This is a genomic window from Pseudomonas sp. D4002 (assembly GCF_013385665.1).
In the GTDB taxonomy this organism is placed as follows: Bacteria; Pseudomonadota; Gammaproteobacteria; order Pseudomonadales; family Pseudomonadaceae; genus Aquipseudomonas.
In genome coordinates this window covers 115,344-208,224 of the sequence record NZ_JACAPN010000003.1, presented here as the reverse complement: position 1 = coordinate 208,224, position 92,881 = coordinate 115,344, and the positions used below count along the sequence as shown (strand labels likewise).

At 60.7% G+C, this 92,881-nt stretch carries 94 protein-coding genes (1 of these 94 running past the window's edge); 47 read left to right on the top strand and 47 right to left on the bottom strand.

What is annotated here, in order from left to right:
- Positions 1 to 144: 144 nt before the first annotated feature.
- Together HX824_RS01975 and HX824_RS01970 are read right to left on the bottom strand one after the other, a co-directional pair.
- Positions 145 to 1,365 carry a CaiB/BaiF CoA-transferase family protein gene (locus HX824_RS01975; RefSeq protein ID WP_003214741.1) on the bottom strand — a complete coding sequence of 407 codons (1,221 nt, stop codon included), beginning with the start codon at positions 1,363 to 1,365 and terminating at the stop codon, positions 145 to 147.
- A 13-nt stretch (positions 1,366 to 1,378) separates the two neighbouring features.
- Complete coding sequence (locus HX824_RS01970; RefSeq protein ID WP_003214743.1) at positions 1,379 to 2,560, bottom strand: acyl-CoA dehydrogenase; 1,182 nt, start codon at positions 2,558 to 2,560, stop codon at positions 1,379 to 1,381.
- Positions 2,561 to 2,717: 157 nt separating this feature from the next.
- Here HX824_RS01970 and HX824_RS01965 point away from each other — a divergent pair, with 157 nt between their 5' ends.
- The 11 genes from HX824_RS01965 to HX824_RS01915 all read left to right on the top strand — a co-directional run bounded on the left by HX824_RS01965 (position 2,718) and on the right by HX824_RS01915 (position 12,814).
- Positions 2,718 to 3,617 (top strand): LysR family transcriptional regulator, encoded by a 900-nt coding sequence (locus tag HX824_RS01965; protein ID WP_177054073.1) that lies wholly within the window; start codon positions 2,718 to 2,720, stop codon positions 3,615 to 3,617.
- Between the two features lie 447 nt (positions 3,618 to 4,064).
- Positions 4,065 to 5,186 (top strand): Re/Si-specific NAD(P)(+) transhydrogenase subunit alpha, encoded by a 1,122-nt coding sequence (locus HX824_RS01960; RefSeq protein ID WP_008439665.1) that lies wholly within the window; start codon positions 4,065 to 4,067, stop codon positions 5,184 to 5,186.
- 15 nt (positions 5,187 to 5,201) lie between these two features.
- Entirely contained in the window at positions 5,202 to 5,525 is a 324-nt protein-coding gene (locus tag HX824_RS01955) for an NAD(P) transhydrogenase subunit alpha (RefSeq protein WP_008439664.1), read from the top strand.
- Positions 5,522 to 6,958, top strand: a complete 1,437-nt coding sequence (locus HX824_RS01950; protein WP_003214748.1) for an NAD(P)(+) transhydrogenase (Re/Si-specific) subunit beta — start codon at positions 5,522 to 5,524, stop codon at positions 6,956 to 6,958. Before HX824_RS01955 ends, HX824_RS01950 begins: the two co-directional genes overlap by 4 nt.
- Before the next feature lie 179 nt (positions 6,959 to 7,137).
- The gene (locus HX824_RS01945) at positions 7,138 to 8,631 is read left to right on the top strand and encodes an acetyl-CoA hydrolase/transferase family protein (RefSeq protein ID WP_008439663.1); all 1,494 of its coding nucleotides are present in this window, start codon (positions 7,138 to 7,140) and stop codon (positions 8,629 to 8,631) included.
- Between the two features lie 318 nt (positions 8,632 to 8,949).
- Positions 8,950 to 9,165: a DUF1127 domain-containing protein gene (locus tag HX824_RS01940; RefSeq protein WP_003214752.1), complete on the top strand. Its 216-nt coding sequence runs from the start codon at positions 8,950 to 8,952 to the stop codon at positions 9,163 to 9,165.
- 262 nt (positions 9,166 to 9,427) lie between these two features.
- On the top strand, positions 9,428 to 9,622 hold the full coding sequence (locus HX824_RS01935; protein WP_003214754.1) for a DUF1127 domain-containing protein: 195 nt from the start codon (positions 9,428 to 9,430) through the stop codon (positions 9,620 to 9,622).
- Between the two features lie 151 nt (positions 9,623 to 9,773).
- Complete coding sequence (locus HX824_RS01930) at positions 9,774 to 10,094, top strand: DUF2388 domain-containing protein (RefSeq protein ID WP_008439660.1); 321 nt, start codon at positions 9,774 to 9,776, stop codon at positions 10,092 to 10,094.
- A gap of 106 nt (positions 10,095 to 10,200) precedes the next feature.
- Positions 10,201 to 10,509, top strand: coding sequence for a DUF2388 domain-containing protein (locus HX824_RS01925; RefSeq protein WP_003214758.1), 309 nt, complete (start codon positions 10,201 to 10,203; stop codon positions 10,507 to 10,509).
- Positions 10,510 to 10,535: 26 nt separating this feature from the next.
- Positions 10,536 to 10,856: a DUF2388 domain-containing protein gene (locus tag HX824_RS01920; RefSeq protein ID WP_003214760.1), complete on the top strand. Its 321-nt coding sequence runs from the start codon at positions 10,536 to 10,538 to the stop codon at positions 10,854 to 10,856.
- The gene (locus HX824_RS01915) at positions 10,853 to 12,814 is read left to right on the top strand and encodes a DUF4105 domain-containing protein (RefSeq protein ID WP_087694540.1); all 1,962 of its coding nucleotides are present in this window, start codon (positions 10,853 to 10,855) and stop codon (positions 12,812 to 12,814) included. The genes HX824_RS01920 and HX824_RS01915 overlap by 4 nt, the downstream gene beginning before the upstream one ends.
- Here the strand turns inward: HX824_RS01915 and HX824_RS01910 are convergent.
- On the bottom strand, positions 12,811 to 13,212 hold the full coding sequence (locus HX824_RS01910) for a GFA family protein (protein WP_008439652.1): 402 nt from the start codon (positions 13,210 to 13,212) through the stop codon (positions 12,811 to 12,813). The two genes, HX824_RS01915 and HX824_RS01910, sit on opposite strands and share 4 nt — an antisense overlap.
- A 272-nt stretch (positions 13,213 to 13,484) precedes the next feature.
- On the opposite strand from HX824_RS01910, the gene HX824_RS01905 reads away from it, so the two are divergent.
- The 9 genes from HX824_RS01905 (at position 13,485) to HX824_RS01865 (ending at position 23,654) form a co-directional block, all read left to right on the top strand.
- On the top strand, positions 13,485 to 14,792 hold the full coding sequence (locus HX824_RS01905; protein ID WP_003214766.1) for a CitMHS family transporter: 1,308 nt from the start codon (positions 13,485 to 13,487) through the stop codon (positions 14,790 to 14,792).
- A gap of 65 nt (positions 14,793 to 14,857) precedes the next feature.
- On the top strand, positions 14,858 to 15,625 hold the full coding sequence (locus HX824_RS01900) for a TerC family protein (protein ID WP_003214768.1): 768 nt from the start codon (positions 14,858 to 14,860) through the stop codon (positions 15,623 to 15,625).
- 214 nt (positions 15,626 to 15,839) lie between these two features.
- On the top strand, positions 15,840 to 17,498 hold the full coding sequence (locus HX824_RS01895; protein WP_003214770.1) for a Na/Pi cotransporter family protein: 1,659 nt from the start codon (positions 15,840 to 15,842) through the stop codon (positions 17,496 to 17,498).
- Between the two features lie 58 nt (positions 17,499 to 17,556).
- Positions 17,557 to 18,939, top strand: a complete 1,383-nt coding sequence (locus HX824_RS01890; protein WP_003214772.1) for a pitrilysin family protein — start codon at positions 17,557 to 17,559, stop codon at positions 18,937 to 18,939.
- A gap of 71 nt (positions 18,940 to 19,010) precedes the next feature.
- Complete coding sequence (locus tag HX824_RS01885) at positions 19,011 to 20,054, top strand: DUF5924 family protein (RefSeq protein WP_177054072.1); 1,044 nt, start codon at positions 19,011 to 19,013, stop codon at positions 20,052 to 20,054.
- A gap of 55 nt (positions 20,055 to 20,109) precedes the next feature.
- Positions 20,110 to 21,258, top strand: a complete 1,149-nt coding sequence (locus HX824_RS01880) for an ABC transporter permease (RefSeq protein WP_032899919.1) — start codon at positions 20,110 to 20,112, stop codon at positions 21,256 to 21,258.
- Positions 21,255 to 22,058 carry an ABC transporter ATP-binding protein gene (locus tag HX824_RS01875; RefSeq protein ID WP_003214778.1) on the top strand — a complete coding sequence of 268 codons (804 nt, stop codon included), beginning with the start codon at positions 21,255 to 21,257 and terminating at the stop codon, positions 22,056 to 22,058. Before HX824_RS01880 ends, HX824_RS01875 begins: the two co-directional genes overlap by 4 nt.
- 1 nt (position 22,059) lies before the next feature.
- A complete protein-coding gene (locus tag HX824_RS01870; RefSeq protein ID WP_008439646.1) occupies positions 22,060 to 22,998 on the top strand; it encodes an MlaD family protein in 939 nt (312 codons plus the stop codon).
- Positions 22,995 to 23,654 (top strand): ABC-type transport auxiliary lipoprotein family protein, encoded by a 660-nt coding sequence (locus HX824_RS01865; protein ID WP_003214782.1) that lies wholly within the window; start codon positions 22,995 to 22,997, stop codon positions 23,652 to 23,654. The genes HX824_RS01870 and HX824_RS01865 overlap by 4 nt, the downstream gene beginning before the upstream one ends.
- Positions 23,655 to 23,740: 86 nt before the next feature.
- On the opposite strand, the gene HX824_RS01860 is transcribed toward HX824_RS01865, so the two are convergent.
- The 5 genes from HX824_RS01860 to HX824_RS01840 all read right to left on the bottom strand — a co-directional run bounded on the left by HX824_RS01860 (position 23,741) and on the right by HX824_RS01840 (position 28,127).
- Positions 23,741 to 24,970: a nucleoside recognition domain-containing protein gene (locus tag HX824_RS01860; RefSeq protein WP_003214785.1), complete on the bottom strand. Its 1,230-nt coding sequence runs from the start codon at positions 24,968 to 24,970 to the stop codon at positions 23,741 to 23,743.
- Positions 24,971 to 25,069: 99 nt separating this feature from the next.
- Positions 25,070 to 26,401, bottom strand: coding sequence for a glutamate/aspartate:proton symporter GltP (gltP, locus tag HX824_RS01855; RefSeq protein WP_017477988.1), 1,332 nt, complete (start codon positions 26,399 to 26,401; stop codon positions 25,070 to 25,072).
- A gap of 729 nt (positions 26,402 to 27,130) precedes the next feature.
- On the bottom strand, positions 27,131 to 27,598 hold the full coding sequence (locus HX824_RS01850; RefSeq protein ID WP_008439644.1) for an inhibitor of vertebrate lysozyme family protein: 468 nt from the start codon (positions 27,596 to 27,598) through the stop codon (positions 27,131 to 27,133).
- Between the two features lie 2 nt (positions 27,599 to 27,600).
- A complete protein-coding gene (locus HX824_RS01845) occupies positions 27,601 to 27,765 on the bottom strand; it encodes a DUF1328 domain-containing protein (RefSeq protein WP_003170804.1) in 165 nt (54 codons plus the stop codon).
- A 77-nt stretch (positions 27,766 to 27,842) separates the two neighbouring features.
- Complete coding sequence (locus tag HX824_RS01840; protein WP_087694545.1) at positions 27,843 to 28,127, bottom strand: hypothetical protein; 285 nt, start codon at positions 28,125 to 28,127, stop codon at positions 27,843 to 27,845.
- A gap of 392 nt (positions 28,128 to 28,519) precedes the next feature.
- On the opposite strand from HX824_RS01840, the gene algB reads away from it, so the two are divergent.
- Positions 28,520 to 29,866, top strand: coding sequence for a sigma-54-dependent response regulator transcription factor AlgB (gene algB / locus HX824_RS01835; RefSeq protein WP_003214793.1), 1,347 nt, complete (start codon positions 28,520 to 28,522; stop codon positions 29,864 to 29,866).
- Positions 29,867 to 29,876: 10 nt separating this feature from the next.
- Positions 29,877 to 31,664: a KinB sensor domain-containing domain gene (locus HX824_RS01830; RefSeq protein WP_177054071.1), complete on the top strand. Its 1,788-nt coding sequence runs from the start codon at positions 29,877 to 29,879 to the stop codon at positions 31,662 to 31,664.
- A 17-nt stretch (positions 31,665 to 31,681) separates the two neighbouring features.
- Here the strand turns inward: HX824_RS01830 and HX824_RS01825 are convergent, their stop codons facing one another.
- The 6 genes from HX824_RS01825 to HX824_RS01800 all read right to left on the bottom strand — a co-directional run bounded on the left by HX824_RS01825 (position 31,682) and on the right by HX824_RS01800 (position 37,298).
- A complete protein-coding gene (locus HX824_RS01825; protein WP_003214798.1) occupies positions 31,682 to 32,458 on the bottom strand; it encodes an N-acetylmuramoyl-L-alanine amidase in 777 nt (258 codons plus the stop codon).
- Positions 32,459 to 32,560: 102 nt separating this feature from the next.
- Positions 32,561 to 34,666: a GGDEF domain-containing protein gene (locus HX824_RS01820; RefSeq protein ID WP_177054070.1), complete on the bottom strand. Its 2,106-nt coding sequence runs from the start codon at positions 34,664 to 34,666 to the stop codon at positions 32,561 to 32,563.
- On the bottom strand, positions 34,663 to 35,541 hold the full coding sequence (locus tag HX824_RS01815) for an endonuclease/exonuclease/phosphatase family protein (RefSeq protein ID WP_003214803.1): 879 nt from the start codon (positions 35,539 to 35,541) through the stop codon (positions 34,663 to 34,665). Before HX824_RS01815 ends, HX824_RS01820 begins: the two co-directional genes overlap by 4 nt.
- Before the next feature lie 10 nt (positions 35,542 to 35,551).
- Complete coding sequence (locus HX824_RS01810; RefSeq protein WP_177054069.1) at positions 35,552 to 36,187, bottom strand: thiol:disulfide interchange protein DsbA/DsbL; 636 nt, start codon at positions 36,185 to 36,187, stop codon at positions 35,552 to 35,554.
- 169 nt (positions 36,188 to 36,356) lie between these two features.
- Complete coding sequence (locus tag HX824_RS01805) at positions 36,357 to 36,962, bottom strand: cytochrome c4 (RefSeq protein WP_102604423.1); 606 nt, start codon at positions 36,960 to 36,962, stop codon at positions 36,357 to 36,359.
- A gap of 33 nt (positions 36,963 to 36,995) precedes the next feature.
- The gene (locus HX824_RS01800; RefSeq protein ID WP_003214809.1) at positions 36,996 to 37,298 is read right to left on the bottom strand and encodes a cytochrome c5 family protein; all 303 of its coding nucleotides are present in this window, start codon (positions 37,296 to 37,298) and stop codon (positions 36,996 to 36,998) included.
- A gap of 192 nt (positions 37,299 to 37,490) precedes the next feature.
- Between HX824_RS01800 and yihA the strand changes: the two genes are divergently transcribed.
- Positions 37,491 to 38,132: a ribosome biogenesis GTP-binding protein YihA/YsxC gene (yihA, locus tag HX824_RS01795; protein WP_003214811.1), complete on the top strand. Its 642-nt coding sequence runs from the start codon at positions 37,491 to 37,493 to the stop codon at positions 38,130 to 38,132.
- A 266-nt stretch (positions 38,133 to 38,398) separates the two neighbouring features.
- On the opposite strand, the gene polA is transcribed toward yihA, so the two are convergent.
- Complete coding sequence (gene polA / locus HX824_RS01790) at positions 38,399 to 41,191, bottom strand: DNA polymerase I (RefSeq protein ID WP_177054068.1); 2,793 nt, start codon at positions 41,189 to 41,191, stop codon at positions 38,399 to 38,401.
- A gap of 74 nt (positions 41,192 to 41,265) precedes the next feature.
- On the opposite strand from polA, the gene HX824_RS01785 reads away from it, so the two are divergent.
- Both HX824_RS01785 and HX824_RS01780 read left to right on the top strand, forming a co-directional pair.
- Complete coding sequence (locus HX824_RS01785) at positions 41,266 to 41,556, top strand: DUF2782 domain-containing protein (protein ID WP_003214814.1); 291 nt, start codon at positions 41,266 to 41,268, stop codon at positions 41,554 to 41,556.
- Positions 41,557 to 41,612: 56 nt separating this feature from the next.
- Complete coding sequence (locus HX824_RS01780) at positions 41,613 to 42,566, top strand: homoserine kinase (RefSeq protein ID WP_102367835.1); 954 nt, start codon at positions 41,613 to 41,615, stop codon at positions 42,564 to 42,566.
- Between the two features lie 127 nt (positions 42,567 to 42,693).
- On the opposite strand, the gene HX824_RS01775 is transcribed toward HX824_RS01780, so the two are convergent.
- Positions 42,694 to 43,614 carry a metal ABC transporter solute-binding protein, Zn/Mn family gene (locus HX824_RS01775; protein ID WP_177054067.1) on the bottom strand — a complete coding sequence of 307 codons (921 nt, stop codon included), beginning with the start codon at positions 43,612 to 43,614 and terminating at the stop codon, positions 42,694 to 42,696.
- Between the two features lie 67 nt (positions 43,615 to 43,681).
- Between HX824_RS01775 and HX824_RS01770 the strand changes: the two genes are divergently transcribed.
- Genes HX824_RS01770 through HX824_RS01755 form a run of 4 tightly spaced genes read left to right on the top strand, consistent with a single transcriptional unit; the run spans position 43,682 to position 46,487 of the window.
- Positions 43,682 to 44,164, top strand: coding sequence for a Fur family transcriptional regulator (locus HX824_RS01770; RefSeq protein WP_003214819.1), 483 nt, complete (start codon positions 43,682 to 43,684; stop codon positions 44,162 to 44,164).
- Positions 44,164 to 44,949 (top strand): zinc ABC transporter ATP-binding protein ZnuC, encoded by a 786-nt coding sequence (gene znuC, locus HX824_RS01765; RefSeq protein WP_008439630.1) that lies wholly within the window; start codon positions 44,164 to 44,166, stop codon positions 44,947 to 44,949. Before HX824_RS01770 ends, znuC begins: the two co-directional genes overlap by 1 nt.
- Positions 44,942 to 45,730 carry a zinc ABC transporter permease subunit ZnuB gene (znuB, locus tag HX824_RS01760; protein ID WP_003214823.1) on the top strand — a complete coding sequence of 263 codons (789 nt, stop codon included), beginning with the start codon at positions 44,942 to 44,944 and terminating at the stop codon, positions 45,728 to 45,730. Before znuC ends, znuB begins: the two co-directional genes overlap by 8 nt.
- 37 nt (positions 45,731 to 45,767) lie before the next feature.
- Entirely contained in the window at positions 45,768 to 46,487 is a 720-nt protein-coding gene (locus tag HX824_RS01755; RefSeq protein ID WP_003214825.1) for a PA5502 family lipoprotein, read from the top strand.
- Between the two features lie 112 nt (positions 46,488 to 46,599).
- Here the strand turns inward: HX824_RS01755 and katE are convergent, their stop codons facing one another.
- A complete protein-coding gene (katE, locus tag HX824_RS01750; protein ID WP_177054066.1) occupies positions 46,600 to 48,741 on the bottom strand; it encodes a catalase HPII in 2,142 nt (713 codons plus the stop codon).
- Positions 48,742 to 49,009: 268 nt separating this feature from the next.
- On the opposite strand from katE, the gene HX824_RS01745 reads away from it, so the two are divergent.
- From HX824_RS01745 to HX824_RS01735, 3 genes are read left to right on the top strand one after another with little or no spacing between them, the layout of a single operon-like run.
- Complete coding sequence (locus HX824_RS01745; RefSeq protein WP_003214829.1) at positions 49,010 to 50,017, top strand: methionine ABC transporter ATP-binding protein; 1,008 nt, start codon at positions 49,010 to 49,012, stop codon at positions 50,015 to 50,017.
- On the top strand, positions 50,017 to 50,691 hold the full coding sequence (locus HX824_RS01740; protein ID WP_003214831.1) for a methionine ABC transporter permease: 675 nt from the start codon (positions 50,017 to 50,019) through the stop codon (positions 50,689 to 50,691). The genes HX824_RS01745 and HX824_RS01740 overlap by 1 nt, the downstream gene beginning before the upstream one ends.
- Positions 50,692 to 50,742: 51 nt before the next feature.
- Complete coding sequence (locus HX824_RS01735) at positions 50,743 to 51,516, top strand: MetQ/NlpA family ABC transporter substrate-binding protein (RefSeq protein ID WP_003214835.1); 774 nt, start codon at positions 50,743 to 50,745, stop codon at positions 51,514 to 51,516.
- A gap of 209 nt (positions 51,517 to 51,725) precedes the next feature.
- On the opposite strand, the gene HX824_RS01730 is transcribed toward HX824_RS01735, so the two are convergent.
- Genes HX824_RS01730 through HX824_RS01710 form a run of 5 tightly spaced genes read right to left on the bottom strand, consistent with a single transcriptional unit; the run spans position 51,726 to position 55,643 of the window.
- Positions 51,726 to 52,361 carry an SCO family protein gene (locus HX824_RS01730; RefSeq protein ID WP_008439627.1) on the bottom strand — a complete coding sequence of 212 codons (636 nt, stop codon included), beginning with the start codon at positions 52,359 to 52,361 and terminating at the stop codon, positions 51,726 to 51,728.
- The gene (cyoE, locus tag HX824_RS01725; protein WP_003214839.1) at positions 52,358 to 53,257 is read right to left on the bottom strand and encodes a heme o synthase; all 900 of its coding nucleotides are present in this window, start codon (positions 53,255 to 53,257) and stop codon (positions 52,358 to 52,360) included. The genes HX824_RS01730 and cyoE overlap by 4 nt, the downstream gene beginning before the upstream one ends.
- Positions 53,245 to 54,324 carry a heme A synthase gene (locus HX824_RS01720; RefSeq protein ID WP_087694554.1) on the bottom strand — a complete coding sequence of 360 codons (1,080 nt, stop codon included), beginning with the start codon at positions 54,322 to 54,324 and terminating at the stop codon, positions 53,245 to 53,247. Before HX824_RS01720 ends, cyoE begins: the two co-directional genes overlap by 13 nt.
- A gap of 10 nt (positions 54,325 to 54,334) precedes the next feature.
- Positions 54,335 to 54,934, bottom strand: a complete 600-nt coding sequence (locus HX824_RS01715; RefSeq protein WP_177054065.1) for a hypothetical protein — start codon at positions 54,932 to 54,934, stop codon at positions 54,335 to 54,337.
- A complete protein-coding gene (locus HX824_RS01710; RefSeq protein WP_177022435.1) occupies positions 54,900 to 55,643 on the bottom strand; it encodes an SURF1 family protein in 744 nt (247 codons plus the stop codon). The genes HX824_RS01715 and HX824_RS01710 overlap by 35 nt, the downstream gene beginning before the upstream one ends.
- A gap of 84 nt (positions 55,644 to 55,727) precedes the next feature.
- On the opposite strand from HX824_RS01710, the gene HX824_RS01705 reads away from it, so the two are divergent.
- Positions 55,728 to 55,931 (top strand): twin transmembrane helix small protein, encoded by a 204-nt coding sequence (locus HX824_RS01705; RefSeq protein ID WP_010168612.1) that lies wholly within the window; start codon positions 55,728 to 55,730, stop codon positions 55,929 to 55,931.
- A gap of 6 nt (positions 55,932 to 55,937) precedes the next feature.
- Here HX824_RS01705 and HX824_RS01700 read toward each other — a convergent pair whose 3' ends face one another.
- The 4 genes from HX824_RS01700 to coxB all read right to left on the bottom strand — a co-directional run bounded on the left by HX824_RS01700 (position 55,938) and on the right by coxB (position 60,329).
- On the bottom strand, positions 55,938 to 56,825 hold the full coding sequence (locus HX824_RS01700) for a cytochrome c oxidase subunit 3 (RefSeq protein ID WP_003214849.1): 888 nt from the start codon (positions 56,823 to 56,825) through the stop codon (positions 55,938 to 55,940).
- A gap of 35 nt (positions 56,826 to 56,860) precedes the next feature.
- Positions 56,861 to 57,412, bottom strand: a complete 552-nt coding sequence (locus tag HX824_RS01695; RefSeq protein WP_008439615.1) for a cytochrome c oxidase assembly protein — start codon at positions 57,410 to 57,412, stop codon at positions 56,861 to 56,863.
- A gap of 141 nt (positions 57,413 to 57,553) precedes the next feature.
- The gene (gene ctaD / locus HX824_RS01690; RefSeq protein WP_008439614.1) at positions 57,554 to 59,143 is read right to left on the bottom strand and encodes a cytochrome c oxidase subunit I; all 1,590 of its coding nucleotides are present in this window, start codon (positions 59,141 to 59,143) and stop codon (positions 57,554 to 57,556) included.
- Positions 59,144 to 59,201: 58 nt separating this feature from the next.
- Positions 59,202 to 60,329: a cytochrome c oxidase subunit II gene (gene coxB, locus HX824_RS01685; protein ID WP_003214854.1), complete on the bottom strand. Its 1,128-nt coding sequence runs from the start codon at positions 60,327 to 60,329 to the stop codon at positions 59,202 to 59,204.
- 368 nt (positions 60,330 to 60,697) lie between these two features.
- On the opposite strand from coxB, the gene HX824_RS01680 reads away from it, so the two are divergent.
- Positions 60,698 to 61,345: a hypothetical protein gene (locus HX824_RS01680; RefSeq protein WP_003214855.1), complete on the top strand. Its 648-nt coding sequence runs from the start codon at positions 60,698 to 60,700 to the stop codon at positions 61,343 to 61,345.
- 129 nt (positions 61,346 to 61,474) lie between these two features.
- On the opposite strand, the gene HX824_RS01675 is transcribed toward HX824_RS01680, so the two are convergent.
- The 3 genes from HX824_RS01675 to HX824_RS01665 all read right to left on the bottom strand — a co-directional run bounded on the left by HX824_RS01675 (position 61,475) and on the right by HX824_RS01665 (position 65,094).
- A complete protein-coding gene (locus HX824_RS01675; protein WP_008439613.1) occupies positions 61,475 to 63,022 on the bottom strand; it encodes a SulP family inorganic anion transporter in 1,548 nt (515 codons plus the stop codon).
- Positions 63,023 to 63,107: 85 nt separating this feature from the next.
- Positions 63,108 to 63,839 (bottom strand): carbonic anhydrase, encoded by a 732-nt coding sequence (locus HX824_RS01670; protein ID WP_003214859.1) that lies wholly within the window; start codon positions 63,837 to 63,839, stop codon positions 63,108 to 63,110.
- 196 nt (positions 63,840 to 64,035) lie between these two features.
- On the bottom strand, positions 64,036 to 65,094 hold the full coding sequence (locus tag HX824_RS01665) for a PA0069 family radical SAM protein (protein ID WP_087694555.1): 1,059 nt from the start codon (positions 65,092 to 65,094) through the stop codon (positions 64,036 to 64,038).
- 287 nt (positions 65,095 to 65,381) lie between these two features.
- Here HX824_RS01665 and HX824_RS01660 point away from each other — a divergent pair, with 287 nt between their 5' ends.
- A complete protein-coding gene (locus HX824_RS01660) occupies positions 65,382 to 65,567 on the top strand; it encodes a hypothetical protein (protein WP_177040934.1) in 186 nt (61 codons plus the stop codon).
- Positions 65,568 to 65,621: 54 nt separating this feature from the next.
- Here the strand turns inward: HX824_RS01660 and HX824_RS01655 are convergent, their stop codons facing one another.
- From HX824_RS01655 to HX824_RS01645, 3 genes are read right to left on the bottom strand one after another with little or no spacing between them, the layout of a single operon-like run.
- A complete protein-coding gene (locus HX824_RS01655) occupies positions 65,622 to 66,905 on the bottom strand; it encodes a cytochrome c (protein WP_177054064.1) in 1,284 nt (427 codons plus the stop codon).
- Positions 66,906 to 66,917: 12 nt separating this feature from the next.
- Positions 66,918 to 68,702: a GMC family oxidoreductase gene (locus HX824_RS01650; protein ID WP_003214867.1), complete on the bottom strand. Its 1,785-nt coding sequence runs from the start codon at positions 68,700 to 68,702 to the stop codon at positions 66,918 to 66,920.
- A gap of 2 nt (positions 68,703 to 68,704) precedes the next feature.
- Positions 68,705 to 69,445, bottom strand: coding sequence for a gluconate 2-dehydrogenase subunit 3 family protein (locus HX824_RS01645; RefSeq protein WP_177054063.1), 741 nt, complete (start codon positions 69,443 to 69,445; stop codon positions 68,705 to 68,707).
- A 283-nt stretch (positions 69,446 to 69,728) separates the two neighbouring features.
- Here HX824_RS01645 and HX824_RS01640 point away from each other — a divergent pair, with 283 nt between their 5' ends.
- Complete coding sequence (locus HX824_RS01640) at positions 69,729 to 70,415, top strand: tyrosine-protein phosphatase (protein WP_177054062.1); 687 nt, start codon at positions 69,729 to 69,731, stop codon at positions 70,413 to 70,415.
- Between the two features lie 27 nt (positions 70,416 to 70,442).
- On the opposite strand, the gene HX824_RS01635 is transcribed toward HX824_RS01640, so the two are convergent.
- On the bottom strand, positions 70,443 to 70,715 hold the full coding sequence (locus tag HX824_RS01635; protein ID WP_003214872.1) for a YheV family putative zinc ribbon protein: 273 nt from the start codon (positions 70,713 to 70,715) through the stop codon (positions 70,443 to 70,445).
- Positions 70,712 to 72,811, bottom strand: a complete 2,100-nt coding sequence (gene prlC, locus HX824_RS01630; protein WP_177054061.1) for an oligopeptidase A — start codon at positions 72,809 to 72,811, stop codon at positions 70,712 to 70,714. Before prlC ends, HX824_RS01635 begins: the two co-directional genes overlap by 4 nt.
- 54 nt (positions 72,812 to 72,865) lie before the next feature.
- Here prlC and HX824_RS01625 point away from each other — a divergent pair, with 54 nt between their 5' ends.
- Entirely contained in the window at positions 72,866 to 73,408 is a 543-nt protein-coding gene (locus HX824_RS01625; RefSeq protein ID WP_003214876.1) for a gamma carbonic anhydrase family protein, read from the top strand.
- Positions 73,409 to 73,419: 11 nt separating this feature from the next.
- Entirely contained in the window at positions 73,420 to 74,073 is a 654-nt protein-coding gene (locus HX824_RS01620; protein ID WP_008439600.1) for an HAD family hydrolase, read from the top strand.
- A 96-nt stretch (positions 74,074 to 74,169) separates the two neighbouring features.
- On the opposite strand, the gene HX824_RS01615 is transcribed toward HX824_RS01620, so the two are convergent.
- Positions 74,170 to 75,225, bottom strand: coding sequence for an aminopeptidase (locus HX824_RS01615; protein ID WP_177035387.1), 1,056 nt, complete (start codon positions 75,223 to 75,225; stop codon positions 74,170 to 74,172).
- A gap of 142 nt (positions 75,226 to 75,367) precedes the next feature.
- Here HX824_RS01615 and HX824_RS01610 point away from each other — a divergent pair, with 142 nt between their 5' ends.
- Positions 75,368 to 75,790 carry a hypothetical protein gene (locus HX824_RS01610; RefSeq protein ID WP_177020348.1) on the top strand — a complete coding sequence of 141 codons (423 nt, stop codon included), beginning with the start codon at positions 75,368 to 75,370 and terminating at the stop codon, positions 75,788 to 75,790.
- On the opposite strand, the gene HX824_RS01605 is transcribed toward HX824_RS01610, so the two are convergent.
- Complete coding sequence (locus HX824_RS01605; RefSeq protein ID WP_003214887.1) at positions 75,791 to 76,030, bottom strand: DUF1161 domain-containing protein; 240 nt, start codon at positions 76,028 to 76,030, stop codon at positions 75,791 to 75,793. It lies immediately after the preceding gene.
- Between the two features lie 113 nt (positions 76,031 to 76,143).
- Complete coding sequence (locus tag HX824_RS01600; RefSeq protein ID WP_008439587.1) at positions 76,144 to 76,575, bottom strand: OsmC family protein; 432 nt, start codon at positions 76,573 to 76,575, stop codon at positions 76,144 to 76,146.
- A 217-nt stretch (positions 76,576 to 76,792) separates the two neighbouring features.
- Between HX824_RS01600 and HX824_RS01595 the strand changes: the two genes are divergently transcribed.
- The gene (locus HX824_RS01595) at positions 76,793 to 77,794 is read left to right on the top strand and encodes an LLM class flavin-dependent oxidoreductase (protein ID WP_008439586.1); all 1,002 of its coding nucleotides are present in this window, start codon (positions 76,793 to 76,795) and stop codon (positions 77,792 to 77,794) included.
- A 118-nt stretch (positions 77,795 to 77,912) separates the two neighbouring features.
- Here HX824_RS01595 and HX824_RS01590 read toward each other — a convergent pair whose 3' ends face one another.
- Together HX824_RS01590 and HX824_RS01585 are read right to left on the bottom strand one after the other, a co-directional pair.
- Complete coding sequence (locus tag HX824_RS01590; RefSeq protein WP_003214893.1) at positions 77,913 to 78,140, bottom strand: DUF1161 domain-containing protein; 228 nt, start codon at positions 78,138 to 78,140, stop codon at positions 77,913 to 77,915.
- A 117-nt stretch (positions 78,141 to 78,257) separates the two neighbouring features.
- Entirely contained in the window at positions 78,258 to 78,473 is a 216-nt protein-coding gene (locus HX824_RS01585; RefSeq protein ID WP_008439585.1) for a dodecin, read from the bottom strand.
- A 156-nt stretch (positions 78,474 to 78,629) separates the two neighbouring features.
- Here HX824_RS01585 and HX824_RS01580 point away from each other — a divergent pair, with 156 nt between their 5' ends.
- Entirely contained in the window at positions 78,630 to 78,956 is a 327-nt protein-coding gene (locus HX824_RS01580) for a YqjD family protein (RefSeq protein WP_003170746.1), read from the top strand.
- Here the strand turns inward: HX824_RS01580 and HX824_RS01575 are convergent.
- A complete protein-coding gene (locus HX824_RS01575; RefSeq protein ID WP_177054060.1) occupies positions 78,953 to 79,849 on the bottom strand; it encodes a LysR family transcriptional regulator in 897 nt (298 codons plus the stop codon). The genes HX824_RS01580 and HX824_RS01575 overlap by 4 nt on opposite strands.
- Before the next feature lie 110 nt (positions 79,850 to 79,959).
- Here HX824_RS01575 and trpB point away from each other — a divergent pair, with 110 nt between their 5' ends.
- The 3 genes from trpB to HX824_RS01560 all read left to right on the top strand — a co-directional run bounded on the left by trpB (position 79,960) and on the right by HX824_RS01560 (position 82,579).
- The gene (trpB, locus tag HX824_RS01570; protein WP_010168558.1) at positions 79,960 to 81,186 is read left to right on the top strand and encodes a tryptophan synthase subunit beta; all 1,227 of its coding nucleotides are present in this window, start codon (positions 79,960 to 79,962) and stop codon (positions 81,184 to 81,186) included.
- Positions 81,186 to 81,995, top strand: a complete 810-nt coding sequence (gene trpA, locus HX824_RS01565) for a tryptophan synthase subunit alpha (RefSeq protein WP_003214901.1) — start codon at positions 81,186 to 81,188, stop codon at positions 81,993 to 81,995. Before trpB ends, trpA begins: the two co-directional genes overlap by 1 nt.
- Positions 81,996 to 82,135: 140 nt before the next feature.
- Positions 82,136 to 82,579 carry an anti-virulence regulator CigR family protein gene (locus tag HX824_RS01560; RefSeq protein WP_003214903.1) on the top strand — a complete coding sequence of 148 codons (444 nt, stop codon included), beginning with the start codon at positions 82,136 to 82,138 and terminating at the stop codon, positions 82,577 to 82,579.
- Between the two features lie 203 nt (positions 82,580 to 82,782).
- Here the strand turns inward: HX824_RS01560 and HX824_RS01555 are convergent, their stop codons facing one another.
- The 6 genes from HX824_RS01555 to HX824_RS01530 all read right to left on the bottom strand — a co-directional run bounded on the left by HX824_RS01555 (position 82,783) and on the right by HX824_RS01530 (position 88,463).
- A complete protein-coding gene (locus tag HX824_RS01555; RefSeq protein ID WP_003213647.1) occupies positions 82,783 to 84,087 on the bottom strand; it encodes an MFS transporter in 1,305 nt (434 codons plus the stop codon).
- A gap of 180 nt (positions 84,088 to 84,267) precedes the next feature.
- A complete protein-coding gene (gene dgoD / locus HX824_RS01550; RefSeq protein ID WP_003213645.1) occupies positions 84,268 to 85,416 on the bottom strand; it encodes a galactonate dehydratase in 1,149 nt (382 codons plus the stop codon).
- A 33-nt stretch (positions 85,417 to 85,449) separates the two neighbouring features.
- Positions 85,450 to 86,070 (bottom strand): 2-dehydro-3-deoxy-6-phosphogalactonate aldolase, encoded by a 621-nt coding sequence (locus HX824_RS01545; protein WP_003213643.1) that lies wholly within the window; start codon positions 86,068 to 86,070, stop codon positions 85,450 to 85,452.
- A gap of 13 nt (positions 86,071 to 86,083) precedes the next feature.
- Positions 86,084 to 87,052: a 2-dehydro-3-deoxygalactonokinase gene (locus HX824_RS01540; RefSeq protein ID WP_177054059.1), complete on the bottom strand. Its 969-nt coding sequence runs from the start codon at positions 87,050 to 87,052 to the stop codon at positions 86,084 to 86,086.
- A 102-nt stretch (positions 87,053 to 87,154) separates the two neighbouring features.
- Positions 87,155 to 87,481, bottom strand: a complete 327-nt coding sequence (locus HX824_RS01535; RefSeq protein ID WP_003213639.1) for a DOPA 4,5-dioxygenase family protein — start codon at positions 87,479 to 87,481, stop codon at positions 87,155 to 87,157.
- Between the two features lie 31 nt (positions 87,482 to 87,512).
- Positions 87,513 to 88,463 carry a LysR family transcriptional regulator gene (locus tag HX824_RS01530; protein WP_008439576.1) on the bottom strand — a complete coding sequence of 317 codons (951 nt, stop codon included), beginning with the start codon at positions 88,461 to 88,463 and terminating at the stop codon, positions 87,513 to 87,515.
- A 103-nt stretch (positions 88,464 to 88,566) separates the two neighbouring features.
- Between HX824_RS01530 and betC the strand changes: the two genes are divergently transcribed.
- From betC to HX824_RS01515, 3 genes are all read left to right on the top strand, one after another.
- Complete coding sequence (betC, locus tag HX824_RS01525) at positions 88,567 to 90,081, top strand: choline-sulfatase (RefSeq protein ID WP_008439571.1); 1,515 nt, start codon at positions 88,567 to 88,569, stop codon at positions 90,079 to 90,081.
- A 16-nt stretch (positions 90,082 to 90,097) separates the two neighbouring features.
- Positions 90,098 to 91,018, top strand: coding sequence for a choline ABC transporter substrate-binding protein (choX, locus tag HX824_RS01520; RefSeq protein ID WP_003213633.1), 921 nt, complete (start codon positions 90,098 to 90,100; stop codon positions 91,016 to 91,018).
- A gap of 165 nt (positions 91,019 to 91,183) precedes the next feature.
- Entirely contained in the window at positions 91,184 to 92,752 is a 1,569-nt protein-coding gene (locus tag HX824_RS01515; RefSeq protein ID WP_177054058.1) for a SulP family inorganic anion transporter, read from the top strand.
- Between the two features lie 114 nt (positions 92,753 to 92,866).
- Here HX824_RS01515 and aroE read toward each other — a convergent pair whose 3' ends face one another.
- Positions 92,867 to 92,881 carry the 3' portion of a shikimate dehydrogenase gene (aroE, locus tag HX824_RS01510; protein WP_177054057.1) on the bottom strand. 804 nt of this gene lie beyond the right edge of the window, so only the last 15 of its 819 coding nucleotides appear in the window; its start codon lies off the right edge, out of view; the stop codon is at positions 92,867 to 92,869.

Genomic DNA, 92,881 nt, shown 5'->3' with positions numbered 1-92,881 from the left:
GGAAGTGGGGCGAATTATAGACTTCCAGAATCTGCCGTCAACCCTTAATTCAGCTTTTCTATCAAATAGGCATTTCTGGCTAAAAACCGACCAACTTCCCTCCATATAGAGAGCCTCAACAACCCTCTATATAGAAGAGAAGCTTCAGATGACCCCGGCCTCCCTCAAAGCCGACACATTCGCTGGCGTCAAACCCAGCACTTGCTGCAGCACCTGATGGGTATGCTCACCCAACAGCGGAGGTGCGCTGCGGTATTCAACAGGCGTCTTGGACAGGCGCATAGGACTTGCCACCTGGGGCACAGTACCAGCCAACGCATGAGGCAACTGCATCGCCAACCCGCGCGCTTTCACCTGAGGATCGGCAAACACCTGCGCCAGGTCATTGATCGGGCCGCAAGGCACACCTACTCGCTCCAGCTGAGCCACCCATTCAGCCGTGCTCTTGAACACGGTAGCCTGACGGATCAACGGAATCAGCACCGCCCTGTTAGCCACTCGCAGCTTATTAGTAGCAAACCTAGGATCATCCGCCCACTGGGGCTGCCCAGCCACTTCGGCAAATTTGCGGAACTGCCCATCATTACCCACAGTAAGAATGAAGTCGCCATCCGCCGTAGGAAAATCCTGATAGGGAACGATATTCGGATGAGCGTTACCCAGGCGCTTTGGAGAGACGCCCGTCGTCAGGTAGTTCATCGCCTGATTAGCCAGACAAGCCACCTGCACATCCAGCAACGCCATATCGATATGCTGGCCACCACCATCATGATCCCGGTGAGCCATGGCCGCCAGGATCGCAACTGTCGAGTAAAGCCCCGTAAGAATATCCGTCAGCGCCACGCCAACCTTGACCGGCCCGGCGCCGTCTTCACCCTCCGGGCGGCCAGTCAGGCTCATCAGCCCGCCAAGCCCCTGGATCATGAAGTCGTAGCCCGCCCGCGTCGCATAGGGCCCGGTTTGACCAAACCCGGTAATCGAGCAGTAGATCAACTCCGGATTGATCTCCTTGAGCGACTCATAGTCCAACCCATAGGCCGCCAAGCCGCCTACCTTGAAGTTCTCGATCAGAATGTCGGACTTCGCCGCCAGGTCACGCACCAGCTTCTGGCCCTCCGGCCGCGTGAAGTCGATCGTCACCGATTCCTTGTTGCGATTGGCAGACAGGTAATACGCCGCCTCAGTGGTGTTTTCCCCATACGCATCCTTGAGGAAGGGTGGCCCCCAGGCACGAGTGTCGTCGCCATTCCCGGGCCGCTCGACCTTGATCACTTCAGCGCCAAGGTCTGCAAGTATCTGCCCGGCCCAAGGGCCCGCCAGCACTCGCGACAAATCCAGTACCCGCAGGTGCGAAAGCGCGCCCATGGTCGTTCTCCTATTAATAGAACGCCTGAATACCGGTTTGCGCTCGCCCCAGGATCAATGCATGCACGTCGTGAGTACCCTCATAGGTATTCACCACTTCAAGGTTGACCAGGTGGCGGGCAATGCCGAACTCATCCGAGATGCCGTTACCACCGAGCATGTCACGCGCCATCCGGGCAATGTCGAGCGACTTGCCACACGAGTTACGCTTCATGATCGAGGTGATTTCCACAGCCGCAGTGCCCTCATCCTTCATACGACCCAACCGCAGGCATCCTTGCAGCGCCAGGGTGATTTCAGTCTGCATGTCTGCGAGCTTCTTCTGGATCAGTTGAGTAGCCGCCAAAGGCCGCCCGAACTGCTGGCGATCAAGGGTGTACTGACGCGCGGTATGCCAGCAGAACTCCGCGGCCCCCAAGGCACCCCACGAGATCCCGTAGCGTGCCGAGTTAAGGCAAGTGAACGGTCCTTTCAGGCCACGCACATCCGGGAAGATGTTCTCTTCAGGAACAAACACGTTATCCATGACGATTTCACCGGTGATCGAGGCGCGCAATCCGACCTTGCCGTGGATCGCCGGAGCACTCAGGCCTTTCCAACCCTTTTCCAGAACGAAGCCGCGAATATCGCCCGCATCGTCCTTGCCCCACACCACGAACACATCCGCAATCGGGCTGTTGGTAATCCACATCTTGCTGCCAGTGAGGCTGTAGCCGCCATCCACTTTGCGCGCGCGGGTAATCATCGCGCCCGGGTCGGAACCATGGTTAGGCTCGGTCAGGCCAAAGCAGCCAATCCATTCACCAGAGGCCAGCTTCGGCAGGTATTTCTGCTTTTGCGCTTCGGTACCGAATTCATTGATAGGCACCATCACCAGTGAGGACTGCACACTCATCATCGAACGGTAGCCAGAGTCCACACGCTCTACTTCACGAGCGATCAGGCCATAGCTGACGTAGTTCAATCCACTGCCACCGTACTGCTCTGGAATCATCGCCCCCAGCAGGCCGGTCTCACCCATTTCGCGAAAGATCGCAGGGTCAGTCTTTTCATGGCGGAAGGCTTCGAGAACACGGGGCGCCAGCTTGTCCTGGGCGAACTGTTGGGCACTGTCGCGCACCATGCGTTCTTCTTCGGTGAGCTGTGAATCCAGCAGCAGTGGATCGATCCAGTTGAAGCTTGCCTTACCGCCCATGAGTGAGTCCTCGCGAAGTAAATCAAAAGTCGTGCATGGAGCCTAGGCCGGGCAGGCGAGGAGGGCAAACGAGGATTTTGCATAGCCTTGTGCTAATTTCTCACTCCGTAACATTCAAAAGCGGCATAGATGCTCTTTACTTGTGAGGTCACGGTACATGCGCAGAAAAATTCCCAGCACCACGGCGCTGGTCAGTTTCGAGGCTGCAGCCCGCCACGAGAGCTTTACCAAGGCGGCACAGGAGCTTTCGATCACCCAGGGCGCAATCTGCCGACAAATCGCCAGTCTTGAGGAGTTTTTAAGTGTCGAGCTGTTTCGACGCTCGCGCCGGGGCGTGAAACTGACAGAAGCAGGGCTTTCCTACAGTCGCCGGGTGGCTACGCAACTTGACGCCGTGGAACGCGACACCCTTTCGATCATGGGACAGCAGGGCACCAACGTTATTGAACTGGCGGTGGTCCCGACGTTCGGCACCCAATGGCTGATCCCACGCCTCAAGGACTTTCAGCACCAGCATCCCGAAGTCACCGTCAACCTGACCAACCGCACACGGCCTTTCCTGTTCGCCGATACCGAATTCGACGCGGCAATCTACTTTGGCGATGCCGACTGGTCCGGTACCGAATCCCACAAACTGATGGGAGAAAACCCGCTCCCTGTATGCAGCCAGCGCTTGCTGGACGGTCGCACGCACTTCACTGCACACGAAATCGCCGAACTGCCCCTGCTGCAACAAACCACTCGACCCTATGCCTGGCGCCAGTGGTTCAACGCGCAACAGCTGGACATACCCCGCGACATGACAGGCCCGCGTTACGAGCTATTCTCCATGTTGTCCCAGGCAGCCATGCACGATATGGGCATTGCACTGATACCGCCGTTCCTTATTCAAAGGGAACTGAGCGATGGGCACATGGTGATTGCCAGCCCTCAGGTACTGGCGAGCTCAAAGGCTTACTACCTGATGATTCCCGAGAGAAAGGTCGAATCAGCTTCTCTGCATGCGTTCAGGGACTGGCTGATTGATCAGGCGCATCGTTACAACCCCAATATCTAAAGGGTCTTCGTCAATTTATTGACTTTGTAGTCAACAAAATAAAATACCTACATATGTATATATATGTCGCAATTTAGAAGACCGCATCTTTTGACCCTGAAATGGCCTTTAAGCCATGTAGGTATTGGCCTGTAGCCATAAAATTGCAGCGATGCCCAAGCATTCACGTCGGCGATGGAGATGCGCTGATATTTCGGTAAAAACTCTTTAATCTCCTGTATTTAAACGACTTTAATCTATCCATTGCGACAATCGGTCACGGGGTGACTTGTAGTTAATTTTTCGTCACCCGTCATAATCTCTTGAAGGCCGTAAAGTTCGCCTGCAAAATGCCGCGCCCCGCTGTATTTCAGCGGGATCGTGCTGATCGGCCGCCCAGATTCGCCTGTCGTGGCGCACTGGCCTTTTACAAAAATCAAAGCAAAAAGATCATGCAGGAGATTTGACGTGCACATTGGTGTTCCTCTCGAAACCCAGACCGGTGAAACGCGGGTGGCTGCCACCCCGGAAACCATCAAGAAGCTGATCGGCCAGGGCCACAAGGTCACTGTGCAAAGCGGGGCAGGCATCAATGCCAGTGTCGTCGACAGTGCCTATGAAGCAGCGGGCGCAACCATTGGCAGCGCCAGTGATGCATTCGGCGCCGAGCTGATCCTCAAGGTGGTCGCCCCCAATGACAGCGAACTGACTCTGATCAAAAGCGGCGCAGTGCTGGTGGGCATGCTCAATCCGTTCAGCAACGAAACCATCACCCGACTGGCCGAGCATGGCATCACCGCCTTTGCCCTTGAGGCCGCGCCGCGCACCTCCCGCGCGCAGAGCCTGGATGTACTTTCTTCCCAGGCAAACATTGCCGGCTACAAGGCTGTACTGCTCGCCGCCCATCACTACCCACGCTTCATGCCAATGCTGATGACCGCCGCCGGTACGGTGAAAGCCGCTCGCGTGCTGATTCTTGGAGCTGGTGTAGCAGGGCTGCAGGCGATCGCTACCGCGAAACGCCTGGGTGCGGTCATCGAAGCGTCCGACGTGCGTCCGGCGGTAAAGGAACAGATCGAATCCCTGGGCGCCAAGTTCGTCGACGTGCCATACGAAACTGATGAAGAACGTGAATGCGCGGTTGGCGTGGGCGGTTACGCGCGCCCAATGCCAACAAGCTGGATGCAGCGCCAGGCCCTGGCCGTGCATGAACGTGCCAAGCAAGCCGACATCGTCATCACCACCGCATTGATTCCGGGTCGCAAGGCACCGACCCTGCTCAGCGCCGAGACCGTCGCACAGATGAAGCCAGGCTCGGTGGTCATCGACCTCGCCGCAGCCCAGGGCGGCAACTGCCCGCTGACCGTGGCAGACCAGGTGGTCGTGGAAAACGGTGTGACCATCTGCGGCCCGACCAACCTGGCCGGCGCCGTCGCCGCCGATGCCTCGGCGCTGTACGCACGCAACCTGCTGGACTTCCTGAAGCTGGTCTTCACCAAGGAAGGGCAGTTTGAAATCAACCTCGAAGACGACATCGTCGCCGCGTGCCTGATGTGCCGCGACGGCCAAGTCATCCGCAAAAACGCCTAAGCAGGGATTCAGACGATGGAAGAGCTTATTTCCCCCGGTATCTACAACCTGATCATCTTCGTGCTGGCGATTTATGTCGGTTATCACGTGGTCTGGAACGTCACCCCGGCCCTGCACACCCCGCTGATGGCCGTGACCAACGCAATTTCGGCGATCGTGATCGTCGGCGCCATGCTGGCAGCCGCACTCACCGTGACACCGCTGGGCAAGACCATGGGCACCCTGGCCGTAGCCCTCGCGGCGGTCAACGTGTTCGGTGGCTTCCTGGTTACCCGCAGGATGCTTGAGATGTTCAAGAAGAAAGCCCCGAAAGCAAAAGAAGAGGCGCCATCGTCATGAGCATGAATCTGGTCACGACGCTCTACCTGATCGCGTCGATCTGCTTTATCCAGGCACTCAAAGGCCTGTCACACCCGACGACGTCCCGGCGCGGCAACCTGTTCGGCATGCTCGGCATGGCGCTGGCGGTGCTCACCACCGTGGGTCTCATCTATAAGCTCGGCGCCGAGCTGGCCACTGCCGGCATTGGCTACGTCATCGTTGGCCTGCTGGTCGGCGGCACCGCCGGCTCGATCATGGCCAAGCGCGTGGAAATGACCAAGATGCCGGAGCTGGTGGCGTTCATGCACAGCATGATCGGCCTGGCTGCAGTGTTTATCGCCATCGCCGCAGTCGTGGAACCACAGTCGCTGGGTATCGTGAAACACCTGGGGGATTCGATCCCCGCCGGTAACCGCCTGGAGTTGTTCCTCGGTGCAGCCATCGGTGCAATTACGTTCTCCGGCTCGGTCATCGCCTTCGGCAAGCTGTCGGGTAAGTACAAGTTCCGCCTGTTTCAGGGCGCACCAGTACAGTTCGGCGGTCAGCACAAGCTGAACCTGGTGCTGGGGCTGTTGACGCTGGGCCTGGGCCTGGCCTTCATGTTCACCGGCAACCTCAGCGCCTTCGCATTGATGCTGGCCCTGGCGTTCGTGCTGGGCGTGCTGATCATTATCCCGATTGGCGGCGCCGACATGCCGGTGGTCGTCTCGATGCTCAACAGCTACTCCGGCTGGGCTGCGGCGGGGATCGGCTTCTCGCTGAACAACTCGATGCTGATCATCGCCGGTTCGCTGGTGGGTTCAAGCGGTGCGATCCTGTCGTACATCATGTGCAAGGCGATGAACCGCTCCTTCTTTAATGTACTGCTCGGCGGTTTCGGCAACACGGCAGACGCCGCCGGCCCGGCCGGCTCGAAAGAAGCGCGCCCGGTGAAATCCGGCTCGGCTGACGATGCAACCTTCCTGCTGACCAACGCCGACACCGTAATCATCGTACCGGGCTACGGCCTGGCGGTGGCACGGGCACAACATGCGCTGAAAGAGCTGACCGAGAAGCTGACCCACCGCGGCGTGACCGTGAAGTACGCGATCCACCCGGTTGCAGGCCGTATGCCTGGTCACATGAACGTATTGCTGGCCGAGGCAGAAGTGCCTTACGACCAGGTATTCGAGATGGAAGACATCAACTCCGAGTTCGGCCAGGCCGACGTGGTGCTGGTGCTAGGCGCCAACGACGTGGTCAACCCGGCCGCCAAGAACGATCCCAAGTCGCCCATCGCGGGCATGCCGATCCTCGAAGCGTTCAAGGCCAAGACCATCATCGTCAACAAGCGCTCGATGGCCAGCGGCTATGCCGGCCTGGACAACGAACTGTTCTACCTGGACAAGACCATGATGGTCTTCGGCGACGCCAAGAAGGTCATCGAAGACATGGTCAAGGCCGTCGAATAAACACTGCGCCAGCGCAATACCCAAAACCCTGGCCTTTAGTAGGCTGGGGTTTTTTATTGCCGGTAAAAACCGACAAAAGGCTCTAAATCGCTGCCTGGCATTCGACCATGGTAGCGGGACGAAATTTTTTGAAATCACTAGACTGCGCATCTTGCTTCCGTAGCCCGAGATAACAATCCATGTACCGTGATCGTATCCGCTTGCCTTCGTTGTTGAACAAGGTCATGAGCGCGGCTGACGCTGCCGCACTGATCCAGGACGGCATGACCGTCGGCATGAGCGGCTTCACCCGCGCCGGTGAGGCCAAGGCCGTGCCCCACGCCTTGGCCGAACGCGCCAAGACATCACCGCTGAAAATTACCCTGATGACCGGCGCCAGCCTGGGCAACGACCTGGACAAGCAACTGACCGAAGCCGGTGTACTGTCGCGACGCATGCCATTCCAGGTAGATAGCACCCTGCGCAAGGCGATCAACGCCGGCGAGGTGATGTTTATCGACCAGCATTTGTCGGAAACCGTCGAGCAGCTGCGCAACAATCAGCTCAAGCTACCGGACATCGCGGTGATCGAAGCCGTAGCGATCACCGAGCAAGGCCACATTGTGCCAACCACTTCCGTGGGCAACTCCGCCAGTTTCGCGATTTTCGCCAAGCAGGTGATCGTCGAGATCAACATGGCGCATAACCCGAACCTGGAAGGCCTGCACGACATCTATATCCCGAGCTATCGCCCGACCCGCACGCCAATTCCGCTGGTGGCCGTGGACGACCGTATCGGCAGCACCGCGATTCCGATTCCGCCGGAGAAGATCGTCGCGATCGTCATCACCAATCAGGCGGATTCGGCCTCCACCGTGACGCCGCCCGACAGCGACACCCAGTCGATCGCCAATCACCTGATCAACTTCCTTAAAGAAGAAGTCGACGCCGGACGCATGACCAACAAGCTCGGCCCACTGCAGGCAGGCATCGGCAACATTGCCAATGCGGTGATGTGCGGTTTGATCGAGTCGCCCTTCGAAGACCTGACGATGTATTCGGAAGTCCTCCAGGATTCCACATTCGACCTGATCGACGCAGGCAAGCTGAGCTTTGCCTCAGGCAGTTCGATCACATTGTCGGAACGGCGCAACGCCGACGTGTTCGGCAACCTGGAGCGCTACAAAGACAAATTGGTGCTGCGGCCCCAGGAAATCTCCAATCACCCGGAAGTGGTGCGGCGCCTGGGCATCATCGGCATTAACACCGCGCTGGAGTTCGACATCTATGGCAACGTCAACTCCACCCACGTCTGCGGCACCCGGATGATGAACGGAATTGGCGGCTCGGGCGACTTTGCGCGCAACGCGCACCTGGCGATCTTTGTCACCAAGTCGATTGCCAAGGCCGGCGCGATTTCCAGCGTGGTGCCAATGGTCAGCCATGTGGACCATACCGAGCATGACGTCGACATCCTCGTGACCGAGGTCGGCCTGGCGGACCTGCGGGGCCTGGCGCCGCGGGAGCGGGCCCGGGTCATCATCGACAACTGTGTGCACCCGGCGTACCGCGATGCCCTGAACACCTACTTCACCCAAGCCTGTTTGCTGGGCGGGCACACCCCGCATATCCTGCGAGAAGCACTGAGTTGGCACATCAACCTGGAAGAAACCGGGCATATGCTGAAGGCGTGATTGATACAGATTCGGGCTGATGCAAACACAGTTTCATCAGCCCGAGCTTCCGAGCCCAACTTTTATAAAAAACTGTACTGCTGTACCGGTCATTTCCTACTGAAATATCCTACCTCGAACTCCATAAACGCCTAAAACGCACCATAAAAGTGCCGACAGGTACAGTTGCCCCAATTTCGTACAGTACAGCCCCTATAAACAGTTAACTGGCCCCTCACAATACAGGTGAACTGTATCTAGAGAGTCTTGCCTGGGAGGAGGATCATTGGCACCAGTTAAACCACTACCTAATCCCGCCACAAGCGGAAGGATGTCATCATGGAACGTACACTCAGTTCCGATCTGTTCTTCGAAGAAAAAGCTGTAAACACCCAGGCTTCCCTGCCTCTGCGCGTTCTCGCCAACCTGATGTTGTGGCAGCGCCGCATCTCCAGCCGCCATCAACTGGCTCGTCTGGATTCGCGTCTGCTGGCTGACGCCGGTATCAGCGAAGCACAACGCTACGAAGAGCTGAGCAAGCCGTTCTGGCGCTAATTAGCGTCCGCTGGCCCTGACCCACCGGGTCCACCGCCAGCACTCCGAATTGTTAAAGCAGAACCCGCCCCGGGTAACCGGCGGCGGGTTCTGCTGTTTCTGGGGATTGGATTTTCAATGGCGAAAACAGTCGGCTTTCTACAGACCGATACAGTTTAAAAAATATAACAATTAAGCAGTACAATTTAACCCGCGTGTATCTGTACCGGTAGCACCCTCCAGCCCAAGATGGTGTTCCAGGACCTCATGAAAGGCGCGCGTCATGAATACCAAAAACCAGCAACACCCTCGGTTGATACAGCTACTCAAGCGCACCGCTGCAGCACTCGTCTGCTGGGGGCAACGGGCCCGCACACGCAGGCTGCTGGCTCAACTGGATCCGCGGGAATTGTCCGATGCGGGTATCAGTCACGGCGACCGGGCATCTGAGCTGGCCAAATCGTTCTGGCGCGAGTAATCACCGCAGGAAGCTATCCGAACAGATAAGCGGCGGCTAATATCCGGCTACCACGTGGCGAACCCTGTAGAACGGGCGTCTGATGCCCATGGTCTCGCTGCTCAAGCAGTAGCTTTGTGCCACCCTTTCGTTCATTTACAGGAGTCACCCCATGTCCCGTCTTCACCTGCTGAGCGCTGCAGCCCTGCTGGCCCTGGCTGCCAATGCCAACGCCTCCAGCCTGATCGTGACCACGGATTCGATCGTCGGCGCACTGAAAGCCACCTCAGACGCCACCTCCGATGCCACTTCCTCCCTGCGTGACAACAAGGTCGTACGTGCCGCCCGTGACGACGCCGCCAGCTTCGTTGCCAGCGAAGGCGCCATCCGTGGCGTAAAACTGGAAAGCGCCCTGGCCCAGATCCGCCAACAGGCTCCACAACTGAATACCGCGACTGACGCGCAGCTGGCCCAGGCGATCCTGGCCATCTGACCGCAGGTGGGATAAAGGGGGCGCCAGGCGCTCCCCGAACCCTCCGCGCTGGCTCTCGCCCGGGCATTGCGCTAGCCTTGGCGCTCGTTTTCAGTTGTCGAGTCCCATGGCTTTTTCATACCGCCTGTTGATCGCTCCCGTAGTGTTTTGCACCTGCTGGTCCACGCAAGCTCCGGCCTTTGACCTGTCCACCCAGAGCCTCGTTGTCAGTGCGTATGCCACCAGCAAAGTGACCTCCGCACCGTTCGACCATAAACTGATACTGGCCGCCCAGGATGACGCTGCCGCTTTCATTGCCACTGACGGCCAATGGCGGGGAGCCCGACTGGAATCAGCGCTGGATTATCTGCGCCGTACCCAGCCAAAACTTAACGCCAGTGACCTTGAACTGGCGCAAGCAATTCTCGTCCAATAATCATCTTTGTATTTCGGAGTCATTCCATGCGTAGCCCGCTGATCGCCGCCGCTCTCGGCCTGCTGTTGTTGGCCGGTGTTGCCCAGGCACAAACCCTGAAGGCCACCAGTAACATCATCGTCCGAGCCTCGGCCCGTACCATCGATTTCACCTCGGACACCACCACGTCCATCCGCGACTCCAAAGTCGTACGCGAAGCCCACGACGATGCCGCCAGTTTCGTTGCCAGCAATGGCGAGATTCGTGGCGCTCAACTGGAAGCCGCCTTCGACACCCTGCGAACCCGCGTGCCGGAAGCCCGCGACGCCAGCGACCAGGTCCTCGCCGAAGCTATCCTCTCTCTGTGAGGCGCATTGCCGCCTGGCTACTGGCCGGCACCTTGCTGCTGGGCGCCAGCGCGGCTCAGGCCGCCCTGCAACTGCGGCTCAAGACCGATGGCTTGAGCCCGGCCCAGCAGCAGGCGAGCCAGGCATTGCTGGATGAAGCGATGCAGGCGTTGCCGCCGCGCTTCATCGAGCAACTGGACCGGACCATCGACGTCGGCTGGACCGACAAGATGCCCGAGAACGCCTACGGCCAGGCTTCGCTGGTGTCCGAACTGGACCTCAACAGCAACTTGCTGGAAAGCCTTACCGACGGCAGTGCCGCGACGCAAAAAACCAATCGCCCCCACGGCACCGTGCGCCGGGAAATGCTCGCCACCGTGCTGCATGAACTGACCCACATCTATGACCGTGCCCGCCTGTGGTCCAGCGCCGACCGCAAGCTGATCCAGCGTTGCAGCCGCCAGAACAACATCACCGGCCTGATCGGCCTGCCCGATCAATGCCGGGGCCAGAACGACCGCCGCTTTACCCTCAGCGATGACCCACGCCTGCTGGACCTCGCCGGGTGGCCGCAATACGTCGGCCGTCGCGGCGAACGTGAACAGAACAACCATCAGGTCGCCCGCAGCCCGGACATCTACGAAACCACCAGCCCGCTGGAATTCGTCGCCGTCAACATGGAGTACTTCCTCCTCGACCCGAGCTATGCCTGCCGCCGGCCTTCGCTGTACCGCTATTACAAGGAACACTTTGGCTGGGCGCCGCCCGCCCAGGACACCTGTGCCAAAACCTACGCCTTCCTCAACGCCGGCAACGACTTCGCCAAGACTCCACTGGGCCAGGTCGACCCCGAGCGGGTCTACGAAATCGACTACCTGCTGGCCGAAGCCAACCAGAACCTCGTGAGTCGCTGGGGCCACAGCATGCTGCGCCTGGTGATCTGCGCCCCCGGCCGGCCACGGGGCCCGGACTGCCGCCTGGACCTGGACCAGCACCTGGTGTTGTCCTACCGCGCGTTTGTCGGTGACGTACAACTGTCGAGCTGGGACGGCCTGATCGGCAAATACCCGTCGCGGCTGTTCGTGCTGCCGCTGTCTCAGGTCATTGACGAGTACACCAAGACCGAGCTGCGCGGCCTGGCGTCGGTGCCGTTGAAGCTCACGCGCCAGGAGATCAACGATACCGTCGAACACGCCGCCGAAATGCACTGGAGCTACGACGGCAACTACTTCTTCATCTCCAACAACTGCGCAGTCGAGAGCCTGAAACTGTTACGCAGCGGCAGCGCCAACCCGCAGCTGACCGGCCTGGACAACATCACGCCCAATGGCCTGCTGGAAGTCCTCAAGGGCCGAGGCCTGGCCGATACCAGTGTGCTGGACGACAAAAAACGCGCGCTGCGCCTCGGCTATCACTTCGACTCCTTCCGCGAGCGCTACCAGGCGATGTTCGAGGTGTTGAAAAAGCGCCTGCCGATCAAACAGGCTGAAGTGGAGGATTGGTTGTCACTGAGTGCCGAAGAGCGCCGCCCATGGTTCGCCGAAGCCGACCTGCGCGCCAGCGCCGCCTTGTTGCTGCTGGAACAGGCGAGCTTCCGCAAGCAGCTCATGCTGGCCCAGGATGAAGTCAAGCAACGCTACCTTGGCGCCCGCGAGCTGAAGAACGGCGGCATGGAAAAGGCCAACGCGACGTTGCAGCAGATCCTCGCCAACAGTGGCTTCCTCAGTCGCCCGGCAGAGCTGCTGGGCACCAGCGGTTACGGCTTGCCACAACCAACAGAATCCAAACGCCTGGAATCAGAAAGCGCCGCGCGCCAGAAGCAGTTGCAGTCGCTGACCGGCGATCTGGACAAAGAGGTGAGGGCGCTGCTGGAACCGGCCCGCGCGGCGGAGATTGCCGCATGTGAAGCCAACCTCAAGCAGCTAGGCGAGCACTTGCGCGCACTGCACAAGGCCTCCGGCGGGTTCGAACTGCCCTAGAGCGCTTCTCCGGCTTCTTCCGGTAGTTGCTCATCCAGGTGTAACCACGGCAATCGGCTCTCTACCCAGATGTGCCGATCTGCCGGGGCCAGCTCCGGGTGATCCAGGGTTGCGATGGTCACATCGATACTCTCGGCACTCAGTTGCGTTACCAGCGCCAAATGCGCCCCACAGTTAGAACAGAAATACCGCACGCATGTCGGCGAAGATTCGTACTGCGCCGGCGTTCCCGCCACCCAGGCGAACGCGGAACGGGGCAGGGTGATCCAGGTCGTCACCAAGCCGCCGCTGACCCGCCGGCAAATCGAACAGTGGCAGTGGGCAATATCCACCAACGCCCCGCTGAACTGATAACGCACCCGCCCGCAATGGCAGCCGCCTTGGTGTTGCTCATGCATGCTCTGTCTCCCACGTCCTTATTTCATACAGGACCAGTCGTCCATTCAACGTAGCCCGTTTCTCAAGCGAAAGCTGGCTGAAAGCTTCCGGGACTAGGATCGCCCACCACTACCGGCAACAGACCGGTTGTTAACAACAACAATGGTGATTCCCGATGTCCGCTCGTACCCGCCTGTTTGCCCCGACTCCACCCGTACGCCTCGTGCCTTTCGTTCTGCGCTGACCCAACCGGTTCGCCATTCCCTAGCCGCGCTACGCCTGGAGTATTCCTATGCTGACTTTCCTTGGCTTTGCCATGGTCATCACGTTCATGTTCCTGATCATGACCAAGCGCCTGTCTGCGCTGATCGCCCTGATCATCGTACCGATCCTGTTCGCGCTGTTCGGCGGCTTTGCCCCGCAGATCGGCCCGATGATGCTCGCGGGCATCACCAAGCTTGCGCCGACCGGCGTAATGCTGATGTTTGCCATCCTCTATTTCGCCTTGATGATCGACTCCGGCCTGTTCGACCCGGCCGTGCGCAAGATCCTCAAGCTGGTCAAGGGCGACCCGCTGAAGGTCTCGGTCGGCACCGCCGTGCTGGCCCTGGTGGTATCACTGGACGGAGACGGCGCCACCACCTACATGATCTGCGTGGCCGCCATGCTGCCGCTGTACCAGCGCATCGGCATGAGCCCGCGGATCATGGCCGGCCTGATCATCCTCGCCGGTGGGGTGATGAACATGACCCCATGGGGTGGCCCGACCGCCCGCGCCGCCAGTGCATTGCACGTGGACCCATCGGATATTTTCGTCCCGATGATTCCAGCCATGGCCGCCGGCGTCGTCGCCATCCTGGTGATTGCCTATATGTACGGCAAGCGCGAACGGGCACGCCTGGGCGAGTTGCACCTGCAAGGCGATGAAATCGACCACAGCGAAATCAGCGTCTCGCAATACCCGGACGCCCGCCGTCCGAAACTGATCTGGTTCAACGGCGCACTGACCTTCGCCCTGATGTGCACCTTGATCGCCGGCCTGTTGCCACTGCCAGTACTGTTCATGGTGGCCTTCAGTATCGCGATGATCGTCAACTACCCGTGCCTGCAGATGCAGAAAGACCGGATTGCCGCCCATGCCGGCAGCGTCCTGGCGGTCACCGGCCTGATCTTCGCCGCCGGTATCTTCACCGGCATCCTGTCCGGTACCGGCATGGTCGATGCCATGTCCAAGAGCCTGCTGGCCGTCATCCCTGACGCGCTGGGGCCTTATCTGGCCGTGATCACCGCGCTGGTGAGCATGCCGTTTACCTTCTTCATGTCCAACGATGCCTTCTACTACGGCGTTCTGCCGGTACTGGCCGAAGCCGCCAGCCACTACGGCATCACTGCCGTGGAAATGGCCCGCGCCTCGATCGTTGGCCAGCCTGTGCACTTGTTGAGCCCACTGGTTCCATCGACCTACTTGCTGGTAGCCCTGGCGGGTATCGAATTTGGCGATCACCAGCGCTTCACCCTCAAGTGGGCGGTGCTGGTGTGCCTGTGCATAATGGTCGCCGCTTTGCTGATGGGGATTTTTCCGCTGTTCAGCACTCTATAATCGTACAACTCACTGCGCCGGCTCTTAAGGCTGGCGCGGTCTAACACTCGCTCAAAGGAATACACATGGAATGGCTGACCAATCCGGAAATCTGGATTGCCTTCTTCACCCTGACGGCCCTCGAGATCGTCCTGGGCATCGATAACATCATCATGATTTCGATCCTGGTCAGCCGCATGCCCAAGCACATGCAGGCGCGTACCCGGATCTTCGGCCTGGCGCTGGCGATGGTCACACGGATCCTGTTGCTGCTGTCGATCACTTGGGTCATGCGCCTCACCGACGATCTGTTCGTGGTGTTCGGCCAAGGCATTTCCGGCCGCGACCTGATCCTGTTCTTCGGTGGCCTGTTCCTGCTGTGGAAAAGCTCCCAGGAGATGTACCACGCCCTGGAAGGTGAAGACGAAACCCACGACGAGCCGAAGGGCGCCGGTGGCAAGTTCATCTACACCATCATCCAGATCGCGATCATCGACATCGTGTTCTCCCTGGACTCGGTGATTACCGCCGTTGGTATGGTTTCCCACGTACCGGTGATGGTGGCCGCGATCATCGTCGCCGTACTCGTGATGATGCTGGCCGCCGGCACCATCAGCGATTTCATCGACAAACACCCGTCGCTGAAGATGCTGGCGCTGTCGTTCCTGCTGGTGGTGGGTACCGTGCTGATCGCCGAAGCCTTCGACGTTCACGTGCCAAAAGGCTACGTTTACTTCGCCATGGCGTTCTCCCTGGCGGTTGAAGCGGTGAACATCAAGATGCGTACCGCCATCGCGAAAAAGAAGAAACAGCAGGACCCTGTGAAACTGCGCAAGGACATTCCGGGTCAATAACCTGGACCCGCTGCTGAAAAAGGGGCTTTAGAGCCCCTTTTTTTCATCTGCAAAAAGCTGATTTCATGACAGTTTTGTTTCAATCCCGACTTTAGCTATGCGATGCTGGCGCCGAGCCCATTCGCCAACTACAGCTTAAGTACAAGACGTAGAACGGCACGCGGCACTATTCACTTGCTCCGATTGGAGCACGACTCAACACAGGGGGCCCAGCATGCTGACCCTGCTCAATCTGCTTTCCGCGGTAACCCTGCTGATCTGGGGCACGCACATCGTCCGTACCGGCATCCTGCGGGTCTACGGCTCCAACTTGCGCCAGGTTATCGGGCAGAACATGTCCAAGCGGTGGCTGGCGTTTATCGCCGGCATCCTGGTAACGGCCATGGTGCAAAGCAGCAACGCCACGGCGATGCTGGTGACCTCATTTGTCGGCCAGGGCCTGATGGGCCTGATGCCCGCCTTGGCGACTATGCTCGGTGCCGACGTCGGTACCGCGCTGATGGCCCGGGTGCTGACCTTTGACCTGTCATGGCTGTCGCCGCTGCTGATTTTCCTCGGGGTGATTTTCTTCCTGTCGCGCAAACAGACGCGCGCCGGGCAGATGGGCCGTGTCGGAATCGGACTCGGGCTGATCATCCTCGCGTTGCAATTGATCGTCGAAGCCGCAGGCCCGATTACTCACGCGCAGGGCGTTAAAGTCCTGTTCGCCTCCCTGACCGGCGACATCTTGCTCGATGCCCTGGTCGGCGCACTGTTCGCGATGATTTCCTACTCCAGCCTGGCCGCCGTCCTGCTGACCGCGACCCTGGCCGGTGCCGGCGTGATCGGCCTGCACGTGGCCATCGGCCTGGTGATCGGCGCCAACATCGGCAGCGGTGTGCTGGCCTTCCTCAGCACCAGCATGCAGAACGCCGCCGGGCGCCAGGTGGCCCTGGGCAGCCTGCTGTACAAGCTGATCGGCTTGCTGCTGATCATCCCGGTACTCGACCCGCTGGTCGGCTGGATGGATAACCTGGACTACAGCGCCCAAGGCATGGTGATCACCTTCCACCTGCTCTATAACGTTATTCGCTGCCTGATCCTGCTGCCCACCATCGGCCCGATGTCCCGCTTGTGCGCCTGGTTGCTCCCGGAACGCGAAGAGGTCAACGGCCTGGCCAAGCCGCGCCACCTGGACCTGGCAGCCCTCGCCACCCCAAGCCTGGCACTGGCCAACGCCGCCCGCGAAACACTGCGTCTGGGCGACCTGATCGACAACATGCTGACCTCGATGCTGGAGGTGCTGCGCGGCAAGCAAACCGCCATCACCCAGGAAATGCGCAGCCTGAGCGACGATGTCGAGGCGCTCTACAGCGCGATCAAGCTCTACCTCGCGCAAATGCCCCGGGAAGACCTCAGCGAACAGGACAGCCGACGCTGGGCCGAGATCATCGAACTGTCGATCAACCTGAAACTGGCCGGCGACCTGATCGAACGCATGCTGCGCAAGGTCCAGCAGCAAAAGACCTCCCAGCGCCGCTCATTCTCCGAAGTCGGCCTGGAGGAACTCGCGGGCCTGCAAACCCAACTGATCGCCAACCTGCGCCTGGGGCTCTCGGTGTTCCTCAGTGCCGACCCGGAAAGCGCCCGGCAACTGCTGCGGGAAAAGCGCCGCTTCCGCGCCCAGGAGCGTCGCCTGGCCCACGCCCACGTCAGCCGCTTGCAACGTAAAATCGTACAGAGCCTGGAGACCAGTTCCTTGCACCTGGAGCTGATTGCCGACATGAAGCGTCTCAACTCGCTGTTCTGCAGCAGCGCTTATGTGGTGCTGGAAACCACCGACACCGGCGCCCTCTCGGCGGACGATATTGCCGACATCACCCATTCGCCCTGAACGTACGACGGCGAGTGAAGTCAGTTAACAACGGACCTCACTCGCCAGGAAGCCTGTTATGCGTCGCCTGCTATTCGCCTGCCTGCTCATGGGTTCGGCACACACCTTTGCCTTTGACCGCCTGCAAGTCGAGGGCTACACCCTGCCCAACGGCCTGCAATTGCTGCTCAAGCCGGGCACCGAACGCGGCCACGTGGCAATTCGCCTGGTGGTGGGTGTGGGCCTGGATGACTTCAGTTGCGAAGACAAGGAACTGCCGCACCTGCTGGAGCATTTGCTGTTCAGCGGGATCGACGGTGGCGGCGAAGGTGAGCTGGAAGAACGCATGCAAGCCCTCGGCGGCGACTGGAACGCCTACACCAGCAATGCCGACACCACTTTCGTCATCGAGGCTCCGGCGCAGAACCAGCGCAAGGTGCTCGACCTGCTGCTGGCCATCATCACCCGCACCCAACTGACCGACGCCAACATCAATGCCGCCAAACAGGTGGTGGAGCGCGAAGACGGCGGCCATTACTCACACCTGCAACGGCTGCTGGACCGCCAGGACCTCGGCCACAAGGCCAGCAGTCAGCTTGCCGTCGAACTGGGGCTCAAATGCGCCGAGCGGGCCGAAGTCGAGCACCTGACCCGCGACCAGTTGGAAAAGCTGCGCAAGGCCTGGTACGCCCCCAACAACATGACCCTGATCATCGTCGGCGACCTCGACAAACTGCTGCCGGCCTATCTCGAACGCACCTACGGCGCACTGGATCCGGTTGACCCCAGCGAACATCGCCCGTTGCCGGAGATTCAACACGCCGCCGCCGTCCGCCGCGACCTGATCCACGGCTGGGTCGGTGACAACGCCAAGCTGCACTGGTTATTCCCCGAGCCGGTGCTGGACGACCAGTACGATGAAACCTTCGACCTGCTCAAGGACTACCTGGATTGGGCGCTGTATCGTCAATTGCGCTTGCAGCACGGCTTGTCCTATGGCCCATGGAGCGAGCGCGAAGTGCTGGGCGGCGTCGGCTTCATGAGCCTCAACGCCGACCTTGAACGCGACAACCTGCCCGAAGCCGAGCACGTGCTGGAAACCCTCAGGGCCCAGTTGCTCAAGGACGGCCTCGACCCGGCCACCTTCGCCCGCCTGCAACAAGCCGCCATTGCCCGCCAGGCGTGGGCCGTTCAAGGCAACAGCGCGTTGGCCGACTATTACTGGAGTGCCTCGGGCGACTACGCCAAAGGGCATTTCAGCGACCCGGCAAAGCGCATCAAGGCTGTAAGCCTGGAGCAAGCCAACCAGGCCATGCGCGAGTTGTTCAAGCAGAACGGCTACTGGCGCATCGAGAAACCGTTGTTCAGCTACGATAGCCTCAACTGGATCGCCGCAGGCGCACTGGGGCTGATTGCGATTGTGTTACTAGGCGTGTGGCGTTATCGCAAAGGGATTGCGTAATCGGGCCCCGAGAAAACGGCTAAAACGTTATTCTGTCTGGGATTTTTCCTACAAAGACTGTGAACTGCCGAATGCCTATCCTGACCCACACCATCCAGCGCATCCTCGAGCTGATGAAGCGCTACCCAGGGGTGATTGCACTCGGCGGTTTCATCTCGGGTGTGGGCAGCTTCATCCTGGTGGATCGCCAGCAAGGCATGGCCAGCTGGATCGCGATCATCATGCTGGTGAGCTGGTTATGGCTGATGCTCGAAAACAGCCTCACCCAGCTGTTCAGCAAAGTCTTCAAACGGGAAATCCCCGAACCGCTGCTGCGCTACGCCACGCAGATGATCCATCAGGAAAGCCTGTTTTTTGTCCTGCCGTTCTTTTTTGTCACCACCACCTGGAACAGCGGCCAGTCGATCTTTACCGGCCTGCTGGGCGCGGCGGCGTTGGTCTCCATCACCGACCCGCTGTACTACAAGTGGCTGGCGCCCAAGCGCTCGCTGTTTCTCGCACTGCACACCCTGACCCTGTTTGCGGCCCTGCTGACCGCGCTGCCGATCATCCTGCACCTGACCACCGCCGAGAGTTACAAACTGGCCCTCGGCGTGGCAATGGCGCTCTCTATCCCGAGCCTGGCCGTGAGCCTGCCGCTGCGTAGCATCAAGGGCTGGGCGATGCTGTTGGGGGTTACCGCGGCGATTGGTTGCGCCGGCTGGTTCCTGCGCACTTGGGTGCCGCCCGCGACGCTGTGGATGACCGAAGTGGCCATCAGCACCCAATTGCAGGACCGCACGCCCGGCGATGACCTGAAAGAAGTCAGCGCCGCCCAACTGCGCAGCAGCGGGCTGTATGCCTACACCGCGATCAACGCGCCGCGCGGCCTGGATGAGCGGATCTACCATGTGTGGAAATTCAACGGCAAGGAAGTCGACCGCATCGCCCTGGACATCCATGGTGGGCGCAAGGAAGGCTATCGGGCCTGGACCCACAAGCAGAACTTCCCCCCCGACTCGGTAGGACGCTGGCAGGTACGGGTGCTGACCGAAGATGGCCAAGTGATCGGCGTGTTGCGCTTCAAGGTGACTGACCCCGGTCAGGGCACTACAACGCCAGACGCGCCAAAGTAGGCAGGATCGTGCTATTACGTAGGAATTCTGGAATAGCCAAACAAGCTCGGAGCTTATGACCAGTAGCACAACGGCCGGTGCAGCCCATCTGGACACGTCCACCCAGCCTCCATTGCTGAGGATTACAGGGGATTGGACGCTTGCCCACTATGCCAACCTGAAGAAGCTGTCGGAAAAGCTCGACGGCCAGTACGACGCTGGCGCACGCATCGACCTTAACGGCCTCGGCGCCCTGGACACGGCCGGCGCCTCGCTGCTGGTGGAATTGCTCGGCCCCGAGCGCATCGAACAGTCCGCCGAACAGACCGACTGCAGCCTCTCGACCGCCGACCGCGCGTTACTGAAAACCGTCTACCGCTCTCTGAACGACTTCTGTGTGCCGGTCAAGGAACCCGAAGAAGCCGCCGGCATCATGTTGCTGGCGCGCATCGGCGGCGCGGTCTACACCGTCTGGCAAGACGGCATGAAACTGCTGGGCTTTATCGGCCTGATCCTCGAAACCTTCGCCCGTGGCGTATTCCGGCCCAAGCGCTGGCGCGTGACGCCCATGGTTGCGCATATCGAACAAACCGGCCTCGATGCGGCCCCCATCGTGGCCTTGCTGACCTTCCTGGTGGGCGCAGTGGTGGCGTTTCTCGGTGCCACGGTGCTGGCCAGTTTTGGCGCGAGCATCTTCACCGTGGACCTGGTGGCGTTCTCCTTCCTGCGGGAGTTCGGCGTGTTGCTCACCGCGATCCTGATGGCGGGCCGCACTGCCAGTGCCTTCACCGCACAAATCGGCTCGATGAAGGCCAACGAAGAGATCGATGCGATCCGCACCCTGGGCCTCGACCCGATGGAGTTGCTGGTGCTGCCCCGCGTACTGGCGTTGCTGGTGGCGCTGCCGATGCTGACGTTCCTGGCAATGCTCTCGGGCATTATCGGCGGCGGTGTGGTGTGTGCCGTGGCCCTGGATATTTCGCCGGCGATGTTCCTGTCGCTGCTGCAATCGGACATTGGCGTGCAGCACTTCCTAGTCGGCATGGTCAAGGCACCGATCTTCGCGTTCCTTATCGCGGCCATCGGCTGCCTCGAAGGTTTCAAGGTCAGCGGCAGTGCCGAGTCCGTCGGCGCCCACACCACCTCCAGTGTGGTGCAATCGATTTTCGTGGTGATCGTGCTGGATGCGGTCGCCGCACTGTTCTTCATGGAGATGGGCTGGTGAGTCGTTTACGCCGTGCGCCCACTGAGGCGGTGATCGAAGTCCGCGGGCTGTGCAACCGCTTTGGTTCGCAAAGCGTGCACGAGAACCTCGACCTGGACTTGTACAAGGGTGAAATCCTCGCCGTCGTCGGTGGCTCCGGCAGCGGCAAGTCGGTGCTGCTGCGCAGCATCATTGGGTTGCGCCAGCCCAGCGAAGGCCAGGTGCGGGTGTTCGGGCAGAACTTGCCGAGCCTGTCGGAACACGAGCGGTCGCTGGTGGAGCGGCGCTTCGGCGTGCTGTTCCAGAAGGGCGCGCTGTTTTCCTCGCTGACGGTCACCGAGAACGTTGCGTTGCCACTGATAGAGCATGCCGGCCTCAGCCGTCCCGATGCCGAGCACCTCGCGGCAGTGAAACTGGCGTTGGCCGGGCTGCCGCTGTCGGCCGCCGACAAATACCCCTCGTCACTCTCCGGCGGCATGATCAAGCGCGCGGCCCTGGCCCGTGCCCTGGCGCTGGACCCGGACATCCTGTTTCTCGACGAACCCACCGCCGGCCTCGACCCGATCGGCGCCGCCGCCTTCGATCAACTGATCCTGACCCTGCGCGATGCGCTGGGCCTGAGCGTGTTCCTGGTCACCCACGACCTCGACACGCTGTACACCATCACCGACCGCGTAGCGGTGCTGGCGCAGAAAAAGGTACTGGTGGCGGATGCCATCGATGTCGTCTCGGAAACCGATGACGCCTGGATTCACGAATACTTCCATGGCCCACGGGGCCGCGCGGCATTGGATGCCGCTCAACTGCTCAACGAGGTATGACATGGAAACCCGAGCCCATCATGTGATGATCGGTCTGTTCAGCGTGATCGTCGTGGTCGGCGCCATGCTGTTTGGCCTGTGGCTGGCCAAGTCCAGCGTCGACAGCGCATTCCAGGATTACGAAGTGGTGTTCAACGAGGCGGTCAGTGGGCTATCCCAAGGCAGTGCCGTGCAGTACAGCGGGATCAAGGTGGGCGACGTCACCAGCCTGCGCCTCGACCCGAAAGACCCGCGCCGGGTGCTGGCGCGCATCCGCCTGGCCGGGCAGACGCCGATCAAGGAAGACACCCAGGCCAAGCTGGCCCTGACCGGCATCACCGGCACCTCGATCATCCAGCTCAGCGGCGGTACGCCCCAAAGCCCTGAGCTCAAGGGCAAGGACGGCAACCTGCCGGAGATCATTGCGTCGCCATCGCCGATCGCGCGACTGCTGAACAACAGCAACGACCTGATGACCAGCATCAACTTGCTGCTGCACAACGCCAATCACATGTTCTCCCGGGAGAACGTCGACCGCCTCAGCAATACCCTGGACAACCTGCAACAGACCACCGGCGCGATTGCCGATCAGCGCGGCGACATCAAGGTGGTGATGCAGCAATTGATGCAGGTGAGCAAACAGGCCAGCGCCACCCTGGAGCAAACCACCGCGCTGATGCGCAACGCCAACGGTTTGCTCAACGACCAGGGCAAGCAGGTGTTTGGCAGCGCCGAGAAGGCCATGCAGTCCCTTCAACAGAGCACGGCCACGATCGACACCTTGCTGACCAACAACAAGGATTCCCTGAACAGCGGCATGCAGGGTCTCAACGAACTGGCGCCAGCGGTGCGCGAGCTGCGGGAAACCCTGGGTTCGTTGCGCGCCATTTCCCGCCGCCTGGAAGCCAACCCCAGCGGTTACCTGCTGGGCAGCGACAAGAACAAGGAGTTCACGCCATGAAGCGTGCGTACCAAATGATCGCCCCCGTTGCGCTGGTATTGGTCAGTGCGTGTTCCATCCTGCCGAAGGCGGATCCCTCGGACGTGTACCGGTTGCCATCGGCGCAGGCCGCCACGCAGGCCAGCCCGGTGGCCTGGTCGCTGCGGGTGGCGAAGCCGCAGACCAGCGAATTCCTCGACAGCCCGCGGATTGCCGTGGTGCCTAACGGTGACTTGATCAGCAGCTATGCGAATTCCCGCTGGAGCGATCCGGCACCGGTGCTGTTGCGTAACCGGTTGCTGGACGGGTTCCAGCGGGATGGGCGGGTGACGTTGCTGAGTACCGATGAGACCAATCTGCAGGCGGACTTTGAGTTGGGCGGGCAGTTGCAGGCGTTTCAGAGTGAGTATCGCGGCAGCGCAGTTGAAGTGGTGATACGGCTGGACGCACGGTTGGTGCGCGGCAGTGATCAACGGATTATTGCCAGCAAGCGGTTCGAGGTGAGGCAGCCGGTGGGGGATACCAAGGTGCCGGCGGTGGTGGCCGGGTTTGGTCAGGCTGGGGATGCGCTGAACAGGCAGGTGGTGGATTGGGCCGTCGGCCTGGGAAACCGCGCTTTTGTGGCGAGGGAGCTTGCTCCCGTTGGGCTGCGCAGCAGCCCCAAAACCAGTCAATGAGCTTTGACTGACACACCTGCGATAACTGACTGGGGCCGCTTCGCGGCCCAACGGGAGCAAGCTCCCTCGCCACAGGGATTCAGGTCTTAGCCGAAGAACCAGTAGCACACCGCAATCGCCGCCACCACACCAGCAAACTCCGCCAACAACGCACACCCCACCGCATGCCGTGCCCGCTGGATTCCCACCGAGCCAAAGTACACCGCCAACACATAGAACGTGGTCTCGGTGCTGCCCTGAATCGTCGCCGCCACCAGCGCCGGGAAGCTGTCCACGCCCTGGGTCTGCATGGTCTCAATCAACATCGCCCGCGCCGCACTGCCGGAGAACGGCTTGACCATCGCGGTCGGCAGCGCATCGACAAAGCGCGTGTCCATGCCGGTCCAGGCCACCACGTGGCGAATGCCTTCCAGGCCGAAATCCAGCGCGCCGGACGCCCGCAACACGCCCACTGCACACAGCATCGCCACCAGGTACGGCAGCAGGTTCTTGGCAACGTCGAAGCCCTCTTTGGCGCCTTCGACAAACGCCTCGTAGACCTTGACCTTGCGCAGCGCGCCGATCACCAGGAACAACATGATCAGCCCGAACAGCGTGAGGTTGCCGAGGATCGACGACAGGCCCGCCAGCGCCGTGGCTGAGAGCGTCGCCAGCAAGGCCATGAAGCCACCCAGTACCAGCGCACCCGGAATCAGATACGCCAGCACCACCGGGTCCCACAGCCGCAGGCGTTGCATCACCGCCACCGACAACAGGCCCACCAGGGTCGAGGCGCTGGTGGCCAGCAGGATCGGCAGGAACACCAGCGTCGGGTCCGCCGCACCTTGCTGGGCGCGGTACATGAAGATGGTGACCGGCAGCAGGGTCAGGGAAGACGCGTTGAGTACCAGGAACAGGATCTGCGCGTTGCTGGCGGTATTGGGGATAGGGTTGAGCTCTTGCAGCGCCTTCATGGCCTTGAGGCCGATGGGCGTAGCGGCGTTATCGAGGCCCAGGCCGTTGGCGGCGAAGTTGAGCGTGATCAAGCCGATGGCCGGGTGACCGGCAGGCACTTCCGGCATCAGGCGCCGGAACAGTGGCCCCAGGGCCTTGGCCAGCCAGTCGACGATCCCGGCTTTCTCGGCGATACGCAGGAAGCCCAGCCACAAGGTCAGGGTGCCGAACAGCAACACCATCACCTCGACCGACAGCTTGGCCATGGCGAAAATGCTTTCCACCATGGCCGCAAAGATCCCGGCATTCCCGCCGATCAGCCATTGCGCCAGCGCAGACACCATCGCCACGATAAAGAAGCCAAGCCACAGGCCATTGAGCATCAGTTGAATCCCCCGAAAGATGGGGCGAATGATAGCGGGGCTGGCAGAAACGACAAACCCCGGATTTTCCGGGGTTTGTGTAGGAGCCAGTCCTGGCGGTCAGCCGCGAGTGGTCTCGCCGGCCGGCAGCACTTGCTTGGTGCGCCAGTGCGGCAGGGAGTTCCAGTAGCGCTCGCCCTTGGCATCGTCGTACATGCCTTCCCAACGGGAGATGACCAGTACGGCCAGGGCGTTACCGATCACGTTCAGTGCGGTACGGGCCATGTCCATGATGCGGTCGACACCGGCGATGAACGCCAGGCCTTCCAGCGGAATGCCCACGCTGCCCAGGGTCGCCAGCAGCACCACGAAGGACACGCCCGGCACGCCGGCGATGCCTTTGGAGGTGACCATCAGGGTCAGCACCAGCATCAGTTGCTGGCCAATCGACAGGTCGATGCCATACAGCTGGGCGATAAAGATCGCCGCGATGCTCTGGTACAGGGTCGAACCGTCGAGGTTGAACGAGTAGCCGGTCGGTACCACGAAGCTGCAGATCGCCTTCGGCGCGCCGTAGGCTTCCATCTTCTCGATCACACGCGGCAGCACGGTTTCAGAGCTGGCAGTGGAGTAGGCCAGCACCAGCTCATCCTTGAAGATGCGCATCAACTTGATCACCGAGAAACCGAACAGGCGGGCGATCAGGCCCAGCACCACAAAAGCAAAGAACAGGATGGCGACGTAAACCAGGATCACCAGCTTGGCCAGCGGCAGCAGCGAGGCGAAGCCGAAGTTGGCGACGGTCACCGCGATCAGGGCAAATACACCGATCGGGGCGTATTTCATGATCATGTGGGTGACTTTGAACATGCTCTCGGACACGCCCTGGAACATGGTCACCAGGGGCTCGCGCAATTCAGGCTTGAGGCTCGACAAGCCGAGGCCGAACAACACCGAGAAGAAGATGATCGGCAGCATGTCGCCACGGGCCACGGCGGCGAAGATATTCGACGGGATCAGGTTGAGGATCGTCTCGATGAACGCGTGCTCGTGCTGGACCTCGGCGGCGGTGGCCGTGTATTTGGAAATGTCGACGGTACCCAGGGTACTCATGTCGATGCCGGTACCCGGATGGAACAGGTTGGCCAGCAACAGGCCGACCACAATGGCAATGGTGGTGACCACTTCGAAGTAAAGGATGGTTTTAACGCCGATCCGGCCGAGCTTTTTCGCATCGCCAACACCGGCGATTCCGACAATCAGCGACGAAATCACGATCGGGATAACGATCATCTTGATCAGGCGGATAAAGATATCGCCAGCGGGCTGCAACACGTTGCTGATCCACCAGGCCTTTTCAGCACTGAAATGGTTAAGCACCGCACCGATTGCAATCCCCAGCACCAGACCGATGAGGATCTGCCAGGCGAGGCTTAGCTTTGCCTTCTTCATGTCATTACCCTTACTTCAAGTGGACTCAGGCAGATGCGCCAGCAGCTGGAACGCTCGAGAGCGAAAAAGTGTGTGCATCTGCCCCCGTAGAAGGTCACCGCAGTTGGCCGATATGGCTCACTGGCAGGCGAAAAAAGGCGCAACTATTCCGATGCAAGGAGGCGACGTCTAATGCCGTAAACGCCTACCCTATGCCGAATCGGCATGAGTTTTCTTGAGTTTTTCTGTCTGAACGGTCAGTTCGAATACGACATTTCGGCAGGCATAAATGCCGCGAACCGGCCATTTCAGGCTCGCGCAGGGTTTTTTGAAAATCTACGGTCGCAGTTGAAAACCCCTGAAAATTCCTACGCATACCATCGAAAAACTCGTCTGGCAGGAGACAAACTTTCTCGATAGATGGTCACGCGGAAACACCAAGAAATGGTTGGGCGGACGCAAAAAGGAGAATTGCCGCTATGGGCGGCATGACAGAAGCGGGCATAGGAGCCGCAAGCCCGTCGCAAGTTCCACAAACCATCGGCTTGGGAACTTGCGTCGCAGCTTTTCACCTGACCCGGCCCTTGCGCAGGCACTCCCTGTCCCCGTAGGTCACGCCGATCCAAACGATCAGAGCAACCCGGCCCCTTGGTCATGCACCACCCTTGTCGGGCGATGCAAACAGAAAGAAGCACGGCGCTTCTTTCTATGGACGTTAAGCCGGTAGACGACAGCGTCGTCAGACCGAACCTAGTACCAATTCGGATCTTTCTTGAGCTGTTCCATCAGCAGCTTTTGCATGCCTTCGTCCGGCTTGCCAAGAAAACGGTAGTCGGCGTGCCGCGTTGGCGATTTGTCCGCGGGCAAGCCCGCCGGGACTTCTACCAACATCGCGTAAGCATCTTCCTTGTCGAAGCTGAAAGCGACGATCAGGCGCTTGTTCAGGCATGTGTCTGCGGTTTCACAGAGCGGCCCGACCAAGTACTTGTCACCGTCCTCTTCAACGGCATTCATCTGTTCAGCGCTACCCGACAGGTTCATCACCCATTCAGGCAGGCGCTCTTCCTTCTTGACCACGCTCTGCCAGGTCTCGCGGTACTGCGGGTCCGCACTCAGCAGTTCGTTGGCTCGGGACTGGCCATCATTGGCAGCCAGTACCAAGCCGCTGCCGCCCAACAACAGGGCGGCAGCCAGGGCTTTAAGGGAGGAGTTGAACATGCTTAGCCTCGACCACGACGGCCAAAGAAGAAGGAAGCGATGAACATCACCAGGAAGACCACAAACAGAATCTTGGCGATACCCGTGGCGGTGCCCGCGATACCACCGAAGCCCAGGACTGCAGCCACAATGGCGATGATCAGAAATGTGATTGCCCAACTCAACATGGTGATTCTCCTTACGCTTCTTTTAGGGGTAACAGCGGTAGTGCCTGCGGTCGCTCGATTCGAGGACCGTGTATTGCCTAGAACACCCAGCGTTCCTGCGATGGCAGGTCGCCGAGGGTGGAGTCCTGTTCAACCGCCGCCAATTGCGGGGTTGTCACATCGGCGGCAGTGCTGCCGACGGAGCGGAAATGGGTCTGGGTCATCATCGGACGTTCAAACTGCACGACTTGCTGCTGACTCTGCTGCCAATGCGCCAATTGCTGACCGCCAATCAAGGTCACCATCAGGGCCAGGCTGGCAAACAACCCCTGTTGCAGGCGCAGTGGCGATACACGCAGTTGGGTCAGGCTTTGGCGAGTCATGCTGTATCTCTCCCGCATTCTGATTATTCGTAGATGAAACTCGTATGAGGTGTATTGCAGCCTGCGTGCCAGTTTTTTAACAAAATAAAAATCAATAAAATCAACAAGTTAAAAACAAAAGCGCTTTGACACCACGAGCATCCTGCACGATGCCCCTATCCTTGCCGTGCGAAATGCACGATGGTCACTGGTCGGATCAAGGGATAGGAAGGCAACGTTCGACTGCCGAAGTGGCAAGAGGGAGACAAAAACGCCTTTTGTGGGCGTCTTTGTAAGAAGAAGCGCAGATAGCTGCGCGGTGACGGCTTTAATCAATCAGAATAAACCATGCAACTTGCCCGATTATTCCGGGACTAAACAACATCATTCATTCTTAAGGGAGCGCGGGACAGATGGAATCAGCCAAGGAACTTCAAGGCCGCATTCTTTTAGTGGATGACGAATCCGCGATCCTTCGCACCTTCCGTTACTGCCTGGAAGATGAAGGCTACACCGTAGCCACCGCCAACAGCGCCGCCCAGGCCGATGCCTTGTTGCAACGCCAGGTGTTTGACCTGTGCTTCCTGGACCTGCGCCTGGGCGAAGACAACGGCCTGGATGTACTGGCGCAAATGCGTATCCAGGCGCCGTGGATGCGCGTGGTGATCGTCACGGCCCACTCGGCCGTCGACACCGCCGTGGATGCGATTCAGGCCGGCGCGGCCGACTACCTGGTAAAGCCTTGCAGCCCCGACCAATTGCGCCTGGCCACGGCCAAGCAGCTGGAAGTGCGCCAGCTCTCGGCACGCCTGGAAGCCCTGGAAGGCGCAGTGCGCCAGCCCAAGGACGGCCTCGACTCCCATAGCCCGGCGATGATGGTGGTGCTGGAAACCGCACGCCAGGTGGCGGGCACTGATGCCAACATCCTGATTCTCGGCGAGTCCGGCACCGGTAAAGGTGAACTGGCCCGGGCGATCCACGGTTGGAGCAAACGCGCGAAAAAATCCTGCGTCACCATCAACTGCCCATCGCTGACGGCGGAACTGATGGAAAGCGAGTTGTTCGGTCATAGCCGTGGTGCGTTTACCGGCGCCAGCGAAAGCACCCTGGGCCGCGTCAACCAGGCCGATGGCGGCACCTTGTTTCTCGACGAGATCGGCGACTTTCCGCTTACTTTACAACCCAAGTTGCTGCGCTTTATCCAGGACAAGGAATACGAGCGCGTCGGCGACCCGGTGACTCGTCGTGCCGATGTGCGAATCCTTGCCGCTACCAACCTGAACCTGGAAGACATGGTTCGCGATGGTCGTTTCCGCGAAGACCTGCTGTATCGCCTGAATGTCATCACCTTGCACCTGCCGCCCCTGCGCGAACGCAGCGAAGACATCCTGACCCTGGCCGACCGCTTCCTGGCGCGTTTCGTGAAGGAATATGCGCGGCCGGCGCGCGGCTTCAGCGATGAAGCCCGTGAGGCACTGCTCAACTACCGCTGGCCGGGGAACATCCGCGAGCTGCGCAACGTGGTTGAGCGGGCCAGCATCATCTGCCCGCAGGAAAAAGTTGAGATCAGCCACCTCGGCATGGCCGAGCAGCCGACCAACAATGCCCCGCGTATCGGTGCGGCGTTGAGCCTGGATGAACTGGAAAAGGCGCATATCGGCGCCGTGCTGGCCACCAGCGACACCCTGGACCAGGCGGCCCGAACCCTTGGCATTGATGCGTCGACGCTGTATCGCAAACGCAAACAATACAACCTGTGAGCTGTAGCCTATGAAGCTTGCGATGACCCTGCGCACTCGGTTGTTCCTGAGTATTTCCGCGCTGATCACCGTCGCCCTGTTGGGTTTGCTGCTGGGGCTGGTGAGCGTCATGCAAATGGCCAAGACCCAGGAATCGTTGATTCGCAGCAACTTCATCACATTGGACCTGGGGCTCAAGCTTCGGCAGACCCTCGGCGACCAGTTGATGATCATGCTCAATGAACAGCCGAATACCGCTGCGCTGGAAGACTCCAAGCAACGCTATTTCGCCCTGTTGGAGCAAGGTATCGACCACGAACAAAAGGACGCGGTAACCAGCGGTTTTACCCAGGCCAAGACCAATTACCTGAGCTTTCTCGAGGCGTTCGATGAAAAGGAGAATGCTCCGCCGCAACTGCGCAACAACGACGAGCTGACCAAACGCTTCAACATCCTGCGCAACGGCCTGATCGCCGAGCACAAGAAAGCCCTGGATAACATCAACGATACCGAACACAAGTCCCGTGAACGTGCGCTGCTGATTGCCGGCCTGCTGGGCCTGGTCGGGCTGGCGGTGCTGATCATCGGTTTCGTTACCGCCCACGGTATCGCCCGACGCTTTGGCGGGCCGATCGAAGCGCTGGCCAAGGCCGCCGACAAGATCGGCCAGGGCAACTTCGAAGTCACGCTGCCCATTTCATCCGCCGCGGAAATGAACCTGCTGACCCGACGCTTCGGCATCATGGCCGAGGCGTTGCGCCAGCATCAGGCAACCAATGTCGACGAGCTACTCGCCGGGCAGCAACGCCTGCAAGCGGTGCTCGACAGCATCGACGACGGCCTGCTGATGATCGACCGCCAGGGTCGCCTGGAACACCTTAACCCGGTGGCACAACGTCAACTCGGCTGGGACGAGAATCGCCTGGGCCAAGGCCTTGGCGACGCCCTGGGCCGCCCGGAACTGGATGAACAGCTGCAGCTGGTACTGCGCGGCGGCAACCTGGAGCGCGCACCTGAAGACCTGGAAGTAGAGGTTGAGGGTGAGCTGCGCCTGCTGACGTACAGCCTGACGCCGGTCAGCCATACCCAGGGGCACATTCTGGGCGCGGTGATGGTGCTGCATGACGTTACCGAGCAGCGTGCCTTTGAACGAGTACGCAGTGAGTTTGTATTGCGCGCGTCCCATGAATTACGCACGCCGGTGACGGGCATGCACATGGCCTTCGGCTTGTTCCGGGAACGGGCGAAGTTTCCTGCGGAGTCGCGCGAAGCGGACCTGCTGGATACGGTCAACGAGGAAATGCAGCGCCTGATGCAGTTGATCAACGACTTGCTCAACTTCTCGCGCTACCAGAATGGCTTGCAGAAACTCACCCTGGGCCCGTGTGACATCAGCGACCTGCTCGAACATGCCCGCGCCCGCTTCGCGGAGCAGGCGAATGCGCAGAACATCGAGCTGCTGGTTGAGGAACAATCCCCGCTACCGAGGTTGCATGCCGATCGAGCGCAGCTGGAAAGGGTGCTCGACAATTTGCTGGGCAATGCCCTGCGGCACACAGCCGACGGTGGGCAGATCCGCTTGCAGGCGCGTCGCCATGGCGAACGGGTGATTGTCAGCGTTGAAGACAACGGTGAAGGCATTGCCTACGGCCAGCAGGGACGAATCTTCGAACCGTTTGTGCAGGTAGGCCGCAAGAAAGGCGGCGCCGGGCTGGGCCTGGCGCTGTGCAAGGAGATCGTGCAATTGCACGGTGGCCGCATGGGGGTGTATTCGCGGCCGGGGCAGGGGACGCAGTTCTACATGGCCTTGCCCCTGTAGGACCAACGCGCCAACCGTTATTGGTGATTCAACGCCCGCAGGATCGCAGCACTTTCGGCATCCGGCGTCCCATCAAACAGCGACGCCCGGAAATGCATCTGGAACGCGGCCACCACATGCCGCGTCGCTACATCCAGCTCGCCCGTCTGTGGCGTCGGATAGCCCAGCTTCGCCAACTCTTCCTGGAACCAGGTAATGCTCGGCAGATCGGCTGCGTACTGCACCTGGTAACGGGCCACCGCCTTGGCGTCCGGCCACATGCCCAGCCCTTCATCCGCCAGGCGCTTCCAGGGGAACAACGGCCCCGGGTCCAGCTTGCGCAGCGGGGCAATGTCGCTATGGCCGATGATGTTTCGCGGGTCGATGCCGTTGCGTTTGCTGATGTCCTTGAGCAGCACCACCAGTGACTGCACCTGCGCTTCGGAATAGGGATACCAGACGCGGCCCGTCGGCAAATCCCGATAACCCGGGTTCACGATCTCGATCCCGATGGAGCTGGAGTTGAGCCAGGTGCGGCCCATCCATTCACTTTCTCCGGCATGCCAGGCGCGCTGGCTTTCATCCACGAGCTTATAGATGGTGGCCGAGGCGTCATCACCGATCAGGTAATGACTGCTGACCTGGCCATGGGTCAACAGCGCCAGGGAGCGCTCAAGGGACGCCGAGGTGTAGTGCACGACGACAAACTGCACACGATTGTCGTGGTTCACCGAAGGATGACTGGTGTCCAGGCGAGGGCCGCTCGCGCAACCGGCGAGCAGGAGAAACAGAAAGGCAGAACACAGAAGTTTCATGGCAGCAAATAGTACGCTTAAGACGATAATGCAACAGTGTAACGTACCGTTTGCTGCCAGGCGGCCAAATGCGATGTTTTAAACAAAATGGAACATTTCCGGTCAGGCCGCCTGCACCTGGTTACGCCCCGCCGCCTTGGCACGATATAACGCCTCGTCAGCGCGCTTGAGCGCCAGGTCGCTGCGTTCTCCCGGCTGAAACTGCGCCATGCCCATGGACACCGTAATCGTCACCGGCTCGCCCTTGAAGTGAAACGGGCAGGCTTGGATGGCTGCACGCAGGGTTTCGCCCACCGCCAACGCATCGGACAGCGACGAGTTGGGCATCAGCAGTACAAACTCTTCACCGCCAAAACGCGCGATGAAGTCGTTCGGCCGCAGGCGTTTGCGAAGCACCGTGGCGATGATTTTCAGCACCTTGTCGCCCGCCAGATGACCATAGCCGTCGTTGATGCGCTTGAAGTGATCGAGGTCCAGCATGGCCAGTGACAGGTTATTTCCACGCTGGTGCCAGGCGTTGACCTCCTGCTCCAGGCGCTCGCTCCAGGCCGCGCGGTTGGGTAGTCCGGTGAGCGGATCGATCAGGGCTTTCTGGCGCTGAACCTCAAGGTGTTCACGGTAGCCCTGAGCCTCTTGCTCCATATTGGCGACCCGTTCGGCCAGGACCTTGAGCCGTGCAGCCACTTCCTGTTCGCGCTGGTCACGCTGGTGGCGGTGTTCATCCATGGTGCCCAGCAACCCTTCGAGATGGCTCTCCAGCACGTGCTTGAGGCTGTCGAGGTCTGCGGCGTCCTGCATGCTGGTTTGCAAACCATCCACTTGTTCGCGGATCTGGGTATCCAGTTCCCTGGCCGCCGAGCGGCTGTCGGCGTGGCCGTCACTGGCGACCTGCAGGTGCCCCTGGAACGCCTCGAGACGGTCGTTGAGCTGCTTGAGGTAGGCTTCAAACTCGTGCTGGCCGCTGTCGGTGATCGCCAGCATCAACACCGCCAGGTCATCGAGGATCGGCAGCAATTCGTACCAGTTCAATCCGTGGGCCAGGCGTTCACGCATGGCTTCGGCCTGGGGCCGATGGCGCTCGGGCAGCGAGAGGTCTTCCAGTAAGCCGAGCAGGGTATCTTCGATGTGCTTGGCCACCGAACTGTAAGACGGCTCGGGGGTGTCGGGCAGGGCGTAGGCTTGATCCGCTTGCAGCTCGTCTGGGTTCGGCTCTGCCTGCTCGGGCGATTCTTGCGGTTCATCGGCCAGGACCGGGGGCAGGGAAAGACTGCCGATCTCTGTCCGCTCCGGCTCACGGGCCTGCACCTCTGGCACCTCGACCATGGCGGCAAGAGCACTCTCGAGCTCAACCTCCGCTTCGATCGGTTGCTCGGGTTCTGGCGTTTCGATAATCGTAGCGGGTGCCTCGACGACAGGCGCTGTGACCGCGACGGCCGGAACAACAGGCACTGCTTCGCTGACAGCGTCGGTAGCCTCTACTGGCGATACCGGCTCAGGGGGCGACTCGATGGGGGCCGGGACCTTCGGCTGCGGTGCAAAAGCCCGCAGCGCCTGGGCCAGTTCCGCCGATTGCGCCGGCGCTTCAACTTCATCCACCGGCCTGGGCTTTGGCGCAGCAGGCGCCGGAGAAGCCGGGCGGGATGGCGTGGGCGCTTCAACCTCCGGCGTGTCGATTGCGTCCTTGGTGCCAAACAGACGCTGCAACAGCCCCGGGCTCGAACGGCTGGTTTCGCCCTCCGGCTCCAGGTTACTCAACGCCTGCCCCTGGAGGCCGCTCAGCTCACTCAGCAACAGCGGGATCTCCCGCGCCTGGCCAACCCGACCGTCCAGCTGCTTGGCGAAAGCCTTCAGCGGGCGACTCACGTCCCGTGGCAAGGGCAGTTTCTGCAACTGAGTGACCAGGGCCGTCAACGCGCTGCCGATCTGGTCAACCCGGGTTTCGCGGCGCTGCTCCGAATCCAGCACGGCCTTTTCCAGGCGCGGCAGCAATGCAGCGAGGGCGGCGTCCATGTCGTCGGTGCGCACCACATCGCGCATTTCCTTCATGCATTGGTCAACCGCTCGGTCGGTCCCTTCTGCCGCCAGGGTGCTGCGCACCAGCCCTCGGCGCAGCAGGTCGAGGCGGGCGGCCCAGCGACGCTCGAGCTTTTCTTGTTGCTCGACGCTTTTAAGGTATTTCTCTTTCCAACGCTGGGCGTCGTCGCTCATGCAAGGGGTCCGCGAGGGCCGGGGCTCAACGCGGGCAATGCATCAGCCGTGAGCGAACCCGGCAGACGAATCTCTACCGCGACGGGCAGGTGATCGGAGATGGGCTGCGCCAGTACCTGCACACTTTCGAGTGTCAGGGTCGGGCTGAGCAGGATGTGATCAAGACAACGTTGCGGTCGCCAGCTGGGAAAGGTGGCTTCGACTTGCGGCGCCAGCAACCCAAGGTCGCGCAACGGGGAATTCTGTAGCAGGTCGCTGGCGTGGGTGTTCATGTCCCCCATCAGCACTTGGTGTTTGTAGTTGCCAATCAACTCGCGGATGTAGGCCAACTGCAGGGTGCGGGTTCGTGCCCCCAACGCGAGGTGCATCATCACCACGACCAATGCTTCCGGCCCTTCGCCGAATCGTACGAGAATTGCACCGCGGCCTTTCGGGCCAGGCAACGGGTGGTCCTCGATCGCCCACGGTTTCAGACGGCTGAGCACACCATTGCTGTGCTGGCCGAGTTTGCCGAGGTTGCGATTGAGTTGTTGATACCAGTAGGGAAAGGCACCGAGTTGCGCAAGGTGTTCGACCTGGTTGATGTAGCCGGAACGCAGGCTGCCACCATCGGCCTCCTGCAGGGCTACCAGGTCGAAGTCACCCAGCAGGTCGCCGATCTTTTGCAGATTGCCGGCACGCCCATTGTGGGGCAGCAGGTGCTGCCAGCCACGGGTCAGGTAATGCCGGTATTTCTCGGTACTGATACCCACCTGGATATTGAAACTGAGCAGGCGCAACCGACTGTCAGCCGGCAGGCCCGTGGATTCCAGGTGATGTTCGTTGACCTTCGGGTCATGCAGGCCAACGACACGTTCAGTACCCCAGCGACGCATGACGGGCCCCTTACTTGGCTGCGCGCTCTTTGGCGATCAATTGGTCGGCCACGTTCAGCGCCTGCTCTTCGCCGCCGGCACTGCCGATGTCAAAGCGGTATTTGCCGTTGACGATCAGCGTCGGTACGCCTTGCACGCCGTATTTCTGGGCCAGTTCCTTGTATTGGGCCATCTTGCCCTTCACAGCGAACGAGTTGAATGTCTCCAGGAACTTGGTTTTGTCGACGCCTTGGGTGGCGACGAAATCGGCCATGTCTTCAGGCTTCACAAGGCGCTTGCCTTCTTTCTGGATGGCATTGAAGACAGCCGCGTGAACCTTGTGTTCTACACCCATGGTGTCCAGGGTAATGAACAGCTGGCCGTGGGCGTCCCATGGGCCGCCGAACAGGGCAGGAATACGTTTGAAGTTCACGTCCTCAGGCAGCTTATCGACCCACGGATTGATGACTGGCTCAAAAGCGTAGCAATGCGGGCAGCCATACCAGAACAGCTCCACCACTTCGATCTTGCCCGGTACGGAAACCGGCACAGGATTGGTCAATTCGACATAGGTTTTACCGGCTTCAAGCGGCACGTCGGCTGCTTGTGCGGTCATGCCGAAAAGGCTGGCAGTGACGAGAGCGGCGCTGAGGATCAGATTACGCATGCTTTACTCCTGGACAAATAAAGTCGCCTCACGCGACCTTTGTTGTGACAGGTCTACGCGGGCTTGAGTTCGTTAGTGTAACGGCACCGGCCACAAAAAAGGGCAGCCTGGGCCACCCTTTTTATGCTTGCATCGACGGATTAATCGAGCGTTAACGTAGCCGGGGCACTTAGTGCAGGCCCTGGATGTATTGGGACACGGCTTCGATGTCCTTGTTGCTGAGTTTCGCGGCGATGCTCTGCATGATCTTGGTATCGCCGTCGTTGGTGCGATTGCCTTCGCGGAAGTCTGTCAGCTGTTTGCCGATGTACTGGGCATGCTGCCCGCTCAAGTGCGGGAAGCCCGCAGCAGCAAGGCCTGCGCCGTTAGGCGAGTGGCAACCGATGCAGGAAGGCATGCCTTTTTCCAGGTTGCCGCCGCGGAACAATTCTTCACCGCGGGTCACCAGTTTCGCATCAGCAGCTCCCACACTGCCTTTCTGGCTGGCAAAATACGCCGCGATATCCGCCAGGTCCTGATCGCTGAGGTTGGTCAACAAGCCGGTCATTTCCAGGACCGTACGCTTGCCGTCCTTGATGTCGTGCATCTGCTTGGTCAGGTAACGCTCACCCTGGCCGGCCAGTTTTGGAAAGTTAGGCGCCGGGCTATTACCGTCCGGTCCATGGCAAGCACCACATACGGCGGCTTTCGCCTGGCCAGCAGTGGCGTCGCCTGCGGCATGGGCAACACCGGTGATGCCCAGGGTCAACAGCAGACTCACGATCAGTTTGTTCATCAGCTAATCCAACTACGGCTAAGGGTTAAAGAGTTATGGACCGGGTTCACTCACCATCAACTGAATGACGGCATGGTAATCCTCGGTACTGCAGTCCATGCACAAACCACGCGGCGGCATCGCCTTGAAACCCTGGGTCACGTGTTGCACCAGCGTGTCCATACCTTGAGCCAATCTTGGCTTCCAGGCTGCCTGGTCACCCCGTCCAGGGGCGTTGGGCAGCTGTCCGGCATGGCAGGCCCCGCAAAAGCGGTTGTACACAGCCTCCGGTTCCTGTGTAGCCTGCGCACTGTAAAGTGGCATCAAGAAACCGAAGGCCAGCAGCCACTTGGTCATACATCGACCTTTTCAGGGTTTGAGAGCGTTTTGCGTTCTAATGCGCAATAAAGGTCTATCGCTCCCGTGAACTTCATCCTTCGCTGGGACAAAGCACACACAAAATCTGCGGCATTATATACTGGCGCTACTGAAACGGAAACGACACCGCTTGCCGCACCTATTCCCGGCACCGCCCACATCGGAAAACTCATGCAACTCAAGAATCCCATCCTCGGCCTGTGCCAACAGTCCACCTTCATGCTCAGCGCCGCCAAAGTCGACCAATGCCCCGATGACGAAGGCTTCGAAGTCGCATTCGCCGGCCGTTCCAACGCCGGCAAATCCAGCGCGCTGAACACCCTGACCCACGCCAGCCTGGCCCGCACCTCGAAAACCCCGGGGCGCACACAGCTCCTCAACTTCTTCAAGCTAGACGATGATCGGCGTCTGGTCGACCTGCCAGGCTACGGTTATGCAAAAGTACCTATCCCGCTGAAGCTGCACTGGCAGCGTCACCTCGAAGCGTATCTGGGTGGCCGGGAGAGTTTGAAGGGTTTGATTCTGATGATGGACATCCGTCATCCAATGACCGACTTCGACCTGTTGATGCTCGATTGGGCCGTCGCCAGCGGCATGCCGATGCACGTCCTGCTGACCAAGGCCGACAAATTGACCTACGGCGCAGCGAAAAACACCCTGCTCAAAGTGCAGGCAGAAATCCGTAAGGGTTGGGGTGATGCGGTGACTATCCAGTTGTTCTCGGCGCCAAAACGCATGGGCCTGGAAGATGCCTACACTGTATTGGCAGGTTGGATGGAACTGGCTGACAAGGGTTCGGAAGCCGCCGAGTAAAAACTCGGGGCAAAAAAAACCCCGGACTTCGTATGGGGAGGGGAAGTTCGGGGTCCAAGTTCCGGACCGCTAGGGCGGGGTCCAGATATCTGCCAACACTTAACACAACATAGGAGCATTGAAGGGCTTCACCACCCATTCAGTAACTCTGAGTAGCAATTCACGGGTTAAGTTCCGGCACGTTCAAAAAACTATTGGAAATAACCCGCCGCGTTTTCCGATCTAAAGCGCTGCCGCGGCATGATGACGCGGCCCAGGCCCCAGGTTTAGTGCGCTTCGTCCCAGTTGTCGCCCACGCCGACGTCTACCACCAGCGGCACATCCAGCTTTGCCGCCTCGCTCATGTGTTCACGAATCCTCGCGCTGACTTCAGCCACCAGGTCCTCACGTACCTCCAGCACCAATTCATCGTGCACTTGAAGGATGACCTTGGCGTCCAGGCCCGAGTCCGTCAGCCAGTTGTCGACCTTGACCATGGCCTTCTTGATGATATCGGCCGCAGTGCCCTGCATCGGCGCGTTGATTGCCGTACGCTCGGCGCCAGCACGCTCCTGAGGCTTGTTGGAATTGATCTCCGGCAGGTACAGGCGGCGCCCGAACAGGGTTTCCACATAACCCTGATCAGCCGCCTGGGCACGGGTGCGCTCCATGTACTCGCGCACCCCCGGGTAACGGGCGAAGTACACATCGATATAAGCCTTGGCGGTCTTGGTGTCGACGCCGATGTCCTTGCCCAGCTTCTGGGCGCCCATGCCGTAGATCAGGCCAAAGTTGATCGCCTTGGCACTGCGACGCTGATTGGACGTGACCTCGGTCAACTCAACCTTGAACACTTCGGCCGCCGTGGCGGTGTGCACGTCCAGGTCGTCGCGGAACGCATTCAGCAAGCCTTCGTCCTTGGACAAATGCGCCATGATGCGCAGCTCGATCTGCGAGTAGTCCGCCGCCAGCAGCTTGTAGCCCTTGGGCGCGACAAATGCCTGGCGGATACGCCGGCCTTCAGCGGTACGCACCGGAATGTTCTGCAGGTTTGGATCGCTGGAGGACAGGCGCCCGGTTGCTGCTACGGCCTGGTGATAGGAGGTGTGCACGCGACCGGTGCGCGGGTTGATCTGCTCCGGCAAACGGTCGGTGTAGGTGCTTTTCAACTTGCTCATGCTGCGGTACTGCATCAGCACTTTCGGCAGTGGGTAGTCATCTTCAGCCAATTTGGCCAAGACTTCCTCGGCCGTCGAGGCCTGGCCCTTGCCGGTCTTCTTCAACACCGGCAACCCGAGTTTCTCGTAGAGAATCGCACCCAACTGCTTGGGCGAGCCCAGGTTGAATTCCTCGCCGGCGATTTCATACGCCTGGCGCTCGAGGTCGACCATCTTGTTGCCCAGCTCGATGCTCTGGATGCCCAGCAAGGCGGCATCCACCAGGGCGCCCTGGCGCTCAATGCGCGCCAGCACGGGCACCAGCGGCATCTCGATGTCGGACAATACGCTGGCCAGGGTAGGAATAGCGGCAAGCTGCTTGTGCAGTTCCTGGTGCAAACGCAGGGTCACATCCGCGTCTTCCGCCGCGTAAGGGCCAGCTTGCTCCAGGGCAATCTGGTCAAAGGTCAGCTGCTTGGCGCCTTTGCCGGCGATATCCTGGAAGCTGACGGTGTCGTGGTCCAGGTACTTCTTCGCCAGGCTGTCCATGTCGTGGCGCGTCGCCACGGAGTTCAGCACATAGGATTCAAGCATGGTGTCGAAGGCAATGCCGCGCACGGTGATGCCGTGTGCCGGGTCACCACCGATGGCGCAGTTGGCCAGGATGTTCATGTCGAACTTGGCGTGCTGGCCGACCTTGAGTTTTTCCGGGTCTTCGAGCAACGGCTTCAGGGCCAGCAGCACGGTGTCCCGATCCAGCTGTTCCGGCGCGCCGATGTAGGAGTGGGTCAGCGGAATGTAGGCTGCTTCATGGGCCTGCACGGCAAACGACACACCCACCAGCTGCGCTTTCTGGGCGTCGATCCCGGTGGTCTCGGTATCGAAGGCGAACAGCTTGGCGTCGTTGAGCTTCTTCAGCCAGGCATCAAACTGAGCCTGGGTGAGGATGGTTTCGTACACCGGCTCCACAGAAACCGGCGCGACCACCTCAACCGCTGCCTCGGCGACCGCGGCCGAAGGAGCAGCGCTCAACTCGACACGCTTGGCATCGCGTTGAATCTCGTCAATCCAGCTCTTGAACTCCAGCAGCGTATACAGCTCCAGCAGCTTCTCGCGATCCGGCTCGATCAGGTGCAAATCATCCAGGCCCACGTCCAGCGGCACGTCGATCTTGATCGTTGCCAGCTCGTAGGACAGGAACGCACTCGCCTTATGCTCTTCCAGTTTGGCGACCAGGGTCTTGGCACCACGAATCGGCAAGGTCGGCACGATATCGAGCTGCTCGTAGAGCTCTTTCAAACCGCCATTTACACCAACCAACAGGCCGGAAGCCGTCTTCGGACCAATGCCCGGAACGCCCGGGATGTTGTCGGACGAATCGCCCATCAACGCCAGGTAATCGATGATCTGCTCGGGAGCGACACCGAATTTCTCCTTCACGCCCTCAACGTCCATGGCGCTACCGGTCATGGTGTTGACCAAGGTAATGTGCCCGTCGACCAGCTGCGCCATGTCCTTGTCGCCGGTGGAAATCACCACCGGACGGTCGGCGGCCGCGCTGCTGCGGGCCAGGGTGCCGATCACGTCGTCCGCTTCGACGCCTTCGACGCACAGCAGCGGGAAGCCCAGGGCGATCACGCTCTGGTGCAGCGGCTCGATCTGCACGCGCATGTCATCGGGCATGCTCGCGCGGTTGGCCTTGTATTCGGCGTACAGCTCATCGCGAAATGTCCCGCCCTTGGCGTCGAACACCACCGCGAACGGACTGTTCGGGTATTGCTTGCGCAGGCTTTTGAGCATGTTCAACACGCCCTTGACCGCGCCGGTAGGCAGGCCTTTGGAAGTGGTGAGCGGCGGCAGCGCGTGAAAGGCGCGGTACAGGTAAGAAGAACCGTCCACCAGGACGAGGGGGGCTTGGCTCATGAGCAGGATCAACCTTTTCGGCGGGTCAGGCGCTAGAATAGCCGGACCAATGACGACAAAGGGACAAGGTTATCATGCGTACAGTAAATCGCCTGTTGTTGACCGGCTTGATTGCACTCACTCCGATGGTGGCCATGGCGGCAGATACTGCCCCTTCGGGCGACCCGGAAGTCACCATTCGCACGGAAGGCGACAAGACCATTCAGGAATACCGCCAGAATGGTTTCCTGTACGCGATCAAGGTGACCCAGAAAGGCTTTCCGCCTTACTTCCTGGTGCGCGCGGACGGAACCGATGCGAACTTCATCCGCTCTGACCAGCCGGATATGCTGATCCCGTCATGGAAGATCTTCGAATGGAAATGATTTCTTAACTTTAATCGGCGCTGCTCCCCGCAGCGCCCGTAACGGCAGTTTTAACCATGTCTGTGTTCACCCCCCTGGCTCGGCCCGAGCTGGAAACCTTTCTTGCCCCTTACGGGCTCGGCCGCCTGCTTGATTTCCAGGGGATTGCCGCTGGTAGTGAAAACACCAATTTCTTCATCAGCCTGGAACAGGGCGAATTTGTCCTGACCCTGGTCGAACGCGGCCCCGTGCAGGAAATGCCGTTCTTCATCGAACTGCTGGACGTGCTCCACGACGCTGATTTGCCAGTGCCTTACGCCCTGCGTACCACCGACGGCGTGGCCTTGCGCGAGTTGGCGGGCAAACCGGCGCTGCTGCAACCGCGCCTGGCGGGCAAGCACATCAAGGACGCCAACGCCCAGCATTGCGTGCAAGTGGGCGAATTGCTCGGGCACCTGCACCTGGCCACCCAAGGCGAGAAGGTGTTGGAACGCAAGACCGATCGCGGGCTGGACTGGATGCTCAGCGAAGGCGCGCAGCTGATCTCGCACCTCGACGCGGAACAACGCGGCCTGTTGCAAGCGGCGCTGGATGAGATCGAGGCGCACAAGGCGCAGATCCTCGCGCTGCCCCGGGCAAACATCCACGCCGACCTGTTTCGCGACAACGCGATGTTCGAAGGCACGCACCTGACCGGGCTGATCGACTTCTACAACGCCTGCTCGGGGCCGATGCTGTACGACGTGGCGATCGCCCTGAACGACTGGTGCTCGGACGCCGACGGCGTGATCGACGGCCAACGGGCGCGGGCGTTGCTGGGGGCTTATGCGGGCTTGCGACCGTTTACCGCCAAGGAAGCAGAGCTGTGGCCGACCATGCTGCGTGTGGCCTGTGTGCGGTTCTGGCTGTCACGCCTGATTGCGGCTGAATCGTTCGCCGGGCAGGACGTGCTGATTCACGACCCGCGCGAGTTTCAGGTGCGCCTGGCGCAACGCCAGCAGGTCAAGACCCCGCTGCCGTTCGCGCTGTAAAGATCGTACGCGATCAAAATGTGGGAGCGGGCTTGCTCGCGAATGTGGAGTTTCAGTCACCAGATGCGCTGACTGATCCACCGCATTCGCGAGCAAGCCCGCTCCCACAGTGGTTATGCGGCGTCTGTCAGAGCGACTCCAGGCACCCAGCCAGGTCATTCCCCAGCTTCTCCAGCACCTGCTCATACCCCTGGGCGGAGGCCGGCGTGTAGCCGCCCAACGCATCCAGCTCCGCCAGCTTCACCGGCAAACCCGCCACCAGCGTTTCCGCAAGGCGCGGGCGCAACGGCGGCTCGCTGAACACACAAGTCTTGCCCACTTCCTGCAAACGCGTACGCATCGCTGCCACATGCTGGGCGCCCGGCTGCACTTCTGCGGCCACACTGAACACTCCGGTGTGCTTGAGGCCGTAGGCATCTTCGAAGTAATCGAAGGCTTCATGGAACACGAAGTACGGCTTGCCGGCGACGTCCGCCATACGTGCCTTCAAGCGCGCGTCCAGTGCATCCATACGGCCATCAAAGGCCTTCACGTTGCTCTGGTAACGCTCGGCGTTCGCCGGGTCGGCAGCGCTGAGGTCCGCCGCCATGCGGTTCGCAATCACCCGGGCGTTGACCGTCGACAGCCACAAATGCGCATCCAGGCTGCCCGGGCGATGGTCATGATCATGTTCGTCGGCATCTTCAGCATGGGAGTGGTTATCTTCGGCGAACCGACGCAGTTTCATTCCCGGAAGGTCCTGCACCGCCACCGTCGGCAAGCTGCGGCCTTTCAAGACACGCGGCAGAAAGCTTTCCATGTCCGGGCCGATCCAATACAGCAGGTCCACCGACTGCACGCGCCGTACGTCGGAAGGGCGCAACGCATAGTTATGCGGCGAAGCGCCCGGCGTCAGCAATACCTCGGGAATCGCCACGCCATCCTGCATAGCAGCAGCAATCAGTTGTAACGGTTTGATACTGGTCAGCACCCGAACCTCCGCCTGAGCGGCACCGGCAAGCAGCAAACTGGTGACAAATACGACAAAAACGGGAAAAAGTCTGGACACGATGACCACTCAAGGAGGCAGGAACAGGTAACATAATAACGTCTCTCACAAATATCTGTCGCCGCTCATGCCTAAAACACCGCTTGCCAGCCGTCCCCATGACCACTCTCACTGCGTGCACAGCGCACTGTCAGAGGCCGACGCACTGTGCGCGCGCCAAGGGCTGCGCCTGACCGCCCTGCGTCGCCGGGTGCTGGAGCTGGTGTGGCAAAGCCACAAGCCGCTGGGTGCCTACGACATCCTCGGCGTGCTCAGCGAGCAGGACGGCCGCCGCGCCGCGCCGCCCACGGTGTACCGCGCGCTGGATTTCCTGCTGGACAACGGCCTGGTGCACCGCATCTCATCGCTCAACGCCTTTGTCGGCTGCAACCACCCGGAACACGCGCACCAGGGCCAGTTCCTGATTTGCCGCGAGTGCCACGCCGCCATCGAACTTGAGCAAAAAAGCATCAGCGACAGCATCATCAAGAGCGCCGGCGACGTCGGCTTCAAGGTCGAAGGGCAAACCGTCGAAGTCGTCGGTGTGTGCTCGGGCTGCCAGGGGGCTTGATGAGCACTGCGTTAATCCGCCTGGAGCAGGTCGGGGTCACGTTCGCCGGGCAAAACGTGCTGGACAACATCGCCCTGAGCGTCGAGCCAGGTCAGATCGTCACGCTGATCGGCCCCAACGGTGCCGGCAAGACCACCCTGGTGCGCGCCGTACTCGGCCTGCTCAAGCCCGACAGCGGCAGCGTGTGGCGCAAGCCGAGGCTGCGGGTCGGCTACATGCCGCAGAAGCTGCATGTGGACCCGACCTTGCCCCTCTCGGTGCTGCGCTTCCTGCGCCTGGTGCCCGGTGTCGACCGTGCCCGCGCACAGTCCGCCCTCAAGGAAGTGGGCGCCGAACAGGTGATCGACAGCCCGGTGCAAAGCATCTCCGGCGGCGAAATGCAGCGAGTGCTGCTGGCCCGCGCCCTGCTGCGCGAGCCGGAATTGCTGGTACTGGATGAACCCGTACAGGGCGTCGACGTCGCCGGCCAGGCCGAGCTGTACAGCCTGATCACCCGCCTGCGGGACCGCCATGGTTGCGGCGTGCTGATGGTCTCCCACGACCTGCACCTGGTGATGAGCACCACCGACCAGGTGGTGTGCCTCAATCGTCACGTGTGCTGTTCCGGCCACCCGGAACAGGTCAGCGGCGATCCGGCTTTTGTCGAGCTGTTCGGCAAGAACGCCCAGAGCCTGGCGATCTACCACCACCATCACGACCACGCCCATGACCTGCATGGCGCCGTAGTCGATGACTCCACCGCATCCCACACCCACGTTCATGGAGATAGCTGCAAGCATGGCTGATTTTCTGCTCTACGCCCTGCTGGCAGGCTTGGCTCTGGCGCTGGTGGCGGGCCCACTGGGCTCGTTCGTGGTCTGGCGGCGCATGGCCTATTTTGGCGACACCCTGTCCCACGCTGCGCTGCTGGGCGTGGCCATGGGATTTCTGCTGGATGTGAGCCCGACCATTGCCGTCACCGTCGGCTGCCTGCTGTTGGCTGTGCTGCTGGTGACCCTGCAACAGCGTCAGCCGCTGGCCTCCGATACCCTGCTGGGCATCCTGGCCCCAAGCACCTTGTCCCTGGGCCTGGTGGTGCTGAGCTTCATGCATGAAGTGCGTATCGACCTGATGGCCTACCTGTTCGGCGACCTGCTGGCGATCAGCCCCACCGACCTGGCGTGGATTCTAGGCGGCAGCGCGGCAGTGCTGGTGCTGCTGGTGACGCTGTGGCGCCCGCTGCTGGCGATCACCGTTCACGAAGAACTGGCCACCGTCGAAGGCTTGCCCGTGGCGGCGCTGCGCATGACCCTGATGCTGCTGATCGCCGTGGTGATCGCTGTCGCGATGAAGATTGTCGGCGTATTGTTGATCACATCGCTGCTGATCATCCCGGCTGCTGCGGCCCAGCGTCACGCCCGCTCGCCGGAGCAAATGGCGCTCGGCGCCAGCCTTCTGGGGATGCTCGCGGTGTGTGGTGGCTTGGCGCTGTCCTGGTTCAAGGACACCCCGGCCGGGCCGTCGATTGTGGTCACGGCGGCCGCCCTGTTTCTGCTGAGTTTTGTCCTGCCCCGTCGTGGGGTGTAGACTTGCTCGCTTTTTGCGCAATTAGAGAGTCGCAGGAATGAAGCTGTTCAACGCCCGTTATCTGCTCCTTGCCGCATTTTCCTTGCTGCTGGGCGCCTGCCAAAGCACCCCGCCCGCCGCCCCCCAGGCGCCGGACGCACGTGCTGCGGCCATCGCACAGCTGGAGCAAAACCTCGCCAGCAGTGAACTGGCCACCGCCGAAGACGAGCTGGCCGCCTTGCAGGCCCAGTCGCCCAACGATCCGGCGCTGGAGCCTTATCAGCGCCAACTGGCCGAAGCCTATTTGCAGCGCAGCCAGATCGTCCTGCAAAAGGGTGATGTCAACGCTGCCGCGACGGCCCTGAGCCGCGCACGGGCATTGATGCCCAAGGCTCCGGCGCTGACCGGTGGCGTCAACAGTGCGATCGCCCATGCCCGTAAAGTCGAGCTGGACAAAGCCGAGGCCGCTCTGAAAGCCGCCGAAGCCAAGCCGCCGGCCAAGGTCATCGACCCGGCAGCGCCAAGCACTACGGTTGCGCTGAACCTCACCGATATCGAGGCGCTGCGCCATCAACTGGATGAGATCGCCACCGATGTGGTGAATTACCAGTGCGATGTGAGCATCCAGGCGCCGCGCACCGAAGATTACCCATGGCTGGCCACGTTGCTGACCAAACGGGTGAAGCGCATCGATTCGGGGTATGACCTGAAGATTCACCGGCAGATCCTGAAGAAGGTTCCGGCGCAGGTCGTGCTGATTCCGCGTAAGACTGAATAACGCCATTCGCGAGCAAGCCCGCTCCCACATTTAACCGAGTTCCAACTTTGGAATGCGGTCAAATGTGGGAGCGGGCTTGCTCGCGAAAGCGATCTAACAAACAACCGATACCTTAAGCCGGAACAGCTTTAGCCTTCGGCTCCCGATCCCAGACCCGATGCTGGGCAATCGCCGCAAAGAACGCCTTAAACGCCTTCGCGTCGCCGCCCACAATCAAGCCCGCATCCGCCTCAAGCTTCAGCACATCCAGCAACTGCTTCGCCTCACCGGCCAGGGCAATTGCTTTCAAGTGCTTGTAGGCCTCCAGCAGGTAATGCAACGCCACACCATCAGCGCTCAACGCCTGAACCGACTTGGCGCCACCCGGCACAAACACCGCATCGAACGCCACCGAAGGCAAGCCTTCCATGGAAGCGTCCACCGGAAGGCTCTTGCCATCCGCCGTCGTTACCGGCGCCGAGGTAGGCCCCAGCAACTTCGCATGCGCACCTGCAGCCTCAAGCGCCTTCTTCAAGGCATCAATCGCCGCACCATCAACACCGTTCGCCGCCAGAATCGCCACCTTGCGGGTCTTGATATCACCCGACAGCAAATTGGCCTGGCTCAACGCTGGCGAGCGTTCCGGAGACGTCTTGCGCTCTGGCACCGTACCTTTAGTCGGTGCTGGCAAGCCCAGGTTCTGCGCCACACGCTTGGCCAGTTCCAAGTCGATGTTGGCGAGGATCTCGTTCACCTGGCGAGCGCGAATAAACTCACGCTCCACCTTGCCCAGTTCAAAGCTGTAGGCGGCGATGATGTGCTCCTGCTCGTGCTTGCTCATGCTGCGGAAAAACAGGCGCGCCTGGGAGAAGTGATCACCGAACGACTCGCTGCGCTCACGGATCTTGTGGGCATCAATGCGCTCCGGATACGTCTCAAAACCACCGTCCTGCGCCGCAGGCGGAGTTTCTTTCGGCCAGCCGCCATCAATCGAGTTCGGCTCGTAGGACGCGCGGCCCTTGTCGATGGTGGTGCGGTGCATGGCATCGCGCTGGCCGTTATGGAACGGCGCTACCGGACGGTTGATCGGCAACTCGTGAAAGTTCGGCCCGCCCAGTCGGCTGATCTGCGTATCGGTGTAAGAAAACAGACGGCCTTGCAGCAGCGGGTCATTGGAAAAGTCGATGCCCGGCACGATATGCCCCGGGCAGAACGCCACTTGCTCGGTCTCGGCAAAGTAGTTGTCCGGGTTGCGGTTGAGCACCATCTTGCCCAGCGGCGTGATCGGCACCAGCTCTTCGGGGATCAGCTTGGTCGGGTCGAGAATATCGAAGTCGAACTTATGCTCGTCTTCTTCGGCGATGATCTGCACGCCCAATTCCCATTCCGGGTAATCGCCACTTTCAATGGATTCCCACAGGTCACGACGGTGGAAGTCCGTGTCTTTGCCCGCCAGCTTCTGCGCCTCGTCCCACACCAGGGAACAGGTGCCAACGGTAGGACGCCAGTGGAATTTGACGAAGTTGGATTTACCCTCGGCGTTCACCAGGCGGAAGGTGTGTACACCAAACCCCTGCATGGTCCGTAGGCTTTTTGGAATGGCCCGGTCAGACATGGCCCAGATCACCATGTGCGCCGACTCCGGCTGCAGCGAGACAAAATCCCAGAACGTATCGTGGGCTGAGCCGCCGGTAGGAATCTCGTTGTGGGGCTCAGGTTTTACCGCATGCACGAAGTCAGGAAACTTGATCGCGTCCTGAATGAAAAACACCGGCATGTTGTTGCCCACCAGGTCGAAGTTACCTTCGTCGGTGAAGAACTTCACGGCAAACCCACGCACGTCACGCACGGTATCGCCGGAGCCGCGTGGGCCCTGAACCGTGGAAAAGCGCGCAAATACCGGGGTTTTATGTTCCGGGTTACGCAGGAACCCGGCCTTGCTCAGCGCCGAATGATTTTCATAGGTCTGGAAATAGCCGTGGGCACCGGTGCCCCGGGCATGGACGATGCGTTCCGGAATCCGCTCATGGTCAAAGTGCGTGATTTTTTCACGCATGATGAAGTCTTCCAGCAGCGATGGGCCACGGGAGCCGACCTTCAAGCTGTTCTGGTTATCGGAAACCTTCACGCCCTGGTTGGTGCGCAGCGCCTGGCCCGTCGCGTCGGAGCGGAATGTTTCCAGGCTTTGCAGCTTGGCGTTGGTGTTGCCACGGTCCAGAGTGTCGGTGCCCGCAAGTTCGCTCTTGGGCGGGGTAACTGGCTTTTTAGTACTCATCAGACAAAAACTCCTCGTTTGCGTAGGCCAGAGCGATCCCCGGCTCTTCTTGAGCAAAACCCCAGGCACGGCACCTGGGAGTTTCGAGTTGCTTATGTAGTGACTGACACGGTTTTGTACCGTTCCTTTTTTATGACCTTTGATCGCGTTATTGCCAAATCGCTGGTCGGATGAGAAATAAATGCTAAGAAACGCTATACGGACAGGCTAAAATGCGCGCCCGGCTAACCGCTGATCCCTTTTTAATGCGCCCCACAAGGTTCGCTACGTGATCGAGTTTCATAACGTCCATAAAACCTACCGGGTCGCCGGTAAGGATATCCCCGCACTGCATCCCACCAACCTGCGCGTCGAAAATGGCCAGGTGTTTGGTCTGATCGGCCATTCCGGTGCGGGAAAAAGTACTTTGCTGCGTCTGATCAACCGCCTGGAGCAACCCAGCGGCGGCCAGATCAAGGTCGATGACGAAGAAGTCACCGCCCTCGACGCCAACGGCCTGCGCCGTTTCCGGCAACAGGTCGGGATGATCTTCCAGCACTTCAACCTGCTGGCATCCAAGACCGTTGCCGACAACGTGGCGCTGCCGCTGACCCTCGCGGGCGAACTTTCCCGCAAGGAAATCGACCTGCGCGTGGCCGAATTGCTGGCGCGGGTCGGCCTGTCCGACCATGCCAAGAAGTACCCGGCGCAGTTGTCTGGCGGCCAGAAGCAGCGCGTCGGCATCGCCCGCGCCCTGGCCACCAAGCCGAAAATCCTGCTGTGCGACGAAGCCACCAGCGCCCTCGACCCGCAGACCACGGCCTCGGTCCTGCAACTGCTGGCCGAGATCAACCGCGAGCTGAAGCTGACCATCGTGCTGATCACCCATGAAATGGACGTGATCCGCCGCGTGTGCGACCACGTGGCCGTGATGGACGCCGGCGTGATCGTCGAGCAAGGCACCGTCGCCGACGTATTCCTGCACCCCAAGCACCCGACCACCAAGCGCTTCGTGCAGGAATCCGAGCAAGTCGACGAAGGCGAACAGCGTGATGACTTCGCCCATGTACCGGGGCGCATCGTGCGACTGACGTTCCAGGGCGAAGCGACCTACGCGCCGCTGCTGGGTACCGTCGCCCGCGACACGGGTGTGGACTACAGCATCCTCGCCGGTCGTATCGACCGCATCAAAGACATTCCCTACGGGCAACTGACCCTCGCCGTCACCGGCGGTGACATGGAGGCCGCCTTCGCCGCCTTCACCGCGGCAGACGTCCATATGGAGGTGCTGCGCTAATGGAAATCCTCTTGAGCTTTTTCTCGAACATCGACTGGTCGGAAATCCTGCTCGCCACCGGCGACACCATGACCATGCTGTTCGGCTCGCTGCTGTTCACCGTATTGCTGGGCTTGCCATTGGGCGTGCTGCTGTTCCTGTGCAGCCCGCGTCAGCTGTTCGAACAAAAGAATGTTTATGCGCTGTTGTCGCTGGTGGTGAACATCCTGCGTTCGCTGCCGTTCATTATCCTGTTGATCGTAATGATCCCGTTCACGGTGCTGATCACCGGCACCTCGCTGGGTGTTGCCGGTGCAATTCCGCCACTGGTGGTGGGTGCCACGCCGTTCTTTGCGCGCCTGGTGGAAACCGCGCTGCGTGAAGTGGACCGCGGGATTATCGAAGCGACCCAGGCCATGGGCGCGACCACTCGCCAGATCATTACCAACGCGTTGCTGCCAGAAGCCCGCCCCGGCATCTTCGCGGCGATTACGGTGACGGCGATTACACTGGTTTCCTACACGGCCATGGCCGGTGTAGTGGGTGCCGGTGGCCTGGGTGACCTGGCGATCCGCTTCGGTTATCAGCGCTTCCAGACCGACGTGATGGTGGTCACCGTGGTGCTGCTGCTGATCCTGGTACAAATTCTGCAAACCGTCGGCGACAAGCTGGTGGTGCACTTTTCTCGAAAATAACGGCTATTGCCGGCGTTAAGCCGGCCAATTCCCGAACAAGGAGCTTGTTGAATGAAAAAACTACTGGTTGCTTTCGCCGCCGTTGCCGCGTTCTCCGCCCACGCCGCCGAAACCCTCACCGTGGCCGCGTCCCCGGTGCCGCACGCTGAAATCCTCGAATTCGTGAAGCCGGCTCTGGCCAAGGAAGGCGTGGACCTGCAGGTCAAAGTCTTCACCGACTACGTTCAGCCAAACGTACAGGTAGCCGAAAAGCGCCTGGACGCCAACTTCTTCCAGCACCAGCCGTACCTGGATGAGTTCAACAAAGCCAAGGGCACTCACCTGGTGAGCGTTGGCGCTGTGCACCTGGAGCCTCTGGGCGCCTACTCCAGCAAGTACAAGAAGCTGGAAGACCTGCCAAGCGGCGCCAACGTCGTGATCCCGAACGACGCCACCAACGGCGGCCGTGCGCTGTTGCTGCTGGCCAAGCACAACCTGATCACCCTGAAGGACCCGACCAACATCCTGTCGACCATCAAGGACATCACTGAAAACCCGAAAGGCCTGAAATTCCGCGAACTGGAAGCCGCCACCCTGCCGCGCGTGCTGACCCAGGTCGACCTGGCGCTGATCAACACCAACTACGCCCTGGAAGCCAAGCTGGACCCCTCCAAGGACGCACTGGTGATCGAAGGCAACGACTCGCCTTACGTGAACATCCTGGTGACCCGCGAAGACAACAAGGATTCGGACGCGGTGAAGAAGCTGGTAGCAGCCCTGCACACCCCGGAAGTGAAAGCGTTCATTCTTGAGAAGTACAAAGGCGCGATCCTGCCGGCGTTCTGATCCAAGGCCGAAACCCCGATCGATCGTTCCCACGCTCTGCGTGGGAACGCATCCTGTGACGCTCCGCGTCACGACCTCAAAAGCGGACGCAGAGCGTCCAGTGCGGCATTCCCACGCAGAGCGTGGGAACGATCTAATGATCTAAACCAATGTGGGAGCGGGCTTGCTCCCACATTTGATTTGTGTCGCTCAGAAAATGGTCGGCAGGCTTATTTACGCTGCAACAACCCCGGGAACTGCGCTACCAGCTTCTGGTTGTTCAACGGCGCCCGGATAAACCCGCGCTGGGTGCCGTCCGGCCCGATCAGCGCGAGGTTGCCGCTGTGGTCGACGGTGTAGTTGGGCTTGCTGGTGTCTGCCGGAATAAACGGAATGCTCACCGCATTCGAAACCTTCTGCACATCGTCCACACTCGCACCGGTCAGGCCCTCGAACTGTGGATCGAAGTAGCCCAGGTACTGCTTGAGCTGCGCCGGTGTATCGCGGTTCGGGTCAACGCTGACCAAAATCACCTGCAACTTATCCACAACGTCCTTGGGCAGCTCGCTCTTGATCTGCCGCAGCTGGGCGAGGGTGGTTGGACAGATGTCCGGGCAGAAGGTGTAGCCGAAGAACAGCACGCTCCACTTGCCTTTCAGCTCGTTGACCACCACCGGCTGGCCGTCCTGGTTGGTCATGGTCACCGGTGGCAACTGACGGCTTTGCGGCAGCAGGATGATGCCGGCATCGATCAAGGCCGTCGGGTCGCCCTGGCCTTTGCCACTCAGGACTTTGTTGACGGTCAGGCCCATGATCAACGCGACAATGGCCACCAGAATGAAGACAGTTTTTTGAGTTCGAGTCATAGGTTCAACAATAGGTAATGGTCTACGAGCAGGGCGATAAACAGCATGAACAGGTACCCGATAGAGTACTTGAAGGTGTTGATCGCCGCGTGCGGCCGACTGCCACGGTACAGCACCCAGGCCCATTGCAGAAAGCGCCCGCCCAGAACCAGTGCGCACACCAGGTACAGCATGCCGCTCATGTGGATGACATAGGGCATCAGGCTGACCGCCAGCAAGGCGAAGGTGTAGAGCAGGATATGCACCTTGGTGTAGTGCTCGCCGTGGGTCACGGGCAGCATCGGGATGTCGGCCTTGGCGTATTCCTCCTTGCGGTGAATCGCCAGGGCCCAGAAGTGCGGCGGGGTCCAGGCGAAGATGATCAGCACCAGCAGCAACGGCTCGGCGCTGACGTGGCCAGTGACGGCAACCCAACCCAGCAACGGCGGCGCGGCGCCAGCCAGCCCACCGATGACGATGTTCTGCGGCGTCGCACGCTTGAGAAAGCCGGTGTAGATCACCGCATAACCCAACAGCGAGGCCAGGGTCAGCCAGGCGGCCAGCGGATTGGTAAACGCCAGCAACAGCGCCAGCCCGGCCACCGCCAGCACCATCGCAAAAACAAGCGCCGCCACAGGCGATACGCGCCCTTCCGCCAGCGGGCGCTTATGGGTACGCGCCATCAGCGCATCGATGCGCCGGTCCACCACATGGTTGACCGCCGCCGCGCCGCCGGCACACAGCGCGATCCCCAGGTTGCCGAAAATCAGCACCGGCCACGGTACCCCGGCGCGGGTGGCGAGGAACATGCCCACCAGCGAGGTGATGAGCATCAGCACCACCACTTTTGGCTTGGTCAGCTCCAGATAGTCACGCCAGATCGCCTGGCTGTGACGCTCGCTGATCAAGGTCGCCATGGCATCTCTCCTTTAATGGTTATGAGGCCCGACACGTGTTTACGCGGGCTGAAGCGCCAGCCGAACGGCAACTGATGTCGCACCCGAACCAGGCTGGTGCGGGCGTGGTAATTGACCAGCACCAGCGTCAGCAGCAACGCCGCGCCGCCGGCGTTATGCGCGACCGCAACCGGCAGCGGCAGGTGGAAGTACACGTTACTCAGGCCCAGGCAGAGTTGCGCCGCCAGGGCGATCAGCAACAGGCCCGCCAGGCGGGTCATGCCGACCACCTTGAGCTGCCAGGCCAGGCCCAGCAACACGACAGTGACCAGCAGCGCGCCAATCCGGTGGGTGAGGTGAATCGCCGTGCGCGCATCACTGTCCAGTTGCCCGCCGAGGTAATTGGGGCCGATATGCTGGGTCAGGTGAAAGCCATTGGCGAAATCCGCCGCCGGCCACCATTGCCCGTGACAGGTCGGCAGGTCGATACACGCCACGGCTGCGTAGTTGGAGCTGACCCATCCACCCAGCGCGATCTGGCCGATCACCAGCACCAGCCCGGCCGTGGCCCAATACTGCAAACGCCTGGGCACGATCAGCGCCGGCAATACGCCGGACAATCGCAGCGTCAGCAAGAACAGCAGGCTCAACGTCGCAAACCCGCCCAATAAATGCCCGGTGACCACTTGCGGCCAGAGCTTCAGCGTCACCGTCCACATGCCAAACGCTGCCTGGGCGAACACCACCGCCAACAGGAACAACGGCAGCTTCAACGGCTGGCCCGGATGATGCCGATGGGTCCAGGCGCGCGCCGCCAGCAGCACGATCAACAGCCCGAGGGTGCCGGCGAAGTAACGGTGGGTCATCTCGTTCCAGCCCTTGTCCGCCTCGACCGGCGTGTCCGGGTAATGCAGTTCGGCATGGGCCAGCTGGGCTTCGCTTTTCGGCACGCTGATAAAGCCATAGCAACCCGGCCAGTCCGGGCAACCGAGACCCGCGTGGGTAAGGCGGGTATAGGCGCCCAGCAGCACCACGATCAGGGCCAGCAGGGTGGCAAACAGCGCGAGGCGAAATCCAGGTTTGGCCATGACGGTGTCCTTATCCGATGTTCGACAGTTTCAGCAGCAGGCGCAGGTCGTTGAGCAGGTCCTTGCCCTTGACCCGGGCGTCGTAGCGCAGCACCAGGTTGCCGTGGGGGTCGACGATCCACAGCTGGGCATCGCCGCCGCCTTGGGCGGCGGCGTCTTTGTTGAAGGTCGACAGGTCCAGGGAATAGCGTTGCAGTTGCGGGTATTCGGCCTTGAGTTTGGCGTCATACGCGGTGCTGACCGGCTGCGCACTGGCCAGGGCGTGGCTGGCGCGGGAGGCATCACGGCCCAGGCCGATCTGGAGCTGGCGTGCGAGGTACACCAGTTGCTGGCAGTCGGCGGCGCAAGCGGTGGGCGCGGTGACCAGCAGTTGCCAGCGGTCTTCGTCAGCCTGCACGCCAATGTCGGCACGGGTCTGGCCATTGCCGATCATCTCGCCGTGGTAACTGCGGCTGTCCGGCACCCAGAACTGCAATTTGTACATAAAGGTGGCGAGCACCATCGGGCCGACCACCATCAGCAGGATCAGGATCAGTTGCCAACGGCCCTTGCGCCGATTGGGCGCTGCCGGCGCGTCAGACATGTTGAGTGGATTCATGGCCGCTCCCATGGCGCTTCTCCTTTTTTGTGTTGTGCCATCCGAGGTAGAGGTAAAGGCCGAACAGCGCCACCGCCATGGCGAACCACTGCACGGCATAGCCCAGGTGTTTTTCCGGGCCCATGGCGACCACGGGCCAGCTGGTTTCGTAGGTAGCCGGGCCCGCTTCAGCCCGCACTTCATGGGCGAATCCGCTGCGACCCAACTCGGCCCACAACGCCTCGGGATGCAGCGCGGTCAGCAATCGTGGCCACTGTGCGCCCGCCGGATCGGCATGCAACTGGAAGGTCTCGCCAGGCGCCACATAGACCCAGGCATCGAGATTCAGCAGTTGTTCGGGAGTGGTGAAAACCGGTGGTGCGCGCCGGTCCGGCCAAGGCAGCCAGCCACGATTGAGCAACAGCCACTCGCCGCTGGCCTGATCATGGAAAGGTTGCAGTAGCTCCACACCGACCTTGCCGTCGCGAAAGCGGTTATCCAGCAACACGCTGTGCTCGGCATCGAACTGCCCGCGCAGATGCACACGACGGAACGCCGGATCTTCGGTGGCCTGCAGTTGCGTACTGCTCATGGGCTCGGCAGCGCGGCGCTCGGCGTAAGTGTCCAGCAGCGCCTGTTTTTCGTGACCGCGAGACAGCTGCCAAAAGCCGAGAAATACCAGTAACGGCAGCAGCACGAGTACCACCAGCGTCGGCGCAATACCGGGGCGAAAGGGTTTCATGGCATTGCCGCAGAGGTCGGTGCTGCGCTGGCTATACTGAATCTCATTGCTCGCCCCCTCCAAAAAAGAGCCCCGGAGCCCACCATGCTCAAAGCAGCCATTGCCCTGATGCTGATTGCTACCGTCGTGAGCCTGTTCAGTGGCTTGTTCTTCCTGGTCAAGGACGAGGGCAACTCCAACCGCCTCGTCACTGCCTTGACCGTGCGTGTGGTGCTGGCCGTGATCACCCTGGGGTTGATCACCTGGGGTTTCTTCAGCGGCCAACTGGTATCTCATGCGCCCTGGTGAAACACCTCAAAGCACGTAAACGAAGAAAAACAGTCCGATCCACACCACGTCCACAAAGTGCCAATACCAACTGGCCGCCTCGAACCCGAACTGGTGTTCGTTGTTGAAATGCCCCTTCAGGATGCGCATCAGCATCACAAACAAAATGATCGTGCCGATGGTCACGTGGGCACCGTGGAAGCCGGTGAGCATGAAGAAGGTCGCGCCGTACACGCCGGAACCCAGGGTCAGGCCCAACTCCTTATAGGCATGGATGTATTCCTCGGCCTGGAACCCGAGAAACGCCCAACCCAGCAACACGGTGATCGCCAGCCAGATCTTCAGTGCGCCGCGATGGCCTTTGCGCAAGGCATGGTGGGCGATAGTGATGGTCACGCTGGAGCTGACCAGCAAGATCGTGTTGATCAGCGGCAAGCCCCACGGGCTGATGGTGCCCTTGGGCGCCGGAAACATTTTCGGGTCGGGATTGTTCAGCAGCGGCCAGGCAAATTCGAAGTTCGGCCACAGCATGTGCGCGATGCCCTTGTGGCCTTCGCCCGCCAACCACGGCGCCGACATGTGCCGCACATAAAACAGCGCACCGAAAAAAGCGATGAAGAACATCACTTCGGAAAAGATGAACCAGGTCATGCCCCAGCGAAAGGAGCGGTCCATCTGCGAACTGTACAAACCGGCGCGACTTTCCTTGATCACCGCGCCGAACCAGCCAAACATCATGTAGGCCAGCAGCAAGCCACCGACGAAAAAGATCAGCGGGCCGTGGGATTCCGGGCGTGCGGCCTTCAAATCGTTGAACCAGGTCGCCAATCCGAACACCGTGATCAGCATCCCCAACGTAGCAATTATTGGCCATTTGCTTTGCGCTGGTACGTAGTACGTATCATGAGTCGACATGTATTCGTTCTCCTAATCGAGCCCGCAAGCAACGCCTAGCCGCCGGTATGGACAGCCACGGGCGGTTGGCGCGCGGTGATATCGAACAGCGTGTACGCCAGGGTCAAATGCTTCACATCCTTGGGCATGTCGCGGTCGACAATGAAGCGCACCGGCATCTCTATGCGCTGACCTGGCTGTAGCACTTGCTGGGTGAAGCAAAAACACTCGGTCTTGTGGAAGTACATCGCCGCCTCGGCCGGCGAAATGCTCGGCACCGCCTGGGCGGTCATCGGCTTGTCGGTGGGGTTGTAGGCCACGAACAGCATCTCGGTGACTGCGCCGGGATTGACCACCACCTCGTCGGCCTTGGAGTGGAATTCCCAGACCATATCGATGGCATTGGTGGACAGGAACTGCACCCGCACCTGCCGCGTCGGGTCCACCACCTGCTCGCCTTCGTACTGCCCGGCGGTCTTGCCATTGATGCCGAACGCCTTGCACATCACGTCGTAGATCGGCACCAGGGCAAAGCCGAAGGCGAACATCGCCACCACCAGGATCAGCAGGCGCGTGACCAGGCGCTTGATAGGCACGGACTCAAGCATGGCGGCCACCTGCGAATGAATGTTCTGCGAATGGCCTTTCTGTGGGCGCTGGCTTGCCTGCGATGCTGGCAACTCGGTCTTTCAGGTACACCGAAGTGATGCCATCGCAGCCAAGCCAGCTCCCACAGGATAGGGAGGTGTTCATTTGACCTCCGGTGGCGTGGTGAAGGTGTGGTACGGCGCGGGCGAAGGAATGCTCCACTCCAGCCCTTCGGCGCCATCCCACGGCTTGGCCGGCGCAGGCGGGCCGCCACGGATGCACTTGATGACGATGAACAGGAAGAAGATCTGCGTCGCGCCAAAGGTGAAGGCACCGATGGAGGAGACCATGTTGAAGTCGGCGAACTGCAGGTTGTAGTCCGGCACCCGACGCGGCATGCCGGCAAGCCCTACGAAGTGCATCGGGAAGAACGCCATGTTCATCCCCACGAACGACAGCCAGAAGTGCAGCTTGCCCAGGGTTTCGTCGTACATGTGGCCGGTCCATTTCGGCAGCCAGTAGTAGGCCGAGGCGAAGATCCCGAAGATCGCCCCAGGCACCAGTACGTAATGGAAGTGCGCCACCACGAAGTAGGTGTCGTGGTACTGGAAGTCCGCCGGGGCGATGGCCAGCATCAGCCCGGAGAAACCACCGATGGTGAACAGAATCACGAAGGCCACCGCGAACAGCATCGGCGTCTCGAAGGTCAGCGAGCCTTGCCACATGGTGCTGACCCAGTTGAACACTTTCACGCCCGTGGGCACCGCGATCAGCAGCGTGGCGTACATGAAGAACAGCTCGCCCACCAGCGGGATGCCCACCACGAACATGTGGTGCGCCCACACGATGAACGACAGGAACGCGATGCTCGCCGTGGCGTACACCATCGAGGTGTAGCCGAACAGCGGCTTGCGCGAGAAGGTCGGGATGATCGAGCTGACGGCACCGAACGCCGGCAGGATCATGATGTACACCTCGGGGTGGCCGAAGAACCAGAACACATGCTGGAACAGCACCGGGTCACCACCACCGGCGGCACTGAAGAAGCTGGTGCCGAAGTGGATGTCCATCAGCATCATGGTCACGCAGCCCGCCAGTACCGGCATCACCGCGATCAGCAGGAAGGCTGTGATCAGCCAGGTCCAGACGAACAGCGGCATTTTCATCAACGTCATGCCGGGGGCGCGCAGGTTGAGGATGGTGGCGACCACGTTGATCGCGCCCATGATCGAACTGATGCCCATCAAGTGGATGGCGAAGATGAAGAAGGTCACGCTTTCCGGCGCGTAGGTGGTGGAGAGCGGGGCGTAGAAGGTCCAGCCGAAGTTCGGCCCGCCGCCGGGCATGAACAGGGTGGAAACCAGCATCAGGAACGCCGCCGGCAACAGCCAGAAACTGAAGTTGTTCATGCGCGGCAGGGCCATGTCGGGCGCGCCGATCATCAACGGGATCATCCAGTTGGCCAGGCCGACAAACGCTGGCATCACCGCACCGAACACCATCACCAGGCCGTGCATGGTGGTCATCTGATTGAAGAACGCCGGCTCGACGATCTGCAAACCCGGCTGGAACAGCTCGGCACGGATCACCATGGCAAACGAGCCACCAAGCAGGAACATGCAGAAGCTGAACCACAGGTACATCGTGCCGATGTCTTTGTGGTTGGTGGTCAGTACCCAACGCATCAGGCCCTTGGCGGGGCCGTGAGCGTGGTCACCGGCATGACCGTGGTCATCGATCACAGCGCTCATGGCCTTTCTCCTGCGAACGAGTGGGCGGGACGGTTCAGGGAATATGCAATGAAGGAAGTCATTTGCTTTCCGCCTGTTTCAGAGCCAGCACGTCTTTAGGTGTGACCATGTCGCCTTTGTTGTTGCCCCAGGCGTTACGTTCATAGGTCACGACCGCCGCGATATCGACTTCCGACAGTTGCTTGCCGAACGCCGCCATGGCGGTGCCGGGCTTGCCGAAGTACACGCGGTGCAGGTGGTCTTCCTTGGGCCCGGTGGCAATCGGCGAGCCCTTGAGCGCCGGGAACATCGGCGGCAGGCCCTGGCCTTCGGCCTGGTGACAGGCGACGCAGGTAGTGTGGTAGATCTTGTCGCCACGGGCCACCAGCTCATCCAGGGTCCATTCCTTGGAGGTCAGCTCCTTGAGCTTGGCGGCCTCTTCCTTACGCTCGCCGAGCCAGGTGTCGTAGTCGGCCTTGGATTTGACCTCCACCACGATCGGCATGAAGCCGTGGTCCTTGCCGCACAGTTCGGCGCACTGGCCGCGATAGATGCCGGGCTTTTCGATGCGGGTCCAGGCCTCGTTGACGAAGCCGGGAATCGCATCACGCTTCACCGCAAACGCCGGCACCCACCAGGAGTGAATCACGTCCGCAGCGGTCACCAGGAAACGCACCTTGGCACCCACCGGCAGCACCAGCGGCTGGTCGACTTCCAACAGGTAATGCTCGCCTTTGACGGCCTGGTTATGGATCTGCTCGGCGGGCGTGGCCAGGTTGCTGAAGAACTCGACATCCTGGCCCAGGTATTTGTAATGCCACTTCCACTGGTAGCCGGTGACCTGGATATCGATATCCGACTCAGTGCTGTCGTAGATGTTGATCAGCGTCTTGGTGGCCGGAATGGCCATCGCCACCAGGATCAGCAAGGGCACCACGGTCCAGAGAATCTCCACCGTCGTACTCTCGTGGAACTTGGCTGCCACCTGTCCCGTGGAGCGCCGGTGAACGATCATCGACCAGAACATCGCGCCAAACACGACGATGCCAATCGCCACACAAATCCAGAAAATGGTCATGTGCAGGTCAAACACGGCGTGACTGACTTCAGTGGCCCCTGGCGCCATATTCGTTGTCCAGGCGGCTTGCGCCTGGCCGAATACTGACCACAACAGGAGGCCCATCCAAACATGTGGATGTCGCGTCATTGCGGGTTCCCCTTATCATTCTTGTTATCCCGCCGGTTTGCACCTGCGGCCAAGGGAGCGGCTTCCATACTGCTTACAACCGCCAGGCCTTGCCTGCTCATGCAGTCGGGCGTCATCAGCTAATTGCGTACAAAATCGAGTATAGACAGCGACCGCCACCCCGCAATGTGATCGGGCAAATGAACGAAAATGAGGAAACGGACCACACAACAGGACCGGTGGCGCGCGTTATCCGACGAACGATGGCAATTTGATATAACGCCAGCGCATAACCATGAAATAATTATGACAAATGCGTCTTAGGCTCTCGTATAAACGAGCTACCTTATGCTCTCCCTATTTCCTACGCCTGCATCACTGGAGCTTTCATGAACACCGCCGCATTGCGCGAGCAGATTTCCCGTGCCCATCAACACGAATCCAGCACTGGCCAGCTTGCTCAGCAGCTGGAAGTCCAGTTACCGCACCTGCACCCGGCGATTTCCGTGCCTGACGTCGACGCCAAGGGCGTGATGACGCGTTTTGTAAGCGCCTACATCGACCAGGTCCCCGATCTGCTGGACGCGGCCAACGATGTCGCCCGCGAAGCCGGTATTGAAAGCCAGATCAAACCGGTGCTGAAAATCGCCGAACATTTCTTCCTGCAGCCGCCGGCGATCCTGGCCGGGCATGAAGGCCTGGACGGTTTGCTGGATGAGGCTTACCTGGCGCATCGCCTGGTGGAAGAGGTCAACGATCTGTATATCAAGCACTTCGGCCAGCCGTTGATTCCGCTGGATACCACTGTGGCGAACGTGATTGCCCACCAATTGATCGGCGAGGCGTTTGCCAATCAGCTGGATGAGGCGGTGCACCACGCGGTGGATGAGATGCTTAACGAGGAGAGTTTTGCGCTGGAGTCGGTCGAAGCCTACCGCGACAAGCTCAAGAGCCCGGACACGGAAGCGGCTTGGAAGCGCTGGCCGTGCCTGTCGCGGCAGTTGGGCGTGGGTCTTGAGCTGGACCAGCCAGCTTAGATTTGCCGGCTTGCAAAGATCCAATGTGGGAGCGGGCTTGCTCGCGAAAGCGGTGTATCAGAAACACATTCAGTGACTGACACTGCGCCTTCGCGAGCAAGCCCGCTACCACATTTTGATCCGGTTTCGTCAGCCAACAGACGGCGCCGAGCCTATTCCGGTCGTCGTTCTTACCCGTCCTTCCAACCTGCGCTTCAACCCCCGCGCCTCGATCATCAGCTTCGAGCCCTTGGCCGCATTGGCCCGACCCCATTCCTCCAATAGCTCAAGGCAGGAGTGGTCGATATAACTCAGGTTACTGAGCGGCACATGCAAGGTGGTCCCGGCGGGTACCGTCGACAGCACCTGGGTCAATGCAGGCACCTTGAGAAAGGTCCCGGCCCCCGTCAATCGCAGCTCCATCTCGCCCTCCTGCGGCAGGTCGATCAGGCTTATCTTCAAGCGTGAGGCCTTGAACGCCAGCTTCACCAGCGTCAACCCGAAGCCCACCAACACACCCGTCAGCAGGTCGGTAAAGATGATCGCCAGCGCCGTCGCCGCGTAGGTAAACATCGGCATTCGCCCGTAGCGCGCCAGGCCACGAAACGCCTTCATGTCCACGAGCTTGATCCCGGTGTACACCAGCACACCCGCCAGGCTTGCCACCGGAATGCTTTGCAGCACACTGGACAGCAACAGCACGAACGCCAGCAGCCACAAGCCGTGGAACATCGCCGACAAACGCGTGGTAGCGCCGGCCTGGACGTTGGCCGAACTGCGCACGATCACACCGGTCATCGGCAGGGCGCCGACCAGGCCACACAGCATGTTGCCCACGCCTTGTGCCGACAATTCCTTGTCGAAGTCGGAACGCTGGCCACTGTGCATACGGTCGACTGCCGCCGCCGAAAGCAGCGTTTCAGCGCTGGCGATAAATGCCACGGCGAAGGCCGCGATCAACAGATTGGGATCCGCCAGGTTCAGCAGGTCGCTGGGGCGCAGCCAATCGATGGCATCCGCGAGATTTTCCGGCACCTCCACCCGCTTGACCTGCAACGCCAGCACCAGACTGGTGACTGTCGCCAAACCCACGCCGAGCAGGGCGCCGGGGACGAAGCGCAGCTTTTGCGGGCGGAACTTGTCCCACAGCCACATCACCATAATCGTCGACAGCCCGAGCAAACCGGCCTGCCAGCCGAGCCCGCCGCCCAATGTGGGGATCGCCTGGATCAGTGCCGCAGGGAAGCCGGCGAGGTTATCCAGCCCCGAGGGCTTTGGCACACCGTCGAGCATCACGTGTACTTGCGACAGGACAATCAGCACCCCGATCCCCGCCAGCATCCCGTACACCACTGCAGGCGCAGTCACGCGGAACCAGCAGCCCAGGCGCAAACGCCCGGCCACCAATTGCAGGAAGCCCGCCAGCAACAGGATCGGCCCGAGCATGGCCATGCCATGCTGGCGAACCAGTTCGAACACCAACACCGCCAAACCTGCCGCCGGACCGCTGACTTGCAACGGCGACCCCGCCAGCCAACCGACCACCAGGCCACCGATGATCCCGGTGATCAAGCCTTTGGCCGGAGGCATTCCGGACGCGATGGCGATCCCCATGCACAGCGGCAGGGCGACCAGAAACACAACCACGGAAGCCAGCAGCTCCCGTGGCAGCACAGCTTTCAATTGAGCAGCACGCATAATGACTCTCCCGAGGCATTCGCCGGGCGTGGCAAGGCCTGGCTGCTCGAATGGCAGCCATCGCGTTACCCGACAGGGGATTGTTTTAGAAGCGCGCTTTAGGCGTCGCGGATGGAATCGGCTGGGTACCGTTCAAGGGCAGGAACGCTGCCTGATCCGCATCGTAGGCCCTGATTTCGCTGGTCTCGATGTCGTAGACCCAGCCATGGATAAACAAATGCCCGTTGGCCATGCGCGAGGCCACGGAGGGATGAGTGCGCAGGTGCTGCAGTTGGGCGATCACGTTTTCTTCGGTCAGCACGTGCATGCTTTCGTGTTCGTTGGCGCAATCGCAGTTGTCCTGGACCATGGTCTTGGCGACCTCGGCGTGGCGCAGCCAGGCCTTTACCGTGGGCATTTTTTCCAGGCTTTGGGGGTTGAGCACCGCGCGCATGGCGCCGCAGTCGGAGTGGCCGCAAATGATGATGTGCTGCACACCAAGGGCCAGTACGGCGTACTCGATAGCCGTGGAAACACCGCCGTTCATCTGCCCATAAGGCGGCACGACGTTACCGACGTTACGGGTCACGAACAAATCCCCAGGGGAGCTATGGGTGATCAGCTCGGGAACAATGCGCGAGTCGGCGCAGGTAATGAACATCGCCCGCGGGCTCTGGGCCGTGGCGAGTTTTTTGAAGAGCTCTTCCTGCTGGGGGAAGATCTCGTTATGGAAATGCAAAAAGCCTTCAACGATGTGCTGCAGCGCTGCATCGGCGGATTCCGCCTCGTGAGGGGCTGAAGCCGACGCAGCCAACGGCTGTTTATCCTTGTCACTCATAATTCATCCTCTTGGTTGGAGCAGGGGAGTTTTCCAGTGCGGCCGGCGCCCAAACTGAAGCGCCGACTCATTAGTCACTCGATGAACAAGGTACCCGCCGAAACTTAACTCAAACTGAATGAGCCGCTCTAGATCGGGGCTTTCAGTGATATCAAAACGCGACTATCCCTACAGAAAAGTACGCTTATCCAGCAGTTTACAATAATGCCATCTGTCTGCCCGGCGGACAAAACGCCGTGCAATCCAGATTAAACCCTTCCCGCCGGTTGAGCCCCAATCGTTTGATCGCCTTGGCGAAACGTTGCGCCAGCAAATCGGCAAACGGCCCTTCGCCACGCATGCGTACACCGAAGCGGCTGTCGTAGACCTCACCGCCGCGCACCTGCCGCACCAGGCTCATCACATGGGCCGCGCGCTGCGGGTAATGGGCCGCCAGCCATTCCTCAAACAGCGGCGCCACCTCCAGAGGCAAACGCAGCATCATGTACGCCGCGCTTTGTGCCCCCGCGGCATGAGCTTCGGCCAGCAGGCTTTCCAGCTCGCTGTCGTTGATCATCGGGATCATCGGCGAACACAGCACGCCCACCGGGATCCCCGCCTCACGCATCACCCGGATCGCCCGCAGCCGGGCCTTGGGTGCAGCCGTGCGCGGTTCGAGGATGCGCTTGAGTTCATCGTCCAGGCTGGTGAGGCTGATCATCACCGCCACCAGCCGCTGCTGCGCCAGCTCGGTCAGCAGGTCGAGGTCCCGCAGGATCAGCGAGCCCTTGGTAATGATCGTCACCGGATGACGGTAGCGCAGCAGCACTTCGAGGGTTTGCCGGGTGATCTTGTACTCGCGCTCGATGGGCTGGTACGGGTCGGTGTTGGAGCCCAGGTTGATCGGCGCGCAGGTGTAGCCCGGTTTCGACAGTTGCTGCTCAAGCACCTCGGCGGCGTTGGTCTTGGCGATCAGCTTGGTTTCGAAGTCCAGCCCCGGCGACAGGTCCCAATACGCGTGGCTGGGCCGCGCATAGCAGTAGATACAACCATGCTCGCAGCCGCGATACGGGTTGATCGCCCGGTCAAACGGGATATCCGGCGAGCTGTTGCGGGTAATGATGGTTTTCGCGGTTTCGATACGGACTTCGGTGCCCTGGGTCTGTGGCACTTCCTGATACCAACCGTCGTCTTCCGCCACGCTGACGGTGGGCGCAAAACGGTTGTGCAGGTTGGTGGCCGTGCCGCGCCCGCGAGGCGGCAAAGGGACATTCATAGTCAGACCTCATAAACTGTATCCATATACAGTATTCGAGAAGATCGCTTTTCACCAGCACCACTGGGCGGCGCGGTCTAGCATCGACCTTCGCACGAACGGAATGACACCTTCCTACATGTAACCAAACAAGAAATAAATCGCGACATATGTGACATGGATAAAGTTATTAACACATCGCTATGATCACAACTTAACTCATTACCACCTACAGGATATTTATGTCTCAGGATGAACTACGCTTTACATGCGAAGACTTTGAAAAAGATAACAGCCCGGAAGTATTAATGGAGCGCTTTACCGACGGTAAACTGTCCTACGCCATGTATGCCTCTTCCTCCAACAGGGACGGGCACTACGACACCACTTCCTCCACCACCGACCTGGATAACGACGGCGACTTCGATGAACAGGACAAGACCATCTTCCTGAACATGGCGAATAGCTTTGTAAAAACCTGCGCCCCTCGATAATTAATCGGCTAGTTGCCAGGCTTATATATAAAACTATAAACCTGGCAACTGACACTACTTCTCTGAAGTTTGATCAGCTTCGGTAGTTACTGCATCTTTTCGCAAGTCTTTCACTTGCGAAGCCTTTACAGTCTCTCCCTTATTACCCCAACTGTCCCGAACGAAACTGACGACATCCGCCACCTCCTGATCCGACAGCCGCCAGGCAAACGCCGGCATGGTGAAGGTCGAAGGTGCCGTATGCGTCGCCGGCAACGTGCCGCCGTTCAACACGATTTTGATCAGCGACGTCGCATCCGCCGTCTGCAATACCGGGTTGCCCGCCAGCGCCGGGAACACGCGGGTGTAGCCGTGGCCGTCGGTACGGTGGCACGCCGCGCAGTTGTCGATGTACACCGAGGCACCCGGCTTGCTGTCATCACCCTTCCACAGCGCGTCGGCGACCTGCTTGTCGTACTGGTGCGGCTGATCCTTGGGATCCACCGCCGGCAGGGTCTTGAGGTAACGGGCGATAGCCGTCAGGTCCTCTTCCGACATGTACTGCATGCTGTGGACCACAACGTCGCTCATGCCGCCAAACACCGCACTGCGATCACTGCGCCCGGTCTTGAGGAATTGCACCAGTTGCTCCTCGCTCCAGCTACCCAGGCCGTCCTTGTGATCACCCCGCAGGCTCTTGGCAATCCAGCCTTCCAGCGGTGCGCTGCCGGAAAGGAAAGCGGTACCGTCGGATGCACTCAGGGATTTTTCCTGCATGGTCAGGGCCCGTGGCGTATGGCAGGCACCGCAGTGGCCAAGGCCCTCTACCAGATAAGCGCCACGGCTGATCACCGGGTCGGCGCCCGCCTGGGCCTGGTAGTCCTCAACCTTGGGGGCGAACATCCAGCGCCACCCGGCCAACGGCCAACGCATGCTCAACGGCCAGGGAATGTCGCTGTCCTTGTTCACCTGCGCCACCGGCTCCACGCCCTTCATGAAGTACGCGTACAGCGCCTGCATGTCGCTTTCGCTGACCCGCGCGTAAGACGGGTAGGGCATCGCCGGGTAAAGCGTACTACCGTCCTTGGCGACGCCATGGCGCACAGCCTGGTCGAAGTCTTCGAAGCTGTAGTCGCCCAGGCCGGTTTTATCCGGGGTGATGTTGGTGGAGTAGATGGTGCCGATCGGGGTTTCCATCGGCAGGCCACCGGCGAACGGTTTGCCGCCCTTGGCGGTGTGGCAGGCCACGCAGTCACCGGCGCGAGCCAGGTATTCACCCTGTTTGACCAGATCGGTTTCAGCCGCACTCACCGAGCAGCTGCTGAACAAAGCCAGGGACGCGATAACAAATGCTTTCATGGTCATCGCTCCTTATGCCTGAACCAGTGGGCCGGGGTTTTTCAGGTACTGCTCGCGAATTGCCCGCGCCGACCAGTAGGTCAATGCCGCCACCAGGCCCGTAGGGTTGTAGCCCAAGCCTTGTGGGAACGCGGAAGCGCCCGGGACAAACACGTTGTGTACGTCCCAGCACTGCAGGTAGCGGTTCAAGGCACTGGTTTTCGGGTCGGTGCCCATGATCGCGCCACCGTTGAGGTGGGTGGTCTGGTAAGACGCGGTGTTGAAGTGCTCGCCCACCTTTTTGCCCAGCAAGGCAATCGCCTTGGGGTTCATCGCTTCGGCGATCTTGCTCATTTTTTCGACCATGAAGCGGTTCATCTTGATGTCGTTTTCCTGCCAGTCGAAGGTCATGCGCAGCAGCGGCAGGCCGTAGGCATCGCGGTAAACCGGGTCCAGGTCGAGGTAGTTGCCACGGTAGGATTGGTGGGCGCCATGGGCATCCATCGACACCTGATGGGTGTAGTAATCAGCCGTGGCGCGCTTCCACGCGCTGCCCCAGGCCGGCGTGCCCGGCGGGTTGGAGGTACCGGCAATCGGCCGGCTGCCCGCCTGGTTGACCCACATCGGCGAGCCGCCCACAAAGCCGTGAGGCCCATGGTCGAAGTTGTCGGCGTTGAAGTCATCGACCGCCACGCCATTGCCGCCGGCACCGATAAAGTTGTTGGTGTGCACGTCCTTGTCGAAGAACGCCTTGATGGTGGCCATGTTCTGGTAGGCGAAGTTGCGGCCCACCACGCCCTCACCGGAGATCGGGTCGTAGGGTTTGCCGATGCCCGACAGCAGCATCAGGCGCACGTTGTTGAACTGGAAGGAACCGAGGATCACCAGGTCCGCCGGCTGCTCGCATTCTCGCCCCTGGGCGTCGACATACGTCACGCCGGTCGCCTTGCTCCTGGTGCTGTCGAGATTGACCTTCAGCACGTGGGAATTGGGCCGCAGTTCGAACTTGGGTTCCTGGCGCAAGGCCGGCAGGATGTTCACGTTCGGCGAAGCCTTGGAATACATGTAGCAGACATAACCGCTGCAGAAGCCGCAGAAGTTGCACGGGCCCATCTGGGCGCCGTAAGGGTTGGTGTACGGCCCCGATGTATTCGCGGAAGGCAGGTTGTAGGGCTTGTACCCCACGGCCGTGGCGGCCTTCTGGAACAGCTGTGCGGAGACTGTGTTCTTCTGCGATTCCAGCGGGAAGTGATTGGAGCGATCCGGTGCGTAAGGGTTGCCGCCCTTGCCTTCGCCCACCAACTGGCCTTTCACCGTCCAGGCTTGCCCGGAGGTGCCGAAGACTTTCTCGGCATAGTCGAAAAATGGCTCCAGCTCTTCATAGCTGACGCCGAAATCCTGGATGGTCATGTCCTTGGGAATGAAGTTTTTCCCGTAGCGCTCTTCGTAATGGCTACGCATGCGCAACTCGATCGGGTCCACCCGAAAGTGCACGCCGGACCAGTGCAGGCCTGCACCGCCGACACCGTTGCCAGGCAGGAAAGCGCCCAGTTGGCGGTTGGGCATCGCCACGTCATTCACGCTATGGCGAATGGTCACGGTTTCCTTGGAGATGTCCTGGAAGAGCTTTTTACGCACGCTATAGGTCAGTTCGTCGATGACCTGGGGATAGTTGCCGTCCGGGTAGGTGTCCTGCATCGGGCCGCGCTCCAGCGCTACCACGTTGAGGCCAGCTTCCGTCAGCTCCTTGGCCATGATCGCGCCGGTCCAGCCAAAGCCGACAATCACTGCATCCACTTTCTTCATGATGGTCGCCACGTTTACGCCCTCTCGCCACGGATCGAAACAGCCGGGAAGGGGTATTGCTCGTTGCGTTCAACCCAATCCATGAAATCGGCGCGGGCGCCGGGGAAGCCGATCATGGTCCAGCCGACCATGCCTTTGTTGCCACCGTGGACCGGGTCGCAAAAGAACCCTTCCTTGGTGTTTTGCAGCAACAGATTGAAGAAAATCTTCGGCGGGACGCTGTCGAATTGCGCGTCGCCGGCCTCCAGGCGCTGCAACAACTTTTCCTGGGTAGCGCTGTCTTGCTCGGCAAATAGCTTACCGTTCATCGCTTTCGACCAGGCATCCGTGGCAGCAATGCCCAGGCGATAGATCTCCTTGGGCACCAATTTGCTCTGCCAGCCCATTTCAGGCGGCGCGTCGGCATTGAACGGGCCTTGCATGAACCACAGGGCACCCGCCGCGTACGGCGTGTTCATCTGACGGTCGATGTATTCCGGCGCGCCGGCTTCCAGGGCGCCTGGGCCCTGGTCGTCCGCCGGGATCAGGCGCGCAACGGCCGCGTTGATAAAGGCCCATTCCTCGGCAGTGAAATAGCTCGGCTCATAGGCCTTGCTGCTGACGGGCGACTTCTCCGGGCTGGCTTGAGCCGGTTCGGGAACCGCCATCAGCATCGAACCGCCCAGGCCCGTGCTGGCGACAGTGACCACGGGGATCAAGGTCAAGGATTTGCGTAAAAACTCACGCCGGGGGTTGTCTTGATCTTGATCAGACATGGTGGCACCTCATCATGTGGTCACGGATTTATCAGCCGCTTCGAGGAACGACTTATAGTTTTGGCAGTAAATGGGATCCAAAGGACCCAAGGGGATAGAACACCGCAGCAATCAATAGTTACAAAGGATAGCAGGCTAAGGATCGGGGAAAATCGATTCAGCGCGAAAAAACCTGCTCGGAGCCGGCTTATTCACGATTCTTTGACGAGCACCTCACGCGGCATTGACCCCCTGTAGGCGAATCTGGGCCCCATCAGCCCCTTCCTATTCGGTTACATCGCGCATGTTCAAGAATCAATTGCTGCCTGCCCTCAGCCTCGTGTTCATGGCGTTGTTCACCACCGCACCCTCCCAGGCCGAAGAGCTCACGCCCATCCGTTCATCGGAATGGGCCCAGCCTGTGGGCAATCAATACAACCTGTATCAAATGACGCCCACACTCTATCGCAGCGCGCTGCCGGATAGCGGTGCTGTTCCTGTATTGGAAAAGCTCAAGATCGGAACGGTGATCAACTTTTTGCCCGAGTCAGATGCCAACTGGCTGAAATCACCCGGCATCAACCAGGTGCAATTGTCCTATCGCACCAACCATGTCGATGACGCCGATGTGCTCGCAGCGTTGCGCGCGATTCAGGATGCCGAAGCCAACGGCCCGGTGCTGATGCACTGCAAACACGGCTCCGACCGCACGGGCCTGATGGCGGCGATGTATCGGGTGGTGATTCAGGGATGGAGCAAGGAAGACGCGCTGAACGAAATGACCTTGGGCGGCTTCGGCGCCAGTAGCGGCTTCAAGGACGGCGTTCGCTACATGATGAAGGCGGATGTCGACAAGTTACGCACTGCACTGGCCAACGGCGAATGCAGCACCAGCGCCTTTGCGCTGTGCTCGATGAAAAGCTGGCTGAATACCGCGGACAGCGCCAAAGACCCGGCCGAGGAAAAAACCGCCTGGGTGGTCGCTCCCTGAGCCATCAACCCAGGGAGCGCTTCTCGGTCAGTCTTTTTTCAGCTTCGGATTAGGGAAGAACTGCACCGCCTGCACCTTGGGGTCCGGTGCTTTCAACGCCGACGTATTGACCCGCGTACCCAATTCCTTGGGCACTGACAGACCTTGTTCATTCAGCGTGTCGGAGTAGCCGCAAGCCACGCATTCGCGGTGCGGAACATCGTCCTCGCTCCACATCATCAACTTGTCCGGCTCGCTGCACGCCGGGCAGACTGCCCCGGCGATAAAGCGTTTTTTAGTTTTCACAGGTGCTTCACTCATGCTGCCGCGTCCTCACTCAGGCCGCTGTGGCGCAAGAGTGCGTCAATCGACGGCGCCCGTCCGCGGAAATCGACGAACAGCACCATCGGTGCCTGGGAACCGCCACGGGCCAGGATCGCCTCGCGGAACGCCCGGCCAGTCTCGGCATTGAGCACGCCATCTTCTTCGAACTTGGAGAAGGCATCGGCCGACAGCACTTCCGCCCACTTGTAGCTGTAGTAACCCGCGGCGTAACCGCCAGCGAAGATATGCGCGAAGCTGTTGGGGAAGCGGTTGTAGGCGGGCGGACGCATCACCGACACCTCATCACGCACGCCTTCCAGCACCTGCAGCACGCTGCGGCCATCGCCGTGGGTAGCGTGCAGCTCGAAGTCGAACAGCGAGAACTCCAACTGGCGAACCATCATCAGGCCGGACTGGAAGTTCTTCGCCGCGAGCATTTTTTCCAGCAGGTCCTGAGGCAGCGGCTCACCGGTTTCATAGTGACCGGAAATCAGCGCCAGGCCTTCCGGCTCCCAGCACCAGTTTTCCATGAACTGGCTCGGCAACTCCACCGCATCCCAGGCCACGCCGTTGATGCCGGACACGCCGGCGTGCTCGACACGGGTCAACAGGTGGTGCAGGCCGTGGCCGAATTCGTGGAACAGAGTGGTCACTTCATTGTGGGTCAGCAGGGCAGGCTTGCCGCTGTCGGCCGGGGTGAAGTTGCACACCAGGTTGGCCACCGGGCTTTGCAGCACGCCATCAACCGTGCGGCGACGGTCACGGGCGCCGTCCATCCAGGCACCCCCACGCTTGTTGGCGCGGGCATACAGGTCGAAGAAGAAGCGGCCGACGTGCTGGCCGTTTTCCTTGATTTCGAACAGGCGAACATCCGAGTGCCAGGTGTCGAAGCCTTTCTGCTCGGCGATCTCGATGCCATACAGGCGTTGCACGATGGCGAACAGGCCGCTGAGTACCTTGTCGATCGGGAAGTAGGCGCGCAGGGCTTCCTGGGAAACGCTGTAACGCTGCTCACGCAGTTTTTCGCCGTAGAAACCGCTGTCCCAGCTTTGCAGGTCCGCGCAGCCTTGTTCGGCGGCATAGGCCTTGAGCTGTTGCAGGTCCTGGGTGGCAAACGGCTTGCTGCGCTTGGCCAGGTCACGCAGGAAGCTCAGCACCTGGTCGCTGGACTCGGCCATTTTGGTGGCCAGGCTCAGCTCGGAGAACGAGGCGAAGCCCAGCAGTTGCGCCAGCTCCTGACGCAGGTCGAGGATCTGTTCCATGACCGGGCCGTTATCGTTCTGACCGGCATTCGGGCCTTGGTCCGACGCGCGGGTGCAGTAGGCTGCGTAGATTTCTTCACGCAGGGCGCGGTCGTGGGCGTAGGTCATCACCGCGTAGTAGCTTGGGAATTCCAGGGTGATCAGCCAGCCGTCGAGGCCCTTGGCCTGGGCAGCCGCAGCCATTTGCGCCTTGGAGGAATCGGTCAGGCCGGCGAGGGTTGCTTCGTCAGTGACGTGCTTGGTCCAGGCCTGGGTGGCATCGAGCAATTGGTTGGAGAACTTGCTGCCCAGTTCGGAGAGCTTGCTCTGCACTTCGGCATAACGCTTTTGCTGCTCAGGCGGCAAATCGATACCCGACAGGCGGAAGTCCCGCAGGGAGTGTTCCAGGATGGTTTTTTGCGCCACGTCGAAGCCGGCGGCTTCCGGGCTGTTGGCCAGGGCGTCGAAGGCCTGGAACAACTCGCGGTTCTGGCCCATCTCGGTGGAGTAGGCGCTCAGTGCCGGCAGGCACGCCTCGTAGGCTTCCCGCAGTTCGGCGCTGTTGCACACGGCATTCAGGTGGCTGACCGGGCTCCAGGCGGCACCCAGGCGGTCATTGAGTTCGTCCATGGCCAGGACCAGCCCGGCCCAGGTCGGATTTTTACCCTGGCTTTGCAGGATGCCTTCGATGGCGACGCGGTTGTCGGCGAGGATCTGTTCAATGGCCGGCTTTACGTGCTCGGCACGGATCGCCGAGAACGGCGGCAGGTCGTAGGACTGCAGAAGAGGGTTGTTCGCGCTCACGGTTGGCACCTTGGCTGAAGAAACATGTAAGAACAAAGATGGGGCCATCTTAATTACAATCAACGCCCACCGCAGCTATCAGCAGAAGAGAGAGAGCCTATCGTGACCCTTCGCACCTACCAGAATCACACGCCGGCCCTGGCCGCCGGGGCTTTCGTCGATGCATCGGCGGTGGTGATCGGCGACGTCGAAATCGGCACCGACAGCTCGGTATGGCCGCTGACGGTGATTCGCGGCGACATGCACCGCATCCGCATCGGTGCGCGCACCAGCGTGCAGGACGGCTGCGTGCTGCACATTACCCACGCAGGCCCCTTCAATCCTGATGGTTTCCCGCTGCTGATCGGCGACGATGTGACCATTGCCCACAAGGTCATGCTGCATGGCTGCACGGTAGGCAGCCGGATCCTGATCGGCATGGGCAGCATTGTGATGGACGGCGCCGTGGTGGAAGACGAGGTGATCATCGGCGCCGGCAGCCTGGTGCCGCCGGGCAAGAAACTTGAGAGCGGTTTTTTATATGTTGGCAGCCCGGTTAAACAAATCCGCCCGCTGACTGACAAGGAACGGGCATTTTTCACCTACAGCGCCGCGAACTACGTAAAGCTCAAAGACCTGCACCTGGCCGAAGGCTTCGACCAATGACAAGGACACCCATGCATTACCAGACCGTTTTGTTCGACCTCGATGGCACCCTCACCGACCCCCGCGAAGGCATCACCCGCTCGATCCAGTACGCCCTCGCCAAACTGGGGATCGATGAGCCGGACCTGACCAAACTTGAGCACTTTATCGGCCCGCCGCTGCTGCAAGCGTTCATGCAGTTTTATGGCTTCGACGAAGCCAAGGCCTGGGAGGCGGTGAATTTCTACCGCGAGCGCTTCAAGGTCACCGGCCTGTACGAAAACCGCGTGTTCGACGGCGTGATGCCGCTGCTTGAGGAATTGAATGGCCAGGGCCGTCAGCTGTATGTAGCCACGTCCAAGCCTTGGGTATTTGCCCGGGAAATCGCCCGGCATTTTGATTTCGCCAAGCACTTCAAAGTGATCTACGGCAGCGAGCTGGACGGCACGCGCACCAACAAGGTCGAGTTGATCGCCCACCTGATGGCGCAAGAAAGCCTGGACCCGGCCAGCACCTTGATGATTGGCGACCGCAAGCACGACCTGATCGGGGCCCGCAGCAATGGGCTGGATTCGGCGGCGGTGGGTTATGGGTTTGGCAGCCGTGAAGAGCTGAGTGCCGAGGCGCCGACCTGGCATTTCGAAACGTTGGCCGAGATGCATCAGGCGTTTTTGCAACGGCCTTGAATGCGCTATCGCAGGCAAGCCAGCTCCCACATTTGATCACGGTCGGCCAAGACAACTCAGTCAAATGTGGGAGCCGGGCTTGCCCGCGATGAGGCCCTACCGGCCAACCACTTGCCCGGATCCCTCCAACGCCCTCAGGGCCGCCTTGCGCTGATCCACCGGCAACCCGCCCAGCTTCTCCACCGCCGCAAAGAACTTCGGCCAATCCCCGCCTTCCTGCCGGAACAACGCGACGAACGCCGGCACCCACTGGTCATACAGCCCAAACGGCAGCAACCTTGCGTTGTTCATCGGTAGGTTGACCCAGGCGTCATAACGCTTGTCGCCACCCCACTGGCTATCGCGCATGTGCCGGTAGTCACTGCGCAGGCGCTCGAATTCAGCGGCCTTGGCCTGGCGCATGGCATCTGCCGTCAGCGGCTGCGCATACAACTGCTCCAGGCGTTTGCGGGTATCGAGCACCAGCCGGGTGAACTGGTCGCGCTGTTTCAGCGCCGACTCGCTGGCAGGCGGCAAGCCTTGGGCGGCGCGCCATTGCCGGGTACCTTCCTGCTCGACGAAGGTGGCGTACGACTCGTTGAACTCGGTGTCGTCCTTCACATAAAACCGCTGGTGCGCCAGCTCATGAAAAATCAGCGTGGCCAGGCGCTCGTCCCCCCAGCTCATCATCGAACTCATGATCGGGTCGTTGAACCAGCCGAGGGTGGAATAGGCCTCCACGCCGCCAATCGACACATCCATCCCTTGCTGCTTCAACAAAGCCGCCTGGCCGCGTGCGGCGCCCTGGTTGTAGTAGCCGCGATAGGCCACGCAACCGGCAATCGGGAAGCAGTGGGTTTGCGGGGACAGGGAAAATTCAGGCGTGGCGAACACGTTCCAGACCACGTAAGGGCGGCCGATATCGGCATACAGCCGGTAACTCTGGTTATCCGGCAGGTGCAGGTGTTCGCTGGCGAAGGTGCGGGCTTTCTGCGATTGCGCCAAGTGCTCGCGCAGCACCTGTGGCCGGGACGGGTCGGCGACGACCGCGGAGACCGGCTCCCGGGCACGCAGCAATTGCCATTGGCCGTCTGCCAGTTGGCTGTAATAACTGACGCTGGAACAGCCGCTGAGCAACAGCAGCATCAAGCCGGGAAGCAAACGCCTGACCATTCAAACCTCTCGCCGGTAACCATCCCGCCAGACTATCTCGCCTGTGGGGAATTTTTCCATGGCGTGGCGTGTTTATACTCATAGGGAGCGTGCTGCCGAACGCAGCCGTTCAAAAAACCATTCCTACAGTTGAGTGCTTAACATGCGTCAGCTACTGCTTCCCGTCGCCGCGATTTTTCTCAGTGCCTGTGCGTCGACGCCACTACCGCCGGTTGATCCACTCCAAGCCTGGGTCGACTTCGCTACCCCGACACCCGGCGCCAAGCTGGTAATGGCGCAACGCCTGGACGGGAAAAACCTGAACGACGGACGCTTCTTCCAGGTGCCGCCTGGCAGCCATGAGCTGATGGTACGTTTTGATTTCGAGGTGCCTACCGGCGGCAGTTTCGGCGGGTTTGGCCAAACCACTGACCGTACCTGCTTCATGACCCTGCAATACGACCGTTTCGAGGCGGGCCAGCGCTATCGCCTGGAAGGGCGCTCACTGGGCTACAACCCGAATATCCGGCTGTACAACAAAGCGGGTCAATTGCTGGCCGAAGAACGTAGCGTCAACTGCATCTGATCAGTCGTTGTTCTTCTGGTAGACGATGGCTTTGGTGCCATTCTCACAGCTGCCGACAACCATGGCGCTGTCGTGCTTGTCAGCTTCTTCCTTGGTGACGATTTCGAGGGTGTAGGACGGAACGGCATTCGCCTGGATTTTGACCTCGATCTCCTTCCTGAGCTCTTCACAATCTTTTGGCGCCGCCAGCGCCGACGTGGCCAGTGCACAGCAGATAACCGCCAAGGCAATACGTTTCATGTGTGAAGCTCCCTGAATGCACGCGCACGGGTGTGCGCTGAGTCTGCAATCGGCTATTCGACCACATTTGCACCTGCAGGGGCGAGCAAGCTCACCCCTGCAAGGGGGTTGCATCAACTAACCAGCGTGCCATCCAGGGTAATGGTTGCATTCAGTACCTTGGACACGGGGCATCCTTCCTTGGCCTTTTTGCTCAGCTCATCGAACTGCGCCTGGCTGGCGCCCGGGATCTTCGCCTTGAGGGTCAGGTGCACGGCAGTAATCGCAAAGCCACCGTCCACTTGGTCCAGGGTCACTTCGGCCTGGGTGTCGATGCTGTCGGCCTTGAGCCCGGCATCGCCGAGAATCATGGAAAACGCCATGGAGAAACAACCGGCATGGGCTGCGCCGATCAGTTCTTCAGGGTTGGTGCCCTTGCCACCTTCGAAACGGGCCTTGAAGCCGTAAGGCGCTTCACGCAGAACGCCGGTTTCGGTGGAAATGGAACCCAGGCCAGTCTTCAGGTCGCCTTCCCAATGCGCGGATGCTTTTTTAACAATACTCATAGCGGTCTCCTCGAACGGTGGTTTTGCGTCAGTAAGGGTTCTGAGGATAGACGCCACGGCAAAGTTCATCTTGTCGGAGAAACCTAGCGATTAAGTAGGAAATTTCACCATCGCTATTGAATCTCGGGTATATGCCCTCATTGCATAGGACATGCACATGAAGCGGCAGGTTTTGGTTCGTCTAAGAAGCCTGCGCCCCCATTGGAGAAGCAGGCTTATGAAATCGCTGTCCGACGTAAAGTTCTCGACCCTCGACCTCGTGCCCGTGCGCGCCAACGGCAGCCCGGCGCAGTCGCTGCGCAATTCCCTGGACCTGGCCCAGCACGTGGAAAAATTCGGCTACAACCGTTTCTGGGTCGCCGAACACCACAATATGGACGGCATCGCCAGCTCGGCGACCTCGGTATTGCTGGGTTACCTGGCCGGCGGCACCTCGACGATCCGTGTCGGTTCCGGTGGCGTGATGCTGCCCAACCACGCACCGTTGGTGATCGCCGAGCAGTTCGGCACCCTGGAAAGCCTGTACCCGGGCCGCATCGACCTGGGCCTTGGCCGCGCACCAGGCTCCGACCAGATGACCGCCCGCGCGCTGCGCCGTGAACGCTCCGGCAGTGCCGATGATTTCCCGGAAGACGTGGCAGAACTGATGGCCTACCTTGGCCCGCGCACCCCGGACCAGCGCGTGATCGCTGTACCCGGCACGGGCACCAATGTGCCTGTGTGGCTGCTGGGCTCAAGCCTGTTCAGTGCACAACTGGCGGGCGAGCGCGGTTTGCCTTACGCCTTTGCCTCGCATTTCGCACCGCGCCTGATGCATGAAGCGATTCGCGTCTATCGCAACCACTTCAAGCCTTCGGCCGTGCTGGACAAGCCCTACGTGATGCTCGGTATCCCGCTGGTAGCTGCCGACACCGATGAGCAGGCCGACTACCTGGCCACCTCGGTGTACCAGCGAATTCTCGCGCTGATGCGTGGGCAAAGCCTGGTGCAGCGCCCGCCGGTCAAGACCATGGACGGCCTGTGGCTGCCCCATGAGAAAGACGCCGTGGGCAGTTTCCTCGGCCTGGCCATGGTGGGCAGCCCGCAGAAGATCCGCGCCAAGCTGGAGGTGCTGGTGGAGCAGACCGGCGCTGATGAGCTGATCTTTACCTGTGACCTGTACGAACATGCCGACCGGATTCATTCCTACGAGCTGCTGGCGCAGATCATGAAGGGCTAAATCCAGGAGTGAGGCGGGACGCAGAGCATCCCAGGCTTCATTCCCACGCGGAGCGAGGGATCGCAGGCATAAAAAAACCGACGCACTTGCGTCGGTTTTTTACGTCTGCAACACGGGATCACCCGCGCTTGTAGGCGATTTCCTTGGTACCGGCTTCACAGCTGCCGACAACCGTGTGGTCACTAGGTGCAGCACCTTTGTCCACGATTTCCAGGGAGTAGCCCGAAGCGCCTTTCGCGTCGATTTTCGCCGCGATCTCGCTTTTCAGCTCTTCACAAGGCTTGCCCGCCGCCAGGGCTGTGCCCGCAATGCTCAACAAACCTACCGCCAACAAAAAGTTCTTCATCCGTCACTTCCTTGGGTTGATCGAAAGGAAGCACGTCGCCGCTCGTCACGTCGACGTGCCTAAAGGTTGTAGCGGAGTTTATGGCAATCGGCCAGCGCGCAAGTTCAACCGGCTCAATCAACTACTGGCAATTCGGAACCCCACCTTGAGGGTGACCTGGAAATGCGCAGCCTTGCCGTCCTTGATGTGGCCACGGGTTTCGGTCACTTCAAACCACTCCAAGTGCTTGATGCTCTTGCTGGCTTCAGCCAGGGCATTGTTGATGGCCTCCTCGATGCTGGTCGCGGAAGAGCCCACCAGTTCGACTTTCTTGTAGGTGTGATGATCACTCATAAGTTTTTCTCCTGGGGTCGTTAATCAAGACTAGCAGTGAATTCTCGTACTGCTTCTGGCGGCTATTGCGATGTGAAAGTTCAGATTTACTGCACTTTCTGAAACCGCCGCAGTCGGAAACAACACACGCCACTCAATCACTCCAGGAGAGCCCACATGGCCAACACCTCTTTACGCAAAGCGTCATTGGAAAGCATGGAAGCCGAGATTTCGAGCCTGCTCAAATCTTTGGAAAGCCTCAAGGACGATGCGTCTGACGAGTCGCGCAAAACCCTGAAGGCCCTGAAAAGCAATGCCGAGAACGCCCTCAAGCATTCCCGCCACCTGATCAGCGATGCCTACGAAGAAAGCAAAGTCAAAATCCGCGAAACCGGTGTTGCAACACGGGACTACGCGCAAGAGCATCCATGGACTACCGCCGGTGTCGCCGTCGGCGCGCTGGGTCTGCTGGCGGCTTACTTGCTGTGCAAACGCGGCGACTAAACGTCCTGGCGCGCAAGCTCCGCCTTGAGCCACTGCGCCAGTTGCCCGGCGCGCCCATCTGCGGCGCGCTTGGGTAGCCACAACGCCAGTTGCGCCGGGGTTTCACTGAAACCCCACGGCGCAACCAGGCGACCCGCTCGCAGGTCCTCTGCCACCAGCGGCTCAGGCGCAATTGCTACCCCCAGCCCGGCCACCGCCGCCTCCAGCAAATAATACAAATGCTCAAACCCCTGACCGTACTTCAACGCGCCAGCGTCGATCCCATGGTGCTGCGCCCAGCTGGGCCAGGCTTGCGGGCGTGAGGTAGTGTGCAACAGGGCCTCATTCAGCAGCGCCTCGGGAGGCGCCTGGCGCAATCGCTCGTAATGGGCAAAACGCGGGCTCATGACCGGGCCGATGCGTTCGCTGGCCAATTCATACACCTGCATATCCGCCGGCCATGGAGGCTCGGCGAACACCAGCAGCGCGTCCAGGCCGGGGCGGCGTGGGTCAATATCGCCTTCACCCGCCGACAGATGCAGGCGCAAATCCGGCAACTCGGCGTTCAGGCGCCCCAGACGCGGAATAAACCAGCGCGCCAGCAGGCTGCCGGAGCAGCCGAGCACAAACGGCGCATCGGCACTGCTTTGCGTGAGCTCGGCGCAAGTGTCCCTCAGTCGCTCGAAGGCCTCGAAACTCGCATCTCGCAGGCGAATGCCGGCATCTGTGAGTTTGAGGCCGCGCCCGTCCTTGGCGAACAGGCTTACACCAAGGTGTTCTTCCAACACCTTGAGCTGCCGGCTGACCGCACCATGGGTCACGTGCAGTTGCTCAGCGGCCTGGCTAACGCTGTTCAGGCGCGCAGTCGCCTCAAAAGCGCGCAAGGCATTCAGCGGTGGGAGGTCTCGGCTCATCTGTGAGTTTTCCTGACAAGTTGTGGCGATCTTATCGGTTTTCACGTGGAAGCGTCAGGGGTAGAGTGACCGTCATTGCCTCTTACACATTTTTCTACCTGGAGCGTCCCATGACTCAGACCCAGACCGATTTACGCAACGGCCCGGATGCCAATGGCCTGTTTGGTTCGTTCGGCGGCCGCTACGTGGCGGAAACCCTGATGCCATTGATCCTTGACCTGGCCCGCGAATACGAAGCGGCCAAGATCGATCCGGCCTTCAACGAAGAACTGGCCTACTTCCAGCGCGACTACGTCGGACGCCCAAGCCCGCTGTACTTCGCCGAGCGCCTGACCGAGTTCTGCGGTGGCGCCAAGATCTACCTCAAGCGCGAAGAGCTGAACCACACCGGCGCCCACAAGATCAACAACTGCATCGGCCAGATCCTGCTGGCGCGGCGCATGGGTAAAAAACGCATCATCGCCGAGACCGGCGCCGGCATGCACGGTGTGGCCACTGCCACCGTCGCCGCGCGTTTCGGCCTGCAATGCGTGATCTACATGGGCACCACCGACATCGAGCGCCAGCAGGCCAACGTATTTCGCATGAAGCTGCTGGGCGCTGAAGTGATCCCGGTAGTCGCCGGTACCGGCACCCTGAAAGACGCGATGAACGAAGCCCTGCGTGACTGGGTGACCAACGTCGACAGCACCTTCTACCTGATCGGCACCGTGGCCGGTCCGCACCCGTACCCAGCCATGGTTCGCGACTTCCAGGCCGTTATCGGCAAGGAAACCCGTACCCAACTGCAGGCCCAGGAAGGCCGTCTGCCCGACAGCCTGGTGGCGTGCATCGGCGGCGGTTCCAATGCCATGGGCCTGTTCCATCCGTTCCTGGATGACACCAGCGTCGAGATCATCGGCGTTGAAGCGGCCGGCTACGGCATCGAGACCGGCAAACACGCGGCCAGCCTCAACGGCGGCGTACCGGGTGTGCTCCACGGCAACCGTACTTTCCTGTTGCAGGACGACGATGGCCAGATCATCGACGCCCACTCGATCTCCGCGGGCCTAGACTATCCGGGCATCGGCCCTGAACACGCCTGGTTGCACGACATCGGCCGCGTCCAGTACACCTCGGTGACCGACGACGAAGCCCTCGACGCCTTTCACAAATGCTGCCGCCTGGAAGGGATTATTCCTGCACTGGAAAGCGCCCACGCCCTGGCCGAAGTGTTCAAACGCGCACCGACCCTGCCGAAAGATCACCTGATGGTGGTCAACCTGTCCGGCCGTGGCGACAAAGACATGCAAACCGTGATGCACCACATGGAACAGTCCCAGCAGGAGAAACACTGATGAGCCGCCTGCAAACACGTTTTGCGCAACTGAAAGAACAAAACCGCGCCGCCCTGGTAACCTTCGTCACCGCCGGCGACCCGGGGTATGACACCTCGCTGGCGATCCTCAAAGGGTTGCCGGCGGCCGGCGCCGATGTGATCGAACTGGGCATGCCGTTCACTGACCCGATGGCTGACGGCCCGGCCATTCAACTGGCCAACATCCGCGCGCTGACCGCCAAGCAGAACCTCACGAAAACCCTGCAAATGGTTCGCGAGTTCCGCGAGGGCAACAGCGACACGCCGCTGGTGCTGATGGGCTACTTCAACCCGATCCACATGTACGGCGTGCCACGCTTCATCAGCGATGCGAAAGAAGCCGGCGTCGACGGCCTGATCGTGGTCGACATGCCGCCGGAACATAACGGCGAGCTGTGCGACCCGGCCCAGGCTGCCGGTATCGACTTTATCCGCCTGACCACGCCGACCACCGACGACGCGCGCCTGCCGACCGTGCTCAACGGCAGCTCAGGGTTTGTGTACTACGTGTCGGTGGCCGGTGTGACCGGTGCCGGTGCCGCGACCCTGGAACACGTCGAAGAGGCCGTGACCCGTCTGCGTCGGCATACCGACCTGCCGATCAGCATCGGTTTCGGCATCCGCACCCCGGAGCAGGCCGCTGCAATCGCCCGCCTGGCAGACGGTGTGGTGGTGGGGTCGGCACTGATCGACCACATCGCCAACGCCAGCAATGATCAACAGGCCATCGACGGTGTATTGACCCTGTGCTCTGCGCTGTCGGAAGGTGTACGTAACGCCCGTAAGTAAGCGGCTCGTAAGCGGTAGGTAAAGTTCCTGATACAGAGGAATCATGCTGGCAAATCAGTACCTAAGCTAACAAGACCAAGGGATTTCGAACGTGGTTCGAGATCCCTTTTTTGTTCGTGCAGTACTGAGGAAACAGCCCCATGAAAATCCCCAAACGTTTGATTGCAGGTGTAGGCGTGCTGGTGCTTGGCGCCAGCGCCCTGGTCCAAGCTGCGCCCTATGATCAGGGTGGCGGACCTGACCGTGGTGGCCCACAGGGCCAGCACGATCAACGTGGCGATGACCATCGCGGGCCGCAGGACAACCACCGTGGCGGGCCGCCTCAGGACTTTGGTCCTGTGAGACAGGTCATCCGCGACAACCATGGCGACTTCCGCCGTGGCGCGCCGCCGCCTCCCGGCATCCACCTGGTGCGCGGCCAGCGCCTGCCGCCAAACTACTATGGTGAGCGTCTGGACCCACGGGCGCTGGGCCATCTGCCGCAATACCCTGGTTATGAATGGCGCCGTTCGGGTGGGGACATCGTATTGATCGCCGTTGGCACCAGCATCGTCTATCAGATTCTGGATGGCGCGCTGTACTAGAGCCGCACTGCTTTTGTGGTGAGGGAGCTTGCTGTGGCTAGGGAGCTGGTGTGGCTGGGGAGCTGGTGTGGCGAGGGAGCTTGCTCCCGCTGGGCTGCGCAGCGGCCCCAAAATCCTGGGAGCGCTGCGCACTCCAGCGGGAGCAAGCTCCCTCGCCACACCAGCTCCCTCGCCACCGCAAGCTCCCTCGCCGCAGCAGTCGCCTAAATCTCGATACGCTCGACCTTGCCGACCAACAAGATGTAGGACAACGCACCCAACAACGCCAGCACCGCGATGTACGTAATCGCCGGCGCAAACGAATCCCCGGTCGCCAGAAAGCCAATCACGATCGGCGTGGTAATCGCCGACAGATTGCCGATGAAGTTGAACACCCCTCCGGTCAGCCCCAGCAGCCTTGCCGGCGCCAGGGTCGACACCAGCGACCAGGTGATCGACGCCAGACCATTGCCGAAAAACGCCACCGCCAGAAACGCAATCACCCACGCCGTGGAATCAACAAAGTTGGCGCCGATGATCGCCGTGGAAATCAACAGCCCGCCAATGATCGGCAACTTGCGCGCAAACCCCACGGACGCTCCCCGGCGAATCAGCCAATCGGAAAACAGCCCCGAACACAGCACCCCGACAAACGCCGCCAGAAACGGCAGCGACGCCAGCAGGCCGGACTTGATGAAGTCCATGCCGCGATATTTCACCAGGTAGGTCGGAAACCACGTCAGGAAAAACCACAACGTGGAATTCAGGCAGAACTGCCCCAGGTAGATCCCCCACAGCTTGCGCTTGCTCAACACGATGCCGAGGTCGACCCAGCTGAACGGCGCCTTGGCCGCCTGCGCCTGGATGTCCACCAACCCGCCGCCTTCGCGGATCAGCTCGATTTCCGCCGCATTCGCGCCTTTGAAATCCCGTGGCTCGCGGTACACCGCGTACCAGATCAACGCCCACACAATGCCCACGCCGCCGGTGGCGACAAACACCATGTGCCAGCCAAAGGTGTGTTGCAGCCAGGCCAACACCGGCGTGAGAAACGCCAGCCCGACAAATTGCCCGGAGGTATAAACGCCGATCGCCGTGGCCCGTTCACGCTCGGGGAACCAGGTGGTGACCACGCGGCTGTTGATCGGGTAGGCCGGGGCCTCCAGGGCGCCCACCGCCATGCGCAATACGAACAGCGCGATGAAGCTGGCGGCGAAACCGAGCATCACCGTGGCCACCGACCACAGCAGCAGGGCGACGCTGTAGAGAATGCGCGGCGGCACCCGGTCCACCAGCCAGCCGCCGGGAATCTGCATGGCCGCGTAGGTCCAGCCGAACGCGGAGAAGATCAGCCCGACATGCACCGGGTCGATCCCCAGCTCGCTGGTCAGGGCCGGAGCGGCAATCGACAGGTTGCTGCGGTCCAGGTAGTTGATCACCACGGTGATGAACAGCAGCACCATGATGAAGAAACGCTTTCGGCTGGGCGTGACTAAAGAAGCCTGCCCGGTGAAGGACTCGGATTGCATGGGGGTTGCCTCTTCTTATGGTTATTGAGGACAGGTCTTACTGACGAAACCGAATCAAATGTGGGAGCGGGCTTGCTCGCGAAAGCGGTCTACCAGCAGCGGATGTGTTGACTGACACTCCGCCTTCGCGAGCAAGCCCGCTCCCACACTGATCGGGTTTTCACCTCAAATTCGCGGTGTTTACCACTCCGCAAAACTGCCGTCGGCATGCCGCCAGATCGGATTGCGCCAGCGATGCCCGATGGCGGCGCGTTCGATCACGTATTCCTCGTTGATCTCGATGCCCAGGCCTGGCCCGTTGGGGATTTTCACAAAGCCCTGGTCGTAGTCGAAAACACCCGGATCGCGCACGTAATCCAGCAGGTCATTGCTCTCGTTGTAGTGAATGCCCAGGCTCTGTTCCTGGATGAACGCGTTGTAGCAAACCGCATCCAGCTGCAGGCACGCTGCCAGGGCAATCGGGCCGAGCGGGCAGTGCAGGGCAAGGGCCACGTCGTAGGCTTCGGCCATGTTGGCAATCTTGCGGGTTTCGGTGATACCGCCGGCGTGGGAAGCATCCGGCTGGATGATGTCGACGTAGCCTTCGCTGAGCACGCGCTTGAAGTCCCAGCGCGAGAACAGGCGCTCGCCGAGGGCAATCGGGGTGCTGGTGAGCGGCGCCAGCTCTTTCAGCGCTTCGTAGTTTTCGCTGAGCACCGGCTCTTCGATAAACATCAGTTTGTAGGGGTCGAGTTCCTTCATCAGCACCTTGGCCATGGGTTTGTGCACCCGGCCATGGAAGTCGACGCCGATGCCGACGTTCGGACCGACCGCATCCCGCACGGCGGCGACGTTGGCCAGGGCCTGGTCGACTTTTTCGAAGCTGTCGAGAAATTGCAGCTCTTCGGTGCCGTTCATTTTCACCGCGGTAAAACCACGGGCCACGGCTTCCTTGGCGGCGCGGGCAGTGTCGGCCGGGCGGTCGCCACCGATCCACGAATACACGCGGATCTTGTCGCGCACCTGGCCACCCAGCAAGTCGCTGACCGACACGCCGAGGGCCTTGCCCTTGATGTCCCACAGCGCCTGGTCGATACCGGCGAGAGCGCTCATATGGATCGCGCCGCCACGGTAGAAACCGCCGCGATAGAGCACGGTCCAGATGTCTTCGATATTGCGTGGGTCCTTGCCGATCAAGTAGTCGGACAATTCTTCGACCGCGGCAGCCACGGTATGGGCGCGGCCCTCGACAACGGGCTCGCCCCAACCAGTCACGCCCTGGTCGGTTTCAACCTTGAGGAAGCACCAGCGCGGCGGGACGATGAAGGTGGTCAGTTTGGTGATTTTCATCTTCTTATCTCTCTTGTAGATGGAGAACGCTGATCAGCCCAAGGCATGCCAGGCGGCGACGTAGGCCTGGGCGTTGCTCGCCACTTGGGCGACGCTCATGCCCGGCTTGAATAACCCGGAGCCCAGGCCGAAGCCTTTGACGCCCGCGTCGAAAAATACCTGCATGTTGTCCGGGGTGATGCCGCCTACCGGCAGCAGCACGGTGCCGGCGGGCAGTACTGCGAGCCAGGCCTTGACCACCGCCGGGCCCATTTGCTCGGCCGGGAACAGCTTCAGCACGTCGGCGCCTTCGGCCAGCGCGGCAAACGCTTCGGTGGGCGTGGCCACACCCGGCGACAGATACAGGCCCGCGGCCTTGGCGGCTCGCAGCACCTTGGCATCGCTATGGGGCATGACGATCACCTGGCCGCCGGCGGCTTTGACTTGATCGACCTGTTCCGGGGTCAGCACGGTGCCGGCGCCGATCAGGCAATCGGCGGGCAGGCTGTCCCGCAGGATGCGGATGCTGGAATAAGGATCCGGCGAGTTCAGCGGCACTTCGATCACCCTGAAGCCCGCCGTGTACAACACCTCGCCGATCGCCAGCGCCTCCTCCGGTCGCAGGCCGCGCAGGATCGCGATCAAACCGTTGTGTGTCAGTGCTTGCTTGAGCATGTCGGGCCTCTCGTCAGGTTGCAGGCAGCAGCCCCGCCGCCATGGCCAGTTGCCAAAGGCCACGCTCGGTAGCCTCCTGCGCCAGGGTCACGTGGGGGAAGCCACAGAGTTGGAGTGCACGCTGGTAGCGGGTGCAGAGTTGGGGTGTGCCGACCAGGACGATGTCGCGCTGCTGGCTGGGCTTGCGAGTGCGCAGGCCGGTCAGTTCGTGGCCGATCAACAGCCCGGACAGATAGTCCGGTTGCTCGTCAGGCGCCAGCTCGCCGGTCAATCCCAGGGAGCGTGCGCTGAACAAGTTCGACAACAGGCCCGTTTGGCCGTCTGCCGACAGCGCAACCTGAACACCGCGATCAAAAGCGGCCACCTGGAACTGTTCGGAAGGGCGCTGGGTGCGCCCCAGAATGCTGTGTTGACTGAGCACGGCGAACAGCTCGCCGGTCATGAAAGTATCGAAGTGAGTGATGCAGCCTTCCACCACCTCCACCCACTTGGAATGGCTGCCCGGCAGGCCGATCAATACGTCGCGCCCGGTATGGACAGCCAGGCTTTGCAGCACGCCGAGCACCTGGGTTTCTTCACCGCGCATCACATTGGGCAACGCGCCGCGTTGAATCACGCCGGGCACGATGTGCACCGCTGCGCCCCGCAGACTGCGCACCACATGCAGCGCCTGGCCGAGGGTAGAGACGTCGGCCGGGGTGTCGCGGTAAGCCGCTTCGCTCCAGCCCTGGGCGCTGCCGACCATGCCGCAGGCGATAACGGGAAGGTCGGGCTGGGTGTCGAGCCAGTCACCGCAGGCTGCGTCGAATGCCAGCTCGAACCCGTTGCTGCAGCGAACACCGGCTATTTCCCGGGCTTCAGTCGGCAGGTGCATGATCCCCGACGCCAAGGTGCGCCGTTCGATCACGACGCCTGCCGGGCCGAGCTTGTAAGCACGAAGGGAACTGGTTCCCCAATCGAGCGCGATCAATTGCGCCTGCATCGCTTCACCTGAGTGTTCTGAGCGGATGAGGCGAATATAAACCCAAGACCGGCAAAGTCTCAATATATAAATATCAGTCCCATATATAGGGAAATTAAAGGCTTAAAATATTGACAGATCCAGCGTGCGCATCGCCCCCATCCAGATCGCGTGTTCGGTGTGGTCCTTGAGGTCATCACCGGTGGTCGGGTGCAGGAACACCACCAGGCCGTTGCGGTTGAGGGCCAGCCAAGGCAGCACGACGCCGATGTATTCAGGTTCGAATGCCAGCTGGCAGCTCCAGTCCGGGTGCGGGCCCACCGGGCGTTCATGCACGCGGCCCATGCGCAGCGGAAACAATTGCGCGGCGTCTTCGCAGAGTTTGCGCGCCTGGTCGATGGTGTTGGCGTCGAAATAGATATGGGCGTGGTAGCCCTTGATACGTTGCATGACAGGCTCCGGGCTCATTGATCGGCAAATCCTAGACCGCAATGGACGGCAGGGCCAGACCGGTCAGCGATTGTGCGCTGCTGGCCTGTTCGGTCATCAGCCAGTCGACGAAACGCTCGATCAACTGGCTGCGGCGTTTGCGCTGGGGCAGCACCACGTAATAGCCGAAGCGCGAGATCACCGTGTCGCCAATCGGCCGGCACAGCCATTTTTGCTCCAGCAGGTTATCCACAAGGTGACGCCAGCCGATGGCCACGCCCTGGCCCGCGATCGCGGCCTGGATCAACAGCGTGTAATTGTCGAAACGCAGTTGGCCCGGGGTGGGCGCGGTGGTGATGCCCAGTTCGCGAAACACCCCGCTCCAGTCGAACCACTGGTTGTTGTTTTGCTGGCGCAGGTGCAGCAAGGGGAACTCCAGCAGGCTCTGCACCGACAGTGGCGCGACTCGGTCCTGGAGTAGCTGCGGGCTGCACACCGGGAACACTTCCTCGTTGAACAGCCACAGGCTGTCGCCCTGTTTGAAGCGGCCGTCACCGAACAGCACCGCTACGTCGATATCGCTGCGCAACGTGGCGTGGTTACGCTCGCTGGTGACCAGGCTCACGTCCACCTGCGGGTTGGCTTCATGGAAACGATGCAGGCGTGGCATCAGCCAATACGCGGCGAAGGCAAAGTCGGTCGCCACCTGCAGGACTTCATGCTGGTCCTGCTCGGCAATCGCGCTCAGGCCCTGGTTGATGCTCTGCAAACCGGCCTGTACCTGCTCGAATAACAAGGCGCCCGCGTCGGTCAGCTCGATGCCACGGTAGATGCGATCAAACAGGCGCACCTTCAGCTGTTCTTCCAGGCGCTTGATCTGCTGGCTGATGGCCGGCTGGGTGGTGCCCAACTCCATCGCCGCTGCCGTAAAGCTGCGTTGGCGCGCTGCGGATTCAAAGGCACGCAGCAGGTCGAGTGACAGGTGACCGAGGGATTCATACATAAGCTGGGCTTATCCTAGACATTGCTTCTCATGGGCTTTACCACGATTTCCATGGCCTGCATGCTCATTCGCATAAACATCGACTATGGAATGCCGCGAAACCATGAAGCGCAAGAACATTCTTTTTATCATGGCCGATCAAATGGCCGCGCCGATGCTTCCGTTCTACGGTCCTTCGCCTATCAAACTGCCAAACTTGAGTCGCCTCGCCGCTGAGGGCGTGGTGTTCGACGCCGCTTACTGCAACAGTCCGCTGTGTGCGCCATCGCGCTTTACCCTGGTGAGTGGGCAGTTGCCGAGCAAGATCGGCGCCTACGACAACGCGGCCGATTTCCCCGCCGACGTGCCGACCTATGCCCACTACCTGCGCCGCCTCGGCTACCGCACCGCGCTGTCGGGCAAGATGCATTTTTGCGGCCCCGACCAGCTCCACGGCTATGAAGAACGCCTGACCAGTGACATCTACCCGGCCGACTATGGCTGGGCCGTGAACTGGGATGAGCCGGACGTGCGCCCCTCCTGGTACCACAACATGGCGTCGGTGCTGCAGGCCGGGCCGTGCGTGCGCACCAACCAGCTGGATTTCGACGAAGAGGTGGTGTTCAAGGCCCAGCAGTACCTGTTCGACCATATCCGCGAGGATGGCGACCAGCCGTTCTGCCTGACCGTGTCGATGACTCACCCACACGACCCTTACACCATTCCCAAACCGTTCTGGGACCTGTACGACGACAACGACATCCCGCTGCCTGCAACACCGCCACAGGCTGACCTCGACCCTCACTCCCAGCGCCTGCTCAAGGTCTATGACCTGTGGGACAAGCCGCTGCCGCTGAACAAGATCCGCGATGCACGCCGCGCTTACTTCGGCGCGTGCAGCTACATCGACAGCAACGTCGGCAAGCTCCTGCAAACCCTGGAAGACACGGGCCTGGCCGACGACACCATCATCATCTTCTCCGGCGACCACGGCGACATGCTCGGCGAGCGCGGGCTCTGGTACAAAATGCACTGGTTTGAAATGGCCGCCCGCGTGCCGCTGCTGATCAGCGCGCCGGGGCAGTTTGCCGCCGGCCGGGTGACCGCCGCCGTCTCCACCGCCGACCTGCTGCCTACCCTGGTGGAACTGGCCGGCGGCGAGCTGGACCCGAGGCTGGCGCTGGACGGTCGCTCGCTGGTCTCTCACCTGCAAGGGCAGGGCGGGCACGACGAAGTGTTCGGCGAGTACATGGCCGAGGGCACCATCAGCCCGCTGATGATGATCCGCCGTGGTGCCTACAAGTTCATCTACAGCGAGGACGATCCGTGCCTGCTGTTCGATGTGCACAACGACCCGCACGAGCGGGAGGACCTCAGCCAGTCACCGGAACACCGGCCACTGTTCGAGGCGTTTTTGCATGAAGCGCGGGCCAAATGGGACATCCCTGCGATCCACCAGCAGGTGCTCGCCAGCCAACGCCGTCGCCGCCTGGTGTTCGAGGCGCTGACCCAGGGCAAGCTGAAGAGCTGGGACCACCAGCCACTGGTAGACGCCAGTCAGCAATACATGCGCAACCACATCGACCTCGACGATCTGGAGCGCAAGGCACGTTTTCCACAACCCTGCCAAAACCAATAAAACTGAGGGGAAGGCCATGCAAAAGTTATCCACCGTGTTGAGCGTTGCGCTGCTGGCATTGAGCAGTGCCGGCGCCTACGCGGACACCAGCTGCGACACCGTGAAGATGGCCGATCCGGGCTGGAGCGATATCGCCGCCACCAATGCCATTACCGGTTTCCTGTTGAACGGCATGGGCTACAAGGCCAAGGTCGACACCCTTGCGGTGCCGATCACCTTTGGCGGGCTCAAGGACGGCCAGGTGGACGTGTTCCTGGGTAACTGGATGCCGGCGCAGCAAGGCTTCTACGACAAGTTCGTGGCCAATGGCGATGTGGTGCAACTGGCGAAGAACCTCGACGGTACCGAGTTCACCCTGGCCGTGCCGGACTATGTCTGGGACGCCGGGGTGCATGACTTTGCCGACCTGAACAAGTTTGCCGACAAGTTCGACAAGAAGATCTACGGCATCGGTTCGGGTGCGCCGGCGAATCTCTCGTTGCAGGAAATCATCAAGAAGAACGACTTTGACCTGGGCCAGTGGAAGCTGATCGAGTCCAGTGAACAGGCGATGCTGGCCGAAGTGTCCCGGGCGGTGAAAAAGCAGAAGTTCGTGACCTTCCTCGGCTGGACGCCGCACCCGATGAACGTGCAGTTGAAGATGCATTACCTCAAGGGTGGGGAGAAGTACTTTGGTGACACCGGCAGCGTGTATACGTTGACCCGCAAGGGCTATGCACAGGCGTGCCCGAATGTGGGGAAATTGCTGACCAACCTGAGTTTCACCCAGGAGATGGAGAACGCCATCATGGCTGAGGTGGTGAACAAGAAGCTCAGTAATGCGGACGCGGCGAAGGCGTGGATCAAGGCGAACCCGGCGGTGCTGGACAAGTGGCTGGACGGGGTTAAAACCGTGGACGGTCAAGATGCGCTGGCCGCTGTAAAAGCCAAACTCTGATGCACTGATCGTTCCCACGCTCTGCGTGGGAACGCATCCGGTGACGCTGCGCTTCACGACTCAAGAGCGGACGCAGAGCGTCCAAGACGGCATTCCCACGCAGAGCGTGGGAACGATCATCATGAGCCTGATACTCTGATTCAAACCTCTTCAACCGAGTTTTCAATGCCCTGGCCCAACCGCCACAAACTCTTCCCCTTCCTCAGCTGGCTCCCGCGCCAAACCCGCGCCAGCGTCGGAAGGGACGCGGTCGTCGGCCTGAGCGGTGCAGTCCTGGCATTACCCCAGTCCATTGCCTACGCGCTGATCGCCGGTCTCCCACCGGAGTATGGCCTGTACGCCGCGATCATCCCGGTATTGATCGCCTGCTTGTGGGGCTCTTCCTGGCACCTGATCTGCGGCCCCACGGCAGCCATCTCTATCGTGCTCTACGCCAGCGTCAGCCCGCTGGCCGTGCCCGGCTCCCAGGACTACATCACACTCATCCTGCTGCTGACGTTCCTGGCCGGCGTCTTCCAATGGCTGTTGGGCATGCTGCGCTTCGGCGCCCTGGTGAATTTCGTCTCGCATTCAGTGGTGCTCGGCTTCACCCTCGGCGCTGCGGTGGTGATCGCCCTGGGCCAACTGCCCAACCTGCTGGGGCTGGACCTGCCCAGCCAGGCCACGGCGATCAACAGTCTGCTGGCGCTGATCAACCATGCCGGGGAGTGGAATCGTCCTTCACTGGTGCTCGGGCTCGGCACCTTGCTGGTGGGGGTGCTGCTGAAACTCTGGGTACCGCGCTGGCCAACCCTGTTGATCGCGCTGGCCCTGGGCAGCCTCATCCCGTGGCTGTGGCCGGCGATGTTCGGGGAGGTGGCGCGGGTCAGTTCATTTGTCGGCAAGCTGCCACCGTTCAGCCCGCTGCCGATGGACCTGGACATGGTCCTGCGCCTGCTGCCGAGTGCCGTGGCGGTGGGCATGCTGGGGCTGGTGACCAGCCTGTCGATTGCGCGCTCACTGTCGGCCCGCTCCCAACAATTGCTCGATGCAAATCAGGAAGTGCGCGCCCAGGGTTTATCCAACATCGTCGGCGGATTTTTCTCCGGGTACTTGTCGGCGGGTTCCTTCACACGGTCGGGCCTGAGTTATGAGGCAGGCGCCTGTTCGCCGCTGGCGGGGGTGTTTTCCGCATTGTGGGTGGCGTTGTTCGCGCTGTTCGGTGCGGTATTGATCGCGCATATCCCGATCCCGAGCATGGCCGCCAGCATCCTGCTGATTTGCTGGGGGTTGGTCGACCATCGTGGTATTCGGGCGCTGTTCCGGGTCAGCCGCGCAGAGTTCGTGGTGATGAGCCTGACCTGCATCGCCACGCTTTTGCTGGAGTTGCAAACGGCCATTTACGCCGGGGTGCTGGCGTCGCTGTTTTTCTACCTCAAGCGCACCTCACAGCCGCGGGTCCAGCAATGGCGTGACGGAGAGGACGATGTGCTGCGGGTCGGCGGGTCGATCTTTTTCGGCGCCAGCCATTACCTGCAGGTGCGGCTGCAAAGCCTGCACGGCCAGCGGGTGGTGATCGAGGCGCAGCAGATCAACTTTATCGACTATTCCGGGGTGGAGATGCTGCACCAGGAAGCGCGCCGATTGAATGGAGTGGGGCGCAGCCTGGCGTTGCGCAAGGCCCGGCCACAGGTGGTGGAAGAGTTGAGGAAACTGGAAGGGGCCGACCAATGCCCCATCCATTTCGAAGACTGAATGCGGTTGAAACTGTGGGAGCGGGCTTGCTCGCGAATGCGGTGTGACAGTCGCCGTATGTATCGACTGATCCACCGCATTCGCGAGCAAGCCCGCTCCCACATTCGGATTGCGTCAGGCCAGTTGGCT

What these genes read in the sequence shown, in the direction of transcription:
- HX824_RS01670 (WP_003214859.1), bottom strand. Translation starts at nt 63,839, where the DNA reads ATGAGTGACAAGGATAAACAGCCGTTGGCTGCGTCGGCTTCAGCCCCT.
- HX824_RS01555 (WP_003213647.1), bottom strand. Translation starts at nt 84,087, where the DNA reads ATGCAATCCGAGTCCTTCACCGGGCAGGCTTCTTTAGTCACGCCCAGC.
- polA (WP_177054068.1), bottom strand. Translation starts at nt 41,191, where the DNA reads ATGAGCCAAGCCCCCCTCGTCCTGGTGGACGGTTCTTCTTACCTGTAC.
- HX824_RS01845 (WP_003170804.1), bottom strand. Translation starts at nt 27,765, where the DNA reads ATGTTGAGTTGGGCAATCACATTTCTGATCATCGCCATTGTGGCTGCA.
- HX824_RS01910 (WP_008439652.1), bottom strand. Translation starts at nt 13,212, where the DNA reads ATGCATGAGCAACACCAAGGCGGCTGCCATTGCGGGCGGGTGCGTTAT.
- HX824_RS01800 (WP_003214809.1), bottom strand. Translation starts at nt 37,298, where the DNA reads ATGACCAAGTGGCTGCTGGCCTTCGGTTTCTTGATGCCACTTTACAGT.
- HX824_RS01860 (WP_003214785.1), bottom strand. Translation starts at nt 24,970, where the DNA reads ATGCTCAATGGCCTGTGGCTTGGCTTCTTTATCGTGGCGATGGTGTCT.
- HX824_RS01870 (WP_008439646.1), top strand. Translation starts at nt 22,060, where the DNA reads ATGGAAACCCGAGCCCATCATGTGATGATCGGTCTGTTCAGCGTGATC.
- ctaD (WP_008439614.1), bottom strand. Translation starts at nt 59,143, where the DNA reads ATGAGCGCTGTGATCGATGACCACGGTCATGCCGGTGACCACGCTCAC.
- HX824_RS01785 (WP_003214814.1), top strand. Translation starts at nt 41,266, where the DNA reads ATGCGTACAGTAAATCGCCTGTTGTTGACCGGCTTGATTGCACTCACT.
- gltP (WP_017477988.1), bottom strand. Translation starts at nt 26,401, where the DNA reads ATGAAGAAGGCAAAGCTAAGCCTCGCCTGGCAGATCCTCATCGGTCTG.
- HX824_RS01610 (WP_177020348.1), top strand. Translation starts at nt 75,368, where the DNA reads ATGCGTCAGCTACTGCTTCCCGTCGCCGCGATTTTTCTCAGTGCCTGT.
- HX824_RS01600 (WP_008439587.1), bottom strand. Translation starts at nt 76,575, where the DNA reads ATGAGTATTGTTAAAAAAGCATCCGCGCATTGGGAAGGCGACCTGAAG.
- HX824_RS01515 (WP_177054058.1), top strand. Translation starts at nt 91,184, where the DNA reads ATGCCCTGGCCCAACCGCCACAAACTCTTCCCCTTCCTCAGCTGGCTC.
- algB (WP_003214793.1), top strand. Translation starts at nt 28,520, where the DNA reads ATGGAATCAGCCAAGGAACTTCAAGGCCGCATTCTTTTAGTGGATGAC.
- HX824_RS01535 (WP_003213639.1), bottom strand. Translation starts at nt 87,481, where the DNA reads ATGCAACGTATCAAGGGCTACCACGCCCATATCTATTTCGACGCCAAC.
- HX824_RS01840 (WP_087694545.1), bottom strand. Translation starts at nt 28,127, where the DNA reads ATGACTCGCCAAAGCCTGACCCAACTGCGTGTATCGCCACTGCGCCTG.
- trpB (WP_010168558.1), top strand. Translation starts at nt 79,960, where the DNA reads ATGACTCAGACCCAGACCGATTTACGCAACGGCCCGGATGCCAATGGC.
- HX824_RS01735 (WP_003214835.1), top strand. Translation starts at nt 50,743, where the DNA reads ATGAAAAAACTACTGGTTGCTTTCGCCGCCGTTGCCGCGTTCTCCGCC.
- HX824_RS01590 (WP_003214893.1), bottom strand. Translation starts at nt 78,140, where the DNA reads ATGAAGAACTTTTTGTTGGCGGTAGGTTTGTTGAGCATTGCGGGCACA.
- HX824_RS01585 (WP_008439585.1), bottom strand. Translation starts at nt 78,473, where the DNA reads ATGAGTGATCATCACACCTACAAGAAAGTCGAACTGGTGGGCTCTTCC.
- HX824_RS01640 (WP_177054062.1), top strand. Translation starts at nt 69,729, where the DNA reads ATGTTCAAGAATCAATTGCTGCCTGCCCTCAGCCTCGTGTTCATGGCG.
- HX824_RS01575 (WP_177054060.1), bottom strand. Translation starts at nt 79,849, where the DNA reads ATGAGCCGAGACCTCCCACCGCTGAATGCCTTGCGCGCTTTTGAGGCG.
- HX824_RS01940 (WP_003214752.1), top strand. Translation starts at nt 8,950, where the DNA reads ATGGAACGTACACTCAGTTCCGATCTGTTCTTCGAAGAAAAAGCTGTA.
- prlC (WP_177054061.1), bottom strand. Translation starts at nt 72,811, where the DNA reads ATGGCCCCATCTTTGTTCTTACATGTTTCTTCAGCCAAGGTGCCAACC.
- HX824_RS01810 (WP_177054069.1), bottom strand. Translation starts at nt 36,187, where the DNA reads ATGCGTAATCTGATCCTCAGCGCCGCTCTCGTCACTGCCAGCCTTTTC.
- HX824_RS01895 (WP_003214770.1), top strand. Translation starts at nt 15,840, where the DNA reads ATGCTGACCCTGCTCAATCTGCTTTCCGCGGTAACCCTGCTGATCTGG.
- HX824_RS01605 (WP_003214887.1), bottom strand. Translation starts at nt 76,030, where the DNA reads ATGAAACGTATTGCCTTGGCGGTTATCTGCTGTGCACTGGCCACGTCG.
- HX824_RS01655 (WP_177054064.1), bottom strand. Translation starts at nt 66,905, where the DNA reads ATGAAAGCATTTGTTATCGCGTCCCTGGCTTTGTTCAGCAGCTGCTCG.
- HX824_RS01965 (WP_177054073.1), top strand. Translation starts at nt 2,718, where the DNA reads ATGCGCAGAAAAATTCCCAGCACCACGGCGCTGGTCAGTTTCGAGGCT.
- HX824_RS01660 (WP_177040934.1), top strand. Translation starts at nt 65,382, where the DNA reads ATGGAGCGCTTTACCGACGGTAAACTGTCCTACGCCATGTATGCCTCT.
- HX824_RS01865 (WP_003214782.1), top strand. Translation starts at nt 22,995, where the DNA reads ATGAAGCGTGCGTACCAAATGATCGCCCCCGTTGCGCTGGTATTGGTC.
- znuB (WP_003214823.1), top strand. Translation starts at nt 44,942, where the DNA reads ATGGCTGATTTTCTGCTCTACGCCCTGCTGGCAGGCTTGGCTCTGGCG.
- HX824_RS01620 (WP_008439600.1), top strand. Translation starts at nt 73,420, where the DNA reads ATGCATTACCAGACCGTTTTGTTCGACCTCGATGGCACCCTCACCGAC.
- HX824_RS01930 (WP_008439660.1), top strand. Translation starts at nt 9,774, where the DNA reads ATGTCCCGTCTTCACCTGCTGAGCGCTGCAGCCCTGCTGGCCCTGGCT.
- HX824_RS01975 (WP_003214741.1), bottom strand. Translation starts at nt 1,365, where the DNA reads ATGGGCGCGCTTTCGCACCTGCGGGTACTGGATTTGTCGCGAGTGCTG.
- HX824_RS01780 (WP_102367835.1), top strand. Translation starts at nt 41,613, where the DNA reads ATGTCTGTGTTCACCCCCCTGGCTCGGCCCGAGCTGGAAACCTTTCTT.
- dgoD (WP_003213645.1), bottom strand. Translation starts at nt 85,416, where the DNA reads ATGAAAATCACCAAACTGACCACCTTCATCGTCCCGCCGCGCTGGTGC.
- HX824_RS01665 (WP_087694555.1), bottom strand. Translation starts at nt 65,094, where the DNA reads ATGAATGTCCCTTTGCCGCCTCGCGGGCGCGGCACGGCCACCAACCTG.
- HX824_RS01955 (WP_008439664.1), top strand. Translation starts at nt 5,202, where the DNA reads ATGGAAGAGCTTATTTCCCCCGGTATCTACAACCTGATCATCTTCGTG.
- HX824_RS01755 (WP_003214825.1), top strand. Translation starts at nt 45,768, where the DNA reads ATGAAGCTGTTCAACGCCCGTTATCTGCTCCTTGCCGCATTTTCCTTG.
- HX824_RS01820 (WP_177054070.1), bottom strand. Translation starts at nt 34,666, where the DNA reads ATGAGCGACGACGCCCAGCGTTGGAAAGAGAAATACCTTAAAAGCGTC.
- HX824_RS01920 (WP_003214760.1), top strand. Translation starts at nt 10,536, where the DNA reads ATGCGTAGCCCGCTGATCGCCGCCGCTCTCGGCCTGCTGTTGTTGGCC.
- HX824_RS01705 (WP_010168612.1), top strand. Translation starts at nt 55,728, where the DNA reads ATGCTCAAAGCAGCCATTGCCCTGATGCTGATTGCTACCGTCGTGAGC.
- HX824_RS01545 (WP_003213643.1), bottom strand. Translation starts at nt 86,070, where the DNA reads ATGCTCAAGCAAGCACTGACACACAACGGTTTGATCGCGATCCTGCGC.
- HX824_RS01720 (WP_087694554.1), bottom strand. Translation starts at nt 54,324, where the DNA reads ATGGCCAAACCTGGATTTCGCCTCGCGCTGTTTGCCACCCTGCTGGCC.
- HX824_RS01805 (WP_102604423.1), bottom strand. Translation starts at nt 36,962, where the DNA reads ATGAACAAACTGATCGTGAGTCTGCTGTTGACCCTGGGCATCACCGGT.
- znuC (WP_008439630.1), top strand. Translation starts at nt 44,164, where the DNA reads ATGAGCACTGCGTTAATCCGCCTGGAGCAGGTCGGGGTCACGTTCGCC.
- HX824_RS01595 (WP_008439586.1), top strand. Translation starts at nt 76,793, where the DNA reads ATGAAATCGCTGTCCGACGTAAAGTTCTCGACCCTCGACCTCGTGCCC.
- HX824_RS01675 (WP_008439613.1), bottom strand. Translation starts at nt 63,022, where the DNA reads ATGCGTGCTGCTCAATTGAAAGCTGTGCTGCCACGGGAGCTGCTGGCT.
- HX824_RS01680 (WP_003214855.1), top strand. Translation starts at nt 60,698, where the DNA reads ATGAACACCGCCGCATTGCGCGAGCAGATTTCCCGTGCCCATCAACAC.
- HX824_RS01580 (WP_003170746.1), top strand. Translation starts at nt 78,630, where the DNA reads ATGGCCAACACCTCTTTACGCAAAGCGTCATTGGAAAGCATGGAAGCC.
- HX824_RS01935 (WP_003214754.1), top strand. Translation starts at nt 9,428, where the DNA reads ATGAATACCAAAAACCAGCAACACCCTCGGTTGATACAGCTACTCAAG.
- HX824_RS01885 (WP_177054072.1), top strand. Translation starts at nt 19,011, where the DNA reads ATGCCTATCCTGACCCACACCATCCAGCGCATCCTCGAGCTGATGAAG.
- HX824_RS01560 (WP_003214903.1), top strand. Translation starts at nt 82,136, where the DNA reads ATGAAAATCCCCAAACGTTTGATTGCAGGTGTAGGCGTGCTGGTGCTT.
- choX (WP_003213633.1), top strand. Translation starts at nt 90,098, where the DNA reads ATGCAAAAGTTATCCACCGTGTTGAGCGTTGCGCTGCTGGCATTGAGC.
- HX824_RS01635 (WP_003214872.1), bottom strand. Translation starts at nt 70,715, where the DNA reads ATGAGTGAAGCACCTGTGAAAACTAAAAAACGCTTTATCGCCGGGGCA.
- HX824_RS01730 (WP_008439627.1), bottom strand. Translation starts at nt 52,361, where the DNA reads ATGACTCGAACTCAAAAAACTGTCTTCATTCTGGTGGCCATTGTCGCG.
- HX824_RS01830 (WP_177054071.1), top strand. Translation starts at nt 29,877, where the DNA reads ATGAAGCTTGCGATGACCCTGCGCACTCGGTTGTTCCTGAGTATTTCC.
- HX824_RS01880 (WP_032899919.1), top strand. Translation starts at nt 20,110, where the DNA reads ATGACCAGTAGCACAACGGCCGGTGCAGCCCATCTGGACACGTCCACC.
- HX824_RS01645 (WP_177054063.1), bottom strand. Translation starts at nt 69,445, where the DNA reads ATGTCTGATCAAGATCAAGACAACCCCCGGCGTGAGTTTTTACGCAAA.
- coxB (WP_003214854.1), bottom strand. Translation starts at nt 60,329, where the DNA reads ATGACGCGACATCCACATGTTTGGATGGGCCTCCTGTTGTGGTCAGTA.
- HX824_RS01695 (WP_008439615.1), bottom strand. Translation starts at nt 57,412, where the DNA reads ATGCTTGAGTCCGTGCCTATCAAGCGCCTGGTCACGCGCCTGCTGATC.
- betC (WP_008439571.1), top strand. Translation starts at nt 88,567, where the DNA reads ATGAAGCGCAAGAACATTCTTTTTATCATGGCCGATCAAATGGCCGCG.
- katE (WP_177054066.1), bottom strand. Translation starts at nt 48,741, where the DNA reads ATGAGTACTAAAAAGCCAGTTACCCCGCCCAAGAGCGAACTTGCGGGC.
- HX824_RS01740 (WP_003214831.1), top strand. Translation starts at nt 50,017, where the DNA reads ATGGAAATCCTCTTGAGCTTTTTCTCGAACATCGACTGGTCGGAAATC.
- HX824_RS01700 (WP_003214849.1), bottom strand. Translation starts at nt 56,825, where the DNA reads ATGTCGACTCATGATACGTACTACGTACCAGCGCAAAGCAAATGGCCA.
- HX824_RS01530 (WP_008439576.1), bottom strand. Translation starts at nt 88,463, where the DNA reads ATGTATGAATCCCTCGGTCACCTGTCACTCGACCTGCTGCGTGCCTTT.
- cyoE (WP_003214839.1), bottom strand. Translation starts at nt 53,257, where the DNA reads ATGGCGACCTTGATCAGCGAGCGTCACAGCCAGGCGATCTGGCGTGAC.
- HX824_RS01950 (WP_003214748.1), top strand. Translation starts at nt 5,522, where the DNA reads ATGAGCATGAATCTGGTCACGACGCTCTACCTGATCGCGTCGATCTGC.
- HX824_RS01900 (WP_003214768.1), top strand. Translation starts at nt 14,858, where the DNA reads ATGGAATGGCTGACCAATCCGGAAATCTGGATTGCCTTCTTCACCCTG.
- HX824_RS01850 (WP_008439644.1), bottom strand. Translation starts at nt 27,598, where the DNA reads ATGTTCAACTCCTCCCTTAAAGCCCTGGCTGCCGCCCTGTTGTTGGGC.
- HX824_RS01925 (WP_003214758.1), top strand. Translation starts at nt 10,201, where the DNA reads ATGGCTTTTTCATACCGCCTGTTGATCGCTCCCGTAGTGTTTTGCACC.
- HX824_RS01615 (WP_177035387.1), bottom strand. Translation starts at nt 75,225, where the DNA reads ATGGTCAGGCGTTTGCTTCCCGGCTTGATGCTGCTGTTGCTCAGCGGC.
- yihA (WP_003214811.1), top strand. Translation starts at nt 37,491, where the DNA reads ATGCAACTCAAGAATCCCATCCTCGGCCTGTGCCAACAGTCCACCTTC.
- HX824_RS01770 (WP_003214819.1), top strand. Translation starts at nt 43,682, where the DNA reads ATGCCTAAAACACCGCTTGCCAGCCGTCCCCATGACCACTCTCACTGC.
- HX824_RS01905 (WP_003214766.1), top strand. Translation starts at nt 13,485, where the DNA reads ATGCTGACTTTCCTTGGCTTTGCCATGGTCATCACGTTCATGTTCCTG.
- HX824_RS01715 (WP_177054065.1), bottom strand. Translation starts at nt 54,934, where the DNA reads ATGGGAGCGGCCATGAATCCACTCAACATGTCTGACGCGCCGGCAGCG.
- HX824_RS01710 (WP_177022435.1), bottom strand. Translation starts at nt 55,643, where the DNA reads ATGAAACCCTTTCGCCCCGGTATTGCGCCGACGCTGGTGGTACTCGTG.
- HX824_RS01945 (WP_008439663.1), top strand. Translation starts at nt 7,138, where the DNA reads ATGTACCGTGATCGTATCCGCTTGCCTTCGTTGTTGAACAAGGTCATG.
- HX824_RS01970 (WP_003214743.1), bottom strand. Translation starts at nt 2,560, where the DNA reads ATGGGCGGTAAGGCAAGCTTCAACTGGATCGATCCACTGCTGCTGGAT.
- HX824_RS01540 (WP_177054059.1), bottom strand. Translation starts at nt 87,052, where the DNA reads ATGCAGGCGCAATTGATCGCGCTCGATTGGGGAACCAGTTCCCTTCGT.
- trpA (WP_003214901.1), top strand. Translation starts at nt 81,186, where the DNA reads ATGAGCCGCCTGCAAACACGTTTTGCGCAACTGAAAGAACAAAACCGC.
- HX824_RS01890 (WP_003214772.1), top strand. Translation starts at nt 17,557, where the DNA reads ATGCGTCGCCTGCTATTCGCCTGCCTGCTCATGGGTTCGGCACACACC.
- HX824_RS01825 (WP_003214798.1), bottom strand. Translation starts at nt 32,458, where the DNA reads ATGAAACTTCTGTGTTCTGCCTTTCTGTTTCTCCTGCTCGCCGGTTGC.
- HX824_RS01815 (WP_003214803.1), bottom strand. Translation starts at nt 35,541, where the DNA reads ATGCGTCGCTGGGGTACTGAACGTGTCGTTGGCCTGCATGACCCGAAG.